General features: G+C 61.8%; 104 protein-coding genes, 1 tRNA gene and 1 riboswitch (2 of these 106 only partly in view). Of the genes, 57 read left to right on the top strand and 48 right to left on the bottom strand.

The window, feature by feature from the left end; genetic code table 11:
- Window positions 1-657, top strand: partial view of a class I adenylate-forming enzyme family protein gene (locus tag V2B23_RS13970; protein ID WP_430950887.1) — the 3' portion only. It extends 816 nt beyond the left edge of the window; the window shows 657 of its 1,473 coding nt (coding positions 817-1,473); the start codon falls outside the window, past its left edge; the stop codon is at window positions 655-657.
- A 16-nt stretch (window positions 658-673) separates the two neighbouring features.
- Here the strand turns inward: V2B23_RS13970 and V2B23_RS13965 are convergent, their stop codons facing one another.
- The 11 genes from V2B23_RS13965 to V2B23_RS13915 all read right to left on the bottom strand — a co-directional run bounded on the left by V2B23_RS13965 (window position 674) and on the right by V2B23_RS13915 (window position 15,995).
- Window positions 674-1,354, bottom strand: coding sequence for a 3'-5' exonuclease (locus tag V2B23_RS13965; RefSeq protein ID WP_430951156.1), 681 nt, complete (start codon window positions 1,352-1,354; stop codon window positions 674-676).
- Between the two features lie 151 nt (window positions 1,355-1,505).
- Window positions 1,506-2,639, bottom strand: coding sequence for an o-succinylbenzoate synthase (gene menC / locus V2B23_RS13960; protein WP_430950886.1), 1,134 nt, complete (start codon window positions 2,637-2,639; stop codon window positions 1,506-1,508).
- A gap of 7 nt (window positions 2,640-2,646) precedes the next feature.
- On the bottom strand, window positions 2,647-3,453 hold the full coding sequence (locus V2B23_RS13955) for a GNAT family N-acetyltransferase (protein WP_430950885.1): 807 nt from the start codon (window positions 3,451-3,453) through the stop codon (window positions 2,647-2,649).
- Window positions 3,443-4,594 (bottom strand): M20/M25/M40 family metallo-hydrolase, encoded by a 1,152-nt coding sequence (locus V2B23_RS13950; protein WP_430950884.1) that lies wholly within the window; start codon window positions 4,592-4,594, stop codon window positions 3,443-3,445. The genes V2B23_RS13955 and V2B23_RS13950 overlap by 11 nt, the downstream gene beginning before the upstream one ends.
- A complete protein-coding gene (locus V2B23_RS13945; protein WP_430950883.1) occupies window positions 4,591-7,950 on the bottom strand; it encodes a serine hydrolase in 3,360 nt (1,119 codons plus the stop codon). The genes V2B23_RS13950 and V2B23_RS13945 overlap by 4 nt, the downstream gene beginning before the upstream one ends.
- The gene (locus tag V2B23_RS13940; protein WP_430950882.1) at window positions 7,947-8,738 is read right to left on the bottom strand and encodes an ABC transporter ATP-binding protein; all 792 of its coding nucleotides are present in this window, start codon (window positions 8,736-8,738) and stop codon (window positions 7,947-7,949) included. Before V2B23_RS13940 ends, V2B23_RS13945 begins: the two co-directional genes overlap by 4 nt.
- Window positions 8,735-10,594, bottom strand: a complete 1,860-nt coding sequence (locus V2B23_RS13935; RefSeq protein ID WP_430950881.1) for a dipeptide/oligopeptide/nickel ABC transporter permease/ATP-binding protein — start codon at window positions 10,592-10,594, stop codon at window positions 8,735-8,737. Before V2B23_RS13935 ends, V2B23_RS13940 begins: the two co-directional genes overlap by 4 nt.
- 1 nt (window position 10,595) lies before the next feature.
- On the bottom strand, window positions 10,596-11,612 hold the full coding sequence (locus tag V2B23_RS13930) for an ABC transporter permease (protein WP_430950880.1): 1,017 nt from the start codon (window positions 11,610-11,612) through the stop codon (window positions 10,596-10,598).
- A gap of 90 nt (window positions 11,613-11,702) precedes the next feature.
- Window positions 11,703-13,307: an ABC transporter substrate-binding protein gene (locus tag V2B23_RS13925; protein ID WP_430950879.1), complete on the bottom strand. Its 1,605-nt coding sequence runs from the start codon at window positions 13,305-13,307 to the stop codon at window positions 11,703-11,705.
- A gap of 143 nt (window positions 13,308-13,450) precedes the next feature.
- Complete coding sequence (locus tag V2B23_RS13920) at window positions 13,451-15,052, bottom strand: helix-turn-helix domain-containing protein (RefSeq protein WP_430950878.1); 1,602 nt, start codon at window positions 15,050-15,052, stop codon at window positions 13,451-13,453.
- Window positions 15,053-15,080: 28 nt separating this feature from the next.
- Entirely contained in the window at window positions 15,081-15,995 is a 915-nt protein-coding gene (locus V2B23_RS13915) for an SDR family NAD(P)-dependent oxidoreductase (RefSeq protein WP_430950877.1), read from the bottom strand.
- A gap of 83 nt (window positions 15,996-16,078) precedes the next feature.
- Here V2B23_RS13915 and V2B23_RS13910 point away from each other — a divergent pair, with 83 nt between their 5' ends.
- A complete protein-coding gene (locus tag V2B23_RS13910; RefSeq protein WP_430950876.1) occupies window positions 16,079-16,696 on the top strand; it encodes a TetR/AcrR family transcriptional regulator in 618 nt (205 codons plus the stop codon).
- Between the two features lie 87 nt (window positions 16,697-16,783).
- On the top strand, window positions 16,784-18,205 hold the full coding sequence (locus tag V2B23_RS13905) for a purine-cytosine permease family protein (protein ID WP_430951155.1): 1,422 nt from the start codon (window positions 16,784-16,786) through the stop codon (window positions 18,203-18,205).
- On the opposite strand, the gene V2B23_RS13900 is transcribed toward V2B23_RS13905, so the two are convergent.
- Entirely contained in the window at window positions 18,086-19,699 is a 1,614-nt protein-coding gene (locus V2B23_RS13900; RefSeq protein ID WP_430950875.1) for a PucR family transcriptional regulator, read from the bottom strand. The two genes, V2B23_RS13905 and V2B23_RS13900, sit on opposite strands and share 120 nt — an antisense overlap.
- Window positions 19,700-19,805: 106 nt before the next feature.
- Here V2B23_RS13900 and V2B23_RS13895 point away from each other — a divergent pair, with 106 nt between their 5' ends.
- The 3 genes from V2B23_RS13895 (at window position 19,806) to V2B23_RS13885 (ending at window position 22,655) form a co-directional block, all read left to right on the top strand.
- Entirely contained in the window at window positions 19,806-20,285 is a 480-nt protein-coding gene (locus tag V2B23_RS13895) for a nucleoside deaminase (RefSeq protein WP_430950874.1), read from the top strand.
- Window positions 20,282-21,238, top strand: coding sequence for an isopenicillin N synthase family dioxygenase (locus V2B23_RS13890; protein ID WP_430950873.1), 957 nt, complete (start codon window positions 20,282-20,284; stop codon window positions 21,236-21,238). Before V2B23_RS13895 ends, V2B23_RS13890 begins: the two co-directional genes overlap by 4 nt.
- Window positions 21,239-21,503: 265 nt before the next feature.
- On the top strand, window positions 21,504-22,655 hold the full coding sequence (locus tag V2B23_RS13885; RefSeq protein ID WP_430950872.1) for a magnesium and cobalt transport protein CorA: 1,152 nt from the start codon (window positions 21,504-21,506) through the stop codon (window positions 22,653-22,655).
- A 48-nt stretch (window positions 22,656-22,703) separates the two neighbouring features.
- On the opposite strand, the gene lppU is transcribed toward V2B23_RS13885, so the two are convergent.
- Entirely contained in the window at window positions 22,704-23,324 is a 621-nt protein-coding gene (lppU, locus tag V2B23_RS13880) for an LppU family putative lipoprotein (protein WP_430950871.1), read from the bottom strand.
- 89 nt (window positions 23,325-23,413) lie between these two features.
- On the opposite strand from lppU, the gene V2B23_RS13875 reads away from it, so the two are divergent.
- From V2B23_RS13875 to V2B23_RS13850, 6 genes are all read left to right on the top strand, one after another.
- Window positions 23,414-24,460: an ATP-dependent DNA ligase gene (locus tag V2B23_RS13875; RefSeq protein WP_430950870.1), complete on the top strand. Its 1,047-nt coding sequence runs from the start codon at window positions 23,414-23,416 to the stop codon at window positions 24,458-24,460.
- Entirely contained in the window at window positions 24,460-25,503 is a 1,044-nt protein-coding gene (gene ligD, locus V2B23_RS13870; RefSeq protein WP_430950869.1) for a non-homologous end-joining DNA ligase, read from the top strand. Before V2B23_RS13875 ends, ligD begins: the two co-directional genes overlap by 1 nt.
- 49 nt (window positions 25,504-25,552) lie before the next feature.
- Window positions 25,553-26,065 carry a DUF6764 family protein gene (locus tag V2B23_RS13865; RefSeq protein ID WP_430950868.1) on the top strand — a complete coding sequence of 171 codons (513 nt, stop codon included), beginning with the start codon at window positions 25,553-25,555 and terminating at the stop codon, window positions 26,063-26,065.
- Window positions 26,066-26,173: 108 nt separating this feature from the next.
- The gene (locus V2B23_RS13860; RefSeq protein ID WP_430950867.1) at window positions 26,174-27,385 is read left to right on the top strand and encodes a serine hydrolase domain-containing protein; all 1,212 of its coding nucleotides are present in this window, start codon (window positions 26,174-26,176) and stop codon (window positions 27,383-27,385) included.
- A 14-nt stretch (window positions 27,386-27,399) separates the two neighbouring features.
- Complete coding sequence (locus tag V2B23_RS13855) at window positions 27,400-28,266, top strand: hypothetical protein (protein ID WP_430950866.1); 867 nt, start codon at window positions 27,400-27,402, stop codon at window positions 28,264-28,266.
- 81 nt (window positions 28,267-28,347) lie between these two features.
- The gene (locus V2B23_RS13850; protein WP_430950865.1) at window positions 28,348-30,030 is read left to right on the top strand and encodes an FAD-dependent oxidoreductase; all 1,683 of its coding nucleotides are present in this window, start codon (window positions 28,348-28,350) and stop codon (window positions 30,028-30,030) included.
- A gap of 10 nt (window positions 30,031-30,040) precedes the next feature.
- Here V2B23_RS13850 and V2B23_RS13845 read toward each other — a convergent pair whose 3' ends face one another.
- The gene (locus tag V2B23_RS13845; RefSeq protein ID WP_430950864.1) at window positions 30,041-31,828 is read right to left on the bottom strand and encodes an ABC transporter ATP-binding protein/permease; all 1,788 of its coding nucleotides are present in this window, start codon (window positions 31,826-31,828) and stop codon (window positions 30,041-30,043) included.
- A gap of 282 nt (window positions 31,829-32,110) precedes the next feature.
- Here V2B23_RS13845 and V2B23_RS13840 point away from each other — a divergent pair, with 282 nt between their 5' ends.
- Window positions 32,111-33,028, top strand: coding sequence for a L,D-transpeptidase (locus tag V2B23_RS13840; RefSeq protein WP_430950863.1), 918 nt, complete (start codon window positions 32,111-32,113; stop codon window positions 33,026-33,028).
- Between the two features lie 21 nt (window positions 33,029-33,049).
- The gene (locus V2B23_RS13835; protein WP_430950862.1) at window positions 33,050-33,376 is read left to right on the top strand and encodes a YnfA family protein; all 327 of its coding nucleotides are present in this window, start codon (window positions 33,050-33,052) and stop codon (window positions 33,374-33,376) included.
- A gap of 56 nt (window positions 33,377-33,432) precedes the next feature.
- On the opposite strand, the gene V2B23_RS13830 is transcribed toward V2B23_RS13835, so the two are convergent.
- The 4 genes from V2B23_RS13830 to V2B23_RS13815 all read right to left on the bottom strand — a co-directional run bounded on the left by V2B23_RS13830 (window position 33,433) and on the right by V2B23_RS13815 (window position 36,325).
- Window positions 33,433-34,104 (bottom strand): GNAT family N-acetyltransferase, encoded by a 672-nt coding sequence (locus tag V2B23_RS13830; RefSeq protein ID WP_430950861.1) that lies wholly within the window; start codon window positions 34,102-34,104, stop codon window positions 33,433-33,435.
- A gap of 92 nt (window positions 34,105-34,196) precedes the next feature.
- Complete coding sequence (locus tag V2B23_RS13825) at window positions 34,197-34,610, bottom strand: DNA-binding protein (RefSeq protein ID WP_430950860.1); 414 nt, start codon at window positions 34,608-34,610, stop codon at window positions 34,197-34,199.
- A 58-nt stretch (window positions 34,611-34,668) separates the two neighbouring features.
- Window positions 34,669-35,160 carry a nitroreductase family deazaflavin-dependent oxidoreductase gene (locus V2B23_RS13820; RefSeq protein WP_430950859.1) on the bottom strand — a complete coding sequence of 164 codons (492 nt, stop codon included), beginning with the start codon at window positions 35,158-35,160 and terminating at the stop codon, window positions 34,669-34,671.
- 1 nt (window position 35,161) lies between these two features.
- Window positions 35,162-36,325 carry a steroid 3-ketoacyl-CoA thiolase gene (locus V2B23_RS13815; protein WP_430950858.1) on the bottom strand — a complete coding sequence of 388 codons (1,164 nt, stop codon included), beginning with the start codon at window positions 36,323-36,325 and terminating at the stop codon, window positions 35,162-35,164.
- 175 nt (window positions 36,326-36,500) lie between these two features.
- On the opposite strand from V2B23_RS13815, the gene V2B23_RS13810 reads away from it, so the two are divergent.
- On the top strand, window positions 36,501-37,751 hold the full coding sequence (locus V2B23_RS13810) for a cytochrome P450 (protein WP_430950857.1): 1,251 nt from the start codon (window positions 36,501-36,503) through the stop codon (window positions 37,749-37,751).
- Between the two features lie 214 nt (window positions 37,752-37,965).
- Here V2B23_RS13810 and V2B23_RS13805 read toward each other — a convergent pair whose 3' ends face one another.
- From V2B23_RS13805 to V2B23_RS13780, 6 genes are all read right to left on the bottom strand, one after another.
- Entirely contained in the window at window positions 37,966-38,346 is a 381-nt protein-coding gene (locus tag V2B23_RS13805; RefSeq protein ID WP_430950856.1) for a VOC family protein, read from the bottom strand.
- 150 nt (window positions 38,347-38,496) lie between these two features.
- Window positions 38,497-38,907 (bottom strand): nuclear transport factor 2 family protein, encoded by a 411-nt coding sequence (locus V2B23_RS13800; protein ID WP_033232322.1) that lies wholly within the window; start codon window positions 38,905-38,907, stop codon window positions 38,497-38,499.
- Window positions 38,908-38,915: 8 nt separating this feature from the next.
- Complete coding sequence (locus V2B23_RS13795) at window positions 38,916-39,779, bottom strand: TIGR03619 family F420-dependent LLM class oxidoreductase (protein ID WP_430950855.1); 864 nt, start codon at window positions 39,777-39,779, stop codon at window positions 38,916-38,918.
- Window positions 39,780-39,812: 33 nt separating this feature from the next.
- On the bottom strand, window positions 39,813-40,994 hold the full coding sequence (locus V2B23_RS13790; protein ID WP_430950854.1) for a thiolase domain-containing protein: 1,182 nt from the start codon (window positions 40,992-40,994) through the stop codon (window positions 39,813-39,815).
- Window positions 40,994-42,064: a thiolase domain-containing protein gene (locus tag V2B23_RS13785; RefSeq protein WP_033232319.1), complete on the bottom strand. Its 1,071-nt coding sequence runs from the start codon at window positions 42,062-42,064 to the stop codon at window positions 40,994-40,996. The genes V2B23_RS13790 and V2B23_RS13785 overlap by 1 nt, the downstream gene beginning before the upstream one ends.
- Window positions 42,065-42,075: 11 nt before the next feature.
- Entirely contained in the window at window positions 42,076-43,053 is a 978-nt protein-coding gene (locus V2B23_RS13780; protein WP_430950853.1) for a Zn-ribbon domain-containing OB-fold protein, read from the bottom strand.
- Window positions 43,054-43,126: 73 nt separating this feature from the next.
- On the opposite strand from V2B23_RS13780, the gene V2B23_RS13775 reads away from it, so the two are divergent.
- Window positions 43,127-44,173: an LLM class F420-dependent oxidoreductase gene (locus V2B23_RS13775; RefSeq protein ID WP_430950852.1), complete on the top strand. Its 1,047-nt coding sequence runs from the start codon at window positions 43,127-43,129 to the stop codon at window positions 44,171-44,173.
- A 129-nt stretch (window positions 44,174-44,302) separates the two neighbouring features.
- Window positions 44,303-45,253 carry a hypothetical protein gene (locus V2B23_RS13770; RefSeq protein WP_430950851.1) on the top strand — a complete coding sequence of 317 codons (951 nt, stop codon included), beginning with the start codon at window positions 44,303-44,305 and terminating at the stop codon, window positions 45,251-45,253.
- A gap of 114 nt (window positions 45,254-45,367) precedes the next feature.
- On the opposite strand, the gene V2B23_RS13765 is transcribed toward V2B23_RS13770, so the two are convergent.
- The gene (locus V2B23_RS13765) at window positions 45,368-46,192 is read right to left on the bottom strand and encodes a crotonase/enoyl-CoA hydratase family protein (protein WP_219110864.1); all 825 of its coding nucleotides are present in this window, start codon (window positions 46,190-46,192) and stop codon (window positions 45,368-45,370) included.
- A gap of 80 nt (window positions 46,193-46,272) precedes the next feature.
- Between V2B23_RS13765 and V2B23_RS13760 the strand changes: the two genes are divergently transcribed.
- A complete protein-coding gene (locus V2B23_RS13760; protein ID WP_430950850.1) occupies window positions 46,273-47,946 on the top strand; it encodes an acyl-CoA synthetase in 1,674 nt (557 codons plus the stop codon).
- Complete coding sequence (locus V2B23_RS13755) at window positions 47,946-49,061, top strand: NAD(P)H-dependent flavin oxidoreductase (protein WP_430950849.1); 1,116 nt, start codon at window positions 47,946-47,948, stop codon at window positions 49,059-49,061. Before V2B23_RS13760 ends, V2B23_RS13755 begins: the two co-directional genes overlap by 1 nt.
- A 51-nt stretch (window positions 49,062-49,112) precedes the next feature.
- Here V2B23_RS13755 and V2B23_RS13750 read toward each other — a convergent pair whose 3' ends face one another.
- From V2B23_RS13750 to V2B23_RS13725, 6 genes are all read right to left on the bottom strand, one after another.
- Complete coding sequence (locus V2B23_RS13750; protein ID WP_185993124.1) at window positions 49,113-49,271, bottom strand: hypothetical protein; 159 nt, start codon at window positions 49,269-49,271, stop codon at window positions 49,113-49,115.
- A gap of 72 nt (window positions 49,272-49,343) precedes the next feature.
- Entirely contained in the window at window positions 49,344-50,081 is a 738-nt protein-coding gene (locus tag V2B23_RS13745; protein ID WP_033232618.1) for a FadR/GntR family transcriptional regulator, read from the bottom strand.
- 63 nt (window positions 50,082-50,144) lie between these two features.
- Window positions 50,145-50,960: an ABC transporter ATP-binding protein gene (locus tag V2B23_RS13740; RefSeq protein WP_430950848.1), complete on the bottom strand. Its 816-nt coding sequence runs from the start codon at window positions 50,958-50,960 to the stop codon at window positions 50,145-50,147.
- Window positions 50,957-53,032: a dipeptide/oligopeptide/nickel ABC transporter permease/ATP-binding protein gene (locus V2B23_RS13735; RefSeq protein WP_430951154.1), complete on the bottom strand. Its 2,076-nt coding sequence runs from the start codon at window positions 53,030-53,032 to the stop codon at window positions 50,957-50,959. Before V2B23_RS13735 ends, V2B23_RS13740 begins: the two co-directional genes overlap by 4 nt.
- Entirely contained in the window at window positions 53,032-53,991 is a 960-nt protein-coding gene (locus V2B23_RS13730) for an ABC transporter permease (RefSeq protein WP_033232310.1), read from the bottom strand. Before V2B23_RS13730 ends, V2B23_RS13735 begins: the two co-directional genes overlap by 1 nt.
- 43 nt (window positions 53,992-54,034) lie before the next feature.
- Window positions 54,035-55,690: an ABC transporter substrate-binding protein gene (locus V2B23_RS13725; RefSeq protein ID WP_430950847.1), complete on the bottom strand. Its 1,656-nt coding sequence runs from the start codon at window positions 55,688-55,690 to the stop codon at window positions 54,035-54,037.
- 245 nt (window positions 55,691-55,935) lie between these two features.
- Between V2B23_RS13725 and V2B23_RS13720 the strand changes: the two genes are divergently transcribed.
- Genes V2B23_RS13720 through nagB form a run of 9 tightly spaced genes read left to right on the top strand, consistent with a single transcriptional unit; the run spans window position 55,936 to window position 64,272 of the window.
- Window positions 55,936-56,985, top strand: a complete 1,050-nt coding sequence (locus V2B23_RS13720) for a Gfo/Idh/MocA family protein (RefSeq protein WP_430950846.1) — start codon at window positions 55,936-55,938, stop codon at window positions 56,983-56,985.
- Window positions 56,982-57,977, top strand: a complete 996-nt coding sequence (locus V2B23_RS13715; protein ID WP_430950845.1) for a Gfo/Idh/MocA family protein — start codon at window positions 56,982-56,984, stop codon at window positions 57,975-57,977. The genes V2B23_RS13720 and V2B23_RS13715 overlap by 4 nt, the downstream gene beginning before the upstream one ends.
- Window positions 57,974-59,026 (top strand): Gfo/Idh/MocA family protein, encoded by a 1,053-nt coding sequence (locus V2B23_RS13710; RefSeq protein ID WP_430950844.1) that lies wholly within the window; start codon window positions 57,974-57,976, stop codon window positions 59,024-59,026. The genes V2B23_RS13715 and V2B23_RS13710 overlap by 4 nt, the downstream gene beginning before the upstream one ends.
- A gap of 58 nt (window positions 59,027-59,084) precedes the next feature.
- Window positions 59,085-60,014, top strand: a complete 930-nt coding sequence (locus V2B23_RS13705) for a dihydrodipicolinate synthase family protein (protein WP_430950843.1) — start codon at window positions 59,085-59,087, stop codon at window positions 60,012-60,014.
- Window positions 60,015-60,016: 2 nt separating this feature from the next.
- Window positions 60,017-60,946: an ROK family protein gene (locus V2B23_RS13700; RefSeq protein WP_430950842.1), complete on the top strand. Its 930-nt coding sequence runs from the start codon at window positions 60,017-60,019 to the stop codon at window positions 60,944-60,946.
- Window positions 60,943-61,650, top strand: coding sequence for an N-acetylmannosamine-6-phosphate 2-epimerase (locus tag V2B23_RS13695; protein WP_430950841.1), 708 nt, complete (start codon window positions 60,943-60,945; stop codon window positions 61,648-61,650). Before V2B23_RS13700 ends, V2B23_RS13695 begins: the two co-directional genes overlap by 4 nt.
- Window positions 61,647-62,312, top strand: coding sequence for an SGNH/GDSL hydrolase family protein (locus V2B23_RS13690; RefSeq protein WP_430950840.1), 666 nt, complete (start codon window positions 61,647-61,649; stop codon window positions 62,310-62,312). Before V2B23_RS13695 ends, V2B23_RS13690 begins: the two co-directional genes overlap by 4 nt.
- Window positions 62,309-63,478, top strand: coding sequence for an N-acetylglucosamine-6-phosphate deacetylase (locus tag V2B23_RS13685; protein ID WP_430950839.1), 1,170 nt, complete (start codon window positions 62,309-62,311; stop codon window positions 63,476-63,478). Before V2B23_RS13690 ends, V2B23_RS13685 begins: the two co-directional genes overlap by 4 nt.
- 14 nt (window positions 63,479-63,492) lie before the next feature.
- On the top strand, window positions 63,493-64,272 hold the full coding sequence (gene nagB, locus V2B23_RS13680; RefSeq protein WP_430950838.1) for a glucosamine-6-phosphate deaminase: 780 nt from the start codon (window positions 63,493-63,495) through the stop codon (window positions 64,270-64,272).
- A 14-nt stretch (window positions 64,273-64,286) separates the two neighbouring features.
- Here nagB and V2B23_RS13675 read toward each other — a convergent pair whose 3' ends face one another.
- The 3 genes from V2B23_RS13675 to V2B23_RS13665 all read right to left on the bottom strand — a co-directional run bounded on the left by V2B23_RS13675 (window position 64,287) and on the right by V2B23_RS13665 (window position 68,315).
- On the bottom strand, window positions 64,287-65,921 hold the full coding sequence (locus V2B23_RS13675; protein WP_430950837.1) for a long-chain-fatty-acid--CoA ligase: 1,635 nt from the start codon (window positions 65,919-65,921) through the stop codon (window positions 64,287-64,289).
- 76 nt (window positions 65,922-65,997) lie between these two features.
- Window positions 65,998-67,119: an acyl-CoA dehydrogenase family protein gene (locus V2B23_RS13670; protein ID WP_430950836.1), complete on the bottom strand. Its 1,122-nt coding sequence runs from the start codon at window positions 67,117-67,119 to the stop codon at window positions 65,998-66,000.
- Window positions 67,120-67,133: 14 nt separating this feature from the next.
- Window positions 67,134-68,315 (bottom strand): acyl-CoA dehydrogenase family protein, encoded by a 1,182-nt coding sequence (locus V2B23_RS13665; RefSeq protein ID WP_430950835.1) that lies wholly within the window; start codon window positions 68,313-68,315, stop codon window positions 67,134-67,136.
- A 245-nt stretch (window positions 68,316-68,560) separates the two neighbouring features.
- On the opposite strand from V2B23_RS13665, the gene V2B23_RS13660 reads away from it, so the two are divergent.
- The 12 genes from V2B23_RS13660 (at window position 68,561) to V2B23_RS13605 (ending at window position 80,483) form a co-directional block, all read left to right on the top strand.
- Window positions 68,561-68,752 (top strand): ferredoxin, encoded by a 192-nt coding sequence (locus tag V2B23_RS13660; protein WP_033232296.1) that lies wholly within the window; start codon window positions 68,561-68,563, stop codon window positions 68,750-68,752.
- Between the two features lie 111 nt (window positions 68,753-68,863).
- Window positions 68,864-69,781 (top strand): 3-oxoacyl-ACP reductase, encoded by a 918-nt coding sequence (locus tag V2B23_RS13655; protein ID WP_430950834.1) that lies wholly within the window; start codon window positions 68,864-68,866, stop codon window positions 69,779-69,781.
- Between the two features lie 479 nt (window positions 69,782-70,260).
- Window positions 70,261-71,025, top strand: a complete 765-nt coding sequence (locus V2B23_RS13650; RefSeq protein ID WP_138871973.1) for an MlaE family ABC transporter permease — start codon at window positions 70,261-70,263, stop codon at window positions 71,023-71,025.
- Window positions 71,026-71,080: 55 nt separating this feature from the next.
- Window positions 71,081-71,932: an MlaE family ABC transporter permease gene (locus tag V2B23_RS13645; RefSeq protein ID WP_430950833.1), complete on the top strand. Its 852-nt coding sequence runs from the start codon at window positions 71,081-71,083 to the stop codon at window positions 71,930-71,932.
- A 14-nt stretch (window positions 71,933-71,946) separates the two neighbouring features.
- Window positions 71,947-73,128, top strand: coding sequence for an MCE family protein (locus tag V2B23_RS13640; protein ID WP_430950832.1), 1,182 nt, complete (start codon window positions 71,947-71,949; stop codon window positions 73,126-73,128).
- On the top strand, window positions 73,128-74,147 hold the full coding sequence (locus V2B23_RS13635; RefSeq protein ID WP_430950831.1) for an MCE family protein: 1,020 nt from the start codon (window positions 73,128-73,130) through the stop codon (window positions 74,145-74,147). The genes V2B23_RS13640 and V2B23_RS13635 overlap by 1 nt, the downstream gene beginning before the upstream one ends.
- On the top strand, window positions 74,144-75,202 hold the full coding sequence (locus V2B23_RS13630) for an MCE family protein (protein ID WP_430950830.1): 1,059 nt from the start codon (window positions 74,144-74,146) through the stop codon (window positions 75,200-75,202). Before V2B23_RS13635 ends, V2B23_RS13630 begins: the two co-directional genes overlap by 4 nt.
- Window positions 75,199-76,503, top strand: a complete 1,305-nt coding sequence (locus V2B23_RS13625; protein ID WP_430950829.1) for an MCE family protein — start codon at window positions 75,199-75,201, stop codon at window positions 76,501-76,503. Before V2B23_RS13630 ends, V2B23_RS13625 begins: the two co-directional genes overlap by 4 nt.
- A complete protein-coding gene (locus V2B23_RS13620) occupies window positions 76,503-77,744 on the top strand; it encodes an MCE family protein (RefSeq protein ID WP_430950828.1) in 1,242 nt (413 codons plus the stop codon). Before V2B23_RS13625 ends, V2B23_RS13620 begins: the two co-directional genes overlap by 1 nt.
- Window positions 77,741-79,138 carry an MCE family protein gene (locus V2B23_RS13615; RefSeq protein ID WP_430950827.1) on the top strand — a complete coding sequence of 466 codons (1,398 nt, stop codon included), beginning with the start codon at window positions 77,741-77,743 and terminating at the stop codon, window positions 79,136-79,138. Before V2B23_RS13620 ends, V2B23_RS13615 begins: the two co-directional genes overlap by 4 nt.
- Complete coding sequence (locus V2B23_RS13610) at window positions 79,138-79,938, top strand: hypothetical protein (protein ID WP_430950826.1); 801 nt, start codon at window positions 79,138-79,140, stop codon at window positions 79,936-79,938. The genes V2B23_RS13615 and V2B23_RS13610 overlap by 1 nt, the downstream gene beginning before the upstream one ends.
- Window positions 79,935-80,483: a twin-arginine translocation pathway signal gene (locus V2B23_RS13605; protein ID WP_430950825.1), complete on the top strand. Its 549-nt coding sequence runs from the start codon at window positions 79,935-79,937 to the stop codon at window positions 80,481-80,483. The genes V2B23_RS13610 and V2B23_RS13605 overlap by 4 nt, the downstream gene beginning before the upstream one ends.
- A 68-nt stretch (window positions 80,484-80,551) precedes the next feature.
- On the opposite strand, the gene V2B23_RS13600 is transcribed toward V2B23_RS13605, so the two are convergent.
- On the bottom strand, window positions 80,552-82,030 hold the full coding sequence (locus V2B23_RS13600) for an alpha,alpha-trehalose-phosphate synthase (UDP-forming) (RefSeq protein WP_430951153.1): 1,479 nt from the start codon (window positions 82,028-82,030) through the stop codon (window positions 80,552-80,554).
- A gap of 116 nt (window positions 82,031-82,146) precedes the next feature.
- Entirely contained in the window at window positions 82,147-82,326 is a 180-nt protein-coding gene (locus tag V2B23_RS13595; RefSeq protein ID WP_430950824.1) for a hypothetical protein, read from the bottom strand.
- A 169-nt stretch (window positions 82,327-82,495) separates the two neighbouring features.
- On the opposite strand from V2B23_RS13595, the gene V2B23_RS13590 reads away from it, so the two are divergent.
- The 3 genes from V2B23_RS13590 (at window position 82,496) to V2B23_RS13580 (ending at window position 86,890) form a co-directional block, all read left to right on the top strand.
- Entirely contained in the window at window positions 82,496-84,247 is a 1,752-nt protein-coding gene (locus tag V2B23_RS13590) for an ABC transporter ATP-binding protein (RefSeq protein WP_430950823.1), read from the top strand.
- Window positions 84,244-86,004 carry an ABC transporter ATP-binding protein gene (locus tag V2B23_RS13585; protein WP_430950822.1) on the top strand — a complete coding sequence of 587 codons (1,761 nt, stop codon included), beginning with the start codon at window positions 84,244-84,246 and terminating at the stop codon, window positions 86,002-86,004. The genes V2B23_RS13590 and V2B23_RS13585 overlap by 4 nt, the downstream gene beginning before the upstream one ends.
- An 82-nt stretch (window positions 86,005-86,086) precedes the next feature.
- Complete coding sequence (locus tag V2B23_RS13580; protein WP_045068722.1) at window positions 86,087-86,890, top strand: alpha/beta fold hydrolase; 804 nt, start codon at window positions 86,087-86,089, stop codon at window positions 86,888-86,890.
- A 5-nt stretch (window positions 86,891-86,895) separates the two neighbouring features.
- Here the strand turns inward: V2B23_RS13580 and V2B23_RS13575 are convergent, their stop codons facing one another.
- The 3 genes from V2B23_RS13575 to V2B23_RS13565 form a co-directional block, all read right to left on the bottom strand.
- Window positions 86,896-87,159, bottom strand: coding sequence for a metal-sensitive transcriptional regulator (locus tag V2B23_RS13575; RefSeq protein WP_033232278.1), 264 nt, complete (start codon window positions 87,157-87,159; stop codon window positions 86,896-86,898).
- A 112-nt stretch (window positions 87,160-87,271) separates the two neighbouring features.
- Window positions 87,272-87,664, bottom strand: coding sequence for a DUF302 domain-containing protein (locus V2B23_RS13570; protein ID WP_095888281.1), 393 nt, complete (start codon window positions 87,662-87,664; stop codon window positions 87,272-87,274).
- Between the two features lie 76 nt (window positions 87,665-87,740).
- Window positions 87,741-89,894: an MMPL family transporter gene (locus V2B23_RS13565; protein WP_430950821.1), complete on the bottom strand. Its 2,154-nt coding sequence runs from the start codon at window positions 89,892-89,894 to the stop codon at window positions 87,741-87,743.
- Between the two features lie 197 nt (window positions 89,895-90,091).
- On the opposite strand from V2B23_RS13565, the gene V2B23_RS13560 reads away from it, so the two are divergent.
- From V2B23_RS13560 to V2B23_RS13550, 3 genes are all read left to right on the top strand, one after another.
- Window positions 90,092-90,676 (top strand): class I SAM-dependent methyltransferase, encoded by a 585-nt coding sequence (locus tag V2B23_RS13560; protein ID WP_430950820.1) that lies wholly within the window; start codon window positions 90,092-90,094, stop codon window positions 90,674-90,676.
- 178 nt (window positions 90,677-90,854) lie between these two features.
- The gene (locus V2B23_RS13555; protein WP_430950819.1) at window positions 90,855-92,201 is read left to right on the top strand and encodes a lysine N(6)-hydroxylase/L-ornithine N(5)-oxygenase family protein; all 1,347 of its coding nucleotides are present in this window, start codon (window positions 90,855-90,857) and stop codon (window positions 92,199-92,201) included.
- Entirely contained in the window at window positions 92,198-92,443 is a 246-nt protein-coding gene (locus V2B23_RS13550; RefSeq protein ID WP_033232272.1) for an MbtH family protein, read from the top strand. The genes V2B23_RS13555 and V2B23_RS13550 overlap by 4 nt, the downstream gene beginning before the upstream one ends.
- Before the next feature lie 77 nt (window positions 92,444-92,520).
- On the opposite strand, the gene V2B23_RS13545 is transcribed toward V2B23_RS13550, so the two are convergent.
- A complete protein-coding gene (locus V2B23_RS13545; protein ID WP_430950818.1) occupies window positions 92,521-93,960 on the bottom strand; it encodes a threonine/serine ThrE exporter family protein in 1,440 nt (479 codons plus the stop codon).
- A 137-nt stretch (window positions 93,961-94,097) separates the two neighbouring features.
- Between V2B23_RS13545 and V2B23_RS13540 the strand changes: the two genes are divergently transcribed.
- Window positions 94,098-94,169: transfer RNA gene (locus V2B23_RS13540), tRNA-Thr, on the top strand.
- 60 nt (window positions 94,170-94,229) lie between these two features.
- Here V2B23_RS13540 and V2B23_RS13535 read toward each other — a convergent pair.
- From V2B23_RS13535 to V2B23_RS13525, 3 genes are all read right to left on the bottom strand, one after another.
- A complete protein-coding gene (locus V2B23_RS13535; protein WP_430950817.1) occupies window positions 94,230-95,042 on the bottom strand; it encodes an ANTAR domain-containing protein in 813 nt (270 codons plus the stop codon).
- Between the two features lie 515 nt (window positions 95,043-95,557).
- Window positions 95,558-96,373, bottom strand: coding sequence for an ABC transporter (locus V2B23_RS13530; protein ID WP_430950816.1), 816 nt, complete (start codon window positions 96,371-96,373; stop codon window positions 95,558-95,560).
- Between the two features lie 67 nt (window positions 96,374-96,440).
- Window positions 96,441-96,755 (bottom strand): DMT family transporter, encoded by a 315-nt coding sequence (locus V2B23_RS13525; protein ID WP_430950815.1) that lies wholly within the window; start codon window positions 96,753-96,755, stop codon window positions 96,441-96,443.
- An 11-nt stretch (window positions 96,756-96,766) separates the two neighbouring features.
- Window positions 96,767-96,829: riboswitch (guanidine-III (ykkC-III) riboswitch) on the bottom strand.
- Between the two features lie 121 nt (window positions 96,830-96,950).
- On the opposite strand from V2B23_RS13525, the gene V2B23_RS13520 reads away from it, so the two are divergent.
- Together V2B23_RS13520 and V2B23_RS13515 are read left to right on the top strand one after the other, a co-directional pair.
- Complete coding sequence (locus V2B23_RS13520) at window positions 96,951-97,667, top strand: response regulator transcription factor (RefSeq protein ID WP_430951152.1); 717 nt, start codon at window positions 96,951-96,953, stop codon at window positions 97,665-97,667.
- Window positions 97,664-99,115, top strand: a complete 1,452-nt coding sequence (locus tag V2B23_RS13515) for a sensor histidine kinase (protein ID WP_430950814.1) — start codon at window positions 97,664-97,666, stop codon at window positions 99,113-99,115. Before V2B23_RS13520 ends, V2B23_RS13515 begins: the two co-directional genes overlap by 4 nt.
- Window positions 99,116-99,635: 520 nt before the next feature.
- Here the strand turns inward: V2B23_RS13515 and V2B23_RS13510 are convergent.
- The gene (locus tag V2B23_RS13510; RefSeq protein WP_430950813.1) at window positions 99,636-100,271 is read right to left on the bottom strand and encodes a ScbR family autoregulator-binding transcription factor; all 636 of its coding nucleotides are present in this window, start codon (window positions 100,269-100,271) and stop codon (window positions 99,636-99,638) included.
- 212 nt (window positions 100,272-100,483) lie between these two features.
- Entirely contained in the window at window positions 100,484-100,912 is a 429-nt protein-coding gene (locus V2B23_RS13505) for an HIT family protein (protein WP_430950812.1), read from the bottom strand.
- Between the two features lie 140 nt (window positions 100,913-101,052).
- Here V2B23_RS13505 and V2B23_RS13500 point away from each other — a divergent pair, with 140 nt between their 5' ends.
- The 4 genes from V2B23_RS13500 (at window position 101,053) to V2B23_RS13485 (ending at window position 107,530) form a co-directional block, all read left to right on the top strand.
- Complete coding sequence (locus tag V2B23_RS13500; protein WP_430950811.1) at window positions 101,053-102,294, top strand: glycosyltransferase; 1,242 nt, start codon at window positions 101,053-101,055, stop codon at window positions 102,292-102,294.
- Window positions 102,291-104,324 carry a glycosyltransferase family 39 protein gene (locus tag V2B23_RS13495; protein ID WP_430950810.1) on the top strand — a complete coding sequence of 678 codons (2,034 nt, stop codon included), beginning with the start codon at window positions 102,291-102,293 and terminating at the stop codon, window positions 104,322-104,324. The genes V2B23_RS13500 and V2B23_RS13495 overlap by 4 nt, the downstream gene beginning before the upstream one ends.
- A gap of 133 nt (window positions 104,325-104,457) precedes the next feature.
- Complete coding sequence (purD, locus tag V2B23_RS13490) at window positions 104,458-105,714, top strand: phosphoribosylamine--glycine ligase (protein WP_430950809.1); 1,257 nt, start codon at window positions 104,458-104,460, stop codon at window positions 105,712-105,714.
- A 157-nt stretch (window positions 105,715-105,871) separates the two neighbouring features.
- Window positions 105,872-107,530, top strand: a complete 1,659-nt coding sequence (locus V2B23_RS13485) for a GMC oxidoreductase (RefSeq protein ID WP_430950808.1) — start codon at window positions 105,872-105,874, stop codon at window positions 107,528-107,530.
- Window positions 107,531-107,585: 55 nt separating this feature from the next.
- Here V2B23_RS13485 and V2B23_RS13480 read toward each other — a convergent pair whose 3' ends face one another.
- Entirely contained in the window at window positions 107,586-108,824 is a 1,239-nt protein-coding gene (locus V2B23_RS13480) for a DUF222 domain-containing protein (RefSeq protein WP_430950807.1), read from the bottom strand.
- Window positions 108,825-108,991: 167 nt separating this feature from the next.
- A complete protein-coding gene (locus V2B23_RS13475; protein ID WP_430951151.1) occupies window positions 108,992-109,930 on the bottom strand; it encodes an esterase/lipase family protein in 939 nt (312 codons plus the stop codon).
- 446 nt (window positions 109,931-110,376) lie between these two features.
- Here V2B23_RS13475 and V2B23_RS13470 point away from each other — a divergent pair, with 446 nt between their 5' ends.
- Entirely contained in the window at window positions 110,377-110,928 is a 552-nt protein-coding gene (locus V2B23_RS13470; RefSeq protein WP_430950806.1) for a hypothetical protein, read from the top strand.
- Window positions 110,929-110,961: 33 nt separating this feature from the next.
- Here V2B23_RS13470 and V2B23_RS13465 read toward each other — a convergent pair whose 3' ends face one another.
- The gene (locus V2B23_RS13465; protein ID WP_430950805.1) at window positions 110,962-111,504 is read right to left on the bottom strand and encodes a putative immunity protein; all 543 of its coding nucleotides are present in this window, start codon (window positions 111,502-111,504) and stop codon (window positions 110,962-110,964) included.
- A gap of 93 nt (window positions 111,505-111,597) precedes the next feature.
- Here V2B23_RS13465 and V2B23_RS13460 point away from each other — a divergent pair, with 93 nt between their 5' ends.
- The 3 genes from V2B23_RS13460 to purB all read left to right on the top strand — a co-directional run.
- Complete coding sequence (locus tag V2B23_RS13460) at window positions 111,598-112,758, top strand: pyridoxal phosphate-dependent aminotransferase (RefSeq protein WP_430950804.1); 1,161 nt, start codon at window positions 111,598-111,600, stop codon at window positions 112,756-112,758.
- A gap of 64 nt (window positions 112,759-112,822) precedes the next feature.
- The gene (locus V2B23_RS13455) at window positions 112,823-113,428 is read left to right on the top strand and encodes a TetR/AcrR family transcriptional regulator (RefSeq protein ID WP_141486485.1); all 606 of its coding nucleotides are present in this window, start codon (window positions 112,823-112,825) and stop codon (window positions 113,426-113,428) included.
- A gap of 40 nt (window positions 113,429-113,468) precedes the next feature.
- Window positions 113,469-114,487, top strand: the 5' portion of a protein-coding gene (gene purB / locus V2B23_RS13450; RefSeq protein ID WP_430950803.1) for an adenylosuccinate lyase. 403 nt of this gene lie beyond the right edge of the window; the window shows 1,019 of its 1,422 coding nt (coding positions 1-1,019); its start codon is at window positions 113,469-113,471; the stop codon falls past the right edge of the window.

Raw genomic sequence — 114,487 nt, 5'->3', positions numbered from 1 at the left:
GAACTCGGAATCGTGAACATGGTTGTCGGCTACGGGCTTACCGAAGCCTGCGGAACCGTCGCCATGGGCAGTATCACCGAAGGCGAATCGGGTTCGCTCGCGATGTTGACCCCCGTCGACGGACTCGAAATTCGGATTGTCGACGACTACGGCTATCCGCTTCCCCCCGACGAGGACGGCCACGTTCTCTGCTCCGGGTACAACATCATGCACGGATATCTGCGAGCGGGAGATGATCCGGAATCAACGCCCGACAGCGCGGTAGATGGTGACGGGTGGTTGCGAACCGGCGATATCGGTTGGTCGGACGACGAAGGGCACCTGTATATCGTCTCGCGGGCAAAGGACACGGTGATCGTCAGCGGGTTCAACGTCTACCCGCAAGAAGTGGAGACGGTGTTGATGGAGCATCCGTTGATCCTCGAAGTCGCCGTGATCGGCGTGGCCGACGAACGGCAAGGGCAACGGCTGGTTGCCTGCATCATTCCGGCCCACGGGCACTACGTCGATTCCGAGGATCTGGTCAGCTTCTGCAAGGAGCGACTGAGCGCTTACAAGGTGCCGCGCATCTTCGTCGAGTTGGAGATGTTCCCGACAACGCACACCGGCAAACGATCACGAGAAGAACTACGCAAGCAGGTGTCGCAGAGATTGTGACCTGTGCGGACAGGTGTCAGGCGATGAAATGAATAGGCCACTGGCCGTTCACGTCTGACACGTCTTTGCCCTGGCTGCTCAGGAATTCGGCAAAATCCCGCTGGCGCTCGGCGTGCCACTGTGCCTGATCGACCATGAGATCAAGATCGTTGATCTCCGGAAAACGCAAAGCCAGTTCTTGTGCGAGAGCTGCCGCCGCCATCGCGTCGGCCTCCGCCTCGTGCGCGGATTCGAGTGTGATTCCGTAGAACTCGCAGACCGCAGACAGTGTTCGCTTTCCCGAGCGGAACTTGTCCATCGCACGATCGATCACGTACGGATCGACAACCAGCCCGGGAACCAGCGCCGGTTTGCCGATTCGTAGGCCTTCGGAGTGCATGACCGTGAGGTCGTAGGACGCGTTGAACGCAACAACCGAATGATCACGTGCCCACGAATTATGGAGAGCCTCACGGATCTCCTCGTACCCTTCGGCGTAGTCCTGCCCGTACTCGGCCGCATGTTCGGTGGTGATGCCGTGAATGGCGATGGCACCGGCCGGAATATCGACACCCGGGTCGAGTAACCACGTGCGCGTCTCCACACTCGAACCATCCACGACGGCAACACACGCGCTGACGATCCGGGCAGTGGATGGATCGCGCCCCGTGGTCTCGAGGTCGAACGCGCAGATCGGGCGATCGGACCAGTTGTTCATCGGGGGCCTTTCGGTGTTCAAGTTCATGTCCGGTTCACTATGCACGCAGGCACCGACAAGAACTGGCCCGAACCCTCTCGACCTACATCAGGTCAACCCCGACGGTCACATTAAGTCAACCCCGACGGTCACATTAAATCGGACGCGACGGTCACATTAAGTCGGACCCGACGGTGAATCGCTCCAACACCTCCAGGCGCGGAGTCACACCGAAGCCCGGCCCTTGTGGCACGGCGATGTGCCCGTCCTCGATCACAAACGGTTCGGTGATGTCCTCGGCGTAGAACCGGTCCGATGCAGAAATATCGCCCGGCAACGTGAAGCCGTCCAACGCCGCGAGCGCAGTGTTGGCAGCGCGGCCGATCCCCGTCTCGAGCATTCCGCCGCACCACACCGCGATGCCGTGGGCTGATGCCAGGTCATGGATGCGTTTTGCCTCCAGGTACCCGCCGACCCGACTCGGCTTGATGTTGATGACGGACGCAGCGCCCAAGGTGATCGCGTCCGCGGCATCCTTGGCGGATTCCACCGATTCGTCGAGGCAGATGGGTGTACTGAGCGCAGCGGCAAGTGTGGCATGCTGCACCAGATCGTCCTCGGCCAGTGGCTGTTCGATGAGGAGCAGTGCAAATTCGTCCAGCCGGCGCAGTAATTGGGCGTCGACGAGGGTGTATGCCGCATTGGCGTCGACCTGCAGGGGAACGTCGTAGCCGAATTCCTTGCGTACTGCGGCAACCGGTTCGACATCCCAGCCAGGTTTGATCTTCAGTTTGATGCGGACGTAGCCCTGCGACAGGTAGTTGCCGACGGTCTCGAGCAGTTGGGGAATGCTGTCCTGGATGCCTACCGATACTCCGGAGGGCACCCGTGTGCGAGTGGCACCGAGGTAACGGGCGAACGACTGACCGCGTGCCTGCAACTCTGCGTCGAGGACAGCCATTTCGACTGTCGACTTCGCCATCCGGTGACCGACGATGCCGGCGAGCGCGTGGCCGACTGTTTCGGCGGACAGCGGCCCCTTCGACTGCGCCTGACGCAGTATGGGGATCAGGTAGTCGCGCAGAATCATTCGCGCACCGGCGGTGTACTCGGCGGAGTAGTACGGGTCGCTCAGCGCACCGCATTCGCCCCATCCCGTGGTCTCGACCGGTCCGTTCGGGCCGTCAGCGGTGCCGGTCACCTTCATCACCAGCGTGTTGCGCTCGTACTGCGTGCTGAAGGACGTGGTGAAAGGGGAGACCAGCGGTATACGCAGCTCGCGCAGTTCTACGGATTCGATATGCATGGGTATGTCATTCTCCGGGTGTCGCGAGAGTTGTTGTGAACGTGTAGAAACCGCTGGGGTGGAAGCCGGTCGAGTGCCATTGCGTCGATGCCACGAGTGGCGCCAGATACTCACGAAGGGCATGTCGCCACACGAAGGCAGAGGCGCGGTCGGTCCTTCTCAGCTGCTCTATGTCCCTGGGTATTCCGACGGCGATGTCGGCGGCGTCGGGTGGGATCTGAATCATCCGCGGCTCGCCACTTGCAGTGGGGCGGAGCACCTTCACAATGTCGGTGAGGTCCGCGCTCGCCCGCGGCGCCGCGGCTGCGCCGTCGAGTTTCCAGCTCACCAGCATTCGATCAGTGGCATCACCGGAATTGATGCCGTCCGCCATCGATCCGTAAAAGTTCGGGGTGTATTCGGTCGGCTCCGCGCCGAGGCGTTGGATGTTGAAGTACGCGTTCCGCGCGACGAGGGGATCGAACGTCCACCGGATGGTGTGGACCCCGCGTTCCAGACACCAATCTCGTTGGTGAAACTTGAGTTTGCGGCCGATTCCCAGGCCGGTAAACTCGGGCAGTACGCCGGCGATATGCGAATGCAGAACCTCGCCGAAGGGTTCGACGAAGAAGCCGACACAACCGCCGATCAACGTGTCCTCGGCAAACACTCCGACGACGTAGTGGCCGCCGTGGTGGAGAGCGATGAGCATCGCTGTGCCAAAATGTGCCGGGCCCGGACTGGTGGCCCATATCTTGTCGAAAACTGCGGAGAGTTCGTCGATTTCGTGGACGTCGACCAGTTCTCGAAACGTGACTGTCGGGTTACTCGGCACGGGAAATACCTTCTGTCGTGATCGACCGGATCAGGCCCGCCAGCAGTACTGTTCTCGGTGCGATCGCGGATATACGTGCATGCTCGGTCTCGGCATGGGCGCCACCACCGACGCCGCCCAGGCCGTCGAGGGTGGGGATTCCGAGCCCGGCGGTGAAGTTCCCGTCCGAGGCACCGCCGACGGCGATTCCTGCGGGTGGAGTCAGATCATTCTGGAGCGCAACATGTTCCGCGAGCGCCAGGAGTGTCGCAGACATGGCCGTTTCCATGGGTGGCCGGTTCACTTCACCCGATACCGTGATCACCGCATCGGGATGGAGTGTGCGCAGGCTCCTGATGTCCGAGTCGACGCGGTGCTGCTCGGCCGAACTGGTCGCGCGCACGTCGATGTCGACACGTGCTTCGGCGGGAACGGTATTGGTTGTGGTTCCGGCCGAAAGCACCGTAGGTGTGACCGTGGTGCCCAGATCAGGTGCCGACAATGCTGCGATTGTGATGACCAGGTGAGCGAGTTCCACTGCGGCGTTGATGCCCTTTTCCGGCTCCAAGCCGGCATGAGCCGCTCGACCGGAGACCTGAATTCGATACAGTGACACACCTTTACGGGCAGTCTTGAGTTCCCCGTTGTCGCCACCAGCTTCCAGGACCAGCACCGCCCCCGCTGCACATTTTTCGATCAACGAGCGCGACGTGGGTGAGCCGATTTCTTCGTCCCCGGTGACCAGTAGTGTGACGCCGTCGAGTGCGTCGACGCCGTGTAACTCCCGGACTATGGCAAGCGCGTGAATTGCTTGAACAACACCAAGTTTCATGTCGAGCCCGCCAGGACCCCGCAGTGCGCCGTCGGTGACGCTTGCAGGCAGGCGTGCCAGGGTGCCGATCGGCCAGACGGTGTCGTGGTGTCCGAGAAGCATCAACTGTGTCGGTGACGTTCCGAAGCTGACCAGCAGATGGGTTCTGCCCTCGACCACAATTGACTGGGCCGGGGCACCGAGTCGCTCGTGAATGAGGTCCGCGGTGGCCTTCGCGCTGCGGGTAACCGCGTCGAGGTCGTGTGACGGCGACTCGACTTCGATGAGCGCGAGGGTGTCGTCGATGATCTGGGGGAGGCGTTGTTCGGCGAGCCCCAGTAGTGCGGTCATTTCTCGCTCACCCGTGGGTATGCGCGGCTTCCGAAATGCAGCAACTGCGTACTCGCCTTGCCGGAGAACGTGATCCGAGACCAAGCCGACATCTGCGGCAGTCTGGTTGCGAAGACTCCTGGCCGAACTTCCAGCAGATCCAGATCCACCGCCGTGGTGATCTCCTCGGAGCCCGACGGGTTGGTGTGCTCGGTACGGGTGACGGTCAGGGAATTGCCGTTTCGTTCGACGGCAAAATCGGTAGCCGCATCACGGAAGATGCCGCACAGCGTATCCAGTTCAGCGGGAGAGGATGTCGTGCGATTTTCGGCATCGCCGGGTGTGAACTCCGGTGTAGAGGTCACGCCGGCGATCGTATCCGCCACTTCGGCACGGATGTCACCCGACAGCGCGTCCATCGCGCCGCCGTTGGTCATGAGGACAATGGCAATACCGCGCGACGGAATGACATCCAAATATGCCTGCTGCCCGAGTGTTGCACCCTTGTGACCGTGTACGGGCACCCCGTCCCAATCGTCGAGTAGCCAGGTGGTTCCCATTCCGTCGGCGGCGCTCGCGACGTCTCCGATCGGCATCTGCTGCTCGATCATGGCAAGATGCGTCGCGCGACGCAGGAGGACGGGATCGTCACGCATCGAATCTTGTGCGAACAGTAGGAGATCTTCGGCGCTGGAAGTGATGAGGCCGGCCGGACCCATGGAGCGAGTGATCAGGAAGTGTGGTGTCGGCTCGGTCTTTCCGGCAACGGCGACGTGGCCGACCGCCGCAGAGTGCAGCGCCGTCTCCTCCGGCAAGGTGGTGGTGTGGCGCAGCCCGAGCGGCTCGAGTATCCGGTCCCGCAGCACGGTATCCCAGCTTTGACCGCGCAGGACTTCGACGATGCGCCCGGCAATCGCAAATCCGGTGTTGCAGTACGACCAGCCGGTTCCGGGCGCAAAGATCTGCACTACCGATTTCAGCTCTGCCACATAACGTTCCAGGCAGTCGTCGCCGCGGCCGTTGTCGAGGAAGACGTCACCGTCGATTCCGCTGGTGTGGGTGAGGAGGTGACGCGTCGTGATCGATCTGCTTGCGGCTTCGTCGGCAACTGCGAAGTCCGGTAGTACTTTCCGGATCGGCGCGTCGAGGTCGAGCTTTCCCTCCTCGGCGAGTTGCATGATCAGGGTAGCCGTCCAGACCTTGCTGATCGACCCCATCTGGAACACCGTGTCCGGTGTCACGGCGACGCCCGTGCGGGTACTGACAACCCCGGACGAGACGACAGTGCGCTCGAATCCGCTGCGCGTGGTGGTCAGAATCCCCAGCGAGGCTCCGGGGACACCGTACTTTGTGGTGAGTGTGTCGAGTCGGTACTGCCAGTAATCGCGATCGACACCGCGGCGCGTCGGTTGCGGCGACAGGTGCCGCTCGATCCAGTCGACAAGGCGGGCAGCGTAATCGATTCGGTGTGACGGCCGGCCTGTGAGGACAAATGCGTGTGACGCTCCGGGATAGACCACTAGTTCGGTGTCCACACCGGCCAGGCGGAGTCCACCGAACCACTGTTCTGCCTGGTTGACCGGGCACAGGACGTCGCTGCCGCCGTGGAGGACAAGTGTTGGTGTCGTTACCTTCGCGACACGGCGAATCGGCGCGAGTTCGTCTGCCCGCGAGGAGGACTGATCGAATTCGAGCGTCTGCAGCAGAATGCCTGCATCGGAAGCACCCACGATGTGTGCCAAGTCGCAGACGAGCCCACCGGCAACCGCGACGGCAAATCTGTCCGTGGTGGACGTCAGGGAGGCTGTCATGAATCCGCCGTAGCTGTAGCCGACAACCACTAGTTGAGCTGGATCGGCAATGCCCTCGGCGATCAGAGTGTCGATCGGCTCGAGAAGGTCAGCGCGGTCTGCGTCCCCCCACCCGTCGTGAACGCCGCCGAAGAACGAATTCCCGTAGCCGTCGCTACCTCGAGGGTTGATCATCAGGATCGTGTAGCCACGGCTGACCAGTGCGCCGTGGTACGGATTCATGGGCGACGGCGTACCGGTCCACGCATTGTGCGGGCCGCCGTGAACGTCGAGAACCAGCGGGCCCGCGCCACGGACGTTCGGATCGCGCAGGATCCAGGCCTGAACGCGGGTGCCGTCACTGATGTCGAACCAGCGCTCGGTGGCTTCAGGAAATTCGATGTGTTGCGTTGTCGTCGAATTCAGATCGGTGACGAACTCGACGGCGAGGGTGTCCAGGTCGATTGTGGCGATTTCCGCGAAGGACGTTGCCGTGGTCAACGCAACGACAGCGTGGCGTCCGGAAACCGCGAGTCCGGAGATCACAGTGTGACCGCCGGTCAGAAGTGGCTTGACAGAACCTGTTTCGAGATCGAGACCGTGAAGTTCCGTGGATCCGTGGTGGCGAATACAGAAGGCGACGGTGCCGTCGTCGGTGAAAGCCGGCGCTCCGCCCGGGTACCCGGTACCACCGGGAATCACATTTCGATCGAGATCGCCGGTGAGGCTGCGATCGGCCATCCGTCGGTCGCGATGAAGCAGCAGGAGCTCGTTGTTGTGGATAGCCGGGACATGCCAGCCGACAGCAACAACAGCGGTGGCGTCGGGAGTCCACAGCAGCGGGCCACACACGCCGGTTGCGTTGCCCAACATGCGTGGAGGGGAACGGAGTTCGGTGACCGAGATGATCCACGCCGAGGTGGCCATGGTCACGTCGGCGTCGTCGTCCAGCGCTGCGGTGAAGGCCAGTTCCCGCCCGTCGGGGCTGTACACCTGGTGGGATGCGTCCCAGTCGCCATCAGTCAGACGCCGAGACGTGCCGTCGGTGAGGTCGAGTTCGAAGAGGTGCGTCCGCATGCTCGCGCGGACACCCGATCCGTCGACCTTGTAGTTCAGCCGGCGCGTCACCATGGGGCTGGTGGACGTCGATACCGCGCGGTCGACGGATGCAACAAACGCGATCCGGCCACCGTCCGGCGAGAACACGGGCGCTCCGGCGCCGAGTGGGAATTGTGCCGAGGTAGTCAGCTGCGTCGGCACTCCGCCGGCCGCGTCGACCGTCCACAGTTGCGGGATGTCCGCGGAATCGGGTCGGACGAATATCAACTGCGTCGAGCCTGGTCGCCAGGCCGGCGACGTGTCGGAAGGTCCGGCCGTGAGCTGCACCGCTGGGGAAGCCAACCAGATCGAGTCGGTAGTGGTGTCGTCGTCGAGATGTGATCGGCTACGTACATAGGCGATTCGGCCCGATGAGGAGACGGTAATGCCGGACGGCGTCACCACAGAGGTGTAGTCCTCGATGGTTGCCGCACGCCGGCCAGCGGGCACAGGTGTTGACGGTGTTGTCGGTGTTGACGGCGTCGTCATCGGAACATCGGCTCCCCGAGTTGTGGAACAGCGGACAGGAGTGTGGCGGTGTACTCCTCACGAGGAGAATCGATAACGTCGAGTACCGGGCCGTGCTCGACGATTTCACCTCCGAACATCACCGCAACGTGGTCACAGACGTACCGGATGACGGCAAGGTTGTGGCTGACGAACAGAACAGTGAGCCCGAGCTGTCGCTGTAGGTCCATCAACAGATTGAGGACGGAACCCTGCACGGAAACATCCAGCGCAGACGTGATTTCATCAGCGAGCAGCACTGACGGCGCAGCGGCGAGCGCTCGGGCCAGGGCAACGCGTTGTCTCTGACCACCCGACAGTGAAGCCGGGTAGTCGTGAGCTTTTTCAGCCGGCAGGCTGACCGTGGTGAGAAGCCTCGCGACTTCGGCTGCCCGCTCTCCGCGACCGCGCCGTGCCCGGTCACGTCGCTCGGTGGCGCGAAGGGCCTCGGCAAGAGACTGGCCGATGGTCATTCTGGGGTCGAGGCACGAATACGGATCCTGGAAGACCATCTGAATACGGTGGCGCAGTAATGCATTTGCACCACGCGCGTGAGCGACATCGACACCGTCCAGCAGGATCGAACCCGAACTGGGCTCAGCCAGTCCTACGGCTGCACGTGCCAGAGTGGACTTGCCGGAACCGGATTCACCGACGAGGCCGACTACCGATCCCGACGGGATGACGAGGCTGACGTTCTTGACGGCGTGGAATCGCCGGGAACCACTACCCAGGTGAACATTGACGTCACGAAATTCCACACTGCTCATTGCATCTCCTCTGCGAGCGACATCAGATCGTCCACATCGACGTCGACGGCGATCTCGGAACCCTGGGCCTGCCACGCCTCGTCGACTGTGGCCAGAGGCTTGTCACGATCGGTAGTCATGGTGGGAACCGCGGCAAGAAGTGCCTTGGTGTACGGGTGCTGTGCGCGTCCGCCGACCAGGTCGTCTACGGCGATGTCCTCGACTATCTCGCCGGCGAACATGACCAGTACCCGTGTACACATTCCGCTGATGACAGCCATGTCGTGGGAGATCAGGAGTATGGCGGCGCCAGTTTCCTCGCGGACGTTGTGCAACAGCCCGAGAACTTCCCGTTGGACGGTGACATCGAGGGCGGTGGTTGGTTCGTCGGCGATGATCAGTGCCGGTGTTCCCATCAGACCCATCGCGATCATGGCGCGCTGACGCATGCCTCCCGAGAATTCGTGTGGATACTGTTGTGCGCGCCGCTCGGCATCGGGGATCTTGACTGCCGTCAAGCGGTCGACCGCCGCCTTCTTGGCTTCGGACTTGCTCATTCCTTCGTGAAGCCAACCGATTTCGGCAACCTGATATCCCACCTTGAGAGACGGATTCATCGACGACATCGGATCCTGGAACACCATTGCCAGGCGGGTGCCGAGCTGGCGGGCCACGTTGCGTGACGATCCGTTGTCCGGTCGTACACCGTCCTTCATCAACACGGTGCCGTCGAACTCGATCAGACCGGCATCGACCACGGTGGGGTGGTCCGTGAGCTGCGCGATTGCCATGCAGCTCAGTGACTTTCCGGATCCGGATTCGTCGACGATGCCGACGGTCTCACCGCGCCCTACGGTGAAGCTGATGTTGTTGACTGGTCGACGCCATTCACCCTTTCCGGGGACGGCGACCGACAGGTTCCGAACGGTGAGAACGGCGTCAGCTGTTCCCGGTATCGAATCCGACGTCGCGCCACTGGTGTTGAGTGGCGTCCACTTGGGGAGTGTGCGGGTGAGCGGACTGCGCACACCTGCGCCGCGGGCTATTGCTTCGCCAACCAACGTGAAGGTCAGTCCGGCAAGGACCACGGCAATTCCAGGTGCCAGCGCGGTTGCGGGGTTCACGAAGATCTTGGACAGGCCTTCGTTGAGCATCCGCCCCCAGTCGAACGAGGGTGGCTGAATACCCAACCCGAGAAACGACAGACCGGCAAAGACGACCAGGCCCGTACCCACGGCGATGCTGGCGTTGACGATGAGGGGTTCGCGAATGTTCGGGAGTATGTGACGAAAAAGCAAGCCAGGTTTGGTGATCCCGAGGATTCGGGCCGCATCGATGAAGTCACGTCCGTTTACCGACGAGGCCAGCGCATAGGTCAGACGTGCAAACGCCGGTGCGATCGCGAGCCCGATCGCGACAACGGCGCTTCCTGCACCTTGCCCGAAGATGATCAGGAGGAAGATAGCCAGGAGCAATCCGGGGAAGGCAATCGCAAAGTTGAGGAATGCCACGACTATTCGGCCCATCCAGCGAGGGGCAAGCATGGGGAGTGTGCCGAGGGCGATCCCGAGTGTGACGCCGATGCTTACAGCTCCGAGCGCCATGGCGACAGACAAGCGGGCTGCCGTCATGGTTCGGGCGAAGACGTCGCGTCCGCCCGCGTCGGTGCCGAAGAGGTGTTCGGAACTGGGACCTTGTGAGAGCGCCCGCGGATTGGCTGCAACTGCGGCGTCACCCCAGATGATGGGCCCGAAGATCACCAAGGCGATCAGGGCTGCGAGAGCGCTCGCAGCCAGGATTCCGAGTGGAGTCCGGAGAGTTGCGACGATCCAGTGCCGTTGAGTGGTTGTCTGAGCGGTTGTCGGTGAAGTACTCAACTCAGTTCTCCCGGATCGTGGATCGTGGGTCGATAAGTGCGAGCACCACGTCGACGATGAAGTTGACCAGTAGGACGATGCCGCCGTAGACCACGACCAGGGTCTGGGCGAGGGGGTAGTCCTTCTCGGTGATGGACTTCACCAGCGCCAAACCCATTCCTGGCCAAGCAAAAATGCTTTCGACGAGTACCGTTCCCGCGATCAGGCCGCCAAGGAGCAGCCCGGCGAGGGTCAATGTCGAGGTGAGCAGATTGGGCATCGCGTGGCGGAAGTACAGGCGCGCCATCGGCATTCGTTTGGCGCGAGCCGTCCGGATGTAGTCCATGTCCAAAACCCCGAGTGCCTCGGCGCGAACGATGCGCGACATGGAGGCCGTAGCTCCGATCGACATCGCGGCGACCGGAAGAATGTAGCTTTCAAGGCCGCCTCGTCCCGCAACCGGCAGGATGGGGAACGTGACGGCAAAGAGGTAGACCAGGGCTGTACCGAACATGAACTCGGGAACGACGGCAAGAGCGCCTGACGTTGCCGTGTAACCGATCTCGACTCCGCGTCGGCGCCCGCCGCGCGTCAGGGCCGCGAAGACGAGCCCGATCGGAATTGCCAGCACCAGCACGGTGATAACGGTGAGTACGGCAAGTTCGAGGGTGGCGGGTAAGCGTGAACCGATCACCTCGAGGACCGGAGTTCTCAAGGTGATCGAATCGCCGGGATCCCCCGTCAGTAACCCGCCGATGAATCGAAAGTACTGCTGCCACAAAGGAAGATCATAGCCAAGAGCAGACCTCGTGGACTCTACGAGCTCGACCGGTGCGTTCATCCCCAACGCCAACCGAACCGGATCGCCCGGAATCAGTTGGAGCATCAGAAAGGCAGCTGTCACCAGCGCCCAGAGGGAAATCACGAAGGTGCCGAAACGACGTACGAGGTACGCCGGCCAGCTGTTGGCGGCGTCGAAGCGTCTTGTTCGAACTGTCGGCGCCGAAACGGATTTCACGGCTTCACGCATTGCACTCATGGCTGTCTTTTCGAGGTGTCGGGATGAGGAGACAGGCGGTACTTTCGGACAGCGGCCGGGACTCCGTGAGTCTCCGGCCGCTGCTACCGCTTACTGGTAGAGCCGCAGGGCGGAACCGACGTACGTGCGACCGAACGCGAGACCAGCGTTCTTGAAATAGACGGTCGTGAGCTTGTCCGCGAACGGCACTGCCGACACGGACTTGATGATCTGTGATTCCGCATCGGCCCACGCTGCACAGGCGTCTTCGCCGACCAATCCTGACGCCTTGGTGACTGCGGCGTCGTACTCGGGGTTGGCGATCGAGGAGAAGTTGAGCCCCTCGGCAGGTGCCGGTCCGGATAGGAACGGAACCAGCATGCTCGGCAACGACACGTTGATCGGTTCCCACGCGACGTCCCACGCGGTGTTGTCCTTGCCACTGAGCAGTACGTCGACGATCTTGTTGGAATCGCCGCCGGTGATCACGACGGTTGCACCGAGTTCGGACCAAGCCTGTTGGGCGAGGTCGGCTGCGGCGTTGGTCGAGTCACCGAAGGTTTCGTAGGTGAGGCGGATGTTCAGCGGAGCGCCGTCCTTGCTCCGCTTCCCATCCGATCCGGCCTTCCATCCTGCAGCGTCGAGGGTTGCCTTGGCGGCACCGAGATCGAAGTCGGGGAGGTTTCCTTCGATCGAGTTGTACGTACATGCACGCGGTTCGACGGACACCATGCTGGTCGAGCGCTCGCCTCGGCCGCCGGTGAACACCTCGGTCAGGTCGTCGAGGTTGAGTGCCTGGACAAGGGCCTTACGTACGGCTGGATCACTGGTCGGGTTTCCCGCGATGTGGTTGAAGAACATCTCGCCGCCCGGCGACGGGCGTTTTACGGTGGTCAGGTTTGCCGAATCGAGCCGATCCTGATCCGGTCCGGAAACCTCGGCGGCGTTCAGATCGCCGGCCAGGAGTTGATTCGTGGAGGTACTGGCGTTGGTGACGATCGTGGCGACCACGTCCTTCGGCACACCGGCCGTCGACGGCGTTGTGTCATCCGGACCCCAACTGTAACCGTCGCGGCGAGTGTACGAGTAGTGATCATTTGCCACCGCCTCGGTCATCGTGAACATGCCGGAACCGATCGTGGCCTTGTTCGCGGCCGTCGGATCCGCGAGTCCTGCGTCGCACATGATCGGTACGCGAGCCAAATTCAGCATGAGGAACGCCGACGCCTCCGGGGTGGACACGGTGACGGTTCGCGCTGCGACATCGGCTGTGGCACTTGCATTTTTCGGGACGTAGACACCGCGAAGAGCGGATCCTTTGGATTCGTCGGTGATGAAGCTGACGTTGTCGGCGACGGTCTGAGCGGTGAGCGCAGATCCGTCGGAGCAGGTGACGCCGTCACGAATGGTGAACTCGACCGATGTCGGTGTCTCGGTCCATTTCTCGGCGAGCCAAGGTTCGGTGACGCCGGTCTCGGGGTTGGGGTAGACGAGGTAGTCGTAGCTCAGCCGCGCCAGTTCGTGTGCGGGCGTCGCGGCTGTCATGAGTGGGTTGAGCGCTCCGGGATCTGCGCCCAGTGCAAGCGTGAAGGTGCCGTCGGTAACCGGTTCACCACCACCGTCACCTGAACCTGAGGTGCCGCCCGAAGAACACGCGGACAGCAGGAGAACCGCGCCGGTTCCGGCAGCGAGTAGTGCGTAGGACCGTTGTTTCATGGTGCCTCCGAGAATCAAAGCCTGACCCGAGCGAAACCACGTGCAGCGGGCGCGGAATGGATGACGACCGCTTGATCCTGTCGCATCGAGAGGATCAGGGCATCGTCGTCTTCTACGAAGATTTGGAGTGTATTAGTAGTGACCTACGAAGGATTCGGATAAAACAGACGAATCTGGAGCATTAGGCTGAAACGCGTCTCCGCATCATTTAGGTCAATTCCGGCAATTCCGGCAAGCTTCTTGAGTCGATAGCGAAACGTGTTCACATGGACGTGGATCAGCGCGGCCGCGGCGGGAATGTCACCGAACGTGTCGAGCCACGCCCGGAGAGTCGCTACGAGGTTGATGTCGTGTTCGCTGTCGTACTTCTGCAGCGCCGCAAGTGGCCCGGACGGCTTCTCGTTCTCGTCGGCCAATGCGTCGGACAAACGAAGCAACAGTGAATCGATCGGCACATCCGACGTCCGTGCGACAGTGCGGAGTGTGGAATTCCAACTCGATCGCAGAACCCGCAGAGCGCGGTCGGCCTCACCCCGTGATGCCTCCAACGATCGCGCGCCGGTCACTGTCGTCCCGATCCCGATGACAACAGATCTCTGGGATCGGCTCCGGTCGGCAAACTCCGTCGCGATGTGCCGTATGTAGTCGTCATCGGTCTGTTTCCGAGTGTGCGGGACGACGGCATAGACCGTGCCGCCGATCGGAGCCGCAATCGACATCGGAAATGATTGGTGCAGAAAAGTATTGAACGACGAGGCAAGATTGTCGACGTCGGCTTCGGCGTCCACGGGCACATCCGTATTGGACCGGAATGCAGCGGCAAGCACGGTCGCCTTGGCGCGCCCGTATCCGAGTCTCTCGGCGGCCGCTTTGGCCGCGGTTCCACCGTCGAGCAACGTGATTACTTCACTACGACGCAGTCGCTTTGCGGAATCGGCCGCAAGCCTGGCGCGGAGCATGCTCATCGCGGCTACGGTGGCGGCTTCGACAAGTGCTTTGACCTGCACGTCGTTGGGCTCTTCGTCCACGATCACCCAGATCGAGCCGAGAATCTGTGTTGCCGCATGGATTCTCATGCCGACCCGGGGTCTGACGCCGGGCCCGATACTGGGCAGGAAGACCGGCAGGGCAGATCCGTAGATCCGATTGAAGACACCCAAGGACCGGAGCCGGTCGGAATAGTGCTGTGGCACTTGGTGGCCGAGAACGCTCTGTTTGCGGGCCTCGTCGCCGCGCGCCTGATCTGCCGAGAACGCGAGGATGCGGCTGGACGGATTCTCGATCGTGACAGGACCGTTCATCACGTGTGCGATCGAATTGGCAAGATCGAACAGATCGGCTTCGGCGGTCGACGTCTGATCACCGCGAGTTCCGGATTCCAGGATCTCGTTGATCAAGGATGCGCTCTGGAGCCAGCTCGCGTCCTTGATCATCCCGAGTAGTGCGATGTCGGCGTCGTCGAGTGCCAGAGCAACGTCGTCGACGATGTCCAGTGGCTCTTTGACGATCAACGCTGCGGCGCCGGCGGCGCTGTATTCCCTTATCGCCGTGGCGATGTCGGCTGTACCGACAAGGCCGGCGCCGAGAACGACGGCGCCGGCGCTGTCACTGGCCGACTGCGGGCCCTCGTGCAGAACCACATGGCTGAACGTACGGGTGCTGGTGACGCCACTGCCGCCGCGCAGGAACGTCATACCGAGTCTGTCGACGATATCGACTATCGATACTCCGTTGCTCGTATGCACGATCACACTCTACGGGCAGCGATATCGCTCAGGCTGAAGGCTGCTCGGCTACTGCTTTCCCTACGAAACGGTGGGTCTGATCGAATGCAGCGGGTACCTGGATCGAGTCGGTCATGTCACTGATCTCAGCCCAGCGTTCGGCGACCACCTCGGGCGAGAGCGCTTCCTGCGGGATGTAGACGCCCTGCGACTCCTCCATGCGGGCGATCGCGAACACACCGGCGCCGGCGCTGAGGATCGTCTTGGTGGGTGCGTCCTCGGAGACCATGAACAGCGCGCCCGGTGAAATCGACTCGGGTGCAAGGAGTGCAAGGGTCTTCTCGTCGAGGAGGTCCTCGGTCATGCGGGTAGCCGCCGTCGGGGCAAGGGAGTTCACACGAATGCCCTTGCGCTCACCTTCGATGGACAACACGTTCATCAAACCGACGACGCCCGACTTGGCTGCGCCGTAGTTGGCCTGGCCGAAGTTGCCGTAGATGCCCGACGCGGACGTGGTCATCAGAATGCGGCCGTAGTTCTGCTCGACCATGTGCGGCCAGACAGCCTTGGACACGATGACCGAACCCATGAGGTGAACGTCGATGACCTTGCGGAAGTCGTCCAGGTCGGCCTTGATGAACGACTTGTCGCGCAGGATGCCGGCGTTGTTGATGAGGATGTCGACGCGGCCCCACTTCGCGATCGCAGCGGCGACCATGGCGGCAACTGCGTCGGCGTTTGTGATGTCGCAGTGGTCTGCAAGCGCTTCGCCGCCGAGAGCCTCGATTTCGGCTACTACCTTCGCGGCTGCGGTATCGGCGCCGCCACTGCCGTTGACGGATCCGCCCATGTCATTGACCACAACGCGTGCGCCGCGAGCGGCGAGCGCCATGGCGTGGGCTCGGCCGAGGCCACCGCCTGCACCCGTGATGATCGCGACCTTGCCGGAGAAATCCAATGACATGGGAAAAACCTCTCTGATCTGGGATACTACTGAGTATTACTATGTCAAGTGTGGAAACAAGTCAAGGCAGTGAAGGGTGAACGATGAGTGCTGACGCACCTGATATGCGCTCGGTGATCATCGAGACGGCCGCAGACGCATTTGCGGCCGACGGATATGCCGCGACGACCATTGACGACCTCGCCGATCGAGTCGGTGCTACCAAGGGTCTTGTCTACTACCATTTTCGGTCGAAATTCGATATCTACCTGGCTATTTTCGAGCAGGGCATGAGCAGGCTCAGAGCGGACGTCGACGGAGAAGTGGCGGCGGGCGGCACGGGATTGGTCAAGCTGGCGGCGATGTCTCGGGCACATCTGATCAATCTCATGACGCACCTCGGACATCATCATGCAATCCATCAGGGGGTACGGGGGCAGCTGAGTTCGGCACTCAAGCCACGCCAGCAGCAGGCGCTTGTCGAGCTCAATGCCCTGCGCTTGGACTACGAGAAACTTTTCGAACAGGTGATGATCGAAGGAGTTGCGGACGGTTCCATCCGCGCATCGTCACCACGCATGGCGGCAAAGGTGCTGCTCAGTAGTCTTAACGGTATTGATCTCTGGTATCGCCGTCGCGAGGGCCAGCCGCTTGCGGAAACCGAGGCGTTGGCTGACGAGATCGTCGAACTCTTGATCGGTGGGTTGCGCGCGGCCCAGTAGTGCGTCGCCAGACTGTCCGTAGAAATGACTGCGGTGGCGGACAGTCTGTCGGTTGTCGCAGCTCTCCCCGCACTTCAAGGTTCTCTTATGGCAATTACCGAGGGTGTAACCGGAGAACAGACCGGGGTGGATCGCGAGTACGGAGACCGCGTACTCGCCGTCGAACCTGGCGGAAACGAGTTCATTCCCGACGAGGATCGCCACGGCAAGCCCGGTCAGTTGTTCTGGACGTGGATGTCTCCCAACCTCGAATTCGCCACGATCTTCATCGGAGTTCTCTCCGTATCCGTATTCGGGATGACGTTCTGGCAGGCGACGCTCGGACTGTTCATCGGAACCGGTCTCGGTGCGGCCGCGCACTTCGTGTTGTCGGCACGCGGACCTTTGCACGGTGTGCCGCAAATGGTGCTCGGCCGGTTGGGCTTCGGATACCGAGGTAATGCTCTGCCGTCGGCGTTCATGTCGATCATGTGCGGCGTCGGATGGTTTGCGACCAACAGTGTCAGTGGCGCTTTTGCGCTCAACACGCTGACCGGATTACCGCCGGTGCCTTCACTGTTGGTGATCGTTGTCATCCAGACCGTGTTCGCTTTCTTCGGGCACAACCTGGTTCAGGCTTTCGAGCGATATGCGTTTCCCGTCCTCGCCGTGATCTTTGCGATCACCGCGATTGTCATTCTGACAAAAGCCAATCCAGGTGCGCCGGCGATCGAGGGCGGCGTCGGTGGACTCGGCGGTTTCCTCCTCACCGTGGGTACCGCGTTCGGGTACGCCGCCGGGTGGACGCCCTATGCCGCTGATTACACGCGCTACCTTCCGGCGTCGGTCTCGACCTTCCGAACAGGTCTGTTCGCGTCGGCCGGGCTGTTTGTCTCCTGCGTGGCACTGTCGGTGGTCGGTGCAGCATCGGTCACGATCGGCGCGGCGTCGTCGGATAACCCTGCCGACGCTTTCACCTCCAATCTTCCTTCGGCGCTTGCCAATCTGACACTGCTTGCCATCGCGCTCGGGGCCGTCGCCGCGAATGCGCTCAACGTCTACTCCGGCTCGATGGCCTTTGTGACCATCGGATTGAAACTTCCGGTGAAAACGCAACGCGCCATGGTTGCGATGGTTTTCGGAGTTGTCGGATTCCTGGTTGCATGGTGGGCACTCGCCGACGCAGCAGCAAGCTACGAAGCTTTCCTCCTTGTTGTCGCCTACTGGATCGGGCCGTGGCTCGGCATCATGTTCGCCGACCAGTATCTGCGCCGCGGGCAGCGGATCGACAATCTCCTCTACGACCCCGAACACACCAACTGGGGCGGATTCTCAGCCTTCGTGATCGCACTCCTGACCTCGGTTCTGCTGTTCTCCAACCAGGAGAAGTTCGTCGGGTACGTCGTCCGGTCAGTCCCCGAACTGGGCGACATCACGTTCTTCGTGGGATTTGTCATCGCGGGCGGGCTTTACCTCCTCGCCAACGGTTCGAAGATCTCGCGCGGCAAGTCGGTGAGCACACAGCGCTAGAAGCAGAGTCGCGTACATCGACGGCGTCGACGGGTCGTATCCGAGTAGCGCCCGGATACGGTCGAGTCGCTGATAGAGCGATTGCCGCCCCAGGTGCAGTGCGGCCGCCGAACGTGTTGCGCTGCAACCATGACGGAGATGGACCTCGAGTGTTCTGGTGAGATCACTCGAATGGGTGTCGTCCCAGGAAATCAGGGGAGCGACGACGGCAACCATCCGCTCCCGAACCTCAACCGGCAACTGGTCCACCGCAAGTTCAGGGGACAGTTCTCGAGTGGTTGTCACCACGCGCCCGGCGAGCCAGGTCCGGCGCGCCGACGTCGCAAGGCGAAGCCCCGATCGGGCAGCGTGCAATGCCGCACTCACCTCGGACGGCGTGAACGCACAGGGGTCTCCGATCACCACCGTGACTCCGTCGGTGATGTTGGACGACAGGGATGTTCCGAATGCCGCGCTCACGGCTCCGACAGCATCGATCGTCTTGGCCGGCACTGCCACAAGACCGAAAGTGCTGGCATGTACTTCGGCTCCCAAGTTCGGTTGGCCCAGTAGCTTGGCCGCGGAATCGAGAAGGCGAGTGGCGATTCGGGAACCAGGGGAGTCGATCGCGATCGCAACGACGCGGTGGCCGGGAGTGGGATGGAACCCGGCCGCTGCGGATCTGACGCGAAGGTCGATCTGCCGTACGTCGGTGCGCTCCAGTAGATCCGACACGAGAGTAGCGGCCGCCCGCTGGGGACGTCCGGTCAGGTTTCCCGAATAGGTCAGTGCCAACCCCAAGGAACCGGCAGAGCGTTGCAACAGCCCGTGCAACGTCGCCGGATTCAGTGTCGAACCAGGCCCGGCCGTCAGAGTTCCCCAGGCTCCGTCTCTGGAATGGATAGCGGCAGTGGCAGTTCCGGCGTCAGCGGCACGCCACGCGGAACGATCGTCGTCGACGCCATGTGCTGCGACGAGAGCGCCGCTGCCGCTTGTCACGATCAGCGGGCACCCGGTTATGTCGCTGATGCGCTCGAGCAGGGTAGCCACACCGCTGCCCGCCATCAACTCGATTTCGAGCACACGCGCGAGATCATTTCCCAGGCGCAGTACGGCGACTTCACGCGAAATGATCTCCGTATTTGCGTTCTGACACAGTTCGATGAAAGGGACAACAGTCCGGAGTGCGATCAACGGCATGCCCATGATCGCAGCTTCCTCGATCATGTCCGACGGAATCGCGTCGAAGGTTCGTCCGAGTTCTACGGCAACTCCGGCGACGTTTCGGTTCCCGACCTCTCGTAGATAGTGCCGCCTGGTCCCCGGATCGACCCCGGAAAGACCCAAGCCGGTGGTGAGCAACAGTTCGTCCCCGGACAATAGCGGACTGATCTCGTAGATCTCGCTCGAATGGACCCAACGGACCGTCCGTCCCAATTGGCTGCCACCAGCGAGAACCTGTGGATCGGCCCCGCGAAACTGGTTGTCGAGTAGCTCGCGCACGGTCAGAGTCATCGGTTCGGCTTTCCTCACTCTGGGCGACAGTATGTCCACACTAGGGGCGGCTCGTTACAACAATGTGTCGGTTGTGGATGTAGTCGGAACAGCAGAAAGTAGAGGGATGTCGACGACTGTGCCGAGCGCTTCTCGCGTTCTCGACCCCCAGACAATGTTGCAGGCAGCGATATCCGAGGCCGAACTCGGCCGCAGTGAGGGCGGAATCCCCATCGGCGCGGCACTCTTCGCGTCCGACGGCACCCTTCTCGGTAGTGGACGAAACCGTCGAGTCCAGCACGACGATCCGTCGGTGCACGGCGAAACCGACGCCTTTCGTGCGGCCGGAAGGCAACGCGACTATCGGCAGACCATCATGGTCACCACGCTCTCGCCGTGCTGGTACTGCAGCGGGCTCGTGCGTCAGTTCAACATCGGATCCGTGATCGTCGGTGAAAGCGTCACATTTACCGGCGGGCACGAATGGCTCCGCGAGAACGGGGTGTCTGTCACCGTTCTGCGAGATCAACACTGCATCGATTTGATGACCGAGTTCATCGAAACATACCCGGCATTGTGGAACGAAGACATCGGAGTGGCGGAATGAAAGCTGTATCGACCGTGGATATTTCCCTGTGGCGGGCCGGCGGGCCGGGCGCCGAGGCTGTCGAGCGTGAGGTGGACGAAGGGCTGCAACGTGCGGGCTTCCTCCTCGTGCGCGGGCATGGGATCACCCGCGAACTTGCCGCAGACGTGCGAGCCGCAGCCCGGAAGTTCTTTGCACTACCCGAGTCGGCCAAAGCCAAGTACGCCGCAATAGTCGGTGAACGCGGATGGATCGGTCCGGGGATGGAGGCAAACGGCTACTCCGAGGGAACCGAAACTCCGCCGGATCTCAAGGAGACCTTTGCGATCGGAGCCGAAACGCGGACGGGAGATCCGCTGGTCGACGACGTCTGGTTCCTCTCCAACGTCTGGCCGAGCGAGGTTGCCGAACTACACGAGCTCTTGACCGTCTACACCGCGCAGATGCGTCGACTGTCGGACGATTTGCTGGAGATGTTCGCAGCCGCACTGGGTTTGGCGAACAACCCGTTCGACGGGCTTGCCGACCTCCCCACCTGGACGTGCAACATCAACCATTACCCGCCGATGAGCATCGTGGGTGAGCCTGAGCCGGGACAGTTCCGTATCGGTCCGCACACAGATTTCGGAACGGTGACAGTTCTCGATCGTGAGCTTGGATCCGGTGGACTGCAGGTGTACACGGACGAGGGCGGCTGGGAAGACGCCCCGTACGACGCAGAAGCGTTGACGGTCAACATCGGAGACCTCCTCGAATACTGGAGTGGGAAACGCTGGCCGTCGGGCAGGCACCGCGTACTTCCTCCTCAGGCTGACGCTCCGGAGGAAGATCTGGTCTCGCTCATCTACTTCTACGAACTCAATCACGATGCGGTAGTCACCCCGTTGGAGTTGCCGATCGGGCGAGTGTCCGGCCTGGAACCCGTCGTGTCGGCCGACTTCATCAAACTTCGGTTGGACGCGATCACTCCCTAACTCGCGAGAATCCCTGGTTTGTCCCGTTCCCGGAAGAGGGGTAGTGTGTGGGCGTCGTGCGCCGTCCGAGCGCGCGGCGAACGAGTAGGAATTCAGGGAAGAGGAGGTGTGGCTTGTAATGCGTGGCCAACCTCCGAGTACCAACTGAAGCTGTAGACCGCCCGGGTGCCGGTATCTTGCTGCAGCTTCATCGTGTGTTCATCGGCTTCTGCTTCGCTGTGAAGCGCGCTTTGGCCGTTCACTCTTCCTTGAAAGCTGTTGCAGCATGTCTGAATTCAAGTTCCGCCGGTCGTCCTTCCCGCGTCGTTCGGCAGGTTTCGGTGATAGTCGAACCGGTCACGCGCGCGGCGCCCACACCGTCGTGAAGGCCGCATCGACCGATGCGATTGCGCCGGTGGAAGCCACGGTCGTGAATAGTGGTGTGTACCGCGACGGAGCGCGGATCGCGTCGCCGTCCACCCTCGCCGAAGCGTTGTCGTGCCTGCCGGATTCACAGTCGATGGCCTGGATCGGGCTGTACCGCCCCGATGACACTCAATTGTATGCTGCAGCACAACATTTCGATCTTCACGAGTTGGCAGTCGAAGACGCGATCGCGGCCCATCAGCGGCCGAAGCTCGAGCGCTACGGTGAGACCCTTTTTGTCGTGCTGCGCGCGGCGCGCTACCGCGACGAGACCGAACGCGTCGAATTCGGCGAACTGCATGTGTTCTGCGGTCCCAATTTCATTCTCACTGTCCGCCACAGCGAATCGCCGGACCTCACCGCCGTGCGAACCAGAATGGAGAACGATCCGGACCTCCTCCGTCTGGGGACCGAAGCTGTTCTCTATGCGATCCTCGACGCCGTCGTCGACGGCTATGCACCAGTTGTCGCCGGCCTGCAGAACGACATCGACGAGATCGAGACCGAGGTATTCAGCGGCGATCCGGGAGTGTCGCGTCGTATTTACGAATTGACCCGTGAAGTGATCGAATTCCAGAGGGCCACAAGGCCGTTGCTCGGGATGCTCCGTGGGCTGTCGGCCGGATTCGACAAATACCACACCGACGAAGAATTGCAGCGCTATCTTCGCGATGTCACGGACCACGCGACAACGGTGGTCGAGCAGGCCGACGGGTTCCGTCAGCTGTTGGGAAACATCCTGACCGTCAACGCAACTCTGGTGTCGCAGAATCAGAACGAGGAAATGCGAAACCTCACGCACGCGAGCTACGCGCAGAACGAGGAGATCAAAAAAGTGTCGGCCTGGGCGGCAATTCTCTTTGCCCCGACGCTGATCGGAACCGTGTACGGCATGAACTTCGACGACATCCCGGAACTGCACTGGCAGTTGGGCTATCCGTTTGCGCTCTCGATGATGGTGCTGACGTGTGGAAGTCTCTACACGATTTTCAAGCGGCGAGGCTGGCTCTGACCGTGCGCCTTTGTTAACCGCGGGCGGTTAACAAAGGCGCACAGCAGGTTAGAGTGTTGCCGTGCAGACGGTGAACTTGCGTTCGGCGTGCTCGAATCCCGAATCTGCTTCGGAACCACAATCTTCGATGGACGTCGAACCCTGCAGGATTTCGATTACCTGGACTACGTCGCTTCCCGGATCGGCGCAGTCGATACGGGCCGGCTCGTCGTCGAGGCCACCCGGTCCGAGATCCATGCAGCCGCCGACGACCCAGTCGATGTCGAGGCAGACCGCGCCCTGTTCCTGCCCGAGCAGAGTCTCGTAGTAGGTCTGATCGATGTCGGACGCGCACTCATCCGACGTGGGCGCTTTGGCGACAACCTTGTAGTTGGATTCGTCGCTGCCGCACACGGCGTGGTCGATTTCGGCGTCGTTCGTGGTGCCGCCGATCTTGACGCAGTCGCCGATGTTCACGTCGATATCAACGTCGCCGCCCGCGTCGGTGCCCTCTTGACCGTCGATCTTCGAGGTGGTGGTGCTCGCTGCAGTGGTGGTCGAATCTGCCACGGTGGATGATGATTCCGCGATGGCTTTAGGCTCGACGTCAGATCCGCACCCGGTGGCGAAAATGGCGATTGCAGACGTTGCGATCACTGCTGTGCACAGTCGTCCGACGATTCCGGACATTCAAGTCTCCCTTGCTGATCTTGGATTATTCGGGCTCTATTCCACTTGACTGCTAGTCGAATAGCGAATCGGGCTGTCAGTATGAGGGGGTGGACCTCCCTCAGATGCCGCCACTCGCCCCGATGTTGGCGAAGGCCGCTACGACAGTGCCGGTACAACCCGAATCCGACCAGCCGATGTGGTCGTACGAACCGAAATGGGATGGCTTTCGGTCGATAATCTTTCGTGACGGGGACGAGGTAGTCCTCGGTTCACGAGGAGGAAAAGACCTGGCTCGATACTTCCCCGAAATCGTCGAAGCCGTGAAGGCGGAACTGCCGGACAAATGCGTGGTGGACGGCGAACTTGTCGTGCCCCGAGAAATGAACGGCGTGACGCGGCTCAGTTGGGAAGCGCTGTCCGAACGCATCCATCCGGCAGCCAGTCGGGTGAAACTGCTCGCCGAACAGACACCAGCACAATTTGTCGGATTCGACCTGTTGGCGTTGGGAGATCGGGACGTAGCGGCCGAAGATTTCACCGTTCGACGCGCATTGCTGGTCGACTCGATCGGCAGCGGTCCGAGCTGCCATGTCACGGCTGCAACTTTCGACAGCGCTGAGGCGATGCGGTGGTTCGAGATGTTCGAAGGCGCTGGTCTGGACGGGGTGATCGCCAAGAAACTGGTCGGCCCCTACCTGCCGAACAAGCGCGAGATGATCAAGGTCAAGCACGCCAGAACCGCAGATGTCGTACTGCTCGGATACCGTCCGCACAAGAGTCAACCGGGTATCGGTTCGATGCTGCTGGGTTTGTTCGACGGATCCGAATTGAAGATGGTCGGTGGCGCTTCGGCATTCACCGCCGCGCGGCGAATCGAGTTGCTGGAAGAACTCGAACCGCTACGCGTCGGCGACGACGTGGTGGCGGAAGGCGAGGCAAGTCGATGGAAGTCGGCGGCCGATCGCTCGTGGGTTCCGCTCCGCCCGGAGCGGGTGTTGGAAGTGGCATACGACCAAATGGAAGGGGAACGCTTCCGGCACGCCGCGCGTTTTCTGCGGTGGCGCCCGGATCGGGTTCCCGACGAGTGCACGTTCGATCAGTTGGAGGTTCCGGTGCGGTACGACTTCGCGGATGTCCTTGCAGGTGGTGTGTGATGGCCAGTCCGGCAGTAGAACTGGATGTCGACGGAATCGCGGTCCGTCTTTCCAGCCCCGACAAGATCTACTATCCGCAATTGGGCGTTGACGGCGGGACCAAGCGTCATCTTGTGGAGTACTACCGCACAGTCGCGTTGCAGGGCGCCGCAGTAGCCGCCCTGAAGGATCGACCGACGCACCTGCAGCGCTTTCCCGACGGTATCGAGGGCGAAGAGGTCTACCAGAAACGATTGCCGGCAAAACGACCCGAACATGTCGAATCCTGTGAGGTGACGTTTCCGTCCGGGCGCAAGGCCGACGTCCTCCGAGTGCAGAACGCTGCCAACATCGTGTGGGCAGCAAACCTCGGAACCATCACGTTTCATCCGTGGGCCGTGCGCTGCCCGGATACCGATCATCCCGACGAATTGCGGATTGATCTTGATCCGCAGCCCGGAACCGGTTTTGCGGAGGCCGTCGCGATCGCCGACGAGGTACTGCGTCCGCTTCTGTCGGAACTGGGCCTGGAAGGGTTCCCCAAGACGTCCGGCGGACGGGGTCTGCATGTGTACATTCCGCTCGCACCGCGTTGGGATTTCATCGAGGTCCGTCACGCGGGAATTGCACTTGCCCGTGAAGTCGAACGACGCAGTGGCGACCGGGCGACAACGGCCTGGTGGAAGGAAGAGCGTGGTGAGCGAATCTTCATCGACTTCAACCAAAATGCCAGGGACAGAACGATTGCCGCGGCCTATTCTGCGCGCAAAACTCCGATCGCAACCGTGTCGACGCCGGTGACGTGGGACGAACTACGCGACGTACACCCCGACGACTGCACTATCGCGACGGTCCCGAATCTGCTCGCCGACCGCGGTGATCCCATGGCAGCGATGCACGAGAAGGCCTTTGAACTCGATGTTCTCCTGGAAATGTTCGAGAAGGACATCGCAGCAGGATTGGGAGACCTCCCATATCCGCCCAACTACCCCAAAATGCCGGGTGAACCGAAACGGGTACAACCGAGTCGCGATCGAGATCGGAAGCAGCCGGAAACCGAGTAGCGTCTGAATCGGACAAATCCGAGACTCGCGAGTGCATTGTGAGGTTGAAATGGATCACCGGGGCGCACGGGTAACCGGATTATTGATGGGCGGCGGGATAATCGCTGCTCTGAGCATTGTTGGTGCTACTTCACACGCGTCGGCCGCAACATTGGACTGCTCTGCGAGAGGGCTCGACCAGACTCTGGTGGACGGGTCGTCGGCGTGCCGGGCGGTTGCCGATGCGGACAGTTCCGCCATCTCGCATGTCGAAGGGGACGGAGTCGGGGCCGCAGACGCGCGCGACGGCGGCACGTCCGCTGGGCTTGCGATGTTCGGTGGTGTCGCGGCAGCGGAAACTCGCGGTGGAATGCTTGCTGCCATTGCTTTCGGGCGGGATTCGTTAGCTCTCGGCCGTACCGCATCGCCGTTTGCGCTCGTCCTGGCAGGCCCAGGAGGTCGCGCTGCCGTCGGTGACGCCGACGTCGGGGCAATCTGCGGCGGGGGTCCTGCTCTGGTTTTCAATGTCGCGACTGCTCAGGGGTGTTTCAGCGATGGAATATCGACCTGGACGCTGCCGTGACGGTACCCCGCACTACAGTTCACTTCGTGACACCGGTCACAAAGATGTAAAGCTGTGGTGGGTCGATCAGGGCAGCTGGCCGTGATCAAACGGGGATCGGAGGACGCGATGACTGCAAACGCACGGCGCGGTTCATTCGCGCGCACAGAGGTGCCGGCGCGGACCGAACTGTACGTCGATCGTCGATTCCTGCCACTTGCAGACCGGTTCTTTGCGATGTACCGGCAACCGCAGCAAGGCGGCGGCGCTCTGGTTGCGTACCAGGACGGAGAGAAAGTCCTCGACATCTGGGCTGGATATGCCGACCGTGATCGCCGCTGGGACCACGACACGATCTCACTCTCGTTCTCCACCGGCAAAGGCGTGGCCAGTACCGTCGTACATCGTCTGGCTGAGCGCGGATTGATCGAGTACGACGCGCCGGTCGCGCAGTACTGGCCCGAGTTCGGCGCCGCAGGCAAAGACAGGATCACCGTTCGTGAATTGATGACGCATCGCGCCGGCCTGCACAAGGTGCGTGGGTTGATGCGCAATCCGCTCGATCTGATGGACTACGACGCCGTTGTTGCCGCACTGGCTGCGAGTAAGCCGGATCCGCGCCGGCTCAAAGGGCCCGGATATCACGCGGTGACCTACGGATGGTTGCTAGCCGAGTTGGTTACGCGGGTGACGGGACTGCCCTTCACGGACGTCGTCGAGGCGGAAATCGCGAAGCCGCTCGGTGTCGACGAATTCTGGTTCCGCGTGCCCATCTCCGAGCGGACGCGTATCGCGAAGCTGTTTCCGCACATCAATCCGGCGGGGCTCAACTGGGCGTTTGCCTCTACGGTTCTCTCTCATGTCGGCCCTACTCGCGGCTTGGCCGAGGCGGCGATGCCCGATGGATTCGACGTGATGGTTCGAAATCCGGCGGTGCACGATACGGTGATGCCCGGTTGGAACGGAGTCTTCAGCGCGCGGGCGCTGGCGAGGATGTATGCGGCAATTGCCAACGGCGGCATGCTGGACGGAAAGCGGTTCCTGAAAGAGTCCACCATCGATCAGATGGCGACCATTCAAACGCGAGAACGTGACTACGTACTCGCTGTTCGGCCCAATTGGGCGTTGGGTTATCACCCGCCGATCATTGCGGCACGGCGTCAACCGCGAAATGCCATCGGACACTACGGCGTCGGTGGTTCGGGTGCGTACGCCGATCTCGACAGCGGCTTGTCTTTGGGTTTCACGACCAACCGACTGGGTAGTGCGGTAACAGCACTTGGCGACCTTCGTCTCGCCAGGCTGGGAGCCGAAGCGCAGGAGTTGGCGCGTCGGGCATAGCGAGTGAGGGGAAAATGGTCGTAGATCTTGCGGCAGCAACACGATTTCTGGCCGGGAACGGCCGGATACTCGACCGTCACCGGTTGAATTTAGTTCTGGGGCACGGTGATCGGGATGGTGCGTTGGCGTCCGTGGACGGCTACCGCAATCCGGACGGTGGGTACGGCTGGGGTCTCGAGCCGGACCTGCGTTCGCCAGGTAGTCAACCCGGTGGGGCACTGCACGCGTTCGAGGTTTTTGCCGATGTCGCCGCGGTGACCCCGCGGGCCCTGGAATTGTGTGACTGGTTGCAGACGGTATCGACCGTCGACGGTGGTCTGCCCTTTGCTCTTCCGATTTCCGAACCGGCTGGGTGCGCGCCGTTCTGGGTCGACGCGGATCCGTCGGAGTCGTCGCTGCAGATCACGACCATCGTGTGCGCCACGGCGTTACGGGTAGCCGAATTCGATTCTGCAGTGGCCCAGCATCCCTGGCTCGATTCGGCGGTTCGGTTCTGCTTGGGTGCAATCGAGCGTGCGGAGACGTTGAGTGCTCTCGAATTGGCGTTTGCGTTGCAGTTCCTCGATGCGGCGAAGGAGGTCCGGTTGGCGGCAAAACTCGGTGCTCTGATTCCTCCGGACGGATTGGTGCACGTGGACGGGGGAGCTGTCGACGAATACATGCGTCCCCTCGATTTCTCGCCGTATCCTTCAGGTCCGACCCGCACTCTGTTCAGCGCGGAGGTAATCGAGGAGGAACTGTCCGCATTGGCGGCGAGGCAGTGCGACGATGGCGGATGGATGGTGGATTTCGACAGTTATTCACCCGCCGCCGCGCTTGAATGGCGTGGTCATGCCACGGTTTCGGCAGTTGCCCTGTTGAAACGCAATGGCGTGATCTGAAAACCGTTCTCGCACCAAATTGGAACACGTTATAGTCTGGAAAGTAGATGTGCTCGAGTGTTTCAGGGATAGGGGAGAGCAATGGCGTATGTGATCACGCAGCCGTGCTGTAACGACGCCTCATGCGTGGACGTGTGCCCGGTCAATTGTATTCATCCGACGCCGGACGAAGCCCAGTTCGCCACTACCGAAATGCTCTACATCGACCCGGACACCTGCATCGACTGCGGTGCGTGTGTGGACGAGTGCCCGGTCGACGCCATCTATTCCGACAACGAACTCGCTGAAGCCGACGCGCCGTACCTCGAGATGAACGCGTCGTACTTCGAGAAGCATCCGATGGGGCCGGACTGGCCGGAGCCGATCACCATGGCCAAGATCGCTCCCGAGATGGGGACGCTGCGGGTCGCCATCGTCGGTTCGGGTCCGGCGGCGTGTTACGCGGCGATGGAACTGGCCGGCAAGCCGCGGGTCGAGGTCGACATGTTCGATCGTCTGCCGACACCGTACGGGTTGGTCCGAGCAGGCGTGGCTCCCGATCATCCGGGTACCAAGGGCGTCACGGACCAGTTCCGGGCGGTCGTGTCGAAGAAGACGGTGCACTGCCACTTCAATGTCGAGGTGGGCAAGCACATTTCGCATACCGAATTACTCGAGCATCATCATGCGGTGATCTACGCGGTAGGCGCGGCGGGTGACCGCAAGCTCGATATTCCGGGCGAAGATCTTCCGGGAAGCCATGCCGCTACCGAATTCGTAGCCTGGTACAACGGTCATCCGAGTTATGCCGATCGAAGCTTCGATCTGTCCGGGGAGCGGGCCGTCATCGTCGGCAACGGCAATGTCGCACTCGACGTCGCGCGCATACTGGTCACCGACCCGGAGGTTCTGGCCAAGACCGATCTTGCGGATCATGCCCTCGAAGCGTTGCGAAACAGCAATATTCGTGAAGTGGTGATCCTCGGTCGTCGTGGTCCGGCGCAGGCCGCGTACACCAATCCCGAACTGCTGGCGCTGGGCCAGATGGCCGATGTGGACGTCATCGTGGATCCGGCAGAGGCAGAACTCGACGATTCGAGTCGGGCTTTTGTCGAGAGTGACGCAGCAGAGCCGTCGGTGCTCCTCAAGGTGAAGCAGGCTCAGGAATTTGCCTCGCGCACAGCCGATCCCACACGTAAGCGCATAGTCCTGCGATTCCTCACCTCGCCGGTCGAGATCCTCGGCGACGGCAGTGTGGAGCAGATTCGCGTCGTGAAGAACGAACTGGTGGCAACACCTACCGGTCAATTGTCTGCGCGGCCCACGGAGAAAACCGAGACCCTCGACACCGGACTGGTATTGCGTTCGGTCGGTTATCGCGGAACGCCTGTCGCGGACCTACCGTTCGACGATGCACGGGGCGTGATCCCCAACGAGAACGGCCGCGTGATCGATCCGGAATCGGGGATGCCCATGCCGGGCGTCTACGCCGGGGGGTGGATCAAACGTGGCCCCACCGGTGTGATCGGCACGAACAAGTACTGCTCGGCCGAGACCGTATCCATGATTTTTGACGACTTCGCAGCGGGACGCCTTGCAACGCCAAGCGCCGATGCGGAGAAGCTGACGGTACTTCTGGCCGATCGGTCGCCGGATCAGGTGGATTACCAAGGTTGGCAGCGGATCGACAAGGCCGAGCGCGCATCCGGGGCAGCTGTCGGTCGTCCGCGAACCAAGCTCATCTCGATCGAATCGATGCTTGCGGCCGCTCGCGAGGACAGCTGACGGAGTTCGTTCAACCTACGTGCTCGGTGAGAGACCACTGTCCCGAACCCCGCAGTTCGAGTTGCCGATTGTGAAAGACGTCGAGCGTGCTGCGATGTCCCACGCTGACCACGATGCTGTCGGGCAATTCGCTGCGAAGCATGCGGTAGAGCGTGTACTCGAGGCCCTCGTCGATCGCGGATGTCGCTTCGTCGAGGTACACAGTGCGGGGTTTGGCCAGAACTATCCGGGCAAACGCGAGTCGCTGCTGTTCACCCGGCGAGAGGATTCGGGTCCAATCGGCTACTTCGTCGAGGCGGTCGGTCAAATGCGCCAGCTGCACCTGGTCGAGTACCTCTCGGAGCCTGCCGTCGTGGGAGTTCGATTGATCCGGATACGCCAGTCCCGTGCGCAACGACCCCAGCGGCAGGTACGGGCGCTGGGAAAGGAAAAGCGACTTGCCCGCCGGCCGGGTTACGGATCCGTCCGCGTAAGGCCAAAGTTGTGCGAGGCTTCGCAGCAAGGTGGTCTTACCGCTACCGGACGCACCTTTGACGAGTAGGGCGTCGCCGTGATCGAGCGTCAGATCCAGCTCGGCGATCAGAGACTCGCCGGACGGCTTGCGTACGTGGAGTTTTCGGATGACAAGTTGATCTCCGGCATCGGAAACGTCGAGCGTTGGTAGCGCCCGGGCTCGCTTGTCGGCGTCGGCGAGGCCGGTCAGGCGTATGAGGGTGGCACGAAAGCTCGCGAAATCGGCGTACGACTCACGGAAGAACGACAGAGATTCGTGAACTTGGCCGAACGCCTGCGCGGTCTGCATGACGTCGCCGAAAGTGATCTGCCCCTTGAACAACCGAGAGCCCTGCACCAAGAACGGAAAGATGACTGCGGTCTGGTTCACCGCCAGATTGAAGCCGCTGAACTTCAGAGTCCGGAATACGATGGCCCACATGTTGCGGATCACCGCAGCGAAGCGTGTTGCGAGAGTTCGACGTTCGACGTCTTCCCCGCGATAGAACGCGATACTTTCGCCGTACTCCCGCAATCGCACCAAGGCATAGCGAAAGGTCGCACCGAGTTTCTCGTTCAAAAAGTTCAACATGATCAGCGGTCGACCGATCCAGAAGGCCAGTGCGGTGGTCACCAGTACGTAAATGTAGACCAGGAAGATCATCGCCCGCGGAATCTCGGTACCGAAAATGGTCAGCGGTCCGGAGAGATTCCACAGGATCGCGGTAAAGCTCACTATCGACACCATCGCGGTAACCGCACCCATCGACAACGTGCGGGAATAGGTCACGAACGAGGTGGTATCGGTCTGGATGCGCTGATCCGGATTGTCGATCGGGTCGTGCAGGAACTCGCCGCGGTAGTACGCAAGACCGTCGAGCCAATCGTCGGTCAGGGTGTTGTTGAGCCAGATGCGCCACTTGATGTCGAGAGCCTGGCCGACGAAGTATGTGAGGAGCGAACTCACGACGTGAATGACCGCCAGGACGGCGAACACTCTGAGATAGTGCCAGAACCCGGCTTCGTCGAGGTTTTGAATCGTGTCGTAGAAATCCTTGTACCAGTAGGAGAACAACACCGTCACGCGCACTGCCCACACCGTGAGCAGCAGCAGTACTGCAAGAATCAGTATCGGGACGGGGCTGCGCCTGGGGTTGAAGTACGGCCAGGCCATTCGTCGAAATTGGCGTCCCCAGTGAGTGAAGCGGGCCAGCAGAATTGCCACGATCGCGAGGGCGGCTGCGGTGATCGTGTACGCCTTCGCCAGCCACAGCGCACTGTCCGGAACCGCGGTGCTCCAGTTCACGTGCACCTCCGTCGCAGAACGGAAAAGGCGATCCCGTCGGGTACGGAAGCTGAAAAGCGGATTCACCGAAGTGGACGCCGCCAAACCTGGAAGCCTCGCTCCATGACCGTTGACAGCTACGGTTCAGCGAACCTTCGTATTGCTGGATTTCTCGATTTATGTGTTAATTACAAGGGAATTGTGCGGTTTGCTCCGAATGGCGCGTTGGCGTCGATGCCAGGCGGGTATCGACGCCAGCCTCGCATGACCAGCAAATGCACGTTGTCGAAGGAAAGTAGTGAGATGGTCAGCAAGCGAGTGCGTCGGACATCCCGGATAGCTGTGGCGGTTGTCGGAGTAGTGGCTGCAGGCCTCACATTTGCCGGACCGGCAGCGGCTTTCCCGCTCTTTCCCGGTGGTCCGGAGATTCCCGTACCCGTCGTCGCCGGTGTTGCCGGCCTTGATCCGGCGCTACCGGGTTTCATGGGCACGGCGGATCAGATTCCCGCCCCGGTTCCCAACTTCTCGGCACCGTCGGTCAACCCGTCCAACGGTGAACGCGTCGGAATTGCCCAGCCGATCATCATTCGCTTCAACGAATCGATCGATGACCGTGCGACCGCGGAACGTGCAATTCGCGTCACCACCAATCCGCCGGTCGAGGGCAGCTTCTACTGGATCAACAACAGCCAGGTGCGGTGGAAGCCGACGCAGTTCTGGCCCGCGAACATCTCGGTGACGGTCGACGCCGGCGATTCGCATTCCACGTTCAGCATCGGCGATGCACTCGTCACGGTTGCGGACGACAACACAAAGCAGATCACCGTCACTCGCAACGGTGAAGTGGTGCGCACCATGCCGACGTCTTTCGGCAAGCCCGGCCACGAAACTCCCAACGGCACGTACATCGTGGGTGAGCAGTTGCGTGACATGTACATGGATTCGTCCACCTACGGTGTTCCGATCGATTCACCCGAGGGTTACCGGACCTACGTCGAATACGCGTCACGAATTTCCTACAGTGGCATCTTCGTCCACGCGGCACCGTGGTCCGTTGCGCAACAGGGCTTCACCAACGTGAGCCATGGCTGCCTCAACGTCAGCACCGAGAACGCCAAGTGGTTCTTCGAGAACGCAGGCAAGGGCGACCCCGTGATCGTGCAGAACACCGCCGGTGGAATCCTCAGCGGCGCCGACGGACTGGGTGAATGGAACCGCTAGCAGCGCTTTACAGTTCTGGGCATGACCGTCGCTCGTTCGCTTCTGCTGTTCGTTCTTGCTGCCGTACTCGAAATCGGTGGAGCCTGGCTGGTATGGCAGGGAATTCGCGAGAACAAAGGCTGGATCTGGGTCGGCCTCGGCGTGATCTCGCTCGGCCTGTACGGGCTGGTTGCGACGATGCAGCCCGACGCGAACTTCGGTCGAATTCTTGCCGCGTACGGCGGCATATTTGTCGCCGGATCCTTGCTGTGGGCAGTTGCGATGGACGGTTTCCGCCCTGATCGGTTCGACATCGCCGGTGCGCTGATCTGCCTCGTCGGAGTTGGCGTGATCATGTACGCGCGCTAATAGTGCTGTGCGCCTTTATCAACCGCGGACGGATGACAAAGGCGCACAGCAAAGGGTCACGCCTTCGCCCGGACCACCAGAACAGTGCCGGGGAACTCGGCGGCGAGTTCGCGGCGAGCGTGCTTGATGCACGCCGTGCCGTAGCCCTTCTTCCGTGCCTGCGGAGCGATCCAGATCGCGACGTTCACTTCCTGATCGGTGAGCTCACCGAAAACCAGGCCGACGCTCTTCGGGGTATCGGACGAAAGATCCTCGGCGACAAACCAAGCCGCGTTTTCGTCGTCGATGCGCCCCAAGCCGGCCGCGCGCTCCGATTCGACGCGATCAGAAGCCCACGGAGCGCCGCTCTCGTCCAACTGCTCCGCGGAGCGCTCCGCGAACAGCGTGGCATCGTCGGCGCTGTCGGTGAACGGGCGCAGATTGAAGTGCGCACCGCTGCTTGCCGGGCGATCCACGGCGGTCCATTCCAAGGTGGCGTCGAGGTTCTCGAGTTCGCCCTGGATACGATCGCGTGCCGCCTTGGTCAGTGCACTGAACTTGAGGCCCAACACGGCTTCCGCGTTGGACTCCGACGTCCCGAGCAGTTCTGCCACCGTCGCCACTGCTGCCTGATGATCGGCGCTGTCGACAACGGCGTCCAGGACCTCGTGTCGGCGTTCCAAGGCGCGAACAAGTGCGGCGGTGAGCTCGCGACGGTCCAGGATCTGATCTTGAATGTGCGTCGTCATAAATGCGACTCCTTGCTGTTCGAGGCTACAAACGCTTGCCGTGCGGACCGTACTGGTCAATAGTGCTCCACCTTGCACGTTATGGCACGTGTTCAGCCTGTGGTGCGGCGGACGAGCCGTTCGTAGCGCTGACGGGCGGCCTGTGTGCTGCCGAGGCCGAGTCCGAACGCGATGTCCTGCCACGTCATTCCGCGTTTGCGTGCAAGCGCGAGGAAGAGTGCTTCGTCCTGGTCCATTTCGGCGCGGGCCTTGGGGATCAGACTCAGGGCGGCCATGATGTCGGCGTCGTCGACGTCCGGTTCACCGGGTTCGCGAGTGCTGCTTCCCGCGGCGAGGCCGCCGACGACGCGGATCGCGCCGTACGGTTCGAGCATGTGCGGGAGGGATTGCCTGGCTCGTTGGCTCTCGGTTGCTCCGTGCCGTTCGTTGATACGAAAGAGCCCGGCGTACTCGCGATGTGCGCGCTTACGCCCGGGCTCGATCGGTCGGAATTGGTCATCGGTCATGCATTTCAGGTTTGCATGATCCCTCGGCAATGTAAACACTTTGTTGTAAACAAGTTGTTCACTTATTTGCGAGCGGCTCACAGACAATGACTGGGATAACCCGATCGGTCCAGGCTTGGTAATTGTCGAAGTCGGCATACATCGCGACAAGTTTGGGCCACAACCGGGCGCGTTCCTCGTCTGTGGCGACACGAGCTTTCATCGACCGCACGCGTGCCTTGATCTGTACGGTCACCACGGGATCGGCCTTGATGTTGAGGTACCACATCGGGTTCTTCGGCAGACCGCCTTGTGACGCCACCAGAATCACGTTGTCGTCGTCCTCGAGGAACAGCAGCGGATTGATCCGCTCCTCGCCGGACTTGCGACCAGTCGTGGTGAGCAGGCAGATCGGCAGCCCGCGTGGAAACGCGCTGCCGACCCGCCACTTGCTGCCCAGCATTCCGCCGGTCGCCCGATACATCGCGACGTTGGCTTTCGACATCCACTTGATGATCGTGACTGTCGCCGGAGCGTCGAGTCCCTTGGGTTTAGCTGGGGGAGTGCTCATGTCAGATGCGCTCGATGATCGTGCCGGTGGCCAGTGCGCCGCCCGCGCACATGGTGATCAACGCAGTCGAACCGTCGCGGCGCTCGAGTTCGTGCAGAGCAGTCGTGATCAGTCGCGAGCCGGTGCTGCCGACCGGATGGCCGAGTGCAAGAGCGCCGCCGTTGACGTTGACGTTGTCGAAATCCGGTCCGTGAACCTGCGCCCAGGACAGTGCAACCGAAGCAAAAGCCTCGTTGACCTCGAACAGATCGAGGTCGCCGATCTTCATGCCGCTCTTCTCGAGTACGCGGGTCGTGGCCTGAACCGGACCGTCGAGGTGGAACTCGGGTTCGGATCCGACGAGTGCCTGCGCGACGATGCGGGCGCGCGGCTTCAAGCCGAGAGCGCGGGCCTTGTCCTCGTCCATGAGTAGGACGGCAGCTGCACCGTCGGAGATCTGCGAAGACGTTCCGGCAGTGTGGATTGCGCCCTCCATGACCGGCTTCAGCCGAGCCAGGGACTCGGCCGTCGTGTCACGCAGACCCTGATCGCGATTGACCAGCTTGGTCTCGCCCGTCAGGTTGCCTTCCTTGTCGACCTGAGGTGCGGACAGCTCGAGCACCTCGCGGTCGAAGCGGCCTTCTTCCCAGGCCTGCTTGGCGAGGGCCTGGGAGCGGACGCCGAGAGCTTCGAGGTCCTCACGGGTCAGTCCGCGACGACGTGCGATGCGCTCGGCGGCTCCGAACTGGTCGGGCATGTCGATGTCCCAGGTGGCGGGACGGCGTGGTCCGGCGAGAGTTCCGACATTGGCCCCAAGCGGGACCTGGCTCATCGCTTCGATGCCGCAGGCGATGCCCGCGTCGATCGCACCGGTGGCGATCAAGCCGGCGATCAGGTGGTTGGCCTGCTGTGCGGATCCACACTGGCAGTCGACGGTGGTGGCACCGGTCTGCCAGGGCAGTCCGGCGTGCAGCCACGCGGTGCGGGTGATGTTGTTGGACTGCGCGCCGGCCTGGGTGACGCAGCCGCCGATCACCTGCTCGATCAACATCGGGTCGATTCCCGAGCGGTCGAGAAGGCCCTTCTGAGCAGCTCCGAGAATTTCGGCGGCGTGTAGGCCGGCGAGCCAGCCTCCGCGCTTACCGATCGGTGTGCGGACGGCCTCGACGATTACTGGTGTGCCCACGGTGGGTTCCTTTCCTTGTATTGAAAAAGTAGAACAAGTTCTTAGCAAGAAGCAAGAGCTGTCTGCCGTTTCCTTTCCTAGTAAGCAGGCTTGTGTTTCAATGTAAGTAGAACGTGTTCCACATTACGGATGGTCATCACCTCGGTGATGAAAAGGCTCATGGCAGGAGACATCAGTGGCACAGCCCGCAATCCCCCAGGGGATCGACTTCACGGACCCCGACATCTACGCAGAGCGGATGCCCTTCGAGGAATTTGCTCAGCTGCGTAAGACGGCTCCCGTGTGGTGGAATCCGCAGCCGCCGGAGATCGGTGGGTTCCAGGACGAGGGCTACTGGGTGGTCACTCGGCATGAAGAGGTCAAGGAAGTTTCGCAGCGCAGCGACATCTTCTCGACCCACGAAAACACCGCGATCCCGCGTTTTGCCGATGACATCCCGCGTGAGAACGTCGAAATGCAGCGGTTCATCCTCATCAACAAGGACGCTCCCGAGCACACTAAACTTCGCAAACTGATTTCCCGCGGGTTCACGCCGCGAGCTATCAACAGCCTGCGCGACGAGCTGACCGAGCGTGCCGAGCAGATCGTGAAGACCGCCGCCGAGAGTGGTGCCGGAGACTTCGTCACGCAGGTGGCCTCGGAACTGCCGCTGCAGGCGATTGCCGAGCTTCTCGGTGTGCCGCAGGAAGATCGTACGAAGCTCTTCGACTGGTCCAACCAGATGACGTCGTACGACGACCCCGAGTTCGACATCGATCCGCAGGCCGCGTCGATGGAGCTCCTCGGGTACGCGTACCAGATGGCCGATCAGCGCAAGAAGTGTCCTGCCGATGACATCGTCACCAAGCTCATCGAAGCTGACATCGACGGAAATGAGCTCTCCCCTGAGGAATTCGGCTTTTTCGTGATCCTTCTTGCGGTCGCAGGAAACGAGACCACTCGCAATGCGATCACACATGGCATGGTGGCGTTCCTCGACAATCCCGACCAGTGGGAGCTGTACAAGAAGGAACGTCCCAAGACCGCTGCCGACGAGATCGTTCGCTGGGCCACTCCGGTGACGTCCTTCCAGCGCACCGCTCTCGAGGACACCGAGCTCGGTGGACAGAAGATCAAGAAGGGCGATCGCGTCGTGATGATGTACGCGTCGGCCAACTTCGATGAAGAGGTCTTCGAGAACCCCACGAAGTTCGACATCATGCGTGACCCCAATCCGCATCTCGGATTCGGTGGCACCGGTGCGCATTACTGTGTCGGCGCGAATCTGGCTCGCCTCGAAATCGACCTGATTTTCAATGCGATCGCCGATCATCTTCCCGATATCACCCGGCTCGGAGATCCTCGTCGTCTGCGCTCGGGCTGGCTCAACGGCATCAAAGAGTTTCAGGTTGATTACAAGACCGGCGGCTGTCCGGTCAAACACTGAACCAGCCCTATACTGAGACGGTAACCGGCGGGTAGGTATGGGCATGTAGGTATGTGTACGGAATCGAAGGTTGGCGCTGCGCTTTCGACTGCACAGAACTACAGTTGACGTTCTGAGGAGCCACTAGCTGGCTACTTGGAACTGCGGTGGCGTCTGTGGGATCCCTCATCTCCCGCAGGCGCCACCGTTTTGTAGTTCCGGGGGGCGGGTTGTTTCAGCCGCCGTACGGTTTCGTGATGGCTTCCAGAAAGTGGCCCGACGGGTCGAGGAAGTAGACACCGCGCCCACCGTCGTTGGTGTTGAAGCCAGTGCTCGATTTTCGCGGATCGGCCCAATGATCGAGTCTCAGATCGAGTATCCGCTGGTAGATTCCGTCGAAGTCTTTCTCGGATACCAGGAATGCGTAGTGTTGCGGTGAAACCTCAGCGCCTTGGTCGACCTGCGCGTAGTCCAGCATCACTCCGTGCTCGAGTTCGACGGAGAGGAAGTATCCGGCCGGCACAGGATCCGGAAGACCAAAAATGTGGGTGAAGAACCACGCAGACTCTTGTCTGTCCTGCGCCGCGATGATGGTGTGATTGAACGAAATGGTCATTGAGAACCCTTGGGTACGACGCCTCCATGCCTGGCGCAGTCCGCCATCGACACGCGACGATAAATTCCAGGAAACCATTTCCGCGAATCCGACGCAACAGTGAGGGCTCCGGTCAATATGACCGGAGCCCTCATTTGTTTGTTTGTTCGGTCAGGCCTTGCGAGCAGTCTTCATGGCCCGCTCCACTTCCCAGAACGCGCGAAGTGATTGGATCTTGCCCTCGTCGTTGACGCGGTAGACGAACACGCCTTCCGCATCGACGACCATGCCGCCAACCGTGCTCCGAATCTTCCCGATGTTGACGTTCTCGTTACCGCACACCAGGGAATCGTCGATGAGGAACTCGAGCGACTCCGTCGTGGCGATCGTCATGTCGTAGAACTTGGAAATGGCTTCGCGGCCGTGATGGCCTTTGCCCTCGGGATCGAAGCCTGAAGGGCCGACGGGATCTTCGACCCAGCCGTCCTCGGCAAAGAGATCCAGCCAGGCTTCTTTGTTCTTTCCACTTGCCGCTGCCCGCGATGCATTGCCCGCTACGCGGGCGGGATGTTCGGTCGTCATCGTTTCCCTCACTGAATGTACTTCTCGGCGAACCTGCGCATGGAATCCTGTTTTGCCTCGAGCGGCGCGTCGAAGCCGATCCCGTCGAAAACCCAAGGAACCGTGATGATGTCGGTGACACCGGCGTCCTCGAGTTCGGCGTAGCCGTCTTTCCCGAACCGGTCGACGCACACGGTCTGGATCTCGTACGGTTCGTTCTCCTTGCCGTACTCGGCGCGCAATTCGCGCAGTCTGGCGATGACGCCGACCAGATCGTCGAACTTGATCATCGCCGACGTCCAGCCGTCACCCACCCGTGCAGCGCGCTTGAGAGCAACCTCGGTGTGGCCACCGACGTAGAACGGAACCGGTTTGGTGGGAGTCGGACTCATCTGCAGGCGATCGAAATCGAAGAACTCGCCGTGGTACTCGACCATGCCGCCGCCCAGGATCAGCTTGATGACGTCGATCATCTCGTCGACCCGGGCGCCGCGACGCGCGTAGGGAGCCCCGCACCACTCGAATTCTTCTGGAGCCCAGCCGATTCCGACGCCGAAGCCGAAACGGTTGTTCGTCAAAGCGGCGACGGACCCTACTTGGCGGGCGAGAAGCACCGGATTGCGGCTACCCAGCTTCAGTACCTGCGTGTAGAACTCGATTTTCTCGGTGACGGCGCCCATCGCGGCCGCGGCGATCAGCGGATCGACCCAGGGGGTCTCGGCAGTCCACATCCGAGACCCGTCCGGCGTGTACGGGTAGTCCGCCGTCTGGGTTTCCATGAAGAACAGTGAATCCGGTAACGCAATGGACGTAAAGCCGCACTCTTCAGCGGTTTTGGCGATACCGGCCAACTGATCCAAGGGGTTCATCGCAACCCCGACGGTGTACTTCATCTTCGACTTCTCCCTGATCGGCGGTTGGCGTGTTTACGTGGTGGGGCGTTCGGAGCCGACGACCCACATCGAGAAGTACTGTGAGCCACCGCCGTACGCGTGACCGAGGGCCTTGCTTGCATTGGCCACCTGGTGGTCACCGGCCCTGCGCATCACCTGCATCGCGGATTCGGCAAACCGAATCATGCCGGACGCGCCGATCGGGTTGGACGAGAGAACGCCACCCGACGGGTTGACGGGAAGCTTGCCGCCGATGGCTGTTTCGCCGGCTTCGGTGAGCTTCCATCCCTGGCCTTCCTCGGCAAATCCGAGGTTCTCGAGCCACATCGGTTCGAACCAGGAGAACGGCACATAGATTTCGGCGCAGTCGATCTCGCTGAGCGGATCCGTGATTCCGGCCGCCTTCCAGAGCGCTGCCGCAGCATCGCGTCCGGCCTGCGGGTTGACCTGGTCGCGGCCCGCATAGGTCGTCGGCTCGGTGCGCATCGCCGTTGCATGAATCCACGCGACGGTACGACCTTGTGCCTCGACCTCGGCGGCGGCCTCCTCGTTGCCGATCACCAGAGCACACGCGCCGTCGGAGGACGGGCACGTCTCGTCGTAGCGAATGGGATCCCACAGCATCTGCGACGCCTGAACGGATTCGACCGTGATATCGGGCTGCTTGAGGTGTGCGTATGGATTGATGCTGCCGTTGAGACGGTCCTTTGCGGCAACAATGGCGCCGATGTGCGAGGGTGCCCCCGAGCGACGGATATACGAACGGACGTGCGGCGCAAAGTAACCGCCGGCTCCGGCGCCCACCGGCATGTTGAAGGGAATCGGCGTGGACAGTGCCCACATCGCATTCGACTCGGACTGCTTCTCCCAGGAGACTGTCAGAACCCGCTTGTGAACCCCGGATTTGACGAGGCTCGATGCCACGATAGCGGTGGAGCCGCCCACCGATCCGGCGGTGTGGACGCGAAGCAACGGTTTTCCGTTGGCGCCGAGTGCATCCGACATGGCGAGTTCCGGCATCATCGATCCCTCGAACAAGTCGGGGGCCTTGCCGATCACGACGGCGTCGATGTCGTCCCAGCCGACCTGAGCGTCGAGCATTGCGGCATCGATCGCTTCGCGGACCAATCCGGCCATCGACACGTCGTGACGCTTTGCGACGTAGTGAGTCTGGCCGGTGCCGAGCACGGCCGCGAGTTGTGGCGTTCCGGCCATCAGTTCCGTCCCTCCAAGACTGCTACCAGGTTCTGTTGCAGCACTGGGCCGCTGGTTGCATGGGCCAGTGCGCGATTCGCCTGGCCTCCCCAAATTGCCTGCGCTGCGTAACCGATACGTTCGAGACCACCCGCAAACATCGGGTTGCCGCTCAGCGGGCCACCCGACGGGTTGATCGTGGTCGCATCCGTGAGACCGATTGCCTCCTTGAGGATCAGTTCCTGATGGCTGAACGGTGCGTGGAGTTCGGCGATGTCGATGTTGCTGACATCGCCGCCCGTCGCAGCCTTCGCGGCGGATGCCGTCGACGGTGATGTCGTGAGATCACGTGCCCCGAGGTTCGGAGAGTCGATGCGATGTTCGATGCCGGAAATCCAGGCGGGGCGCTCGCACAGGTCACGAGCGCGCGTGCCGGATGCGAGCACGATGGCGGCTGCTCCGTCGGTGATGGGCGCACAATCATGGGCGCGCAACGGATCTGCGAGGAAGGGACTGGCCAGCAAAGCCTCGATATCCACCTCGCCGGCGAGCTGCGCGTTGGGGTTGCTCATGGCGTGACGACGGCTACGAGCGGTCACCTCGGCCATGTCCTCGTGCGTCCACTTGCCTGCGTCGATACCGAGACGGGCCTGCAGTCCGGCGATGGAAACCGAGTCGGGCCACAGGGGCGCAACAAGATATGGATCGAGTTGCATGGTGAGGATCTTGCGCAGGTGTCCTGCGGACGACTTTCCGAAGCCGTACACAAGTGCGGTATCGACCTCACCTGTCAAGATTTTGATCCAGGCCTCGTAGAACGCCCAGGCCGCGTCCATCTCGACGTGGGACTCGTTGATGGGCGGAACGGCACCGATGGAGTCGATAGCCGAGATGAAGGAAAACGATCGTCCGGCAAGGTAATCGGAAGATCCCGAGCACCAGAATCCGATATCGGATTTGGTGATTCCCAGGTCTTTGTACAGTTGCTGGAAGCAGGGGACCAGCATTTCGACGCCGTTGGTGGTGCCATGGGTCTCGCGTACGTGCGGGGCTTGTGCAAAGCCCACCACTGCGATGTCTGCAGAAGTCATGTCAGAAGCCCTCACAGGTGGTGTTGGAAGGTGGAGTACTCGGCGTCGGGTTCACCGGTCGGCCTGAAGTATTCGATATTTTCGAGCGTGTAACCCCACTCCTCGCGTGGCTTCCACTTGGCCTCGACGCGCATCCCCATACGCACGTCGGCCGCGTCGCACTCCAGGATCAGATGCAGGAACGGAATATCTGCACCATCGAGCAGCACGTAGGCAGCGACGTACGGAGGCTTGATCCGCTGGCCGAGAAACGGAACGTTGACGATGCAGAACGTCGTGACAGTGCCCTTGTCCGGCAGTTCGATTTGTTCGTTCGTCGGAAATCCGTTGGTGGGGTTGGCGCCGCGCGGGGGGATGTAGACCTTGTCGCCCGGGGCGCTACGTCCGCCGATGAGTTTGCCCTCGGCGAGCCCGCGGAGATAGAAGCTCTCCTCAGCCGACGCGGAGTGCATGAAGTTCAAGTCGACAGGTGTCGTGATCATGGTGACTGGATCCGCGCTCGAATCGACTGAGGCGATGCCATTTTCGCTCTCGCCAGGCTCGAAGCACTCGATGTCCGTGATCTGACCGACTCGCTCCGTCGCCCAGCGAGCGCGCACTCGCATACCGGTGCTGATTGCGCTGGGGGAGTCGACGTCGACCGCGTGAAGCATGGTGGTGTCTGCGCCGTCGAGCCTGATCAGGGCCCACGCGAATGGCTTCGTGAGCGGTTGTCCGTCGATCGGTTCCGGCATCCACGACCAACTCACGACGGTTCCGCCGTCGGAGACTCCGACGAAGTCGGTGAGTGGTTCGGCGGTATCCGGATCGAATTCGGGTGGCGGCACAAAAACTCGACCGTTCGACCCACGCGCGCCGATCACCCTGCGATCACGCAAGGCAGTTACGAACGCGCCGATGGTCGGCCCCGTCGATCTGGTGTAGTCGAAATGGAGATTCAATGGTGCGCTCAGCGGCTTTTCGGCCACCCCGCTCTTTCCGATGGTCACAAGATCGAGTAGAACAGGTTCTAGAGATTGTGGCAAGGGTCACTTCTGATCACCGGAGACGCGGAGGCGCAAGATGAAGCTTGGGTTGCAACTCGGATACTGGGGCGCACAGCCCCCCACGAACGCTCCGGAACTGATCGAAGCAGCCGAGAACGCGGGCTTCGATTCGGTCTTCGCCGCGGAGTCCTGGGGGTCCGACGCGTTCACGCCACTCGCGTGGTGGGGATCGCGAACCGAGAACCTTCGGTTGGGCACGTCGGTCGTCCAGATTTCTGCACGCACGCCCACCAGTTGCGCCATGCACGCGCTCACACTCGATCATCTCAGCGGCGGTCGGACCATCCTGGGGCTCGGCGTATCGGGACCGCAGGTTGTCGAAGGGTGGTACGGGCAACCGTTCGAAAAGCCGCTAGCGCGCACCCGCGAATACGTGGACATCATCCGCCAGGTCCTCGCCCGCGAAAAACCTGTCACCAGCCCCGGACCGCACTACCCACTGCCGTACAACGGACCCGGAAGTTCGGGTCTTGGCAAGCCGCTCAAGGCGATTACGCATCCATTGCGTGCCGACATCCCCATTTGGCTCGGCGCCGAAGGACCCAAAAATGTTGCACTCGCCGGAGAAATCGCCGACGGTTGGCTAGCTATTTACTACACCCCGCGGCTCGCACCGGTGTACAACAACTGGCTCGACGAAGGATTCGCGCGCGCCGGAGCGCGTCGTAGTCGCGAGGACTTCGAGGTGGCCGCCACGTGTCAGGTCATCGTGACCGACGATCGTGCTGCCGCCATCGCCGCTCTCAAACCGATGACCGCCCTCTACGTGGGCGGAATGGGCGCCCCGGAGTTGAACTTTCACGCCCAGGTCTACAAGCGCATGGGTTACGAGAAGGAGGTCGACGAGATCGGCCGTCTCTTCATGTCCGGTCGCAAGGACGAAGCTGCGGCGGTCGTCCCCGACGAGATGGTCACCGAGACCATGATCATCGGCAACCTCGACGAAGTTCGGGCCGGCGTGAAGCGCTGGGAAGAGGCAGGCGTCACGATGCTGTTGGTGACCTGCCGCGACGCCGATCATGTTCGGGAATTGGCGGCAGCGGTGCGGGGTGACATTTTTTGAGCGAACGTACCTTTCAGCGCATCTGAGGCGATCAACGCCACTTTCGCACCGCTAAAGTTATCCACAGGCACCGGTAAAACCCCAGGTCGCCGTCGCTGGTGACGGTGACGTGTGCGTCATGCTGCACTCATGCGTCGAGGCGAGTGGGGGCGGGACCCCGATGAGATTTACCGAGCCAGCACGAGCGGAGTAATCCGAGTGTCGGAGTTGGCGAGACTACGAGTGTCGAACTCAGCCGTTCACGGCAGATGCCGAGCCGGCGGGCCGTGGCAACGGATACTGCCCGGAGTCATCATGCTCGGAAACGGGCAGCCGACCCCGCGGCAGCGGGCCGTAGCCGCGCTCATGTTCGGTGGCGTCGACGCAATGCTCACGGGGCGGTCTGCGTTGGCAGAGTACGGATATCGCAGCAATTCGGGTGACGTACAGGTTCTGATACCTATCCATCGACGTGCGCAGTCCGTCGGATTTGTGGTGGCGGAGCGCACTATTCGGCTACCTGAACCCGAGATGCGCAGCGGCCTGCGTTGTGCGCCGCTTCCGCGCTCACTGCTCGACGCGGCCCGGCGATGCAAGGCCGTCGGTCCCACTCGGGCGCTGATTGCGGAGGTCATTCAACGAGGTGATGCGTCGGTGCGTGAACTCGCCAAGGAACTCGATGCGGGAAGTTGTCGTGGGTCCGCCCTTCCTCGGGCAGTGTTGCGTGAGGTGAACGCCAATCTGCATTCCGTCCCGGAAATCGAGGCGCGCGAACTGTGGAAGCGAAGTGGTCTGCCCGACATGTTGTTCAACCAAGAGATACGCGACTCGGACGGAAGATTCATCGCAATTCCAGATGGATGGATCGACTCCGTCGCATTCGCGTGGGACATCGATTCGTTGGAGTGGCACTTGTCGCCGACGGACTACAAACGCACGGTCGAGCGTCGGACGCGGATGCAAAACGCCGGAATTATTGTGCTTCCCACGGTGCCGAGCGCGCTGCGCACCGACCCTGAACGTGTCATCGACGACCTCAAGAGACATTTTGCGCTTGCTTGCTCTCGTCCGCGACCACAAGTGTCCGCCGTCGCGAACTGATCAGAATCACCATAAGCGGGACGAAGTGGACCGAAACAGACCGAGCGAACGCGCCTTTCGTCGCCTTGGATGCGCCGAAAGGTACGTTCGCTCGAAAAGGGGTGGGGGCTAGCCTCAGACTCCCTTGAACTTGGGCGCCCGCTTCTCGCCGAAGGCTCGGGGGCCTTCCTTTGCATCCGCGCTCATGAAAACCTTCATGCCCAGTTCCGCGTCGATGCGGAAGGCTTCTTCCTCGTGCATGCCCTCGGTGTCGCGGATGGTCTTGAGGATCGCCTGGACTGCGAGAGGTCCGTTGGCGGAGATGAGGTCGGCGAGTTCGAGTGCCTTGTCGAGGGCCTGACCGTCCGGGACGACGTGGCCGATGAGGCCGATTTCCTTGGCTTCCGGGGCTTTGATGTGGCGTCCGGTGAGCAGAATATCCGCGGCGATGGTGTACGGAATCTGCCGGACCAGGCGCACTGCTGAACCGCCGAGCGGGAAGAGTCCCCACTTGGCTTCGGACACTCCGAATTTGGCGCTTTCGCCGGCGACGCGGATGTCGGTGCCCTGCAGGATTTCGGTTCCGCCGGCGATGGCTGCGCCTTCGACGGCCGCGATGAGGGGCTTGGTGAGCCGTCGGCCTTTGAGGAGACCTTCGATTTTGGACATGTCGACGCCGCCGCCGGCAAAGGCGTCTCCCGGGGGTTTGGCGGACATGTTCTTGAGGTCGGCGCCGGCGCAGAAATCGCCCCCGGCTCCGGTGAGGACGGCGACGCGGATGTCGGGGTCGTTGTCGACTTGATTCCAGGCGTCGACCATGATCGCCATCATGTCGCCGGTGATGGCGTTCTTCCGCTCGGGGCGGTTCATGGTGATGATCAGGACGTGACCGCGTTTCTCCACGAGGCAGTGCGGTGCAGTTTCCGAAGTGTCGGATTTTTCGGTCGTCGTAGAGGACACTGATGGCTCCTGGGGCGTTTGTGAGCTGGCTCTCAAATTGGGTCTTGCCAGAAAAGGTAACACGTTCTACTTTGAAGGGCGTGGCCCTTAACATCGCAGACTTCGTAGAGCACTCGATCGACCTCGTTCCGGACCGGGTTGCACTGGTCTCCGATGGCCGGGAGGTGACGTACGCGCAACTCGAGGACCGCGCCAACAGGCTCGGTCATTACCTGCGTGAACATGGCGTGAAGCCGGGTGACAAGGTCGGCATCTACTGCCGCAATGTCATCGAGGCGATCGAGGCCATGGTTGCGATCTTCAAGATCCGGGCGGTGATGGTCAACATCAACTACCGCTACGTCGAGAACGAGTTGCAATACATCTTCGACAATTCGGACATGGTTGCGCTGGTCGCCGAGCGTCGATATGCCGACAAGATCAAGAACGTTCTCCCGAACGCGCCCCTCGTCAAGTCGGTTGTCGTCATCGAAGACGGCACCGATGGCGACTACGCGTCGTTCGGCATCGAGTACGAAGCCGCACTGGCGCAGAGTTCGGGCGAGCGCGATTTCGAGGATCGCAGCAACGACGACATCTTCATGCTCTACACAGGCGGTACGACGGGTAGCCCGAAGGGTGTCATGTGGCGCCACGAGGACTGGTGGCGTGTGCTCGGTGGTGGTATCAACTTCGTCACCGGAGTTGCGGTCGAGGACGAATACGAAATGGCGAAGGTCGGCGCTGCCAACCCGAGCATGGTTCGCTACCCGATTCCTCCGATGATCCACGGCGGCTCACAGTCGGCCGTATTCCACAGTCTCTTCGGCGGCGGCACCTGTTTGATGCACCCTGAGTTCGACGCCCACGAGGTGTGGCAGAACATCGACAAGCACAAGGTCAACCTCATCTTCATCACCGGCGACGCGATGGCTCGACCGATGCTCGACGCGTTGATTGCCGGAAACCCGGAAACGGGTGAGCCTTACGATCTTTCGTCGCTGTACGTCATGGCAAGCAGCGCGGCGCTCTTCTCGCCGAGCATTCAGGAGCAGTTCCTGGAACTGCTGCCCAACCGTCTGCTCACGGACTCCATCGGAGCTTCGGAGACCGGTTTCGGAGGCTTGGCGGTTCTCTCCAAGGGGCAGAAGCACACTGGCGGCCCGACGGTCAAGATCGATGCTTCCACAACGGTTCTCGGCGACGACGGCAACGAGGTCGAACCGGGATCGGGTCAGCGCGGAATGCTTGCGCGCAGAGGCAACATCCCGCTCGGCTACTACAAGGACGAGGTCAAGACGGCCGAGACGTTCCGCACGATCAACGGTGTTCGGTACTCGATCCCCGGTGATTACGCGCAGGTCGAAGCCGACGGTACGGTCACGATGCTCGGACGCGGTTCGGTATCCATCAACAGCGGCGGCGAGAAGGTGTACCCGGAAGAGGTCGAAGGCGCATTGAAGGCGCATCCCGACATCTTCGACGTGCTGGTAGTTGGTGTCCCGGACGAGCGTTTCGGGCAGCGAGTTGCCGCGGTGGTTCAGGTTCGCGAGGGTACGTCTCCGACGCTGCACGACATCGCCACCGCGGCGCGTAAAGAGATTGCCGGATACAAGGTTCCGCGCAGCGTGTGGTTTGTCGACCAGATCAAGCGCAACCCGGCAGGTAAGCCGGACTACCGGTGGGCGAAGGCCGAAACAGAGTCCCGTGAAGCGGACGACCACAACGGGAACGGTGCTCCCGAGGCAAACAGTGCAGAGAGTGTGGAAGCCTGATGCGATCCGATCTTGCCGACAAGTTCGGCATCGAATACCCGATCTTCGGATTCACACCGTCGGAGCACGTAGCGGCCGCGATCTCTCGCGCCGGTGGACTTGGAGTCCTGGGGTGCGTGCGATTCAACGATCCCGAAGAACTCGAAGCTGCCCTGACCTGGATGGACGAGAACACCGACGGTAAGCCGTACGGCGTCGACATCGTCATGCCCGCAAAGGTTCCCACCGAGGGCGGCGCGATCGATCTCGACAAGTTGATCCCGGCTGAGCACCGCGCGTTTGTCAATCGCACCCTCGACGAGCTCGGTGTGCCGCCGTTGTCCGACGACGTCGAACATGCCACCGGTGTGTTGGGTTGGTTGCATTCGGTAGCTCGCTCGCACGTCGATGTTGCTCTGGGGCATCGAATTGCTTTGATCGCCAACGCGCTTGGTTCACCGCCGAAAGATGTCATCGATCAGGCGCATGCAAAGGGTGTGCCGGTCGCGGCGCTGGCCGGTGCTGTCGAACATGCCCGTCGCCATGTGGAGAACGGCGTCGACATCGTGATCGCCCAGGGCTACGAAGCCGGCGGGCATACCGGTGAGATCGCCTCCATGGTGTTGGTTCCCGAAATCGTCGACGCACTCGGTGACACCGCAGCTGTGTTGGCTGCCGGCGGAATCGGCAGTGGTCGACAGGTGGCTGCAGCCCTCGCGCTCGGTGCATCCGGAGTCTGGATGGGCTCGTACTGGCTCACCACGTCGGAGTACAAACTGGGCAGCGCGTCGGGGGAGGGCCCGTCGGCCATTCAACGTGCATTGCTGAAAGCGACGTCGGCGGACACCGTCCGGTCCCGGATCTACTCGGGAAAGCCGGCGAGGTTGCTCAAGACGAAGTGGACCGAAGCCTGGTCGAAGCCCGGCGCGCCGGACGCGTTGCCGATGCCGTTGCAGAATCTTCTGGTCAGTGATGCACACCAACGTATTTCGGCGTCGGAGAATCCTGACGTCGTGGCAATGCCGGTCGGTCAGATCGTGGGACGGATGAACGAGATCCGTCCGGTCGCCGAGGTTATGGCTGAGTTGGTTTCCGGATTCGAAGACGCGCGTGCTCGTCTCGACTCCATGAAATAGCGGACAGGGCAAAAGGCTCTCGGCCACAGTGGCCGAGAGCCTTTTGTTGTTTCAGCCCGCCAGGTCGTCCGGTCCGACGCTGTCGGCCAGCCATTCTCCGCGACTGAGCACTCCGCCGTCGTCTCGACGACGGGCGATCACGAAAATGACCAGGGCAGCGGCGGCGACCAGCGCGAGGATGCGCGATGGCGTCAGGTTCGGATTCTTCATACCGGTAATTTTGCCGCAAGATCTGTCGGCATGGGAGATACCGTGTCGAAGATCAATGCTGCCTGGAATGTCCTAGGTCGATGTGTCCGCGTGCAGGTTTCCGATCCGCTGTCGGAGACCACCGAAATGGACGTCGAGAGTGTGCGCAGCTTCGATGGCGTCGCCGGTACGAATAGCGTCGAGAATTGCGCGATGCTTCGACGCTATATCGACGAGCGGTGTATCCGAATGACCGATGGCCTGCTGGATTTCGCTGTACACCTGCCAGAAGACATCCATCAATTGTGCAAGCACCTGATTGTCGAGCGGTGAATACAACCGGCTGTGGAAAGTCGCATCGATATCGGAGAAATTCTTTCCGGCTGCTGCGCGAACTTCCATTCCCGTGACGAGTTCGTCGAGAGCGTCGTGGTCTTCGGTGGTCATCTCGGCCATTGCGGCGCCGATCAGACCGGTTTCGAGAGCCTGACGGATGTCGACCAGTTCCATCGCTTCGTGGCCGGTGCCCTGAAGCGACAATCTGCCACGGAACGTCAGACCGTCGGCCAGTGCGTCGAAGTTACTCGGAGCGACAAACATTCCGAAGCCGTGCCGGATTTCGACGACGCCCAAGGCCTGCAGAACCTTGAGAGCCTCGCGCAGAGTGTTCCTGCCGATTCCCAGTTCTTCGGAGAGTTCCGCCTCGGTGGGCATCGGATCACCGGGGGAGAGTCGACGATCCAGGATCAAGTTCATGATGTCTGATTGAAGTGCGCGCATACGGTTCTGCGCGCTGAAACGAGCACGCGGTGTGCCACTCCGAACAGACATCGATTCCCCTTTTCCGAATTGAACGTCCTTCATCCTATGTCCGCTTGTCGACTCCATCGGTTATCACGCATCCACGGTGCGTTGCAGCAGGCTTGGGGCTGCGCCGAGCAGTTTTGCGGTGTAAGCGTCGGACGGGTTGTCGAACACTTCCTGCGCTGTTCCCTGTTCGACGATCCGGCCGGCATTCATGACGACAATGCTGTCGGAGACATAGCGCACGGTCTGGATATCGTGCGAGATGAACACCATTCCCAGCCCGAGTCGTGCCTTGATGTCGCTGAGCAAATTCAGGATCTGCGCGCGCACCGACACGTCGAGTGCGGATGTCGGCTCGTCGGCGACGATCACGTCCGGTTCGAGTGCCAGCGCACGGGCGATGGCAACGCGCTGTCGCTGTCCGCCGGAGATCTGACTCGGGATGACTTCGAGCGCGGATTGGGGAAGTCCGACCAGTCCAACCAGTTCGCGAACCCGAGCGGCGCGGGTCGAGCGATTCCCGATGCCGTGCACGTCGAGTGGATCGGTGAGGATGTCGGCCACCGTCATTCGCGCATTGAGCGCGGTCGCCGGGTCCTGGAACACGATGGAGATCGCGCGCCCGAACTCCTTGCGGACCGACGCCGATCGGGTCAGAGCACTCTGTCCACGGAAGATGACGTCACCCGACGTCGGCTTCTGCAGTCCGACCATGACCTTCGCGAGCGTCGACTTACCGCAACCGGACTCGCCCACGATGCCGATCGTCGTCCCTCGTCGCACGGCGATACTGACATCGTTGACGGCGTGCACAGTTCCGGGTTTGAACAGCGATCCCGAACGAGTCTTGTGGACGACGTGAATGTTCTTCAGTTCCAGGATGGGTGTTTGCGCTGTGGTCATCGCACGCTCTCCAATTCCGATTCGGCGGATACGGGTGCCGCGGACTGGTTGGCGAACCAGTGCTCGGTTCCATCGATCCGAACCATCTCGGGCTTTCGGTGGGGATCGGAATCCGGACGCAGGGAACGTTCGGCAAAACGGTCACCGGTGGCGAAGCTGCCGGGCGACGGTACGGTTCCCTGGATCTGGTGCAGCCGCGGAGCCTCGTCCTCGATGGAGAGAACGGCGCCGAGGAGGCCCTGGGTGTATTCGTGGCGCGGATCGATGAGCAGATCGCCGGTGGGTGCAGATTCGACGACCTGACCGGCGTACATGACCGTGATTTTGTGGGCGAGCGAAGCAACGAGTGCCAGATCGTGGCTCACGAAAACCATGGCAAAGCCGAGCTTTTCCCGCAGATCGTTGAGCAGGTCCACCACCTGAGCCTGGACGGTGACGTCGAGAGCAGTGGTGGGTTCGTCGGCGACGATCAGGCGCGGGCTACGCGTGAGCGACATCGCGATGAGGACGCGCTGACGTTGACCACCCGACAACTCGTGCGGGTAGCTGGCAAGCGTGCGAACCGGGTCGAGTCCGACAAGTTCGAGCAGTTCCTCGGCGGTACGCGTTCCGCCTCGTTTGGTGAGCTGCTTGAACTGGGCGCGAATCAACATTGCCGGGTTCAGGGAGCTGAGTGCGTCCTGGTAGATCATGGCCATGTCGTGTCCGCGAAGCTTGTTTCGTTCCCGGTTGTTCAGTTCGAGGACGTTGACGCCGTCGAAGAGGATCTCACCGGTCACCACTGCGGTCTTGGGCAGCAGGCCCATGATCGCCAGTGACGTCAGCGACTTGCCACAGCCTGATTCGCCGACGAGAGCCATCGTCTCGTTCGGACGGACTGTGAAACTGACGTTGTCGACGATTGCGGTGTCGCCGTAGCGTTCCGGGAAACGGATCGTCAGATTGCGTACCTCGAGCAGTGGAGCGGCGTCGCCTTCGTAGACAAGACGATCGGTGCGTGCCCGTTCGGTTTCCGCCAGGATCTTCAGGTGTGTTTCGAGTGGCGTCGGCGCGACGACCGGTTTCAGCGCATTGGTGACGATGACACTCGAGTCGGCGAAGTCATCACTGACAACCAGTGATTCGGCGTCTCGCGCGGCTTCTTCTTCCAGGATGAGCTCGTTGGACGTTTCCTCCGCAGCGGCGGTGCGGGCTGCTTCGAGAGGCGTCTTCTTGGTCTTCTTCAGGCTCGGATCAGCCATCGCGTCGGTGAGACCCTCGGCGAGCACGTTGAGGGAGAGCACCGTCAGAAGAATCAGCAGACCGGGGAACACGGTTGCCCACCAACCACCGAGCAGGACCATGTTCTTGCCGTCGGCGATTACCGATCCCCACGACGGGTCCGGTGGTCGCACGCCCGCGCCGATGAACGACAGGCTGGCTTCGAGCACGATGGCGTCGGCGACCATGACCGTGCAGAACACGAGAACAGGGGCAGCGCAGTTGGTGACGACGTGCTTGACGACGATGTGGGAAGTGCTTGCCCCGATGACCTTTTCAGCGGCGACGTAATCCTCGCCGTACTGGGCGAGCACGTTGGCGCGAACGACACGCGCAACCATCGGGGTGTAGAGGAAGGCGATGGTGACGATGAGGACGGGGATCGAACCGCCGAACGCTGCAACGAGGACGGCTGCGAGCGCGATGCCCGGGAACGCCATGACGACGTCGAGCACACGCATGATGGTCTCGTCGACGGACTTTCGGCTGGTTGCGGCCACCGAACCGATGAGGGCGCCGGCGCACAGTGCGAGGAAGGTGGACCCGAGGCCGATAGTCAGTGACCAGCGTCCGCCGTACAGCAAGCGGCTGAACAGATCTCGGCCGAGACTGTCCTGGCCGAACCAGTGTTCCGCGCTGGGGCCGGACGTACCAACAGCCTGTTCGAGCGGGCTGTACTGCGTGACGAGTGGCGCGAACAGGCAGGCGAGAACAATGATCGCGAGGACGGCCATCGAGAGCCAGGCGGAGAGGGGAAAGCGTGAAAAGGTGATACCGGGACGCGAAAGCTTCTCGGTGAGTTTTCTTCTCATCATGCTGCACTCCGAAGTCGTGGATTGACAAGCAGGTAGAGGATGTCGACCGCGAGGTTGACGACGACGAAACCGACTGCGATGACGATGACAACACCCTGCACAACTGCGGGGTCGCCGTTGGTGACGCCGTTGATCATGAGCTGACCCATGCCGGGTAGGCCGAAGATCTGCTCGATGACAACGGCGCCGCCCAGGAGGTAACCGACGCGCAGACCCAGAACAGTGAGCGGGTTGATCAGCGCGTTACGCAACACGTTTCGCCCGATCACGACGGGGTAGGGCAGGCCGCTTCCGATTGCCGTGCGGACGTAGTCCTTGTCCAATTCCTCGACCATGGACGTGCGGATGATGCGGGTGAGCTGAGCCGCGACGGGGAGTGACAGAGACAAGGCGGGGAGCGCCATGTACCACAGCCAGTCCGTGACCGAGTCGGCCGGATTGACGTAGCCGCCGGTGGGGAACCACCCGAGTTTGACAGCCAGATACTGAATCATGAGTAGCGCCAACCAGAATGACGGTGCGGCGACGCCGGCGAGTGAAACCACCCGGATGACCTGATCTGGCCAACGATCACGGAACAGGGCACTGGTGACACCGAAGATCAGTGAGAGCACGATGGCGATCACCAGGCCCAGAACCGTGAGTTGGATCGTCAGCGGCAATGCCGTGGAGATCGAATCCAGCACCGGGGTACCGGAAATCAGGCTGTCGCCCATGTTCCCACTGAGGAGATCGGTGACGAAGTGGACGTACTGGAGCGGCAGTGGGTCGAGCAGTCCGTTCTCTTCCTTGAACTGCTGCAACTGTTCTGCCGTCGGGTTACCACCGTTGAACGCCGCCGTTGCGGGATCGGTGGGCGCGAACTGCATCACGATGAAAACAAACGCGATGATGCCGAGGATCAGGGGGATCAGTATAAGTAATCGCCTGATCAGCATGGGGAGGACTCTGGCCATCGGGGGATCTCTCAGTTGATGGGAAATTGCCGCGCGCGGGCGATCAGGCCGGCTTTGCCGCGAGCAGGTTGACGCCGGGGTACGGCAGCGGGGTGACGTCGGTGACCTTCTGCGGATCCCAGGCCGTCAGCAGTTCCTGATGCAGAACCGGGTAGTAGACAGCGTTTTCGGCGATCTGGTTCAGGTACGACTGCACGAGGGTGCTGCGCTTGGCGGGATCCGTCTCGCGAGTTGCCTCGTCCATCGTGGCGTAGATTTTCTGAGCCTCAGGCGTATCGTCCCACTTGGCGTACGTCTTGGTCCACAGGCCGCCCTTGCTGTACGTGTAACGGACGAGCAGGTCGACGTCGGATCCGAAAGCCTGCGGGTTGGACGTGCCGGCCGCGATCTGGAACTTCTGGCCACTGTTGAGCTTGCTGACCATCGCGCTGGTGTCCTGCGGCTCGAGCGTGGTGTTGAATCCGACTGCGTCCCAGGACTCTTTGATCGTGGGGAGGCAATCGGCGAGCCAACTGACGTTGGTGGAGAGCAACGTGAGGTCGAGCCCACTGACGCCGGCGGCGGCGAGGAGTGAGCGTGCCTTGTCCGGATCGTACGAGTAGACGGTGGACGCACGCGAGTAGTCGGGATTGCGCTCGTACAGGTAGCTCGTGGCCGGAGCGGCCTTGCCGCCCAAGGCGATCTCGATCATTTTCGGAGTGTTGAGAGCGTAGAACATCGCCTGGCGAACGCGAACGTCGTCGAACGGTGCCTGCGTCGTGTCGAAGAGCAGGTACATCAGGTTCATACCCGGATTGCCCTCGACGGTACGTCCACCGGACGTCAGCGTCGGGACATTGGCGACGGGGATGTTGTCGGCCAGTTGAGCGCCGGCGTTGTTGCCCGATACTCGTGCGATACGCGAGGACGTGTCGACGATGGACAGCCAGTTCATGGTCGTGAAGTTGGCCGGACGTGGGCCGTTGTACGCGGGGAAGGCCTCGAATGCCGTGTTGCTCTTGGGAGTGTGGCTGGTCACCTTGTACGGACCGGAGCCGACCACGAGCGCGCCGGACTTGGCTTCGTCCCAGTGGCCGTCGAAGACATGCTTGGGCATGATCTTGGCAATCGAAAGGCGTTGAGCAGCAGCGCTGAAGGGATAGTTGAAGTTGAGCGTCACGGTCTGATCGTCGACCTTGGTGACGGACTGCAGCCAGGACGAGAAGAAGGCGCGGATCAGCACGTTCTGCTGGGGATCGAGAATGCGCTCGAAGCTGAAGACGACGTCGTCGGAGGTGACCGGGGTGCCGTCGTGCCAGGTGGCGCCGTCACGGATCTGCATGGTCCAACTCGATGCGGTGGCGTCGGTGGGAACCGTCTTCGCCAGCGCGGCATACGTCTCGCCGGTGGTCGGATCATTTTCGAGCAGGCCTTCGTACACGTGATTGACCGCGGCCATCAGGAAGCCGGATGCGGTCTGCATCGGATCGAAACTCTGGTCGTTTCCGTACCCGATAGCGGTGGTGAGGTCGCCCGTGGACGAGGAGCCGCCCACGGCCGAGGTCGACGAGGGGCCGCCGCCGCACGCTGCGAGTGTTGCGGTGATACCTGCAGCTGCTCCGAGCAGGCCGGTGTACCGGAACAGGTCCCGGCGGGTGATGGCGGAGCTCAGCGGTCGTTGGTTCTTCAAGGCGGCCTCCAAGGCGGGGGAGCGGGACATCTCGAGTGGGATAGGGGATGTCCTATGTTCGACGTCCGATGTTGCGTAACCTACATTGTGGATCAGAACGCGTCTAGAGAGTCGTGAGAACTCGTAGGCAGAATTTTCGTATTTCGGTGAGTTTCGTGAACGTTTTTAGTGCTCTCACCTGCATAGATGAAGACTGTGTTACCGGCCTCGAATTGACGGTCGATCACACTGTCCGTATAACATAGGACATCCCTTATCCAATCTTTGGAGACTTCATGACCCGATACAAAGTCGGCGTGGTCGGTTGCGGATTCTTCGGTAGTTCACTCGCACGCGAGTTTGCTGCCCATCCCCGTTTCGAACTCACGATGCTCTGCGACCGAGATATAGAGCGGGCGACGGAAGCTGCGGGAGAATTCGGCGCGACCCCTACCAGCGATCACGGTGATGTGGCGGCTGACGCGACGATCGACCTTGTTGTAGTGGCGACGCCCAATCACACCCATGCGGAACCGGCACTCGCCGCACTGACTCAGGGCAAGGCAGTATTCGTCGAGAAGCCGCTCGCAGTCGAACTCTCCGAAGCTCGCGGCATGATCGAGTGCGCCGACGCCAACGGTTCGACACTCATGGTCGGACACATCATGCGGATGATGCCGGGCGTGCGACGCCTGGCCGCATCGGTCCGATCCGGAGACATCGGTGACGTCAACGCAATCGAGACTTCGAGGTCCCGGTGGATAGACACTGCCGGCGCGGACCCGCAGTGGTGGAAGCTCGACAAGAGTCAGACCGGCGGCGAACTCACTCACGAGATTCACGAACTGGATTTGATGTGCTGGCTCGGCGGTGACGTCAACGGGGTGTCGAGCATCGTGACACCGGACGACGGATTCCGGACGACGGTCGTGAAGTTCGCCAACGGCGCGGTCGGCACCCACACCATCTCTACCCGCTCGCACACGTCGTCGTGGGATCTGACGGTCAACGGATCGAACGGCGCGCTTCGGGCAGATTTCCGCACCGGGCTGGTGCAGCTGTTCACGGATGGTCGGATTGTCGAATCCTGGCCCATCTTCGATGACACCGACGAGAATCAGTCCCTGATCGACTCGGCAACCAAGACGCAGAAGTACAACTCCGGCGGCGGGGCGTCGTCGGTGTGGATGCAGGCCGCGATCCGTCACGAAATCGACGAGATCGCACGGGTTCTCGATTCCGGTGCCGAATCGCCCCTCACTGCGGCCACCGACCGGGCGCTGGTCGTGGCGCAGCAGGTGCGTCTCGGACAGGCCGAGCCCGCAGACCTTCGAGTTGCGCGATGAGCGTCCGCGTTGCCGTGATCGGCAGCGGCGGAATTGCACGAGACCACGTACGTTCGCTCGCCGGCCTGCCGACGGTGGAGGTCGCTTACGTTGTCGGTAGTGACTCGAGCCGGGCCGCCTCTGTTGCGGCGCTCGCACCGGGAGCGCAAGCGAGCACCGACCTGGACCGAGTTCTGGCAGATCCGTCGATCACGGCTGTCAACGTCGTCGGGGCAACTCCCGATCATGCGCCGGTGACGATTGCGGCAGGCCGGGCGGGAAAGCATGTCCACGTGGAGAAGCCGGCCGCGCTGAGCGTCGCCGACTTCGACGCCATGGTTGCAGCCACCGAGGGCAACGGTACGTCGTTGATGGTCGGTCAGACCGTGCGGTTCCAGCCGTCGATCACCTCGATCGGCGCTTCTGTCGCGCAGGGCGCTATCGGTGATCCCCGCTTGATCCATCTGAGTTGGTACACCGGCCACGTCTGGCCGGGCGGCTGGCGCGGGTGGCAACACGACAAGGAACGCTCCGGTGGGCACCCGGTGCACAACGGAACTCACGCACTTGATCTGGTGACCTGGCTGATCGACCGCAAGCCGATTCGGGTGTTCGCCCGCAGCTTCCCGACGTTTGCCGCCGGCATGCCCGTTCACGACAGCTTCCATCTGACCGTCCGCTTCGAGGACGGTTCCCTGGCGCTGATCGAGTTGGCTTACGCGCTGCCACAATCGGGAAAGATGGTGCGCCGCATCGTCGTCTCGGGCACGCGGGGCACTCTCGCGCACGACACGGGCGATGATCCGGGGCTTATGTCCGACACCACCAACGCACCGCCGTCGTCGATCGAAGATGCCATGACACATCAGATGCGCCACTGGATCGGCACTCTTGACGGTTCCGTCACGCCGTTGGTCCAGAACTGGCAGGTGCGCGCGGCGCTCGCCACAGCCGTCGCCGCGCAACAATCGCTCGAGACCGGGCGCGCCGTTGCAATCGGAGGGCAGCAATGACCAGCACTGGCTCGATCCGAATCGGATTCATCAGCGGCGTAAGGCATGCCGGATCCTACGCGGACTTGTTGCGAGCCGACCCCCGCGTACACCTCGTCGGTGTTGCCGACGAATCATCGGTGCCCGACTGGATCCGCGAAGACGGCATGAAGATGGCCGATGACGCCGACATCGCATGGATCGACGACCTCGGTGAGCTTCTCGACCCTGACCGAATCGATCTGGCGGTCATCTGCAGCGAACCGACTCGGCATGCGAGGCTCGCCATCGCTGCCCTGAACGCGGGACTTGATGTCCTCGTGGACAAGCCGGTGGGAATCGACGAGACAGAAGCCGCGGCGGTTCAGGAAGCAGCTGAGGCAAACGGGCGCATCTGCACCGTAGTAAACCGCACGCATTCACCCGCCCTGCGGAGACTGCGCCGCTGGATCGACGCGGGAAACCTCGGACTTCCACGCCACGTGGACATCGAGTTCCTCGCCAGCGGAACACATTTTGCGACATCCGTGGAACGGCCGGAGTTGGTTGTCGACCCAGCATTGTCGGGCGGGGGAGAAGTTGTGAACTTCCTCGGATACGCCGCCGACTACCTCCGTTACCTCACCGGACTCGACGTCACCGAGGTGTACGCGGAGACAAGCACGTTGTACGGCGGCGCACACGAGAAGTTCGGTGTGGAAGACACCGCGCTGATTTCACTCGCGCTGGCACACGGCGTCACTGCGACCGTCACAGTCGGAAGAATCCCCGCAGCACCGGGTTTCGGTGCCAATACCGCAACGGTTCGAGTCCTCGGATCGCACGGGTACGCCAGTTCGGATGACGACAAACCCGCGCTCATGCAGTTCGGTGCTTCCGGTGACGTCACCGCACTACCCATCGGGGGCTTCGGATCCGACAATGCAGTCTCGTCCTTCCTCTCTCACCTACTCGATCGACTTCCGAAGCGCATCAACCCTGATTACTCCGTTGCCGATGCTCGCGCATCGATGCGCGTGATCGACGCCGCATACCGGTCCGCCGCGTGCGGGCAGCCGGTCTCCGTGTGATCAACCTTCAAGTGTATTGCCCCGCAATTTAATCCGATAATCAACGTACGGAGACCCCATGAGCACGGACACCACGACCTTCAGCGGAATTGTTCCTCCGATCGTCACACCCCTGACCATTGATGGTGACGTCGACACGAAGTCGCTCGAGCGCCTCCTGTCGATGCAGATCGAGGCGGGCGTCGACGGACTGTTCATCCTCGGTTCCTCGGGTGAGGTCGGCTACCTGACCGATGCTCAGCGCGCCCAGGTCGTGCAGACGGCCATCGGACATGTCGGCGGTCAGTTGCCGGTGTTGGTCGGCGTCAACGACATGACCACGAACCGCGTCATCGCCGTTGCCGAGCAGGCTCGTGAGGCGGGTGCCGACGCCATCGTCGCGACAGCTCCGTTCTACGCGATCACCAACGCCGAAGAGACGGCCACGCACTTCCGTTCCATCCATGCGGCAGTGGACCTTCCGCTGTTCGCCTACGACGTTCCGGTCCGTGTTCACAGCAAGCTTTCCGTCGCAATGCTGGTCGAACTCGGCCGCGAAGGTGTCATCGCCGGTGTCAAGGACTCGAGCGGCGACGACGTCAGTTTCCGCATGCTGCTGCGTCAGTCCGTCGGCCTGGAGAACTTTGCGGTCTTCACGGGCCACGAGGTTGTTGTCGACGGGTGCCTGCTCATGGGTGCATCAGGTGCGGTGCCCGGTCTGGCAAACGTCGATCCCCATGGCTACGTCCGGCTGTGGCGCGCCGCGCAGGCCGGTGACTGGGCTGGCGCCAAGGTCGAGCAGGACCGGCTCACGGACCTCTTCTCCATCGTCGAGGCGCCGACACCCGGCCGCGTCAGTGCAGGTGCTGCCGGATTGGGCGCCTTCAAGACTGCACTGGCTCTGCGCGGTGTCATCTCGAGCAACACGATGTGCGCTCCGATGTTGTCCCTCGACGAGTCCGAGGCCGCAACCATCAAGGTCATTCTCGAACGCGCCGGACTGATCTGACGATGACGCACGGGCAGGAGCGTTGGATCGGTGTCGACATCGGGGGCACCAAAGTGGCTGCAGCCGTGGTCACCTCCTCCGGTGAGGTACTCGAATCCGTTCGATCGGCGACGCCGGCATCGGGTCGAGATGCGGTGCTGGGCACTACAGCTGCACTGATCGACCGGTTGCGCGCCACACATACTGTCGAGGGAATCGGCGTGGGTGCACCGGGAATCGTCGACCGCTCGCGCGGACGAGTGGTGTTCGCCTCCGACATCCTGCCCGGGTGGATGGGCGCCGAAGTGCGCAGCGAACTCGAAGCGCTCACGTCGCTGCCGGTAACCGTGGACAACGACGTGCGAGTTATGGCGCACGGGGAGAACATGATCGGGGCCGGCCAGGGACGGAGTTCTGTTCTGTTCGTCTCGATCGGTACCGGCATCGGTGGTGCGCTGTCCATCGGCGGCGAACTCCGCCATGGTGCTCACGGCACGGCCGGTGAACTCGCGCACCTCCTTGTTCCCGCAACCGGTGCCATTGGCTGTGGATGCGGACGCATGGATCACCTCGAAGCGGTTGCCTCCGGACCGGCAATGGCCGCCGAGTATGCCGCCAGGGCCGGTGTTCCCGTGCAGCCGCTGCAGAAGGTGGTTGCACTGATGCACTCAGGTGACCCGATTGCACGCGCAGTGATCACCGATGCGGGTGAACTACTCGGCCGGGTTCTGGCCGGAGTGGCAACGGCCTTTGATCCCGAGGTGATCGTCATCGGAGGCGGTGCCGCCCAGATCGGACCTGATCTGCTGGTGCCGCTGGTGTCCGCATTCCGTCTCGAAGCGATGCGTCCGATCGCTGACACTGCCATTCTCCCGGCCCGTTTGGGCACCGACGCACCGTTGGTGGGTGCCGGACTACTTGCCGCCGCAACACGAACAGAGGTATCACGATGACGCTCGACGAGTTACTGAAGATCATCAGCGGAAAGCTGGTCGTCTCGTGCCAGGCGGGCCACGGGCACGCACTGCGCGACACGGCGACAATCGAGCGGATGGCACGGGCTGCAGTCGACGGCGGCGCCGCCGCGATTCGCTGCGGCGGAGTAGGTGGAACACCCGACGTCGCGGCGGTTGCCGCCGCGGTGACGGTGCCGGTGATCGGCCTGACGAAGATCGGATCCTCCGGGGTGTTCATCACTCCGACACGAGAATCTGCATTGGACGTTGTCGACGCCGGTGCCCAGATCGTTGCAGCCGACGCGACATTGCGTCCACGCCCGGACGGACTGTCATTCGCGGATACGGTCGAGGCAGTCCATGCGCGCGGCGCTCTCGTGATGGCTGATTGTGGAACACTCGAGGACGGCATTGCGGCAGCGGAGGCAGGTGCCGACATCATCTCGAGTACCCTCGCCGGTTACACCGAGAACAGTCGACGACTCAGTGGTCCCGATCTGGAACTCATCTCCGAACTGCGCAACGCACTTCCCGATGCGGTCCTGATCGCGGAAGGCCGCTACCACAGCCCGGAAGCTGCAGCGCAGGCGATTTCGCTTGGTGCGGATTCGGTAGTGGTGGGTACCGCGATCACCGATCCGGCGTTCATCACCTCGGCGTTCGCCAAGGCGATCGCGAGCGCGCGGAGCGATGGTCGATGACGGCTGAGCGTCGCAGAGTCGAAGCACTGCTGAAAGATTCGTCTACACCGATCCGATGGGTGTTCACCGGCGACAGCATCACGCAGGGTTTGGCTCACACAAACGGGCAGCGCAGCTACGTCGAACACTTTGCGGAACGCATCCGTGGTGAGATGTCGTTGTTCAATCACATTGTGATCAACACCGGCGTGAGCGGTAACCGCTCGTCCGATGTCCGTGACGGATTTGCCCATCGCATCGAGATCTTCGAGCCGTCGGTGGTGCTGATCATGCTCGGCACCAACGACGCTCTCGGCGGCGGCGGTGACGACCTCGAACGCTTCCGGGCAGATTTGTCCGACATCATCTTCCGCTCGCGCGCGCTCGGCGCCGTTCCGATCCTGCAGACGCCGCCGCCCATCGACGTCCCGAATGCACCGACGCGATCCGCGCTGATCGACTACGTCGAGATGACCCGTCAGGTTGCCGCGTCGACGCGCGCGATCTTCATCGACCACTACGAGCAGTGGTTCGCGGATTCACCTGAGGGGCCGCCGTCGTCGCTCTTGGCTGATGCGTTCCATCCGAACGAGAACGGGCACTATGTGATGGCGGACGCAGTGCTCCGCGAGTTGGGGATCGCCGACATGGACAGTTCTGTTGCAACACAGGTGATGTCGTGATCCTGCGGGGAAAGCTGATCGCCGGAGGCCGCATGCTGGCCGACGGAGTTGTCGAGACGTCCGGTGATCGAGTGGTGTGGGCCGGACCCGCGTCCGATCGGACGGACCCGCTCCCGGAACCTGCTGATTCTTCCACGACGATCATTCCCGGTCTCGTAGACGTGCACTGCCACGGGGCCGGCGGATTCGGTTTCCCGGAGGCCGATCGTGACGGTTCCACGACGGCGGCGGATCACCACCGACGCAACGGAACGACCTCCTTGATCGGGTCGTTGGTGTCGGCTCCGCCGGAGATCTTGCATCGTCGCATCGAATTGCTGGCGTCGCTCGTGGACGGAGGCACGCTTGCCGGAATCCACCTGGAAGGCCCGTTCCTGTCTGTACTGCGCTGTGGTGCACAGGATCCTGCCAGCATTCTCGACGGTGATCCAGCCCTGCTCGAGTCGCTGTTGACTGCCGGCCGCGGCCACATCCGCTCGATGACCATCGCACCCGAGACCGCGCATTTTGCCGAACTGTCGACAATGCTGGCCGAGAATGGCGTAGTGGTCAGCATCGGCCACACCGACGCGTCCAATCCCACCGCCACCCGCTCGATCGCGCATTCCGCTCACGCACCGCTCAGTGCCACACACCTTTTCAACGGAATGGCGCCCATGCACCACCGTGAGCCTGGCACAGTGGCTGCCTGCCTGGCTGCCGCAGCCCGTGGCCAGATGGTGGTCGAGTTGGTCGGCGACGGTGTCCATCTGGCCGATGAAACAGTCTCCACGGTATTCGATCTTGTCGGCCCACATCAGATTGCTCTGGTCTCCGACGCCATGGCGGCAGCAGGTATGCCGGACGGTCGGTACCCGCTCGGTCCACTCGACGTGGACGTTGTCGACGGAGTAGCCCGATTGGCCGGGCAAGGCGACACCGCGATAGCCGGCGGCACCAGCAGACTGATGGACATCGTGCGTCGGACGGTGCTCGATGCCGGCGTCGATCTGCTCTCGGCAGTTACCGCCGCAACTGCAACTCCCGCTGCGCTACTGGGATTGACCGGGATTGTCGGCGACCTCGTTCCGGGATGCCGCGCCGATCTTGTCGTGACCGATGAAAAACTTTTGCCCCGAGCAGTCATGGCTTCGGGAAACTGGCTTACGAACACCATGGAAAGCTGAGGGGAAGAACTCCGATGGAAATTGTCATCGTCAACGACGCGGATACGGCCGGCACGGTTGTCGCCGATATCTTCGACCACGCAGTGCGCTCCGGCGCACGAACTTTGGGCTTGGCTACCGGATCGTCGCCGCTCTCCGTCTACCGCGAACTTGCGAGGCGCCACCGCGAGCAAGGCTTGAGTTTTGCCGGCCTACAGGCTTTTCTGCTCGACGAGTACGTCGGCCTCCCGGATGGACACCCCGAGTCGTATGCGCAGGTGATCCGGACCGAGCTGGTCAATCACCTGGACCTCGACAGTGCTCGCGTGTTCAGTCCGAACGGGACTACCGGAGACCCGTTCGGCGCCGCTGCCGCCTACGATCGCGCGATCGCCGCCAACAGTCCGGTGGATGTTCAACTCCTCGGTATCGGAGCAAACGGCCACATCGGATTCAACGAGCCGACGTCGTCGCTGACCTCACGTACGCGGGTGAAGACGTTGACCGAACAGACCCGGATAGACAACGCACGATTCTTCGAGAGTCTCGACGACGTTCCGCGCCACGTCATCACCCAGGGGCTCGGAACTATCTGCGATGCACGGCATCTAGTGATGATCGCAACCGGAGAACACAAGGCCGACGCGATCGCTGCAGCAGTTGAAGGACCCCTCGCAGCGGTCTGCCCTGCATCGGTTCTCCAATTGCACCCGCACGCAACAGTTGTCGTCGACGAAGCCGCGGCGTCGAAGCTTCAGCTCACCGAGTTCTACAAGACGGTGTCAGCGCACAAGCCCGTCGCACAACACTACTGAGCGACGCGGCACCTTCACTTTGCTCCGACTGTAACTTTCTCGAGAGTGAGCGCCCGCTCCGGCGTGAGCAACTGGAATTCGGCCTCGCCGCGTTGACGGATCCAGACCGGATCGCTGGTGTTCCAGCGCTCCGCGCTCTGGGTGCGGGTGACAACTTTGAAGGTTGCGGTCCGGGGAAATTCGCTGCAGACCCGGATGAGTGTGGGCTTCTGCTTCGGGCCCAGCTCGGGACGTGAATCTATGTAGGCGGCAACCGCTTCGGGATCGAAGTTGCTGACATCACCTACCGGGATGACCGATGCCATCACTCTGTCGCCGACATCGCTGTCCGGGACGGCGTAGACCGACACCTGCGCAAAGCCGGGGTAGGCGGTCAGCGCGCGTTCGATGGGGGCGGCGCCGATGTTCTCTCCGTCGACGCGCAGCCACCCGGAACTGCGCCCCGCGAAGTAGACGTATCCGTCGGCGTCGGCGTACGCGAGGTCGCCGGTCCAGTACTGACCGTTGCGCATACGTTCGGCGTCGGCTTCGGGGTTCTTGTAGTACCCGGCGAAGGCTCCCGGGCCGGTCACGTTGACCATTTCGCCGGTTGCCTCGTCCGCGTTGACGATCCGGCCATCCGCGTCGAATTCTGCAGGTGGGCAGGGAACTCCGGTTTCGGGGTGAAGAATCTTCACGCCGTCCGGGAGCAGTCCGAGAGTGCCGGCGCGGGGGACAGGAGCTGCGCCGATGGATACTCCACCCTCGGTGGATCCGAATCCGTCGATGACGCGCGCGCCGAAGCGACGGACAAACGTGGCGACTGCCGGAGCGGCGCCCTCGTTGCCGTACATGATCTTCAGGGTGTTGTCGTGATCGTCGGGCTGCTCGGGTGTTGCGGCGATGAAGGAGAGCGGTTTGCCGACGTAGTTGGAGTAGGTGATGCCGTATTTGCGGACGTCAGGGAGGAATCCCGAGGCGGAGAACTTGCGGCGCATGGCAATTGCGCACTTGCGGTGCAGCGCGATTGCCCACGCTGCCATGATCGCGTTGGAATGGAACATCGGCATTGCCATGTAGATGACATCGCTCGGCCCGAGTTCGAATCGATCACCGAGCATGATCGCGGGATCGGCGATCTTGGAGTGCGTGCAACGAACAGCCTTGGGATCGCCGCTGGTCCCTGAGGTGAAGATGAGCATCATCAGATCGTCGGGAGAGACTGCGCAGGCGTTGTGCGGGGAATGGGCGAAGGGCGCCAACAGTTCCGCCCACTCCGGCGAGTCGACGTTGACTACCCGAACGTCGCCGAGGTCGACACCGTCCAGAAGATGCGCCTGACTGTTCTCGGTGAAGACGATCTGGCAGTCGGCCAATGCGACATCTCGAGCCAGCGCCGGCCCGCGCCTCGTTGTGTTGAGTCCGGCCAGCACCGTGCCGGAGAAGGCCGCGGCGCCCAGTAGCAGTGAGAACTCCGGGATGTTCTCCATCAACAACCCGAAGTGGCGTGGACGCTCGTGGTCGAGCACAGCATCGAGCATCGCGGCGCGGTCGAAGGAGGCCTGGATATGCTCGCGCCAGGTGATGACCTGGTCCTCGAATCGGATGCCGTACGAGTCGATCTCACTGACTCCGAGGAGCAGATCTGAAACGGTGGGGCTCTCACTCATAATTGCATCATTACCGATTCGTCGAGGACCAGGTCCGGGTATTCCGCTTGGTGGGACTCCGCTTGGCGAGACAAGCTCACGCAGGCTCGTCAGCCAGTTCCTTACCGAGACTGCGCAGCAGATCGGTGGTGTTGCCGAGCAGGAATTCGTGACGCTTGGCAGCGAGGAAGTACCGGTGGATCGGGTGATCCTCGTCCAATCCGACACCCCCGTGGACGTGGACAGCGGTGTGCGCGACGCGATGGCCGGCGTCGGCTGCCCAGAACTTCGCGGTCTTGACGGCCTCGGTGGCAGGGAGAGATTCGCTCAGTTGCCAGGCCGCTGCCCAGAGCGTCAGACGTACTCCCTTGACGTCGATGTACCCGTCGGCCAGTCGCTGAGCCACAGCCTGGAAACTGCCGATCGGGCGACCGAATTGGACTCTCTCGCGCGCGTATTCCGCGGTCAGTTTCAGCGCCTGATCGAGTACGCCGTATTGGTATGCGCTGGAACCGAGTCGGGCGCGTCCGACGATCCATTCGCTGATCTCGGAGCCCCGAGCCACTGAGCCGAGCACCCGGTTGTCCGGCAGTTCGACCGCGTCGAGATCAACCTGGCCTGCACTGCCGAAGTCGACTATCGACTGCCGTGTGACACTGACACCGACATCGCCCGGCTGCACCAGGAACACCACGACACCGTCGTCGGTGCTTGCGGGAACCAGGAAGAGATCCGCTATCGGTGCGCTGTCGACCACGATCTTCGTGCCGGTCAGCTCCCAACCGCTATCCGTCCGGTGCGCCCGCGTGAACGGGAGCGCGGGATTGTCGCTCCATTCTTCGGACAGCGCTGCTGTCAGGATCTTTTCGCCGCGGGCTGCGGGCGCAGCCCAGTCGGCGCGCTGCGTGTCGTCGCCGAATTCCGCGATCGCGGCGGCGGACGTCGCGATGGACGTCAGATACGGCACCGGCGCAACAGCCCGGCCCAATTCGACAAGAATGCTGCACTGCTCCAGCACACCAAATCCGTCGCCGCCCACCGATTCCGGCAAGGCTGCGCTGAGAACGCCGGACGACGCGAGCGCCGCCCACAGCGTGCGGTCGGTACGGTCCTGCGCTGCGTCGAGTTCACGGAGGCGGTCGTTGGTGACGAGCTCGGTGACAATTCCGCGGGTGAGGCCGGCCAGATCGTTCTGGGCCTCGGTGAAGGTGAAATCCATGTCGCGAGGTGTCCTTATCGCTTTGAGGGCGGCAAGCCCAGGGCCGTCATACCGATGATGTCGCGCTGCACTTCGTTTGTGCCGCCGCCGAACGTCAGAATCAACGAGGAACGGTGCATCCGTTCAATCCGTCCACGCAGGACTGCGCCGGGGGAGTTCTGCCGGATCACGGCAGACGGGCCGAGGATTTCCATCAGCAATCGGTAAGCCTCGGTGGCGAATTCGGTGCCGAATACCTTGTTCGCCGACGCCGCCTCCGGGCCAGGAGAATGATCGGTGGTAGACGCGATTTCCCAGTTCATCAGCTTGAGGTACTCGGCCTTGGCATGCACCCGAGCCAGGTTGATCTGCACCCATTCCTGATCGACCATGCGTCGGCCGTCGGGAAGCTTGGTGTTCTGGGCCCACTCGCGGACCTCGCGCTGCGCCGTCAGAATCGGACCAGCCGAGGTGAGCGCAACACGCTCGTGATTGAGCTGATTGGTGATCAGGCCCCAGCCGCCGTGTTCCTCGCCGACGATCGACGACGCCGGAACACGCACATCCTGGTAGTAGGTGGCGCTGGTGTCCGGTCCGGCCATGGTGTGGACCGGTGTGTAGGAGAATCCTTCGGCGGTGGTGGGGACGATCAGCATGCTGATTCCCTTGTGCTTCTTGGCTTCCGGATCGGTGCGGCAGGCGAGCCAGATGTAGTCCGCGTACTGGATGAGACTTGTCCACATCTTCTGACCGTTGATGATGTAGTCGTCGCCGTCCTTGACTGCGGATGTGCGCAGCGACGCCAGGTCGGTTCCGGCTCCGGGTTCGGAGTATCCGATGGCAAAATGCAGTTCGCCGCGCGAGATTTTCGGCAAGAAGAACGCCTTCTGCTCCTCGGTACCGAAATGCATGATTGTCGGGGCCACTGAGTTGATGGTCAGGAAGGGCACCGGTGCTCCGGCGATCGCGGCCTCGTCGGTGAAGATCAGCTGGTCCATGGCGGATCGTTCCTGCCCGCCGTATTCCTTGGGCCAACCCAGCGTGAGCCAGCCGTCCTGGCCCATCTGTGCCACAACCTCGCGGTAGACGTTTCCTTCGCCGTACTCGCCGGTGGTGGCTGCGAGGGCTTCGCGGCGAGCCGGGGTCATCAGTTGAGCAAAGTATGCGCGCAACTCCTCCTGAAGCGCTTGTTGCTCAGGTGTGTAGGTGATGTGCATGGTTGCCTCTCGAAGTAGAGATACAAATCGACTATCTGGCACAGGTTCTATAGGCAGGTTCTTCGGGCGTGGCCCGCATGTCGGCGAATCCAGGCACTCGTTTCTGCTACTTTTCCGAATCATTGCACACGAGGTGGAACAGGTTCTAGTGTTAGGGCAGGAACGGTGCCGAGCACAGCCCTGCGATGCCCGTTCCTCCACTAGTCTGTGGCGCCCAAATGTGTGAGTAGAGAAGAGGAATACCCATGGAGGTCAGGGTTGATCTGGACCGTTGTGAGGCCAACGGAGTCTGCGTCGGTATCGCCCCCGATATTTTCGACCTCGACGACAACGAGGAGTTGGTGATCAGTTCGGCGCGTCCGCCGGAGGATCGCTGGGAAGATGTTCGCTCTGCGATCGCCCAGTGTCCACGCGCCGCATTGACGGAACATCCGTGAGGGCTATTGCCCAAAACAGGAACACGTTCTAAAGTTGCGAAGTCGTGAGGCCCGGCAGGCTCCGCCGAGACGGTCGGGTTCACGATCGCACAGAACTGGGAGAACGCGTCGATGAATGCTGTGAAGAGCGAGGACACCAGTCTCGAAGGCAAGGTCGCCATCGTGACCGGTGCCGGATCGGGACTCGGAAAATTCGAGGCCATCGCCCTGGCGAAAGCCGGCGCGTCGGTGGTTGTCAACGATCTGGCGCCGAACGAGGCTGTCGAGGCAACTCTCGACGAGATTCGTAGCCTGGGCGCCAAGGTCGAGTTTGTTGCCGGCAATGTCGGCGAACGTTCCACGGCGGACGCGCTCATGGAGAAGGCGCAGGGCCAGTTCGGCAGTGTCGACATCGTGGTCAACAACGCCGGAGTCGTCCGCGATCGGATGCTGTTCAATATGTCGGACGAGGACTGGGATCTGGTACTCGAAGTCCATCTGCGTGGGCATTTTCTGTTGTGCCGCAACGCCGCTGCGTATTGGCGCACAAAGTCGAAGGATGCCGGCGCGCCGGTGTACGGGCGCATCGTCAATACGTCTTCGGAAGCGGGATTGCTGGGGCCGGAAGGTCAGCCGAATTACGGTGCGGCCAAAGCCGGCATCACGGCGCTGACGCTCTCCGCCGCTCGCGGGTTGTCCCGCTACGGAGTGCGCGCCAACGCCATCTGCCCACGGGCACGGACGTCGATGACCGAGGGTGTTTTCGGTGACGCGCCGGAAGAGGGCATCGACCCGCTCTCGCCCGAGCATGTGGCGTCGTTGGTGTCGTATCTGGCGTCGCCGGCAGCAGATGCCGTTAACGGTCAGGTCTTTATCGTCTATGGCCCTATGGTCGCGCTGATGTCGGCGCCTGTGGTGGAGCGCCGGTTCGACGCTGACGGGGTGGCCTGGTCGCCCGAGTCGTTGTCCGTGGCGATCGGTGATTACTTTGCCGACCGGGATCCCGCCGCGATGTTCTCGGCTTCCGCCGCGCTTCGCGAGCTGGGCTGACGCACGTTGCCACCGGCTTGCTCGCGACACGAAACTCAAATTCACAGATATCGCCGTTGTCGTCGTATTTTTTGGTAGAAAGAGCATGGTCACATGTCCGAATGACTGATTTGTCGCGAATGCGAGACTGTCGGTCTTCAAAAAACTGGACTGTGTTCTAATTTTGCGCGTCATGGGTGGGGTGGTAGAACCCGCCCATGAAGAGTGCGTTCTCTGATTGTCGACGGCATCTCCGATGTCGATCATCCACCAAAAGTATTAACTTGCATGATATTTCGATCATCTATCCGCAAATGGCGGACAATGTGAGGCGTGTTCGACAGGTGGTTTCCCGGTCGTGAAATCTGGCTATCCCCGGTGATATGCGCCCGTTTTTGACAGGTGAACACGTTCTAGTTAATATGACCTGAGTCACAAGCTGTCGGGGGCTGGACTATGCAAAGAGACAGTGTTGCGGCAACAAGAGACGAGGAGGACGGATGGTAGACCTCGTCGAGGTGCCATTACGGGCGGTCGGTGGCTTCTTTCAGATGTCAGCGGAAACCTTGCGGGCAGTCTTTTCTCGTCCCTTTCAGCGTCAGGAATTCATCGATCAGGCCTGGTTCGTAGCCCGGGTCTCGATGGTCCCCACCGTGCTGGTCGCCATCCCGTTCACCGTGCTCGTCAGCTTCACCATCAACATCCTGCTTCGAGAAATCGGCGCTGCCGACCTCAGCGGCGCGGGAGCTGCGCTCGGCACCGTCACACAGGTCGGTCCCATCGTGACAGTCCTCATCGTCGCCGGCGCCGGCGCCACAGCAATCTGCGCAGACCTCTCCGCCCGCACCATCCGCGAAGAAATCGACGCGATGAGAGTGCTTGGCATCAATCCGATCCAGAGGCTTGTTGTTCCTCGGGTGCTTGCGTCCACCGGAGTGGCGCTGCTGCTCAACGGTTTGGTCGTCACCATCGGAATCCTCGGCGGTTTTGTGTTCTCGGTATTCATCCAGGACGTCAACCCCGGAGCATTTGTCAACGGCATCACCTTGCTGACCGGATTCGGCGAGCTGATGATCTCGATGGTCAAAGCCGGGCTCTTCGGCATGATCGCCGGACTTGTCGCCTCGTATCTCGGGCTCAACGTCAAGGGCGGCGCCAAGAGCGTCGGCGACGCCGTCAACCAGACCGTCGTGTTCTCGTTCATGGCGTTGTTTGTCGTCAACGTTCTCATCACCACCATCGGCATCAAGTTGACGGCCGGATGAGGCACACGGCAAGCGGGAGCACTGTGACACACCACGACGGACAGGAGGCGTACTGATGGCATTGGCGGCAGCAGGGCGTTTCCCGCGAACTCGGCGGCGCATCGGATCGGTCTCTCGCGGCGTCGACAGCATCGGTGATCAGGCACTGTTCTTTGCGAAAGCGATCGGACATGCACCAAAGGCTTTGATGCGCTACCCACGTGAGACTCTTCGCTTGATCGCCGAGATCAGCATGGGAACCGGAGCACTGGCCGTCATCGGCGGCACCGTCGTGATCGTCGGCTTCCTGACACTCTTCACCGGCGGCACCATCGCCGTGCAGGGTTACAGCTCGCTCGGAAACATCGGCGTCGAGGCACTGACAGGATTCTTCGCAGCGTTCATCAACGTTCGTATCGCCGCACCCGTCATCGCGGGTATCGGGTTGGCCGCCACCATCGGTGCCGGCTCCACGGCCCAACTCGGAGCGATGCGTGTCTCGGAGGAGATCGACGCCCTCGAGACCATGGCCATCCCGTCCATCCCGTATCTGGTCAGCACCCGCGTCATGGCCGGCATGATCGCCATCATCCCGCTGTACTCGCTGGCCGTGATCGCGTCGTTCATCGCCAGCCGTTTCGCGACGGTGTTCCTCTACGACCAGTCCGGTGGTGTGTACGACCACTACTTCACAACCTTCCTGATACCCACGGACATCTTGTGGTCGTTTGCCCAAGCGATAGTCATGGCCCTAGCGGTCATGTTGATCCACACCTACTACGGCTTCAATGCGACCGGCGGCCCGGTCGGCGTCGGCGTCGCCGTCGGTAATGCGGTGCGTGCCTCGCTGATCGCGGTTGTCACCGTCACCCTGCTCATCTCACTCGCCATTTACGGTGGGTCCGGCAACTTCAACTTGTCGGGATAAGGGGGGCGAGAAAAATGACAGTTCCCAGCTGGCACAAGAAACTTGCCGCAGCCGGTTTGATCCTCGGACTCGCGGCAATCGTGGCCGTCGCACTCACCATGTTCGCGGGCGGATTCACCGAGAGCACCCCCATCACCGTGATGTCCGCGCGCGCCGGTCTGGTCATGGAACCCGACGCCAAGGTGAAATTGCGCGGCGTGCAGGTGGGCAGCGTCGAATCGATTTCACTCGACGGGGACCAAGCCAGTCTTCAACTCGCGATGTACCCCGATCAGATGTCCAAGATTCCGTCCAACGCCGGCGTGGAGATCAAGTCCACCACCGTATTCGGCGCGAAGTACGTCAACATCGTCATCCCGGACGATCCGTCGACTCAGCCCATTCAAGAAGGTGCGGTCATCACCTCCGACAGCGTGACCGTCGAGTTCAACAGTGTCTTCGAACATCTTTCGGAGGTACTGGCCCAGGTCGAGCCCGAGAAGCTGAACGCAACACTCGGTGCCATTTCGACGGCACTCAACGGCCGCGGCGAAGCACTCGGCGAGGTACTCGAATTGGGCGATACCTACTTGAAGAAGATGAATCCCACGTTGCCACAACTGCAAGAGGATCTGGCCAGCGCGTCCACCGTCACCAACTTGTACGCGGACGTGGCGCCCGACCTGCTGCGCATCCTCGACAACGCAACCACTACAAGCGGTTCGATCGTGGCCGAGCAGGCCAACCTGGATCTGCTGTTGCTCAACATCACCGGCCTCGCCAACACCGGTAACGCCTTGCTGAGCGACAACGAGCAGGCCCTCACCACGTCGCTGGACACCCTGACGGCAACCACGACGCTGCTCGAGGAATACTCACCGGGTCTGACGTGCTTCCTCGTCGGATTGAACGACGGGCGCATCAAATTCGAGCCGATGGCCGGTACTGGCGACAAGGCGGCATTGATGCTCAGTGCGAGCTTCATGTGGGGCGCGAAGGCATACACGAATCCGGAGTCCCTTCCGAAGGTCGCCGCATCGGGCGGTCCGAATTGTTACGGCTTCCCCACCTTCGATCCGAAGGTGGACGGTAAGGCTCCGTTTGCGGTCACCAACACCGGAAACGTGCCGTTCGTACCCAACACGGAGTTCGAGGTGACGGTTCCGACGATCTTCCAGTTCCTCTTCGGGGACTCTTACGAACAGGACGGGGAGTGATGAGACCGACAACGGTAAAACTCTTGATCTTCACACTCGTCATGTCGGTGATCTTTGCCGGATTGGCAATCGTGTTCAGTCAGGTGCGATTCAGCAGTAGCAACGGTTTTCACGCCACGTTCGCCGATGTTTCCGGTCTGAAGTCCGGAGACAAGGTGCGGATCGCCGGTGTTCCGGTCGGATCCGTGACGGGCGTGTCCATCGATGATTCCAACCAGGCTGAAGTCAGCTTCGACGTCGATACCCAGTACTCGTTGATGAAGAGCACCAAAGCGACGGTCCGCTACGAGAACCTAGTCGGCGATCGCTACATGGAACTACTGGAAGGCCCCGGTTCGACCGAATCTTTGTCGTCCGGCGGTTCGATTCCGGTTGATCAGACGTCGCCCGCTCTGGACCTGGATCTGTTGCTCGGTGGTTTCAAGCCGCTCCTGCGCGCGCTGGATCCTCAGCAAGTCAACGATCTGTCAGGAGCGCTGCTTCACGTCCTGCAAGGCCAGGGCGGAACTCTGGTTTCTCTTCTGGGAAACACCAATTCGTTCACCAATACGCTCGCGGATCGCGATCAGTTGATCGGTGACGTGATCACCAATCTCAACGACGTCCTCGGGACGATCAATGACAAAGGCGATCAGTTCTCCACCACGATCGATCAACTCCAGCAGTTGGTGAGTGGTCTGGCGCAGGACAGCGGTCCGATCGCAAATTCGATCACCGAGATCGCCGGTGCAACAGGGGATCTTGCGGCGCTACTGGGAGCTACCCGTCCGGACATCCAGACGTTGATCGGTGAAACCAACCGCACGATGACACAACTGGACCTGGGCAAGGAAGACATCAACACCGCGCTCGCGCGTCTGCCCTCGGACTACCAGAAGCTGATCCGCGTCGGAACCTACGGTTCTTTCTTCCAGTTCTATCTGTGCGCCAACACCTTCAAGTTCTCCGGCCCTGACGGAACCACGATCGTCCTGCCCACGGCAGTGCAGACCACGGGAAGGTGCGCGAAGACACAATGAGTCCTACCCGCGAACGAAATCCCGTACAGATCGGAATCGTCGGTCTGGTCCTCGCCGTCGCGACGGTCGGCGCCGCACTGCAATACGATCAGTTGCAGTTCCTGTCCGGGGGCATCCGGCACTCCGCCTACTTCGCCGACGCAGGCGGTTTGGTGGCCGGTGACAATGTCACGTTGGCCGGCGTGAATGTCGGCAAGGTCAGCGAGGTCGAACTCGACGATCAAAGCGTGCTGGTCACCTTCACCGTCGAAGACGGGATAGCACTCGGTGAACAGACGTCGGCCGACATCAAGACCAATACGGTGCTTGGCCGTAAATCGCTGGCAGTCCGGTCCGAAGGTCCAGGACTGTTGCGGACCGGTACGCCGATACCCTTGGAACGCACCAACTCTCCGTACTCGCTGAACGACGCACTCGGAGATCTGGGCACCACCGTGTCGGAGCTCGACACAGAACAGATCAACGATTCGCTCAATGCGATCTCGGATACGCTTGCCGACACACCGCCGGAGTTGCGGGGAGCACTCGACGGTATGACCCGGCTCTCGCAGAGCATCAACGCGCGAGACGAAAGTTTGCTCCAATTGCTCTCGCGCGCTGAGGACGTCACCAAGATTCTCGCGGATCGCAGCGGACAGATCGACTCGCTGTTGGTGGACGGAAACAAGTTGTTCGGTGAGTTGAGCTTGCGCCGTGACGCGATCAGTGAGCTGATCGTCAACACCTCCGCGGTATCGCGTCAGCTCTCGGGGCTGGTGGTGGAGAACGAGGCCCAGATGGGTCCCACCCTCGAGAAGCTGAATTCTGTTGCGGAGGTCCTTCAGAACAACAAGGACAACATCTCCGGCGCGCTCGACGGCCTCGGTCCGTACATCACGGCACTCGGCGAGACCGTGGCAAGCGGACCGTTCTTCGATGCCTTCATCATCAACATTCTTCCCAGTAACTGGTGGAAGACCCTGGTGGACAGCAGCGTTGATCCCGAACAAATTCCGTCGGACCTCGAGGACTTCTTTCCCGGGATTCCGCCGACGATCAGGGGGCCAGGAGAATGACCGACACAACAGCCTCCACCGCATCGCGTAAGAAGTGGATACTGATCATCGGCGCCGCGGCGCTGGTAGTCCTCCTCGTCGCAGCCGCGGCCTACCTTCTGATTCCGGGACTGGGCAAGACCAAGATCTCCGCCCACTTCGTCTCGACGACGGGTCTGTACGAGGGCGACGTCGTCCGCGTGCTGGGCGTCAACGTCGGCAAGGTCACGAAGATCGAGCCCCGAGATCAGGACACCTACGTCGAGATGGTTGTCGACCGCGGCGTCGACATACCAGCGGACGCACAGGCACTCATCGTCGCGCAGAGCCTCGTTTCTGCGCGGTTCGTTCAGCTGACCCCGGTGTATGCCGGTGGTGACCAGATGCCAGACGGCGGCGTTATTCCGATCGAACGCACCGCGGTCCCGGTCGAGTGGGACGAGATCAAAACGGAACTTGCCAAACTCTCCGAGGCACTGGGCCCGGAGGGCGTTGACGACGAAGGTTCATTGGGACGGTTCATCAATACGCTTGGCGACAACCTCGAGGGCAACGGAGAATCCATTCGGATGACGTTGCGCGAGTTGTCCGACACCATGCACACACTGTCGGAAGGCCGGACAGATCTCTTCTCCACCGTCCGTAACCTGCAGGCGTTTGTCACCGCGCTGTCCTCGAGCAACGAGCAGATCGTGCAATTCAGCGGACACCTCGCTTCGGTCAGCAGTGTTCTCGCAAGCAGCTCCGACGAATTGGGCACAGCCCTGAGCGATCTCGATCTCGCTGTGGGTGACGTCCAGCGGTTTGTCAACGACAACCAGGCAGCTCTGAGTGAATCGGTGGCGCGGTTGGCCGACGCAACCCAGGTGCTGACCGACAAGCGCCCCGAGATCGAACAGGTGCTTCACTCCGGCCCGACGTCGCTGGCCAACTTCTATCAGATCTACAAGCCTGCGCAGGGCAGCATGACCGGTGCAATTGCGCTGAGTAACTTCAAGAATCCGATTCAGTGGATCTGTGGATCCATTCAAGCCATCGATACCGCCCCAGCTGAGAGAAGTGCCGACCTGTGTAAGGAGTATCTCGGCCCGGTGCTCAGCACGCTCATCATGAACTACCCGGGATTCCTCTTCAACCCGGTCTCCGGAGTTCAGGCCTTCCCGGACCAGATCGTGTACACGGAGCCAGGTTTGGAAGCGGCGGCAAGTCCAGGTCAGGCCGCATCCGCTCCGCAGCCGGCAGCAGACCCGCTCAGCGGCGTGCCGATGCCGTCCGTTCCCAAGGACCTCACCGAGCTCTTCAACATGGGGGGAGGCAACTGATGCGCGCCCGAGGTAAAGCAGTAGTGGTGACATTGGCCGTCGGCGTTGCTCTCGGCGCCAGCGGTTGTGAATGGAACGGGTTGAACTCCGTGCCGATGCCCGGCACCCAGGGCCGAGGCGAGGGTTCGTACGAGGTTCAGATCGAGATGCCCAATGTGACTACCCTGTCGCAGAATTCACCCGTCCGGGTGGACGACGTGGCCGTGGGGAGCGTCTCCAACATCGAGGTCCAGGGCTGGCACGCTCTGGTGACGGTGTCGCTCAATCCCGAGGTCGAGTTGCCCGCCAACGCAACCGCGAAGATCGGGCAGACCAGTTTGCTCGGATCGCAGCACATCGAACTGACACCGCCGGTCGAGGAGGCGCCGGAGGGGCGTCTCGAGGCCGGCGACGTCATTCCCCTCGAACGAGCGGGTGCCTACCCGACCACGGAGCAGACACTGTCTTCGTTGTCCGTCGTATTGAACGGTGGCGGACTCGCCCAAGTTCAGGACATCACCACGGAATTGAACGCGGCACTCGTCGGGCGAGAGGATGCTGTTCGCGACTTGCTCCCGCAACTCGATCAGCTCGTCGGAAGCCTCGACAAGCAACGCGGAGACATCATTTCGGCGATGGAAGGCATCGACCGGCTGTCGTACACCGTCGAGGCGCAACGCGACACACTGAACAAGGCGCTCGACGGAATCCCACCGGCACTGGACATCCTGGTGGCACAACGCCAGGACATCACCAATGCGTTGACGTCCCTTGGCGGTCTCAGTGAGGTGGCCAGTCGCGTCATCAACGAAAGCGGCGAAGATTTTGCCACCAATGTTCGGTCGCTGTCTCCAACTCTGAAAGCACTTGCCGATTCCGGTAATGCGCTGACGCAGGTGCTCGGGGTTCTGCTCACGTTCCCGTTCCCGCAGAACGGAATCGACAACGTCATTCGAGGCGATTACGCCAACCTGGCCATGACCATCGACTTGACGCTGCCGCGACTCGACGCGAACTTCCTCACCGGTACACCGCTCGCAGGTTCCCTTGGCGGTCCGGAAGGTGTTCTCGGCACGCAGGCGGGGCTGGGCGGGCAGGCAGGCAACCCGTTGAGCGATCCACTCAGGCCGGCAGCAGCTCCGGCTCCCGCAGCTCCCGCTCCCGCAGCAGAGGCTCCCGCGGCGGACCCGAACACCATCACGATCCCGGGACTTCCGCCGATCACCATTCCAGGACTTCCTCAGGGGGCACCAGCACCATGATGCTCACAAAGTTCGTCCGCATCCAGCTTGTCATCTTCGCGGTATTGACCGTCATCGGCCTGGTCGTGATGGCAACACAATACGTGCGGGTTCCGGCGATGATCGGGATCGGACGCTACGCCATCACCGTCGAATTGCCTTCCACCGGTGGGTTGTACAAGAACTCCAACGTGACGTACCGCGGCCAGAGTGTCGGCGTCGTGAAGGCCGTCGAGTTGTCGCAAACCGGTGTGAACGCCCAGTTGTCCATGGACAGCGGAGTCGAGATTCCGGCCGACGTCGACGCCGTGGTCAAAAGTGTGTCCGCGATCGGCGAGCAGTTTGTCGATCTGATCCCGCACACCGACTCCTCCGGTGCGATCGTCGTATCCGGTCACCTGGAGAACGGCTCCGTCATTCCGGTTGATCGCAGTTCCGTGCCCCAGGATGTCGGTGCGCTACTCGATCAGGCAGATCTGTTGCTGCAGAGCATCTCCGACACAAAACTCAAGACCGTCATCGACGAATCCTTCAAGGCGTTCAACGGTGCGGGACCCGACTTGCAGAAGCTGATCGACTCCGCTCGCCTGTTCGTCGAAGAAGCGAACAACAACTCCGACGCCACAAAGACGCTGATCGAGCAGGTCGGCCCGCTGCTCGACACCCAGATTGTCAGCAGCGACGCCATCCGTTCGTGGACAAGCGATCTGGTGACCTTCACGGATCAGTTGCGGGCCAGTGACCCGGATCTGAGGGCAATTATCCAGAAGGGCCCGGCAGCGGCGTCCGAGGCCAATGCACTTCTCCAGGATCTTCAGCCCACGTTGCCGATCCTGTTGGCGAACCTGGTTTCTGTCGGCGAGGTAGGAGTGCTGTACAACAACGCAATCGAGCAGATCCTTGTCATCTACCCGCCGTTGTCGGCAGCGCTCGTTACGGTCGCCGGCTCCGGAAATCCTGCCGATGGCGCACTGGTCGATTTCCACCTCGAAGTCAACGATCCGCCGCCGTGCACCACAGGATTCCTCCCGGCCGAACAATGGCGCAGTCCAGCAGACGAATCCCCGATCGCAACTCCGTCGGACCTGTTCTGCCGCATCGCTCAGGACTCGCCGATCGCCGTGCGAGGAGCGCGCAACCTGCCCTGCGCTGAGTTCCCGGGGCGCCGCGCCGCGACAGTGGAACAGTGCCGGACCGGTTACGAGCCCCTGGGTACCAATCCGCAGACCGGGCCGCCGCAACCGATCACCGCGACCCCCAGTTCCTATGCGTCGGAACCGGGCGTCACCGCACGTCGGTACGATCCGACTACAGGCACGTACATAGGACCCGACGGAAGGACGTACTCGCAGCCGAAACTCGGTGCCGGCGGAGACATCAGTCTCGAAGAGTTCATGAAGGGTCAGCAAGGTTGATGAACGAAGAAGAACCCAAGCAGCGAGTGCGCCGTCGGGCGTCTCGCAGCGCCGGACCGACCGGCGCAGATACAGACGCAGCGTCGACGGTAGTGCCCAGTGAAACGGTAGTGCCCAGTGAAACGGCAGTGTCCAGAGAAACGGCAGTGTCCGGTGAAACGACAGTGCCCAGTGAGAAGCCGGCTGAACAACTTGTCGCACTGAACAAAACCGAACCGAGTGTCAGTGAGCCGAAGCAGCCTGCAGAAGAACCGAAAGCACCTACGGCGGTGTCACCGGATTCCGAGCTTTCGGCTCCGGCAACAAAGCCACCGAAGTCCCGGAAGTTGGTCGGCGGGATAGTTCTGGCATCCATTGTCGCGCTGGCGTTTGCAGTGGTGTCGGTACTGCTCCTGGTGGATCGCAGCCAGGCCTCCAGCGCTGAGGAAGAACGGTCCGCATATATCGCGGGTGCGCGGACCACAGCGCTCAACCTGACCACTCTGCATTCGGAGACTGCGGGGGCCGATCTCGACAAGTTCTTGGCCGGCACTACCGAAGAATTTCAATCGCAACTCGACGGACGTAAGGATTCGTTTGTCGATGTTCTCGGACAGGTAGGTGTCCAGACGGACGGCGAGATCCTCGAAGCCGGGTTGGAAAAGATCGACGGTGATTGTGGAACCTCGCTCGTCGCGGTGCGTGCAATGCAGAAGAATGCGGAGCAACCCGAGCCCGAGGAACGCAACTATCGCCTGCGAATCACCATGTGCGATACCGACGGGCAGCTCCTTGCCTCGAATGTGGAGTTTGTGCCATGACCCCGGAGACGACAGACCCAGCAACTACAGCGACAGGCACGCCGTCCGCGCGCGTGTCACCACTGACCATCGTCTTGTGCGTGATCAGTGCGCTGGCCATCGCGCTGGCAGGGCTGTCTGCGTATCTCTACTTCGGTCCTGACGGAACTCGGGATCTGGCGGCCACGGACAGCACCAGAGATGAAGTGGTGCAAGTTTCCTCGGACCAGGCAGTCGCGATGTTCCAGTACGACCACAACAACGTCGATCAGCAATTGCACTCGGCAACAGAAGGATTGACCGGCGATTTCCAGAATCAGTTCACCGAGTTGATCGAGTCGGTCATCATCCCCGGCGCTCAGGAGAAGGCACTGACCGTTCAGGTTGTCGTGCAGGGTGCGGCAGTTCTCGATGCTGCACCGGATACCGCCACCACGATGCTCTTCCTCAATCAGATTACGACGTCGAAGGATTCACCGGAGGCCGTCGCCAGTGGCAGTCGAGTCAAAATGGGACTCGAGAAGCAGGATGGTCGCTGGCTGGTGAGTAGCGTTCAACCGTTCTGATCGACACCTGCTCGACATAAAATGACCCGGCCGAGGGAGTCTCCTCGGCCGGGTCCTTCATGCCGTACTCAGTTGTTGTTGTCGTCGATTTCGTGGTTCTCGCCCGGTGCGATCAGCGCCGGCCCCGCAGCGCCGCCGTGTGCGAGAGCGTCGAGGAACGAGTGAGCCCAACGGTCGACGTCATGAGTGAGCACCTGACGGCGCAGGGCGCGCATGTGGCGTCGGCCGTCTTCCTTCGGCTGGTTCAGCGCTTCCACCATGGAGTCCTTGACGTCGTCGAGGTCATGGGGGTTGCACAGGAATGCCTGACGCAATTCTGCTGCCGCGCCGGTGAATTCGCTGAGCAGTAGAGCACCGCCCAGGTCGCTGCGGCACGCTACGTATTCCTTGGCGACCAGGTTCATGCCGTCGCGAAGTGGGGTGACCAACATGAGGTCGGCGGCAACAAAAAACGCAATGAGTTCGTCGCGGTCGACCGGCCGGTGGATGTAGTGGACAACAGGGCGGCCGACTTCACTGAACTCGCCGTTGATGCGCGAGACCATCTGCTCGATGTCACCGCGCATCTGGACGTAGCTTTCGACGCGCTCGCGGCTGGGAGTTGCCAACTGGATCATGACGGTATCGGCGGGATCTATCCGTCCGTCGATGAGTAGTTCGTGCAGTGCGTTCAACCGAACGTCGATGCCCTTGGTGTAATCGAGGCGGTCGACGCCGAGCATGATCTTCTTGGGGTTGCCGATCTCTTTGCGAATCTGCTTGGCGCGGTCGCGAATTGCCTTGGAGCGTGACCGCTCGTCGAGCTTGCCGGAGTCGATGGAGATAGGGAATGCGCCGACACGGACGGTGCGGAAACCCACTTGCACAACACCGAGTTTGGAGCGGACACCGACGTTGCCGCGTGAAGTTTGTTGTCCCGCGAGCCGCCTGGCGAGGAAGAGGAAGTTCTGTGCGCCGCCGGGCAGGTGGAAACCGATGAGGTCGGCGCCGAGGAGGCCTTCGATGATCTCGGTTCGCCACGGCATCTGCATGAACAGTTCGACCGGGGGGAACGGAATGTGCAGAAAGAACCCGATGGTGAGGTCGGGACGCAGCATGCGCAGCATCTTCGGCACGAGCTGGAGTTGGTAGTCCTGGATCCAGACCGTCGCGCCGTGGGCCGCAGCCTTGGCGGTGGCCTCGGCGAAGCGGCGGTTGACCTCGACGTACGCGTTCCACCATTCGCGGTGGTACTCGGGCTTGACGATGACGTCGTGATAGAGCGGCCACAGCGTCGCGTTGGAGAAGCCTTCGTAGTACTCGTTGATCTCGGTGGCGCTGAGCGGTACCGGGTACAGCTCCAGTCCGTCTTCGACGATGGGGTCCATGTCGGCGTCGGCAACACCGGCCCAGCCGACCCACGCCCCTTGCTTGCTGCGCAAGATCGGTTCGAGAGCGGTGACCAGACCGCCGGGACTGCGCTTCCACCGTGTGGAGCCGTCTGGCAGCCGCTCGAGATCGACGGGCAGGCGGTTCGCTACTACGACGAACTCGGCCTGCCCGGACACGGTCTTCTCTTCGGAGAGAGCAACTGCGTCGTCAGAGGGGATTGAGCTGGCCGATTCCGGACTGACAGACACGTGGTTCCTTCTCGTTAGGTATAGGTGAGAGACTCGATCGAGATTCAGTCGAGCTTGCTGACGGGGCTGATACCGAGCATCGAGAGCAGCATCCTGCACTCGTCGGCGTCTTCCGCGTAGGCAGCGACAACGCGCTGTGCCATACGGGCGGTTTCCTCGGCTACGGTCTCGATTTCCTCGTCCGGGATCTCGACTTCGGTTTCGACGGTCGTCTTCTCAGACATCATGTTCCTCTCATGCTTGCCTGCAGGGCGCAAGCAATGGTTCCGCAAGCAATGGTTCTACAGCGACTCTATGAGAACTGGGCACGTCAACGCTAGTTGCTTATGTATTAGGGTCGACTTACTTCTGTGTTCGGCCGACGTTCTTGTTCCTATCAATGCTTGGAGTTCCATGAGTTCGACCTCCGTGAGTGACATCGTAGATTCAGATGAATCCGACATAGGTAAACACAGCGGTGCAGCGATCTTGCGACGGGTTCTGGTTCGAAACCGGGGACCGCTGGCCATCGGCACCGTTCTGGTGTGCCTGCATCAACTCGCCGAAACCGCGGTGCCGATCTCGATCGGTGTCATCATCGATCGGGCAATCGAGACTTCGGACACCACCGCGCTCGTCGTGTCGATCTGTGCGCTCGGTGCATTGTTTCTCGTGCTCACCGCAGCCTGGCGGTTCGGTGCTCGGTTCATCGTGACGGCGATGCAGCAGGAGGCCCACCGATTGCGCCTCGAGGTGGCGCACCGCGTTCTCGACCCGCGAGGTGTGCGCACGGACCTGCGATCCGGCGAATTGCTCACGGTGTCGACGTCGGACGCGGAACAGGCGTCCTGGATAGCGGACATCGTGCCGCGGGCCGCAGCAGCGTTGACCGCTGCGGTGGCGTCCGCTATCGCGTTGCTGTGGATCGACGTCACTCTGGGGCTGGCGGTGTTGATCGGCACCCCGGTCATTCTCGGTCTACTGCAACTGTCCGCGCCGCTGATCACGTCCCGCGCGACGGGGAAGCAGGCGTCGATCGCCCGGGCGTCGGCAATGGCAACGGACTTGGTGAGTGGACTGCGGCCGCTCCGCGGTATCGGCGCGGAGAAGTCCGCATCCGATCGCTACCGCGGTGCAAGCCGTGAAGCCCTTGCATCTGCGGTGCACACGGCAAAGGCCACTGCGGTCTACACCGGTGTGTCGGCGACGGTCAGCGCATTGCTTGCCGTGGGGATCGCCGGTTGCGCCGGCTACTTCGCATTGCAGGGCCGAATCTCGGTGGGAGAGTTGATCACCGTGGTCGGTCTGGCGCAGTTCTTTCTCGAACCACTTGGCCTGCTTGCCTCTCTGCCCGGATATTTTGCGGTTGCTCGCGCGTCGTCCGATCGGTTGGCGTTGGTGCTCGACGCCGATCCGATCCTGACGCCGGGGTCGGTTACCGAGACACCGGGCTACGGTCTGACTCTCGAAGGGCTGCAATTCCGTTCACTCGGCGGCGTCGATCTGCACTGCGACGCCGGCGAACTGTTGGGCGTCGTGGCGTACCAACCGCAGGACGCCGAGGCGCTGGCCACCGTGCTGTCAGGGCAACCGGGTGCATACGAGTACCAAGGTTCTGTGCGGATCGGCGGAATCTCGCTGCGGGACATGGACTTGGCACTGGCCAGGCGCACCGTGCTGGTGGAACCACACCTGACCGATCTGTTCGGCGGTTCGCTCGGCTCCAATCTCGCGGCGGGCGCAGTCGATGCACAGTCCTCGGATCTGGGGGATGCGTTAGCTGCCTCTGCCGCCGCCGATGTCGTCGACTCCCATCCAGACGGACTCGACCTCGAGGTCACCGACCGCGGAGCCAGTCTCTCCGGCGGTCAACGGCAGCGGGTCGCGCTGGCACGCGCGTTGCTCACGAAGGCGCCAGTGCTGGTGCTGCACGATCCGACAACCGCGGTGGACGCCGTGACGGAAGCATCGATCGCGGCAGGCATCGCGGAACTGCGCCACAGCGGAACAGCTCTGCACACCACGATCCTGATCACGAGCAGCCCGGCGTTGCTGGCGGCAACAGATCGTGTGGTCGTTCTGGATCGGGGCGTAGTAGTGGCACAGGGGACGCATGCCGAACTCGCTCACCACGACACCGACTACCGAGGGGCGGTTCTGCGATGACCGGGAAAGAGACTCGCGAACTGCTGCCGATCGCCGGCGGGCGCGAAACCTGGCAGTGGTTGCGGTGGGAGTTGGCGCAGCGGAAGCTGCAGAGTTTTCTTGTTGTGGCCGTATCGGCCGCAGCGGCTGCGATGGCGTTGGTACCGATCTACGTGTTCGGTGTCCTGGTCGATCGGGTTCGTGAGGGCGCGCCCACGTCGACGATTCTGACGGTGGTGGCGATCATCGCGTCGGCGGCCGTCGTCGGTGGTGTGTTCACGGGATACGCGTCGTATCTGGTCAAGAGGCTGGGTGAGACGATCCTCGCGGATCTGCGCGAGCGCACTGTCGACCGAGCGCTGCGGTTGCCTGTCCCGACGCTGGAGAAGGTCGGCAAGGGCGATCTGCTTTCTCGCGTCGGCGATGACGTCGCCGTGATCGCCAAGGCCGTCTCCGAGGTGATTCCGAACCTGATCGGAGCCGTTCTGCTGGTCGCGCTCAGCATGGTGACCATGCTCGGTCTGGACTGGCGTCTGGGTCTGGCCGGGCTGGTAGCGCTCCCGATGTACGCGATGGCACTGAAGTGGTACCTGCCACGATCGGCGCCGATCTACGCGGCCGAGCGCGTGGCGATGGGTGCACGTTCGCAGGAATTGATCAGCAGCGTGCAAGGTGTCCGGACGGTGCGGGCCTACAGCCTGGAGAAGGAGCATCTCGGACGGATCGACGACGCGTCGGCGAAGGCCCGCGATCTGGCGGTGGGAGTATTCGGCCTGTTCACCAGGTTCGCCGGGCGCGGGAACCGGGCCGAGTTCGTGGGCCTGTCCATGATCCTTGTTGTCGGGTTCCTGCTGGTGCGCGACGACATCGTGACGGTCGGCCAGACCACAACGGCAGCGTTGCTGTTCCATCGCCTGTTCAATCCGATCGGTTCGCTGCTCTACACCTTCGACGAAGTGCAGTCGGCGGGCGCGAGCCTGGCACGACTGGTCGGAGTCGTGGATATCCCGGAACCTGACCGCGCCGACATCGACGTGGCCGAACCTCACGATCGCTCACTGACATTGCGGGACATCAGGCACAGCTACGACGGCCGCGAGGTTCTCCACGGCGTCAGTCTCACTCTGGCCGCAGGGGAGCGGGTGGCTCTGGTCGGCTCGACCGGTGCGGGGAAGTCGACGGTGGCGGCGATCGCCGCCGGATCGTGGGCACCGACGTCGGGCAGCGTGCTGGTCGGTGGTGTTGCGTTGGCCGCCCTCGCGGACCTACGACGCCACATCGGCATCGTCAGTCAGGAAGTGCACGTGTTTGCCGGCCCCCTGATCGAGGACCTGCGACTCGCAGCGCCCGAAGCGTCCGAGGAGGACGTGATGTCGGCGCTGAAGACCGTCGGGGCGTCTGCGTGGGTGGCGGCCTTGAGTGACGGTCTTGCAACCGTTGTCGGCGAAGGTGGCCACGAGATGACGGCGTCGCAGGCACAACAGTTGGCGCTGGCCCGGTTGGTTTTGGCAGACCCTGCTGTTGCGGTGCTGGACGAGGCGACGGCGGAGGCCGGGAGTGCCGGCGCCCGCGAATTGGAGGCAGCTGCTGATGCGGCGACGGCCGGGCGGACCACTCTTGTTGTCGCTCACCGGCTTACGCAAGCGGCGGCAGCGGACCGGGTGATCGTGCTCGAGCACGGACGGATCGTGGAGCAGGGGTCGCACCTCGAGTTGGTGGCTGCGGGCGGGCGGTACGCGCACCTGTGGACAGCATGGGAAGGGCGCGAGACGCGATAGTGTTGCCGCAAGCGGGGGAGCTTCGGTCAACCCGAAATCAGGCTGAGAAATGCAGCGGCAGAACACGAGGAGGAAGGCAGCTATGACGGTCGCCACAATCAACGGAATCCCGATCAATTACCAGGTCAAAGGTGATGGGGATCTGGTGGTGCTCATCATGGGGACCGGAAGTCCTGGGCGGGTGTGGGATCTTCACCAGACCCCCGCACTGGTTGCGGCGGGGTACCGCGTCTGCACCTTCGACAACCGTGGAATCGCGCCGTCCGGTGAGAGTGTCAGCGGTATCACGATGCCGGACATGGTTGCCGACACCGCAGGTTTGATCGAGCATCTCGGTGGCGGCCCCGCGTATGTGATCGGCACGTCGATGGGTGCCCGAGTGGCTCAGGAACTCACGTTGGCCCGCCCGGACCTGGTCCGCAAGGCAGTGTTCCTCGCCGGCCATGCCCGGATGGATCACTTCCAGCAGACGCTGTCCGAGGGGGAGCGTGAGTTGGTCGACAGTGGTGTGGAGTTGCCCGCAAAGTATCGAGCGGCAGTAACGGCGGTGATGAACCTGTCGCCCACTACCCTGGCTGATGAGCGCTCAGCCAGGGACTGGCTGGACATTTTCGAATTCTCCGGTGGCACAACAGCACCCGGCGTGCGAGCTCAGCTGAACATGGATCGCTCGTTCGATCGCCGCAGTGAGTACCGGGCGATCATGCGTCCCTGCCTGTCCGTAGCCTTCGCCGATGACCGGATGATTCCGCCCTTCCTCTCCCGTGAAGTTGCAGACTGCATCGCCACGGCGACGTACGAAGAGATTCCGGACACCGGTCACTACGGTTACCTCGAGCGGCCGGATGCTGTGAACAAGGTGCTGATCGACTTCCTGGCCGGGTAAATCGATCAGGCCAGTGCGAGGAACAGTTTCTCGAGTTCGGCTTCGGTAAGAGGGTCCTTGCCTTCAGCGCCGGTCATGCATTCACGCAGGCCGGAGGCGACGATCTTGAAGCCGGCCCGGTCGAGAGCCTTTGAGACCGCGGCAAGTTGGGTGACTACGTCCTTGCAGTCGCGGCCGCTTTCGATCATCGTGATCACTCCGGCGAGTTGGCCATGAGCGCGGCGCAGTCTGTTCAATACGAGCGCAATGCTCTCTTCGTCGCCGGTCATCGTGGCCCTTTCTCGAATGTTCGTACCCGGACGAGAGTACCCCGGGGGGCATGGCGGCTGATCGTGAAGGATTCTGTTCGCTCATCGAACAGGATCCTTCACGATCGAAGCCTCAGAGTGCGCTGATGGCGGCGCGTAGTTTGGTGGCCGCCTCGGTCGCGACCGCCTCGAGTCCGCTTTCGTCGGAAACCTGCACCATCACATCCGGATTCATGGCCTCGACATAAAACGAATCTTCGGCCGACGTGTCTTCGCGAACCACGACATTGCACGGCAGTAGCAGACCGATTTGGCGATCGACCCCAACGGCGCGGTGCGCGAGCTGCGGATTGCAGGCACCCAGGATCAGGTACTTCTCCATGTCTTCGCCGAGTTTGGCCTTGAGAGTGGCTTGCATGTCGATTTCGGTGAGGATGCCGAAGCCTTGATCCGAGAGGGCTCCGCGAGTGCGGGCCACGACGTCGTCGAATGTTCCGCTGACCTTGGTGCCAAGTGCGATATCCATGGGAGTTCTCCTTTGTCGTCTTCGATTCAGCATACCCCTAGGGGTATGCGGTAAACAGTGATGTCGGGTACAGGATCTAGCCGTGCGAGAAGCTGATCTTCGGCAGAACCCGGCGAAGCCACGTGGGTGACCACCACGCTGCCTTGCCGGTCAGACGCAGCGCAACCGGAAGAAGGACCAGGCGGACGAGGACGGCGTCGAGCACGACCGCGACGCCGAGGATGATTCCCATCTCCTTCGGCGGCAGGGGGTCTGCCAACGCGAAGGTGAAGAATACGGCCACCATCACGGCAGCCGCTGCTGCGATCACTCGGCCGGAGTGTGCCAGTCCGTCGATATGAGCGATCTTGGGATCGCCGGTTCGCTCGTAGTGTTCCTTGGCGCTCGAGAGGAGGAAGACGGTGTAGTCCATCGCAATCGCAAAGATCATCGCGAAGAAGAACACCGGACCCCACCCGTTCAAGAAGCCCTGAGGTTCGAAGCCGAGCAGGCCGGATCCGTGGCCGTCCTGAAATATCAGCTTCGCGACACCGAATGCCGCGCCGGTGGACAGCAGGCTCACCAGCGTGCCGATGACGGCGATGAGCGGTGCCTGCAGTGCGATCAACAGTAGGGCGAATCCGAGTGTCAAAATCACGGCAATCACGATCGGCAGGTAGTCGTTCAACGCTTGCTGAAGATCGAGATTCTCGGCTGGGGCGCCGCCGACACGCGCGGATTCGGGTAGTCGCTCTCGCAGGTCCGCGAGGATGCTCTCCATCGCAGGATCCGACGGGTCGATGCCCGGAACCACCTGCAGCATAACCAGATCGGAACCATCCGCCGCGGGTTGCGCCGGAGTGAGCATTGCTATGCCGTCGACGGATTCGGCAACGCGTGCTGTCCCTTCTGCGTCCTCGGCGGTCGTGACAATGTGCAGCATTCCGGGAGCACCGTCACCGAACTGCTGCTGTACCAATTCGTATCCCTGGCGGACCGGAGCGTCCTCGGGAACCACCGCGATGGACGGCATGGCCACTTTCAGTCCGAAGACGGGGATGATGAGCGCAATCAGAATCAGCAGTGCGCCGATGCCAAACGGCCAGGGGTGCCGGTGCAGCAGTGACGCCCACGACGCGAACAACGGGGAACGGTGTTGCTGGCGCCGCGCATAGGGGAGTGAACCGGCGTTGACTTTTGCGCCGATCTTGCCGAGCACGGCAGGGAGCAGGGTCAGCGTTGCAGCGAGAACGAAGATCACTGCGAGCATGATTCCCACGGCCATCGTGCGCACTGCGGGTGCGGGAACGATCAGAACCGCCGTGAGGCTGACGAGGACCGTCAGGCCGGAGAGAACAACGGCTTTGCCTGCAGTGTCCATTGTTTCGGCCACAGCGGCTCGGGGGGCGGGGTTCTTTCGTAGCGCGTCGCGGAATCTGGCAACCAGGAACAGGGCGTAGTCGATGCCGAGTGCAAGGGCAAACATCATCGCGAAGTTCATGGCCCACACCGAGATCGGCGTGATCTCGTTGAGAATCACAAGTCCGCCGGCCGACGCGACGAGACCTGCGAGGGTCAAAAGCAGTGGCAGTCCGGCAGCGACCAGGGAACCGAAAGCCAGCACCATGATCGCGAGAGTGACCGGCCACGACATCATTTCGGCCTTGATCATGGCTTCGTGATTGGCCTTGTTGAAATCGCTCCACAAGGCAGACGCGCCGGTCGGGTACACCTCGATCTCGTCGGTCGAGAGGTCGGAGAGTTGCCCTCCGAGTTGGTCGAGGGCGCTCACCATGTCGTCTGTACTCGCGTTGGCGCCGGCAATCAGAATGCCGGTATGCCCATCGGGGCTGATCGTCATACCGGGTTGTGGTGCGATCACCTCACCGAATCGACTGTCCTCGGCGAACAGTGCCGTTGCCCGGGCGAGTGTGTCCTGCATCGGCGACTCGGTGATCTGCTGCGAATCCGAATGCACGACAACCTGGACTGCAGCAGAGGAATTTCCGCCGAAATGCTGATCTGCCAACTCCCGGACCTGTACCGATTCTGACCCGTTCGCTTGCCAACCCGCGCCGGCCAATGACGTGAAGACACTTGGTGCTGCGGCGCCAAGTGCCACGAGTGCGATCAACCAGATTCCGACAACCCAGCGGGCATGCGTGGCCATGGTGCGTCCGAGTCGGGCGAGCACTCCGTCGCGTGCGCCCTGGTCGGGTGGCGCCGAATCGGCGATTGTTGCGGTCGTCATTCCAACTCCTGATACGGGTGGGGGTATTTACTGGTTGCTGTCATGTATACCCCTGGGGGTATTCTGTTGTCACATCTCGGACCACGAGAAGTGCGGCGCCCATGTCGGCTTAGGCTGACGACGGAGGGCGGTTGGGGCGTCGATTTCGGTCGGGTAGATATTCGGAAGACATTCGTTCGGAAAGTTGGGAGACGCGCATGGATGCATCGGATTGGGACGAGCGATACAGGGCAGTGACGCAGCCGTGGGGGATCGACCCGGCCGGAACGGTGGCTACGCGTGTGGCCACCTTGGAGCCGGGAACTGCCGTCGACCTGGCGTGCGGCGACGGGCGTCATGCCCGCTGGTTGGCGGAGCACGGTTGGTCGGTGACCGGTGTCGACTACTCGCCGGTGGCGATCGACCGTGCGCGGTCGGCTGACGTTGGCGGTGCCGTCACCTGGGAGGTCGGTGATGCGACGTCATGGACAACGGAAAGTGAGGTCGACCTGGTTCTGGTGAGCTTTCTGCATCTTCCGCTCGCTGAACTTGTCGACACTCTGCGACGCGTCGCCGAGTGGGTCGCGCCGGGTGGGCGAGTGATGTACCTCGGGCATTCGATCGAGAACTATCACCGGGGCGTCGGCGGTCCGCTTGAGCCGGACATCTTGCCGGGCATTTCCGATCTTGCGCGAGCTGCCGAAGGCTTCCGCGTCTATGCGCTCGAACATGTGGTGCGTGCCCAAGATGACGGCTTTGCGATAGATATTCTGCTGGAATTCGGTCCGTGGGACCGGCGCTGAACAGGTGATTCGTACCCTGGCCGACAAAATATGACGTGCGTCGCATTGCGGCAGGGCGCCAAGCGCTATGCGAGGAGTCCCCGTGTTGATACCCTCACCTAATTAAGGATAGCCTTTGCTTCTGACTTGGGATCGATGATCGGCCGCCTGGTCGTGATGTCGGGGATGGACAACCTGTATGAGTGAATCACCGAGTGACTTCAGTGCTGCATCTCTCACTGTCGATATTGTCGGAATCGGGTTCGGCCCCGCCAACCTCGCTTTGGCAATCGCAATCGAGGAACACAACGCAAACTGTGCAGCAGTCGATCGTGTCACCGCACGATTCTTCGAGAAGCAGGACGAGTTCGCCTGGCACCCGGGAATGCTCCTCGACGGAGCCACTATGCAGATTGCCTTCCCCAAGGATTTGGTGACGTTCCGCAATCCTCAGAGCGGATACAGCTTCTTCTCCTACCTTCACGAACACGGGCGCCTCGTCGATTTTGTCAATCACCAGACTTTCTTTCCGACGCGTCACGAGTTCAACGATTACCTGTGCTGGGCCGCCCGTCGGGTTGATGCAGACGTGAGTTTCGGAACCGCGGTCGAAGCAGTCGACGGAAATCGAAACGCCGACGGCGTTGTCGACCGTTTCGACGTTCGGCTAGACGACGGGACCGTGGTCACCGCGCGAAACGTCGTGGTCGCTGCTGGTCTGGTGGAACGGATTCCCGAGTGGGCGCAATTGTCGTCTCGCTGTTTCCACAACCATCAGTTCCTGTTCCATCTCGACGCGATGCCTGCACCTGTACACAACCGGTTTGTTGTCCTCGGCGCAGGCCAGAGTGCCGCGGAAATCGTCGACTACCTGCATTCCCACTACCCGAACGCAGAAGTGCACAGTGTCTTTTCTCGCTACGGATACAGCCCCGCCGACGACAGCCCGTATGCCAACCGCATCTTCGATCCCGAAGCCGTCGACGCTCTGCACGGTGCAAGTGCCGCTGAGCGTGAGCGGATTCTGGCGCTGCACCGCAGTACCAATTACTCGGTTGTCGACATCGAATTGATCAACAGCCTCTACGCCACCGAATATCAGGAAATGGTCCGCGGTCCGCGTCGGTTGTTCATGCGCAAGGCGTCGGAGATCACGAGTGCCACCGAATCCGAATCCGGCATCGAACTGACCGTTCGAAGCAATCTCGACGGACTCGCCGAGACGCTCGAGTGCGACGCACTGGTCCTCGCTACCGGCTTCACTGCGGCCCCGTTGGATACGTTGTTGGGCGAACTCGTGTCTGATTCGTCCGTTCCGCGTACCGTAAGTCGGGACTATCGTATGGCTGTAACGGATGACGTGACGGGCGGTATCTACCTGCAGGGTGGTACGGAACGGACACACGGACTGACGTCGTCGCTGTTGTCGAACGTCGCGGTCCGTGCAGGCGAGATTCTGGCGTCCGTTCTGAGCAACCAGAAGACGACCGGTGCGCTTGCTAGTCTGAGCGCACAAGAAACGTACGTAACAAGTGAGGCGAGATGAGCACTAATCCTTTCGATGACGAAGACGGACGCTTCTACGTGCTGGTGAACGACGAGGACCAGCATTCGCTGTGGCCCACGTTCTCCGAGGTCCCTGCGGGCTGGCGTGTGGTGTTCGGCGAAGAGAGCCGGGCAGCGTGCCTCGAGTACGTGGAGAAGAACTGGACCGACATGCGTCCCAAGAGTCTGCGCGAGGCGATGGAAGCAGACCAGGCTGCAGCAGGACGCAGCTCCGAGAGCTGATCCGTTCCTACAACGCTCGACAAAGCTGGGCACCGACATCGGTGCCCAGCTTTTCGCGTTCGGCCGGATGGGGAGTATCAGGCACTAGTTCTGCTGCTGGCTGCCGGTGTGCGGCGTTTCCGCTGTCGGACGAGGGGACGACGCAGTGAGTCCACACGCATGAGAATCCGGGGGCGTCGTAGCGTCCGGGCTACCCACTCGCCGAGTGTGACACCCGCGGCCAATGCGCAACCGATACCGAAGGCCGACAGCAGTGCTGTCAATCCGACCAGCACCTGATCGTTGAGCAACGAATAGAGCCCCTTGTACAGCGAGAGGCCGGGAAGCAGTGGCGTAATGCCCGCGACCGCCACGACAAGCGGCGGAGTCAGCGCCCGGCGTGCCATCAGACCACCGGCGAGGCCGACGACCGTCGCTGCGATCGCAGCTGCGATGACGGGTCCGACGTCAAGTGTCTGCACGTAGATCGACACACCACTGCCCGCGGCGCCGCCGAGGAAAGCGGCTGTCAATGCTCGCCTTTCCGCATAACAGGCAAGTGCGTAGAACACCGAGGCGAATGCGCCGGAGAGCATCAGCACCGGAAGCTGGGTGATCGGGGAGGCTTCGACGTTGATCGGCGGCAATGTCGAGCCCAACATTCCGGTGACGCGCAGTGAGATCGCGACGCCGGCGATGATGCCACCCGTCATCATCACAACTTCGAAGAAACGTGCCACTGCGGTGATAGGCGCGCCCATGATCGCGTCCTGCACCGAGCCGACCAACGACAGCCCCGAGAGCAGAACCACCACCCCGGCCGCGATGACCAGCGACGGTCTGATGCTGATCCCCAACTGTTCCTGAAATGTGTACAGGGTTGCGGCCGGGGCAGCGGCGATCAGGCCACCCATCACCTGCTGGAAGAAGAACGGCAATCCGAAACGGTTGAGCACCCGGTTAACTCGGTCGATCACCATCGTCGTCAGGAATGACACCGTGGCAACGAGGAGTCCACCGCCGAGGAGCACGGACACCGACGCGGCCATCGCAGACCACGCCAGAGTTGCTGTCCAGCGACTGTACGGATGGGGCGCAGTTGTGATCGTCGTCAGTGCTTCGTGGGCCTGATTCGGGGTGATGGCCTCGCGTCTGATGCGACGCGTCAGACGGTCCACAGCAGCGAGGCGGGTGAAGTCCATCGAGCGGTAGTGGACGATACGCATCGTGCTGGCCGGCGGGCGGGTCGGTCCTCGATACGCGGACAGAACGATCGAGTTGTACGTGACATCGACATCACATTGAGCCAAACCGTAGGTCGCTGCGATGAACTGAACCTGTTCGGCGGTGTCCATCGCCGCTGTTCCTGATGCGAGGAGTACCTCGCCGACCCGAACTGCCAGGTCGAGGACTTCTGCGACCACTGCGTCGTCGGTCAGGTCGATCGGTTGTAGAGGCGCGGGTGCCGACGTGACCGTGTCCAGCGTGGCCTGGCGGTGGCCGGTCAAACGGTCGAGGGCCTCGGCGAGTTTCGACATCAAGGGCGGCGCGTCGGTGGTCGACTCTGCGGGGTGCTCATGGGGCCCACGGTATCTAATGTGACCCGCGCGCGGCCACCGTGACGGCTTGGATATGATGGCTCCGCAAGTTCGTTCGCGGCGACGCGTGCGACTTCGCCTCCTTAGCTCAGTGGTAGAGCACTCGCCTTGTAAGCGAAAGGTCGTCGGTTCAATCCCGACAGGAGGCTCCGATGCAGAGGGCGTTCACCCGGCAATCAGCCGAGGGGACGCCCTTTTCGGTGGTGGACCTAGTTGGCGGACGGCCTGGTGTCGTGGGTATCCGCGTTGGCCTGGCTCGGGTGGATCGCAGCGGCGATGTGTTGTTGCGCGACGACGCGAAGTTTGATGTTGCTCGTCTGGGATTCTTGGATGAGGAGTGAGAAGGCGTCGTCGGCGGTGACGTGTCGGGTGCCCATGATGATGCCTTTTGCCTGCTCGATCACACCTCGGGATTCGAGGGCGAGTTCGAGGTCCCTCGTGCGTGCTCGGGCAAGCTCGAGCCGATGCGAACTTCGCAATGCGAAGTACGCCGTGAGGGCAAAGAGTTCGATGATTGCAGCGTCGGCATCGGTGAATCCGTACTGGTCGCGGCTGTACAGATTCAGTGTCCCGAGGGGCTGCCCCTGTCCGGGGAGTGGTGCGGAGAGGAAGCTCGACACTCCGACACGTCGCGCCTCACCGGCAAATTGAGGCCAGCGACGGTTGGCTTCGCTGGAATGTGCGTGCACTACACAGGAGGCGCGTGCGGATTCCACGGCGGGGCCGACTCCGAGCTGAAATTGGAGCTCGTCGACCGAGTGCACGAGATCGTCGGTCGCGGCGACGGTGCGATGGGTGGAGTCGGACTCGGCGACGGTGATGCCGGCAAGGTGGGCGCTGTCGATTATGTCCACGGCATGGGTGCAGATCTGTTCGAGGAAGTGCCCGTCATCTGTGTGCTGATCGGGTTGCGCATAGAGTGAGCGCAGGGCGTCGGTGGTTGCCCGTAATCGCGCTGGAAGTACGAAAGTGCCTGCACCGTAACTAGTTCCATGGCAAAAATCGGCGTGTGGCGGCGTCATAACTTGCACACCCTTCTTCCAGGCCCGCAAATTCGGGTGATTTGTCCCATTCTCGCACCTGGATACCTGGTCCGCAGTCCGTTTAGTCGCGGAACGAGCGGATTGCCGTCGGATTCGTTACCTTTGTCACGAATCGGACATCGAGCATATTTGCCGGTGACGTTTGGCGACGCGCAGAAATGGGTATGCGCCAGCTCGCTCTAAATCTGTTGTGCTACAACAGATTCGCAAGAAGTTACGACTGTAGTACAAGATTCTTCGTCAAGTCCCCGGATGCTGCCCGTATGGCCTATTCTCAGCGCCAGCGCACAATCTTGTACGTGTAACCCGAAGACAGTGAAGGGGATACGACAATGAATGGACTTATTGCCGCATTGAACAGCGGATTCACCCTCGGCTTGGCGAACACGATCCTGACGTTCGGCGGAATTATCGTCAATCTCAATATCGTGATCAACAACTGACTCCGCGAAACTGCTCTGTTATGCAGGAATGACGCCGTTATGCGGGTTCGGCTATGCGGGTTCGATGCCTACATCGGATATCGGCCGCTCGCTCTTGCCTTTGAGCCATCGGTTGGGGAGCTTTCCGGCTAGTTCTCCGAGTGGGCCCACCGCAGCACTCAGTACCGCGACGGTGTCCTGAAGTATTTCGATGCTCGCACTCATGCGTTCGAGGTTGGGGGCCAATGACGTCAGAGTGTCGGAAAGGGCAACAATCTGATCGAGTGGACCACCCTCGGCGATAAGTCTTTCGAATGCGCCGTTCTCGGCGAGCAGTGTTTCGAGGATTCCGTTTTCTGCCAGTGCGCGATCGATGACGCCGTTCTTTGCGGTGAGGCGCTCCACCGCCCCGTCCTGAGCAGTCAATCTTTCCAGTGGGCCGTCTTCGGCCGTCATCCGGTCGAGTAGTCCACCGGGTGCAAGCAGTCGCTCCAACGCGCCGTCCTCGGCGAGCACTCGGTCCAGGGGGCCGCCCGGCGCAAGCACGCGCTCGAGCGGGCCACCTGGAGCTAGAAGGCGTTCGAGAGTTCCGTCCGGTGCTGTCAATTTGTCGACCGGGCCGCCGGGGGCCAAGAGTCGATCGAGTGGCCCGCCGGCGGCGAGAGCCTGCCCGATGGGACGGTCGTCCGCGGTCAGTGACGACAACTGTTGAATCATCTGCAACGGCCCGCGCGGATTTGTCAGAGATGCCGCGCCGACCGTCGCGGCGCCCGGGTTCGAGATAACAACTCGAACGGTTGTCACCGTCAGTTCGGCGATACCCAGACTGATTTCTGCGGCGGCGATGCCCGCACGCACGGGGAGCGTGAGTATCTCGACCAGTTTCATTGAATAACTGTAACCGGTCACACACAAATACTCGCCCGCATAATGCGAACGTCAGTGCAGAAGTACGTCAGTGCAGAACCTTGAGGCCGACCACTGCTCCGATGATGACCAGAATCAACAGGACTTTGACGATCGACGAGGACTCGGTACCCGTGATCATGGCGTATCCGACGGTCAGCGCGGCACCGATGCCGACCCAGATTGCGTACGCAGTGCCGATCGGCAGCGTCCGCATTGCGTACGCAAGACCGGCCATGCTGACGATCAGGCCGAGTACGAACACGATGGTGGGGGACAGCTTGCTGAATCCATCGGATTTGCCCAATGCGGTAGCCCACACAGCTTCGAAGATTCCGGAAATTACGAGCACGATCCATGCCATGACGAACACTCCTAACACCGTCTTGTCGCTGGCCGGGTACGGTGTGCTCGTCCGGACGTCGTTACCGACTTACTTCACGATAGCAACGGAACGCAGGTCGAAGGCTGATTCGGGCGGTCAGACCAGTCACATCCGAAACCGTTCACAGGAACTTCCCAGGGAACACGCAGCGTGAATCCAGCAGGCGGGGAGAAGATGGTTTTCGTGACCGACAAGCCAAGTGAAGCCCGCATCCTCGTTGTCGACGACGAGCCCACCATCGTGGAGTTGCTCTCCGTGAGCCTCCGTTTCCAGGGTTTTGAGGTTGCCACCGCATCCAGTGGCGCCGAAGGCCTCGACGTGGCGCGAACATTCCGTCCCGACGCGATCATCTTGGACGTCATGATGCCCGGAATGGATGGTTTCGGGCTGCTGCGGCGGTTGCGTGCGGACGGCGTCGACGCACCGGTGCTCTTTCTGACGGCGAAGGACGCGTTGGACGACAAGATCACCGGCCTCACATTGGGTGCTGACGATTACGTGACCAAGCCGTTCAGCCTCGAGGAAGTGGTGACGCGGTTGCGCGTCATCTTGCGCCGAGCCGGGCGCGGAGTCGCACCCGAGCAGTCTCCTCGGGTGACGTTCGCGGACATCGAGCTTGACGACGACACGCGTGAAGTGTGGAAGAGCGGAGAGCTGGTATCGCTGTCTCCGACGGAGTTCACGCTGCTGCGGTACTTCATGGTCAATGCCGGCACTGTCCTGAGCAAGCCGCGCATCCTCGATCATGTCTGGAACTACGACTTCGGCGGCGAGGTGGGTGTGGTCGAGTCCTATGTTTCCTACCTTCGACGCAAAGTCGACACGGGCGAGACTCCGTTGATCCACACGTTGCGTGGCGTCGGGTACGTGATGCGCGAACCTCGGCGATGACTTCGCAGTTGCAGGCCGAAAAGCCCTCCTCCGGAGGGCGATTCCGTGTGCATGCGCTTCCGCTCCGATTCACGCTTGTGGCCGCACTACTCATTCTGGCCGGAATGGGTTTGCTCGCATCCGGAGTAGCAGTGACGTCTGCGCTCGAGAACTCGCTGACGCAACGTACCGATCGGACTCTGTACGAGGCCATCGACGGTTGGGCAAAGCCGCATTCGCGAGATGTCCAGCCGCCCAGCGCCGTCGGCCCGAATACCCGTCCGCCGAGCCCGTTCTTCGTTCGCACGGTGACTGCGGACGGAAAAATCATCACCCTGAACGACGAATCGTCGTCGACCACACCGGACCTGTCTGTCGACGCCACGAACGGGCCGGTCACGACAGGTTCGACGGACGGTTCGGATGTGAAGTGGCGTGTCCTCTCCACTGTTCGAGACGGAACAACCACCACGATCGGTGTCCGCATGACGGATATCGAGCAGACTGTCGACGACCTGATCGGTCTCCAGTTCGGGATCGGTGTGGTGGTGTTGCTCGTACTCGGAGGCGCGGCCTACTTTGTTGTCCGTCGTAGTCTTCGGCCTTTGGTGGAAGTCGAGGAAACTGCAGCAGCGATTGCCGCCGGTGATCTCCACCGACGTGTTCCAGAAAGGGACAATCGTACCGAAATCGGTCGATTATCGGTGGCGCTCAACGGAATGCTGGCCCAGATTCAGCGGGCCTTTGCTGCAACGGAGGCGTCGGAGGAATCGGCACGCCGCTCGGAAGAGCGCATGCGACGTTTTGTCGGCGATGCGAGCCATGAATTGCGCACTCCGCTGACTACCATCCGCGGTTTCTCGGAACTGTATCGCCAAGGTGCCATGACGGATACGGCCACACTGATGAATCGCATCGAGGGGGAAGCGTCGAGGATGGGCTTGCTGGTCGAAGACCTCCTGATGCTCGCGCGACTCGACGAGCAACGCCCGCTCGAGAGCAAGACGGTGGATCTTCTTGCCGTTGTGGCAGATTCGGTTCAGGCAGCACGGGCCATCGCGCCCGATCGGAGCGTCACGCTACAGATGGCGGGTGGGCCGGGGACCCCCGAGGTGGTCGGCGATCAGGCCCGCCTGCGCCAAGTCGTCGCGAACCTGGTCGGCAATGCAGTCAAACACACACCGCCGGACGCTGAGATCGTCGTTCGGTTGGGCACTACCGAAGACACTGTGGTCATCGAGGTTTCGGATACCGGCCAAGGGCTCAGTGAGGAAGACGCGGCACGAATTTTCGAAAGGTTCTTTCGAGCGGACACATCCCGCACGAGGGAAACCGGCGGTGCGGGTCTCGGTCTGTCGATCGTGTCCGCGTTGGTGGCAGCGCACCACGGAACCGTCTCGGTGACCAGCGCGCCGGGCGAAGGTGCGACCTTCCGGGTCGAACTTCCTCGCGAGCCACACGAAGACTGACCTGGCCAGACCAGTCCGAATCCACTTCGGGAGTTATCGACCATTTGTCGAAAGTGGTGCAGGGATGCGAGATTCCGCAGCCGAGATGATCTCTCTCGGCGTAAGGTCCGTGATCGTGAGTTTTGTAGCATCCACTGCGCAACACCATTCGAGCGTTGTCGGCGCCAGACCGCTCACGAGGTAGTTCCGGGGCGACAAGATCGTGGAAACTGCTGCCGCCGAAGGTGACAAAAGGACGATTACCTGCGTTATCTTCGAACAAGTCCGGCGGAAGGCACTTCTCGACGAAGTTGCCCCTGTCCGAGATAAGTGGCAACCGACCTTCGGCGTGTCGCCGGTGCGGTGCCCGGCATCATGCCTTCGAATCCTTCGATACCGGCCGGTGTCGAGAACTGTGATCGGTCGACGGCGAGGGCCACGTCGAGCGCCTCACGCGGCGTACGCGACCCGCCGCGGACGGCGTCGTAGCATCGTGGCGTCGAACGTGCTGCTGTTGCTGCCGAGTTCGAGGAGAGCCCGGTCAGGCGACGTAGGACTCGAGGCGGGTTCTCACCAGCGCGTCGATGTCGCCGCGACGCTTCTCCGACACCACACCGGCCAGGAGCAGTACGAACAACTCGTCGATGCGCTCCGAGAGATCTGCTCGACGGCTCAGCACGTTCGAGACCATTTGCACGCCCGTGAATGTCGCAGTGACCACACGACCTACGGACTCGGGTGTGACGTCTTGGCGAATATCGCCTTCTTGCTGCGCGATGTCGGCCAGTCGTTGAAGTTCTCGAATCCAGGTGAGATACGGCTCGAAGGGGCCGTCGGCAGTATTGAGCTCCAAGGTGAGTCGGATGCCGGCACGAACGACTGGATCGGCGATCAATTGTCGAGCGATCTCATTGCAGACCATGATGACCTGCTCCAATGCCGGTGCGCCGGTAGACGCAGCTGCAGAGAACGATGCCAGGGAAATGCGATGCTGCTCATCGATGACGGCCTGGGCAAGTTCGTCTTTGGAGGAGAAATGAAAGTAAACCGCGCCCTTGGTCATCCGTGACGCGGACACGATGTCATTCATGCTGGTGCTGCCGTACCCAGAGATTTCGAAACGGTCAGCCGCGCCGCGGAGAATCTGCTGGCGACTGATTTTGGCGCGTTCCTGCATTGCTTCCGTTCCTCCGAATGGTCCCAGCTGGTGTGTCCCGTTGGGCGCTGGTCCTGCGACCAGCGCTCAACGGTAGCAGCGAAACTCGTTGTTGTGCGACAACCTAAACGGACTGTTCGGAATGTGGAAGTGCAGGTCACCGTAGATAAACGGAATAAAGTGGACGGCCGCAACACTGGAACGGACATTGCGGCAACTCTCACAGTTAACCGTCAGCGCGCTGAAACGTTGCTCGCATGTCCGATTTCGTGGAGTGCTGCCTTCAGACGTGCTTGGGCGTCTTCGAGAGACTCGGGCGACGGCGACGGATCGGCGCCACTGATGTCGAAATTTCCCATTGTGTATGCGGGAAAAACATGGACGTGCAGATGCGGCACTTCCAAACCGGCGATCAGGAGCCCGGCGCGCGGTGCGTCGAACGCTTTGCGCACGGCCTGGCCCATCGTGCGGGCAACGGCGGTCACTTTGGCGAAAAGCTCGGGATCGACGTCCTGCCACTGATCTACCTCGGTACGAGGAACTACCAGTACATGGCCCTGCGTCACCGGCGCGATAGTAAGGAAGGCAACGACGTCGTCGTCCTCCCACACAAAACGGCCAGGTAGGTCCCCGTTGATGATGGCGCTGAATACTGAAGGCATAGGTCAAAGGCTATCCCGCACGGTGTTTGGCAGGAAACTCGTCTTTTGGCAGGAATGTTCGTCGACAGGGAATCCGGTTGCCAGGAAACTCCCAGCCCGTGTCCAGAGTGATCACGGCGTAGCGGGCGATTCTGAGACGCATGACGACAGAAGCCATGCAGACCGTGGGCGCCACGGACGCTGTGGGACGTTCCACGACGGCGGTAGTGCTGGACGTGGTGGTCCCGGTGTACAACGAGGAAGCGGGCCTAGACACGTGCGTTCGGCGGTTGCGTCACCACCTACGCACCCACGTTCCCTTTCCGGCTCGGATAACGATCGCCGACAACGCCAGTGTCGACGGGACATTGGCAATCGGACGCTCACTCGCCGAGGAATTCGACGACGTTCGAGTTGTACACCTGAAAGAGAAGGGACGGGGTCGGGCGCTGCGGCAGGTGTGGAGTTCCTCGGACGCCGACATTGTCGCGTACATGGACGTGGATCTCTCCACCGATCTCAATGCGCTGATGCCGCTGATCGCACCGTTGGTGTCCGGGCATTCGGATATCGCGATCGGATCCCGTCTGGCACGGTCGTCGCGGGTCGTTCGCGGCCCCAAGCGTGAGTTCATCTCACGCAGTTACAACCTCATTCTGCGCAGCGCACTGCACGCCCGGTTCTCCGACGCCCAGTGCGGATTCAAAGCGATGCGCGTCGATGTTGCGCGCCAACTGCTTCCGTTGGTGGAGGACACGGGATGGTTCTTCGACACGGAACTGCTCGTATTGGCAGAGCGGGCCGGGATGCGAATTCACGAGGTACCCGTGGACTGGGTCGACGACCCCGACAGTCGAGTCGACATCGTTGCCACCGCTGTTGCGGATATCAAAGGCGTAGTGCGCGTGGGCCGAGCACTGTCGAGCGGATCGCTGCCGCTGGCGGAGCTTCGGGCAAGCTTCGGACGGGAACCGCTGGTTCCCGGTGTGCCACGCGGGATGGTCGGACAACTGGCCAGGTTTGCCGTTGTCGGTGTTGTCTCGACCCTGGCCTACGCACTCCTGTACCTCGCACTGCACTCCGTGATGGGTGCCCAGTGGGCCAACGCAGTTGCACTGCTGGTGACTGCGGTCTTCAACACGACGGCCAATCGTGCTTTCACCTTCGGTATTCGAGGTTCGGAAGGTTCCGGGCGCCATCAAGCACAAGGTCTGCTGGTATTCGCGTTCGGGCTCCTTCTCACCAGTGGATCGTTATTCGTGCTGCATTCCGCGGCCCCTGACGCATCCAAACATATCGAGTTGGCCGTCCTGGTCATCGCCAATCTTGTTGCCACAGTGAGTCGATTTGTTGCACTTCGCTGGGTATTCCGTTCCGCACAACCTGTAGGAGTTACTCGATGACCGCCACCGTCGAACAGGAGAGTGTCGTCGCGCCTCTTCCCGAACCGCCACGTTCCGTGCACTGGGAGCCGTGGGCCTTGGGTGCGCTTCTTGTGGGTACGGGTGTTGCCTACATCTGGGGGTTGGGAGCTTCCGGTTGGGCGAACTCGTTCTATGCCGCTGCGGTGCAAGCTGGTTCGGTGTCGTGGAAGGCTTTCTTCTTCGGCTCTTCGGACGCGGCCAACGCGATTACCGTCGACAAGCCGCCGATGTCGCTGTGGCTCATGTCGTTGTCCGTGCGCATCTTCGGGCTCAGCTCGTGGGCGATGTTGGTGCCGCAGGCGTTGCTCGGTGTCGGTTCGGTCGCGCTGTTGTGGGGCACTGTTCGCCGGTGCTTCGGCGCCGCCGCAGGACTCCTCGCTGGGCTGGTTCTTGCGCTCACTCCTGTTGCCGCACTGATGTTCCGGTTCAACAACCCCGACGCGCTGCTGGTTCTCCTCATGATCGCGGCAGTATGGGCGATGATGAGAGCCGTCGAAGACGGCCGAACCCGGTGGCTCGTGCTGGTCGGTGTGTTCTGTGGCTTCGGCTTCTTGACCAAGCAGTTGCAAGTCATGCTTGTCGTCCCGCCGTTGGCACTGACCTACCTGATTGCGGGTCCTCCGAAGTTGGGCAAGCGGGTCATACAACTATTTGCCGCACTCGGCGGTCTGATCGTTTCCGCCGGTTGGTGGTTGGCGATCGTGGAGCTGTGGCCGGCTGATTCGCGTCCGTGGATCGGCGGTTCGCAGAACAACTCTATTCTCGAATTGACGCTCGGCTACAACGGATTGGGCCGATTGAGCGGCAACGAGACCGGCAGTGTCGGTGGGGGCGGAGCGGCACCGGGCGGTGGCGGTGGCGGTGGCGGCATGTGGGGTAGCACTGGCATCACGCGGCTGTTCGAATCCGCCCAGGGCGGCCAGATAGCCTGGCTGATTCCGGCAGCGCTCATTCTGCTTGTCGCGGCAATCGTAGTGCGGGGTAAGGCGCCTCGTGTCGACACGCAGCGCGCGTCGTTCATCGTGTGGGGTCTGTGGTTGCTGGTCACCGGACTGACCTTCAGCTTCATGGCCGGAATTTTCCACGCCTACTACACGGTCGCGCTTGCCCCGGCGATTGCCGCATTGGTCGGATCGGGCTCCGTGCTCTTGTGGCGTCGCCGCGAAACTGCGTGGGTTCGTATCGTCCTGGCTGTTGCACTGGCGGCGACGGTGGCTACGGCTTGGGTACTGCTGGGACGAACACCGTCGTTTGTCCCGTGGCTGCGGTGGACGATTCTTGTGGTCGGCATTGTTGGCCCGGCGGCGATGCTGATTCCCGCGATCACTCGGGGACGACTGGCAGTAGCGGTGATACTCGCGGCGCTGTTCACGGGACTCTCCGGGCCGACGGCCTATGCGATCGACACGATCAACACTCCGCATACCGGTTCGATAGTCTCCGCCGGCCCCAGCGTTCAAGGTGGCATGGGTGGACCAGGTGGCGGTCGCGGGGGATTTGGTGGAGCAGGCGACGGCGGCGTCCGACCTACGGGCGGCCCGGCCGGCGCAATGGGCACACCGCCCACCGGGATGGGTCAGGCCCCAGGTGCCGGCGCAACGCCGGGGACTGCAACTGACGGCGCTCGAGGTGGCATGGGCGGTTCGGCCGGTGGACTTCTGCAGGGCAGCACCCCCGGTGCGGCGGTGGTGGAGAAACTAGAGGAGAACGCCGACCAGTTCACCTGGGTAGCAGCTGCAATCGGATCGAACAGTGCGTCGGGATACCAACTCGCGACGGAGTCTCCGGTCATGGCGATCGGCGGCTTCAACGGTAGCGATCCGTCGCCCACGCTCGAACAGTTCCAGCAGTACGTGGCGGACGGGAAGATTCACTTCTTCATCGCAGGCGGCGGAATGGGCGGTGGTATGAACGCCGAAGGAACGGCCACCGCGATCTCGGCATGGGTGACCGAGAACTTCACGGCGACCACAGTGGATGGAGTGACTCTCTACGACCTGACGGTCTGACACGCACCGTGGGCAGTGTCGTGCAGTCCGGTCAACCCGACCGGACTGCACGATCTGTTCCTGTCTTGTGGCGCGGGAACCGCAGGTGACACACGCTGCGAGGCGCACCGACGCGGGGCCGTAGTCTGTTCACGTGCGCGTACTCGTAATCGGCTCCGGAGCCCGTGAACATGCCCTCCTTCTCTCTCTTGCTCGCGATCCAGGTGTCACGGCCCTGATCTGCGCGCCCGGTAATGCCGGTATCGCCAAGATCGCCGAGCAACACGCAGTCGACGTCGCGTCGGGCGAGGCTGTCACTGCATTGGCGAAAAAGGTCGAGGCAGACCTCGTTGTCATCGGTCCTGAGGTGCCTCTGGTACTCGGTGTCGCCGATGCCGTGCGAGCAGCCGGTATCGCCTGCTTCGGGCCTTCTGCCGACGCAGCCCGCATCGAAGGTTCCAAGGCCTTTGCCAAGGACGTGATGGCTGTTGCCGGTGTCAAGACCGCTCACAGTGAGATCGTCGACAATCCCGCCAAGCTCGACGAGGCCCTCGATCGTTTCGGCCCCAACTGGGTGGTCAAGGACGACGGACTGGCCGCAGGCAAGGGCGTCGTAGTTACGACCGATCGCGACGCAGCGCGCGATCACGCCGCCGAACTGCTCGAGAGTGGCCACCCGGTCTTGCTCGAATCTTTCCTGGACGGACCCGAGGTGTCGCTCTTCTGCCTCGTCGACGGTGAGACGGTTGTTCCGTTGCTGCCCGCGCAGGATCACAAGCGCGTCGGCGACGGTGACAGCGGACCCAACACCGGCGGCATGGGCGCGTACACCCCATTGCCGTGGTTGCCGGACGAGATGGTCACGCAGATCGTCGACGACGTCGTGAAGCCTGTCGCCGCGGAGTTGGTTGCACGGGGCAGCGGTTTCACCGGCCTCCTCTACGCCGGCCTCGCGATGGGTGTCAACGGACCGGCCGTAGTCGAGTTCAACTGCCGATTCGGTGACCCGGAAACGCAGGCAGTTCTGGCGCTGCTCGAAACGCCGCTGGGCGGATTGCTCAACGCCGCATCCACCGGCACGCTCGATTCCGTTGGTCCGTTGCAGTGGCGCGACGGCAGTGCCGTCACAGTTGTGATTGCGGCAGAGAACTACCCGGCGACTCCGCGCACAGGCGACGTGATCACCGGAGCGGACGCCGAGGGCGTTCTCCATGCTGGCACCAAGAAGCGTGACGACGGCGCCGTGGTGTCGGCCGGCGGTCGTGTGCTGAGTGTTGTCGGAGTGGGTAAGGATCTTGCCGAAGCACGCGACGACGCCTACGCGAAGATTGCACTCGTGAAGCTTCCCGGTGGGCATTTCCGAACCGATATCGGCCTCGGTGCCGTCGAGGGGCGTATCGCTCTTCCCTGATCCACATCTTCCTTAAGTGACCGGTGAACCGTGTGTTCACCGGTCACTTTTGTTTGAAATGAACGACTGCTCGATGTTACCGACGGGTATTGCTCATCGGAGTTGTTCGGGAACGGTATATCTCTGCGCGGGGGCCAACCGAACAAGAAGGAGTCACTTGACCATTCGAGCTGGATCCAAGGACCGATACGCGCGTACCACTTCCGGGTTGACGCGTAGAAACTTCCTTGCCGCAACAGGATTAGCTGTAGGTGCTGCCGCGTTGTCTTCGTCATGGACGACGGCAGCGGCCTCACCCCGAAGGGCCCTGAATGACGGTGACCGCGTTCCGGCACTGGTGATCGGCAGTGGCTACGGCGGAGCAGTCGCAGCCCTGCGATTGACGCAGGCCGGCATCGACACGCACATGGTCGAGATGGGCCGATCCTGGACCACCCCGGGATCCGACGGTAAGATCTTCTGCCCGACGCTCTCGCCGGACGGGCGCTCCTTCTGGCTCAGAGATCGCACAGTACAACCGGTTTCGCACTTCTCGGGTGGTTCGATCGACAAGAACATCAGCCGATACGTCGGCGTTCTCGACGCCGAGGACTTCGGTGGGATCAAGGTCTACCAGGGCCGAGGGGTGGGTGGCGGATCGCTTGTCAACGGCGGAATGGCGGTGACGCCGAAGCGCAACTACTTCGAGGAAATCCTTCCCGGCGTCGATTCCGAAGAGATGTACTCGACCTACTTCCCGAGAGCCAACTCTGCGCTGGGTGTGAACAATATCGATCCTGCCTGGTTCGAGTCGACCGAATACTACGCATTTGCGAGAACCGGCCGGAAGACCGCGGAGAGATCCGGTTTCGCAACAACATTCGTCCCCAACGTCTACGACTTCAACTACATGAAGCAGGAGGCTTCGGGAGCGGTTGCAAAGTCCGCCCTGGCGTCCGAGGTTATTTTCGGAAACAACGCGGGCAAGAAGTCCCTCGACAAGACCTACCTCGCCTCTGCGTCGGCAACCGGACGTCTCACGATTTCCGCACTGCACGTCGTGACCAGCGTGTCGCCGGCAGCAACCGGCGGTGGGTATCAGGTAGTGATGAACCAGATCAACGAGCAGGGAAACACCGTCGGAACCAAGACGGTTGTTGCCGACAAGGTCTTCTTTGCAGCCGGCAGTATCGGGACCAGCAAGTTGCTCGTCTCGATGAAAGCGCAAGGGCAACTGGCGAACCTACCGGGAGCCGTCGGCCAGGAGTGGGGTCACAACGGCAACGTGATGGTGGCCCGGGCCAACCACATGTGGGACGCGACCGGGGCAAAACAAGCGTCGATACCGGTGATGGGTATCGACAACTGGGCAGACTCCACAGCACCCGTATTCGCGGAGATTGCACCGTTCCCGGCCGGGACCGAGCTATGGGTGAGCCTGTACCTGGCAATTGCCAAGAATCCCGAACGCGCGCAATTCCAGTTCAACTCCACCACCGGCAAGGTTGGACTGAATTGGCAACGCTCCCAGAATCAGCCGTCGATCACCATGGCCAAGAAGGTGTTCGACAAGATCAACAAGAAGGAAGGCACTATCTATCGCACCGATCTTTTCGGTCCGGTCCAGACGTGGGGCGATCAACTGACCTACCATCCGCTCGGCGGGTGCGTGCTGGGTAAGGCGACCGACAATTACGGCAGGCTTCCCGAGTATCCGGGACTCTATGTCATGGACGGCTCCCTGGTTCCAGGCAACGTCGGTGTGAATCCGTTTGTCACCATTACCGCTCTGGCGGAACGGAATATCGAGAACATCATCGCGAACGACATGCACTAGCTCAGCAGCAATGTGCACCGGGGCATGTTTCTGCCCCGGTGCACACGTTTGTTCTTCAGGCCGCTGTCGGCGGTGTGTTCCCGGGAACGGGAACTTGATACGGATCCACGGACATTGGTGGATAGAACCGGGTTTTTCGGTCGTCTCCGATGTCGACTCGCCACTCGGTGTGATGCATCATCCGATGGTGGTGACCGCATAACAAGATCAAATTATCGAGATCCGTGGGGCCGTCATCGAGCCAGTGGATCAGATGGTGGGCGTCGCACCAGCCCGGTGGGGTGCCGCAACCGGGGAAGGCGCATCCGCCGTCCCTAACCGTCAGTGCCCGCCGCTGCGGGACGCTGGCAAGTCGCGCTTTCATGCCGTGGTTGAGGGGAACACCGTTGCTGTCGAGAAGGATTCGGGTGACTTCGCAGTCGCAGGCCAGCATGCGGGCGGTGTCGAGGCTGATGGGGCCGGCCCAGTTGGTGATCGCGTATCCGAGTTCTTCAGTGGAGGGCAACATATCCTTCAGCGCTTGGACATCGGTCATGTCTTTTGCGGTGGCGGTGATCGTCAGGTGCGGTTTGACTCCACCTTCGATGGGGCCGAGACCGGCGGCTTCGTAGCGGCGTAGCATTTCGCAGAACCCGTCGGCGCGTCGAAGTGCTGGGGTGCGTCCGTCTTTCACACCGTCCTTCTCCGGTGTGGGCGCCGACAGGGCGGACAGTAGTGCGATGAGACGGGCGCCGTTGACGGCGTCGAGGTCACCTTTCACGCTCACTCGCCCGTACAGTCCGCGGGAAGCGTAGAACTCGTTGAGCTCGGAGTCCTCACCGGCCGGCACTCCGTCGGCGCGGTTGCCGTACTGCTTCTGAATCCGCCGGATCGCGGCGCGGACGGAATCGCAGTCGGTGACCTTTTTCGAGGCGAGGGTCAGGAGGATGTCGCGGGCTTTCTCGACGTCGGCGAGGCTCATGTTCTTGGGCGGGCGCTGGCAGAAGTGGGCGACCTGACGCGCTTTCAACGCGTCGATGTCGCCGTCGTGAAAAGATTGTCCGACAACAGGTTCGAGCATGAACAACCGCGCCAGACCCACCAACTGGCTGCATTCGCCGATCTCGAGGTTGGTGGACAGGTGCAGCCACTGCGCGATGGCCCGGAATCCTTGGCCGCCGAGGGTGTCGCGGGTGAACATCTCGGTGATCATCACGACCATGCGGGACTGCATCTCGTGCCGGGCGCGAGCGAGGTCGAGAACCTCGGTCTTGAGGCCCTCGCCGTCGTATTGCCACGCTTCCCGACTGTCCATGAACTAATTTTAGTCGAACATAATTTCGATTCCTAGGGACATATCGGACAGGTTTGACGGAGATTTGATCGAAAACCATGTATTTGCACTGCTATTCAGCTCTTCGGTGGGAATCGATAAGTTCAAAAGCTTGATCGGACAATGTTGTCGGTGAATCCGCGAGCGAATCAACCCCCGTGAAACGGAGTCACCAATACGCAGGGCACGGCGCGGGTGCTCTCCGAGTCCAAGGCGTTGAGCACGTGCCCTGTCGCAACCCGTGATGCCGCAATGGCAAGATGGTCCGAGAAGTCCAGCGAACATCCATCCTGCACAAAGATATTCGTAGCATTAGGAGCCTCGGCATATCCACTGGTGTACGGGATCACCAGTTGGTCGTACCGGGTCATGATGTTGGTGTACGTCACGCTTGGCGCGTAGAGGCCTGCATAACTCCCTGCGTCACTCGCCCACAGTTTCGCCAGGAAATCTGACGCCGGAAGCCCTTGTGGGCAACCAGCGCAGAACGGAATCAAAGTCCGTGCGTCGTCGGGAGCCAGATCAAGGATCCACTGGCCGTCGCCGTTCGGACCAGTACCCAGAGTTCCCCTCCAGGCTGGACCCAGTGATACAAATTTATCCACAACGTGCGCTCCGCCAAAGTATTTGACGTAATAGTTGCCAACGAGGGTGCCCTCGGAAACGCCAACAATGCTGACCTTCTGCGCGCCTGTGGCAGTGCGAACACGCTCGACGAATTCCCCAACCTCTGCGGCGCTGTCCTCGAGTCGTCCCAGGCCGCCCACCGAATCGAACGGCGCCGGTAGGCTCGCGTTTTCCCCGAACGTCGGCGCAAAAACGCAGTATCCCTCGTTGGCTAGCAACGGTGAGATTGTGGTGAACATATTGAACCGGTTGGCACCCAATCCGTGTAGAAGAACCACAGGCTCTGGATGTGCGGCCGAAGGGACACAGTTCCAATCATTCGAGCCCGCTGCGGATCCGTATGGATCGCGGACTGAGTCCTGAACGAAGAGATCATAGGGAACGGGATACTGAGGCTCGGCCGTCGCAGTGGCACGGGATGAGCCGATCAGTAGTGCCAGGCCAGCCACCACAACCAGCATGGATCGAAACGCCGTCATGCTCACCTCCGTGAATAGCGGACAACTGACGTCACGCTAGTTGCCTTTGGTTGACAATGCGGAGGAATGATCAATACCTCTGGGTTATGGAATGATCTTGGTTCTAAAGGGGTACGTGGCATTTGCGACCCTCGCGTCATCGGTAACGGTGGCGGGGGAGGGTCTGTCGGTGACGGAAGATCCGAAGTGTGGCTCGTGTGTCCGGGGTGTCCTGCGCCGACAGTTGAAGCGAGTGCGCGAGAAGAAGTATGAGCGCACCCCGCGGCCACCAGACGGAATGCTATGACCAGCGTCGATGCCACGGTCGAGCGGATGCGGACACTCAACTGTGACGGATGGAAAATCGACGACGAGAAGTCATGACATCCAGTCTCTCCCAACGACGTTATCGTGTGGTGTCGTTGGCGTCTGATACTCGGGGGATTGTGATGGGGAACGTGCCAAGTGGTTCGGCAGACCTTCGTGTGGTCGGTGAGATTGAGGTGGACGAGGATGGTTTCTTCGCGTTGGTGAACACCTCGATCTACGAGGGATTTGTCAACGAGGACTGGAGCCTGTCGCAACTGTTGGAGCATTTTGCGGCCGCACGTCAACTCGGGTCTGCCTTTGTTGTATACGTGGGCCCGGAGGCCGATGGTGCGCAGGTGACGATCAGAGTCGGTCACCCGGAACATGTTCCCGACGACGGCGCATCTGCGCGGATCAATGCCACCGACGGTGTGCTTTATGTTCCGTCGTTCACGGATCTGACGATGGCTGCCCAGTTCGCGGACAGCGTCGTCGTCGAGCACCCTGACCGCACCGCACAGATCCACGTTCCGTCTGGAACGTACGAGGTCCTCGCCTGGCGGGCTGGGGAGTCGTTGCACGTTTCGTTGGAGTTGTTGGTCGGCGAGCAGTCTCTCGAGGCGCCGACAGATCAGTGGGATCGCACAATTGCGTGGTTTCCCGCAGAGGAGAGGGGCATTGGACTGATCTAATCGAAAGATATTCTAGGAGAGAATGATTCGTTCCTAGGTTTCGCGGTGGCGTAGGGAGCTGTCGAGCGTGCTCATGAGTTGGGCAACCCTGTTCTTCCCTATTGGGGCAGTTGGGTATCGCCCGAGGACGTCGAGCAGCACGGAGGTCGCGCGATCACAGGTCGACTTTATGGACTGTGCTGAGGCGGCTTCATCGCCGCCCGCCTCGAGTTCGGCTACTCGGGCGGCACATGCCGCCGCCCGCAGGATATGGCCGACTTGCGTCGCTCTCGCGATGGGGTGCAAGTAGGCAGCAGCTGCGGCGTCACCGCAGGCCCGTGCCGCGAGCTGTCCGGCCTCGCTCGTGATCTCCTTTGCAGCCCGGTGTGCATCGAGGGCGGTGGCGCGCTGCAAGATGGTTCTGGGCGCTCCGTCGGCGAAAGCCCGTGCGGCGTCGAGTGCAGCCCGCGGGCGTCGGTCGCCAGGTGCTTCGGCTTCGAATACCGGCAATATCTGTTGAGCGCTTTCGGCGGCGAACCTTGCGACTGTGCGTAACTCGTCAGTCGTCAAGGGGAAGTCGCTGTGGGCCTGTGTCATCGCTTCGATTCTCTCAGGTGGCTTTCCAGACCGTAATGCTACTGATCGAGAACCCGCTGACACGCGATCGCCCGTACCGACTACCGTCGAGGTGTGCGCTCAGAATCTCGTCGATCGAACATCCAGACTTTCCACGTCATGGACGTGTGGAAAGCCGCGACCGAACGTCAGCGGACTCATGGTGACGTCCTGACGTTGGCGGCCGGCCAGCCGTCGACGCCGGCACCTACCCCGGTGCTGGCCGCAACGCGCGAGATCCTCGGCACAGAACTGCTGGGATACACCGAGACGTTCGGCATTCTTCCGCTCCGCGAGGCCATCGCCCGGTACCACTCGGAGAGCTCGGGGATCACCGTCGACGCCGATGACGTGGTTGTCACCACTGGATCTTCGGGTGCGTTCACCTTGCTGTTCTTGGCGGCGTTCGACGAAGGCGATACCGTCGTCGTTGCGCGTCCGGGCTACCCGGCCTACCGCAATACTCTTGCGGCGCTGGGATGCAACGTCGTAGAACTCGATTGTGGCCCGGCCACCAGGTACCAGCCGACCGTCGAGATGCTCGACGCGCTGCCGACGCCCCCGGCCGGACTGATCGTTGCCAGCCCTGCCAACCCGACGGGAACCGTCATCGCACCCGAAGAGCTTGCCGCGCTGGCGAAGTGGTGCGACAAGAACGGAACACTGCTGATTTCCGACGAGATCTATCACGGCATCGGCTACGGCGATCAGCAGACGTCGAGTGCCTGGGAAACGTCCCGCGAATCCGTGGTCATCGGTTCGGTGTCCAAGTACTTCTCCATGACCGGGTGGCGTCTCGGCTGGATGCTGGTGCCCACTTACCTGCGTCGCCCGCTGCAGAGACTGGCGTCGAACATGACCGTGTGCCCGCCTGCAATTTCGCAGTACGCCGCAATCGAAGCGTTCTCGGTGGAAGCGAAGATCGAACTGGACGGCCATGTCGAGCGATATGCGCTCAATCGTGAACTTCTGCTGACGGGTCTGCCGAAGCTCGGCATCACCGAACTTGCTCCCGCGGACGGTGCCTTCTACGTGTACGCCGATATCGGACATCTGTGCGGCGACGAGGGCGCTACTGCATGGTGCTCGCGGTTGCTGACAGATACCGGAGTCGCGCTTGCGCCGGGAATCGACTTCGACACGGTGCACGGGGATCGGATGGTTCGTCTCTCGTTTGCCGGTGCCACCGCGGATATCGAAGAGGCGCTACGACGCCTCGAAACGTGGCTCGAGTAACAATCAACAGGACGTTCGGGCTGTTTTCCGGTGCCGACACTGCTGAAACTGGCACGATGGAAACGTGTCGGGAGCAGCAACACCCAAGGGAGCTAAACGCCGCCAAGCGTTGGTGGCGTCTGCTGCTGAACTTTTGCTGGAAGGTGGATTCGACGCGGTTCGTCATCGCGCGGTCGCTGCCAGGGCTGGTCTTCCGCTGGCCTCGACAACCTATTACTTCGACTCACTCGACGATCTCATTGCGTGTGCCGTCGAGTTGAACGGCAACGCGGACATGGATGCCGTGCGCGCCCGGGTTGCCGCGGTGACTCAGCGTCGCCGGGGACCGGAGTCCACCGTCGACCTGCTGGTAGAGGTGCTACTCGGCGAGGACGAGAAGCGGCCGGAGAGTCGGGAACGATTGATCGCGCGGTACGAGAGATTTGTGGCGTGCGCCCGCCACCCGGCACTTCGTGAGGTGCAGTTGCGACTGCGCGCGCAACTGGACGAGGCGCTCACCGAGGCATTGGCACGTTCCGGTCGCACCAGCTCGGAAGGGCAGTTGCGACGCCTTGTCGCGATGGTCGACGGCGCCATGATCTCCGCACTGGGGGAGTACGACCCCGACCCGCGTGGGTTGGCGCGCGGAATGCTCCTCGAATCCATCGACGTGATGGCCCCACCTGCGTAGGGGTAACAGCACCGTTCACGCACCGTTAGACTGAGGCCTCGTGAGCCGCATCCCGAATGTCCTTGCCAACCGTTACGCCAGCCCGGAGCTTGCAGCTCTGTGGTCTCCCGAGCACAAGATCGTGCTCGAACGACAGCTGTGGGTGGCGGTGTTGCGGGCACAGGCTGAGCTGGGCATCGACATTCCGGCCGACGCTATTGCCGATTACGAGCGAGTCATCGACAACGTCGACCTGGCGTCCATCGCGGATCGTGAGCGCGTCACCCGCCACGACGTGAAGGCACGTATCGAGGAGTTCAACGCTCTTGCCGGTCACGAGCAGGTTCACAAGGGCATGACCAGCCGCGACCTCACCGAGAACGTCGAGCAGTTGCAGATCGTCCGCTCACTCGAGCACGTCTACAACCACGGCGTCGCCGTCGCCGCCCGCCTGGGTGAGCGCGCTGCCGAGTACTCGTCCATCGTGATGGCCGGACGCTCGCACAACGTCGCAGCTCAGGCGACAACATTGGGCAAGCGTTTTGCTTCCGCAGCCGACGAGCTGCTGGTCGGGTTGACCCGTCTGCGTGAGCTGATCGACCGTTACCCGCTGCGCGGAATCAAGGGCCCGATGGGCACGGCTCAGGACATGCTCGACCTCCTCGACGGTGATGCCGCGAAGCTCGAGCAGCTCGAGACGAAGGTTGCCGAGCACCTCGGATTCACCAAGGTTCTCACCAGCGTCGGCCAGATCTACCCGCGTTCGCTCGATCACGACGTCATCTCCGCACTCGTTCAGGTGGGCGCCGCGCCGTCGTCGTTCGCCCACACGATCCGCCTGATGGCCGGCCACGAACTGGTGACCGAAGGCTTCCAGCCGGGCCAGGTCGGCAGCTCCGCGATGCCGCACAAGATGAACACCCGCTCATGTGAGCGTGTCAACGGCCTGCAGGTCATCCTGCGCGGCTACGGCTCGATGGCGGCCGAGATGGCGGGCGCTCAGTGGAACGAGGGCGACGTCTTCTGCTCCGTTATTCGCCGAGTCGCGTTGCCTGACGCGTTCTTCGCGATCGACGGCAT

The sequence above is a fragment of the Rhodococcus sp. 24CO genome (assembly GCF_050586165.1).
In the GTDB taxonomy this organism is placed as follows: Bacteria; Actinomycetota; Actinomycetes; order Mycobacteriales; family Mycobacteriaceae; genus Rhodococcus_F.
Note: the sequence above shows the minus strand (reverse complement) of the source record. Positions and strands in the feature narration are given on the sequence as shown.

Excerpts from the sequence above, each read along its gene's own strand:
- V2B23_RS13895 (WP_430950874.1), top strand. The coding sequence starts at position 19,806 with ATGTCGACGACTGTGCCGAGCGCTTCTCGCGTTCTCGACCCCCAGACA.
- V2B23_RS13965 (WP_430951156.1), bottom strand. The coding sequence starts at position 1,354 with ATGAACAACTGGTCCGATCGCCCGATCTGCGCGTTCGACCTCGAGACC.
- V2B23_RS13480 (WP_430950807.1), bottom strand. The coding sequence starts at position 108,824 with ATGGACAGTCGGGAAGCGTGGCAATACGACGGCGAGGGCCTCAAGACC.
- V2B23_RS13665 (WP_430950835.1), bottom strand. The coding sequence starts at position 68,315 with ATGCACATCACCTACACACCTGAGCAACAAGCGCTTCAGGAGGAGTTG.
- V2B23_RS13900 (WP_430950875.1), bottom strand. The coding sequence starts at position 19,699 with ATGACTCTGACCGTGCGCGAGCTACTCGACAACCAGTTTCGCGGGGCC.
- V2B23_RS13500 (WP_430950811.1), top strand. The coding sequence starts at position 101,053 with ATGACGACAGAAGCCATGCAGACCGTGGGCGCCACGGACGCTGTGGGA.
- V2B23_RS13675 (WP_430950837.1), bottom strand. The coding sequence starts at position 65,921 with ATGAGTGAGAGCCCCACCGTTTCAGATCTGCTCCTCGGAGTCAGTGAG.
- V2B23_RS13940 (WP_430950882.1), bottom strand. The coding sequence starts at position 8,738 with ATGAGCAGTGTGGAATTTCGTGACGTCAATGTTCACCTGGGTAGTGGT.
- V2B23_RS13740 (WP_430950848.1), bottom strand. The coding sequence starts at position 50,960 with ATGACCACAGCGCAAACACCCATCCTGGAACTGAAGAACATTCACGTC.
- V2B23_RS13615 (WP_430950827.1), top strand. The coding sequence starts at position 77,741 with ATGATGCTCACAAAGTTCGTCCGCATCCAGCTTGTCATCTTCGCGGTA.
- V2B23_RS13465 (WP_430950805.1), bottom strand. The coding sequence starts at position 111,504 with ATGACACAGGCCCACAGCGACTTCCCCTTGACGACTGACGAGTTACGC.
- V2B23_RS13925 (WP_430950879.1), bottom strand. The coding sequence starts at position 13,307 with ATGAAACAACGGTCCTACGCACTACTCGCTGCCGGAACCGGCGCGGTT.
- V2B23_RS13585 (WP_430950822.1), top strand. The coding sequence starts at position 84,244 with ATGACCGGGAAAGAGACTCGCGAACTGCTGCCGATCGCCGGCGGGCGC.
- V2B23_RS13770 (WP_430950851.1), top strand. The coding sequence starts at position 44,303 with ATGCGTCGAGGCGAGTGGGGGCGGGACCCCGATGAGATTTACCGAGCC.
- V2B23_RS13555 (WP_430950819.1), top strand. The coding sequence starts at position 90,855 with ATGAGTGAATCACCGAGTGACTTCAGTGCTGCATCTCTCACTGTCGAT.
- V2B23_RS13510 (WP_430950813.1), bottom strand. The coding sequence starts at position 100,271 with ATGCAGGAACGCGCCAAAATCAGTCGCCAGCAGATTCTCCGCGGCGCG.
- V2B23_RS13890 (WP_430950873.1), top strand. The coding sequence starts at position 20,282 with ATGAAAGCTGTATCGACCGTGGATATTTCCCTGTGGCGGGCCGGCGGG.
- V2B23_RS13625 (WP_430950829.1), top strand. The coding sequence starts at position 75,199 with ATGACCGACACAACAGCCTCCACCGCATCGCGTAAGAAGTGGATACTG.
- V2B23_RS13695 (WP_430950841.1), top strand. The coding sequence starts at position 60,943 with ATGACGCTCGACGAGTTACTGAAGATCATCAGCGGAAAGCTGGTCGTC.
- V2B23_RS13635 (WP_430950831.1), top strand. The coding sequence starts at position 73,128 with ATGAGACCGACAACGGTAAAACTCTTGATCTTCACACTCGTCATGTCG.
- V2B23_RS13865 (WP_430950868.1), top strand. The coding sequence starts at position 25,553 with ATGGATCACCGGGGCGCACGGGTAACCGGATTATTGATGGGCGGCGGG.
- V2B23_RS13505 (WP_430950812.1), bottom strand. The coding sequence starts at position 100,912 with ATGCCTTCAGTATTCAGCGCCATCATCAACGGGGACCTACCTGGCCGT.
- V2B23_RS13910 (WP_430950876.1), top strand. The coding sequence starts at position 16,079 with ATGAGTGCTGACGCACCTGATATGCGCTCGGTGATCATCGAGACGGCC.
- V2B23_RS13535 (WP_430950817.1), bottom strand. The coding sequence starts at position 95,042 with ATGACGCCGCCACACGCCGATTTTTGCCATGGAACTAGTTACGGTGCA.
- V2B23_RS13565 (WP_430950821.1), bottom strand. The coding sequence starts at position 89,894 with ATGACGACCGCAACAATCGCCGATTCGGCGCCACCCGACCAGGGCGCA.
- V2B23_RS13820 (WP_430950859.1), bottom strand. The coding sequence starts at position 35,160 with ATGAGCACTCCCCCAGCTAAACCCAAGGGACTCGACGCTCCGGCGACA.
- V2B23_RS13835 (WP_430950862.1), top strand. The coding sequence starts at position 33,050 with ATGACCGTCGCTCGTTCGCTTCTGCTGTTCGTTCTTGCTGCCGTACTC.
- V2B23_RS13620 (WP_430950828.1), top strand. The coding sequence starts at position 76,503 with ATGCGCGCCCGAGGTAAAGCAGTAGTGGTGACATTGGCCGTCGGCGTT.
- V2B23_RS13575 (WP_033232278.1), bottom strand. The coding sequence starts at position 87,159 with ATGACCGGCGACGAAGAGAGCATTGCGCTCGTATTGAACAGACTGCGC.
- V2B23_RS13850 (WP_430950865.1), top strand. The coding sequence starts at position 28,348 with ATGGCGTATGTGATCACGCAGCCGTGCTGTAACGACGCCTCATGCGTG.
- V2B23_RS13750 (WP_185993124.1), bottom strand. The coding sequence starts at position 49,271 with ATGAAGAATCCGAACCTGACGCCATCGCGCATCCTCGCGCTGGTCGCC.
- menC (WP_430950886.1), bottom strand. The coding sequence starts at position 2,639 with ATGCATATCGAATCCGTAGAACTGCGCGAGCTGCGTATACCGCTGGTC.
- V2B23_RS13790 (WP_430950854.1), bottom strand. The coding sequence starts at position 40,994 with ATGGCCGGAACGCCACAACTCGCGGCCGTGCTCGGCACCGGCCAGACT.
- V2B23_RS13640 (WP_430950832.1), top strand. The coding sequence starts at position 71,947 with ATGACAGTTCCCAGCTGGCACAAGAAACTTGCCGCAGCCGGTTTGATC.
- V2B23_RS13520 (WP_430951152.1), top strand. The coding sequence starts at position 96,951 with ATGGTTTTCGTGACCGACAAGCCAAGTGAAGCCCGCATCCTCGTTGTC.
- V2B23_RS13930 (WP_430950880.1), bottom strand. The coding sequence starts at position 11,612 with ATGAGTGCAATGCGTGAAGCCGTGAAATCCGTTTCGGCGCCGACAGTT.
- V2B23_RS13550 (WP_033232272.1), top strand. The coding sequence starts at position 92,198 with ATGAGCACTAATCCTTTCGATGACGAAGACGGACGCTTCTACGTGCTG.
- V2B23_RS13735 (WP_430951154.1), bottom strand. The coding sequence starts at position 53,032 with ATGAGAAGAAAACTCACCGAGAAGCTTTCGCGTCCCGGTATCACCTTT.
- V2B23_RS13630 (WP_430950830.1), top strand. The coding sequence starts at position 74,144 with ATGAGTCCTACCCGCGAACGAAATCCCGTACAGATCGGAATCGTCGGT.
- V2B23_RS13645 (WP_430950833.1), top strand. The coding sequence starts at position 71,081 with ATGGCATTGGCGGCAGCAGGGCGTTTCCCGCGAACTCGGCGGCGCATC.
- V2B23_RS13795 (WP_430950855.1), bottom strand. The coding sequence starts at position 39,779 with ATGAAGTACACCGTCGGGGTTGCGATGAACCCCTTGGATCAGTTGGCC.
- V2B23_RS13525 (WP_430950815.1), bottom strand. The coding sequence starts at position 96,755 with ATGGCATGGATCGTGCTCGTAATTTCCGGAATCTTCGAAGCTGTGTGG.
- V2B23_RS13840 (WP_430950863.1), top strand. The coding sequence starts at position 32,111 with ATGGTCAGCAAGCGAGTGCGTCGGACATCCCGGATAGCTGTGGCGGTT.
- V2B23_RS13885 (WP_430950872.1), top strand. The coding sequence starts at position 21,504 with ATGTCTGAATTCAAGTTCCGCCGGTCGTCCTTCCCGCGTCGTTCGGCA.
- V2B23_RS13800 (WP_033232322.1), bottom strand. The coding sequence starts at position 38,907 with ATGACGACCGAACATCCCGCCCGCGTAGCGGGCAATGCATCGCGGGCA.
- V2B23_RS13860 (WP_430950867.1), top strand. The coding sequence starts at position 26,174 with ATGACTGCAAACGCACGGCGCGGTTCATTCGCGCGCACAGAGGTGCCG.
- V2B23_RS13745 (WP_033232618.1), bottom strand. The coding sequence starts at position 50,081 with ATGTCTGTTCGGAGTGGCACACCGCGTGCTCGTTTCAGCGCGCAGAAC.
- V2B23_RS13670 (WP_430950836.1), bottom strand. The coding sequence starts at position 67,119 with ATGGATTTCACCTTCACCGAGGCCCAGAACGATCTGGCCGGCCTCACC.
- V2B23_RS13475 (WP_430951151.1), bottom strand. The coding sequence starts at position 109,930 with ATGCTGGTTGTGGTGGCTGGCCTGGCACTACTGATCGGCTCATCCCGT.
- V2B23_RS13705 (WP_430950843.1), top strand. The coding sequence starts at position 59,085 with ATGAGCACGGACACCACGACCTTCAGCGGAATTGTTCCTCCGATCGTC.
- V2B23_RS13710 (WP_430950844.1), top strand. The coding sequence starts at position 57,974 with ATGACCAGCACTGGCTCGATCCGAATCGGATTCATCAGCGGCGTAAGG.
- V2B23_RS13775 (WP_430950852.1), top strand. The coding sequence starts at position 43,127 with ATGAAGCTTGGGTTGCAACTCGGATACTGGGGCGCACAGCCCCCCACG.
- V2B23_RS13560 (WP_430950820.1), top strand. The coding sequence starts at position 90,092 with ATGGATGCATCGGATTGGGACGAGCGATACAGGGCAGTGACGCAGCCG.
- V2B23_RS13530 (WP_430950816.1), bottom strand. The coding sequence starts at position 96,373 with ATGAAACTGGTCGAGATACTCACGCTCCCCGTGCGTGCGGGCATCGCC.
- V2B23_RS13590 (WP_430950823.1), top strand. The coding sequence starts at position 82,496 with ATGAGTTCGACCTCCGTGAGTGACATCGTAGATTCAGATGAATCCGAC.
- V2B23_RS13660 (WP_033232296.1), top strand. The coding sequence starts at position 68,561 with ATGGAGGTCAGGGTTGATCTGGACCGTTGTGAGGCCAACGGAGTCTGC.
- V2B23_RS13570 (WP_095888281.1), bottom strand. The coding sequence starts at position 87,664 with ATGGATATCGCACTTGGCACCAAGGTCAGCGGAACATTCGACGACGTC.
- V2B23_RS13650 (WP_138871973.1), top strand. The coding sequence starts at position 70,261 with ATGGTAGACCTCGTCGAGGTGCCATTACGGGCGGTCGGTGGCTTCTTT.
- V2B23_RS13700 (WP_430950842.1), top strand. The coding sequence starts at position 60,017 with ATGACGCACGGGCAGGAGCGTTGGATCGGTGTCGACATCGGGGGCACC.
- V2B23_RS13580 (WP_045068722.1), top strand. The coding sequence starts at position 86,087 with ATGACGGTCGCCACAATCAACGGAATCCCGATCAATTACCAGGTCAAA.
- V2B23_RS13945 (WP_430950883.1), bottom strand. The coding sequence starts at position 7,950 with ATGACGACGCCGTCAACACCGACAACACCGTCAACACCTGTGCCCGCT.
- V2B23_RS13725 (WP_430950847.1), bottom strand. The coding sequence starts at position 55,690 with ATGTCCCGCTCCCCCGCCTTGGAGGCCGCCTTGAAGAACCAACGACCG.
- V2B23_RS13825 (WP_430950860.1), bottom strand. The coding sequence starts at position 34,610 with ATGACCGATGACCAATTCCGACCGATCGAGCCCGGGCGTAAGCGCGCA.
- V2B23_RS13855 (WP_430950866.1), top strand. The coding sequence starts at position 27,400 with ATGGTCGTAGATCTTGCGGCAGCAACACGATTTCTGGCCGGGAACGGC.
- V2B23_RS13545 (WP_430950818.1), bottom strand. The coding sequence starts at position 93,960 with ATGTCGAAACTCGCCGAGGCCCTCGACCGTTTGACCGGCCACCGCCAG.
- V2B23_RS13715 (WP_430950845.1), top strand. The coding sequence starts at position 56,982 with ATGAGCGTCCGCGTTGCCGTGATCGGCAGCGGCGGAATTGCACGAGAC.
- V2B23_RS13720 (WP_430950846.1), top strand. The coding sequence starts at position 55,936 with ATGACCCGATACAAAGTCGGCGTGGTCGGTTGCGGATTCTTCGGTAGT.
- V2B23_RS13785 (WP_033232319.1), bottom strand. The coding sequence starts at position 42,064 with ATGACTTCTGCAGACATCGCAGTGGTGGGCTTTGCACAAGCCCCGCAC.
- V2B23_RS13805 (WP_430950856.1), bottom strand. The coding sequence starts at position 38,346 with ATGACCATTTCGTTCAATCACACCATCATCGCGGCGCAGGACAGACAA.
- V2B23_RS13950 (WP_430950884.1), bottom strand. The coding sequence starts at position 4,594 with ATGACCGCACTACTGGGGCTCGCCGAACAACGCCTCCCCCAGATCATC.
- ligD (WP_430950869.1), top strand. The coding sequence starts at position 24,460 with ATGGCCAGTCCGGCAGTAGAACTGGATGTCGACGGAATCGCGGTCCGT.
- V2B23_RS13690 (WP_430950840.1), top strand. The coding sequence starts at position 61,647 with ATGACGGCTGAGCGTCGCAGAGTCGAAGCACTGCTGAAAGATTCGTCT.
- V2B23_RS13515 (WP_430950814.1), top strand. The coding sequence starts at position 97,664 with ATGACTTCGCAGTTGCAGGCCGAAAAGCCCTCCTCCGGAGGGCGATTC.
- V2B23_RS13495 (WP_430950810.1), top strand. The coding sequence starts at position 102,291 with ATGACCGCCACCGTCGAACAGGAGAGTGTCGTCGCGCCTCTTCCCGAA.
- nagB (WP_430950838.1), top strand. The coding sequence starts at position 63,493 with ATGGAAATTGTCATCGTCAACGACGCGGATACGGCCGGCACGGTTGTC.
- V2B23_RS13655 (WP_430950834.1), top strand. The coding sequence starts at position 68,864 with ATGAATGCTGTGAAGAGCGAGGACACCAGTCTCGAAGGCAAGGTCGCC.
- V2B23_RS13755 (WP_430950849.1), top strand. The coding sequence starts at position 47,946 with ATGCGATCCGATCTTGCCGACAAGTTCGGCATCGAATACCCGATCTTC.
- V2B23_RS13595 (WP_430950824.1), bottom strand. The coding sequence starts at position 82,326 with ATGTCTGAGAAGACGACCGTCGAAACCGAAGTCGAGATCCCGGACGAG.
- V2B23_RS13605 (WP_430950825.1), top strand. The coding sequence starts at position 79,935 with ATGACCCCGGAGACGACAGACCCAGCAACTACAGCGACAGGCACGCCG.
- V2B23_RS13610 (WP_430950826.1), top strand. The coding sequence starts at position 79,138 with ATGAACGAAGAAGAACCCAAGCAGCGAGTGCGCCGTCGGGCGTCTCGC.
- V2B23_RS13470 (WP_430950806.1), top strand. The coding sequence starts at position 110,377 with ATGGGGAACGTGCCAAGTGGTTCGGCAGACCTTCGTGTGGTCGGTGAG.
- V2B23_RS13905 (WP_430951155.1), top strand. The coding sequence starts at position 16,784 with ATGGCAATTACCGAGGGTGTAACCGGAGAACAGACCGGGGTGGATCGC.
- V2B23_RS13830 (WP_430950861.1), bottom strand. The coding sequence starts at position 34,104 with ATGACGACGCACATTCAAGATCAGATCCTGGACCGTCGCGAGCTCACC.
- V2B23_RS13915 (WP_430950877.1), bottom strand. The coding sequence starts at position 15,995 with ATGTCATTGGATTTCTCCGGCAAGGTCGCGATCATCACGGGTGCAGGC.
- lppU (WP_430950871.1), bottom strand. The coding sequence starts at position 23,324 with ATGTCCGGAATCGTCGGACGACTGTGCACAGCAGTGATCGCAACGTCT.
- V2B23_RS13730 (WP_033232310.1), bottom strand. The coding sequence starts at position 53,991 with ATGGCCAGAGTCCTCCCCATGCTGATCAGGCGATTACTTATACTGATC.